This window comes from Streptomyces sp. NPDC004051, assembly GCF_053604275.1.
Genome location: NZ_JBSGHG010000006.1, coordinates 1 through 112410 on the forward strand (window position 1 = coordinate 1; position 112410 = coordinate 112410).

Below are 112410 nucleotides of genomic sequence, written 5' to 3' on the forward strand. Positions count from 1 at the left end.
GAACCGGCGAGGCCGGCGCCGATCGCCACGGCACGTTCGGCGGCGGCGGCCTCGGTGACCAGGACCGGGTTCAGCGAGCCCAGCTCGCCGCCCGGCGGGACGGCGGGCGGCGGGACGGCGGGCGGCGGGGGTGCTCCGCTCCGTCAGCCGAAGATGCCGTACTGCTGGAAACCGGTACCGACGGAGATCCTGGTGGCGAAGATCTCGCTCGTGGCCTTCCCGGTGCCCTTGTCCAGGTACAAGGACAGGGTGCCGCCGAGGGTGCGGGCCAGGAAGTCGGCCTTGCCGTCGCCGCTGACGTCGCCCACGGCCGCGAAGGGGTTGTAGGTCTCGTTGCTCCGGGTGCGCACCTTGACCCGGCCGGAGAAGGCGCCGGTGCCGGCCGCCTCCGGACATGCGTGCACTCGCGCAAGTCCCCCCTCGGGAACGGAAGTTCGGGTCGTGATGTGAAGATCGGCCCGAAACAGCGCGATCGCACACCTGCCCGAATACGGGCAAAGGGCCGCTCCCCTCGGAGGGGAGCGGCCCTTGTGCCGGACGGAGCCGGGGTGGGCGGGGGTGACGTCAGTCGCCGTTGCCCGGTGTCGGCGTCGTCTTCTGGATCTGCAGCAGGAACTCGGCGTTCGACTTCGTCTGCTTCATCTTGTCGAGGAGCAGTTCGATCGCCTGCTGCGAGTCGAGCGCGTGCAGCACCCGGCGCAGCTTCCAGACGATGGCCAGCTCGTCGCTGCCGAGCAGGATCTCCTCCTTGCGGGTGCCGGACGCGTCGACGTCCACCGCGGGGAAGATGCGCTTGTCGGCGAGCTTCCGGTCGAGCTTGAGCTCCATGTTGCCGGTGCCCTTGAACTCCTCGAAGATCACCTCGTCCATGCGGGACCCGGTGTCCACCAGGGCGGTGGCGAGGATGGTCAGCGAGCCGCCGTCCTCGATGTTGCGGGCCGCACCGAAGAAGCGCTTCGGCGGGTAGAGCGCCGTCGAGTCGACACCACCGGACAGGATGCGGCCGGAGGCCGGGGCGGCGAGGTTGTACGCACGGCCCAGACGGGTGATCGAGTCGAGCAGCACGACGACGTCGTGTCCCAGCTCCACCAGGCGCTTGGCGCGCTCGATGGCGAGTTCGGCGACCGTGGTGTGGTCCTCGGCCGGGCGGTCGAAGGTCGAGGAGATGACCTCGCCCTTCACCGACCGCTGCATGTCGGTGACCTCCTCCGGACGCTCGTCGACGAGGACGACCATCAGGTGGCACTCGGGGTTGTTGTGCGTGATCGCGTTGGCGACCGCCTGCATGATCATGGTCTTGCCGGTCTTCGGCGGGGCCACGATCAGACCGCGCTGGCCCTTGCCGATCGGCGACACGAGGTCGATGATCCGCGTGGTGAGGACACCGGGGTCGGTCTCCAGGCGGAGGCGGTCCTGCGGGTACAGCGGGGTGAGCTTGTTGAACTCCGGTCGGCCGCGGCCGTGTTCGGGCGCCATGCCGTTGACGGAGTCCAGGCGGACCAGCGCGTTGAACTTCTCGCGGCGCTCGCCCTCCTTGGGCTGGCGCACCGCGCCGGTGAGGTGGTCGCCCTTGCGCAGGCCGTTCTTGCGGACCTGGGCGAGGGAGACGTACACGTCGTTCGGACCGGGCAGGTAGCCGGAGGTCCGGATGAACGCGTAGTTGTCGAGGATGTCGAGGATGCCCGCGACCGGGATCAGGACGTCGTCCTCGGCGATCTGCGGCTCGGAGGCGATGTCGTCACGGCCACGGCGACCGCGCCGGTCGCGGTAGCGGCCGCGACGGCCGCGACGGCCTCCGCCGTCGTCGTCGTAACCGTCGTCCTGACGGCCGCCGCCCTGCTGCTGGCTCTGCTGACGACCCTGACCGCCCTGGCTGCCCTGACTGCTCTGGCCTCCCTGACCGCCCTGGGTCTGCTGCTGGTCGTCGCCCCTGTGGCGACGGTCGCCGCGGTCTGCCCGGTGGTCGCTCCGGTCGTTGCGGTCGCGACCGCGGTCACCGCGGTCACGGCGGTCGCGGCGGCGCCCGTCGTGGCCGTCGTGGTCGGACCTGGCGTCGCCCTGCGACTGCTGCGACGGGGCTTCGGTCCTGGCCTCGTCCTTGGGCTCGGTCTTCGCCTCGGCGGCGGTCTTCTCCGTCGCGGCGGCCGGAGCGCCCGCCTCGGCGGTGACGCGGCGGCGGCGCTCGGCGGGAGCGGCCTCGGCGGGGACGGCCTCGGCGGCGGGGGCCTGCTCGGCCGGGGCGGAGGCCTTCGGGGCCGTCTGGCCGGGAATGTCGATCTGCTGCTGGGCCGCGGCGTCCTCGGCGGCGGCCGGCTTCTTCTCGGCGGTCTCACCCGTACGGGTCCGGGAGGTGGCGCGGCGCTTGGGCTTGGCCTCCGCCGCCTCGGCCGGGGCCTCGGTCTTCGGCGCGGCGGCGCCTGCTCCCGCCTGCGCCTCCTTGATGACCTCGATCAGCTGGCTCTTGCGCATACGCGCGGTGCCCCTGATACCGAGGCCCGATGCGACCTGCTGAAGCTCGGCCAGCACCATGCCTTCGAGGCCGGTACCGCGGCGCCGCCGGGAGCCGGCACCGCTGGCAGGCGCGGAAGCGTCCGTGGCGGGCGCGGCAGCGGTCTCCTCGACACGTGCGCCCATCAGATCGGTGGTGTCGCTCACGAAGGGTCCTTCCCTGGAGCGGACGTCGGCCTGTCTGGCTCGGCGACCGGTTGTGCTGTCCGGCTTCGGTCCTTACTGGGCGAACCGTGCCGGGGCGGTTGTCCGCCGGAACGGCGGGAGAAATTTCTGGTGATGGCGCTTGCCGAGCCGTGACATCCAGTGTCACGTGGCGCGGTCGCACCGGTTCCGGAGCGTGCTCGGGGGGCCGTTCAGTGTCCGCGTGCGCCGTACTGTGCGCGTACGGCGCAGAGAACACGGTGTGGCTTGGGGAGCTCCCGGAAGAATGTCTGTCCCGAACGGGGACACGAGGCACCTCGCCGTGGTGGGGGCGGGTGCAGACTTGAGGTTAACACTACCGGATCCAACAAACATTCCCCCTCTCCTCATCCGGCAACCGTGTGTCAGGCGGCAAGCGGAAGCACGCTCGCTCCCTGCAGATCGAGACGGAGCCGGTTGGCGGCCCAGTCGGCACCGGCCAGGGCTTCGACCTTGTCGGCGGTGTCGGCGTCGGCCAGCGCCATGACGGTGGGCCCGGCGCCGGAGATCACCGCGGGGACGCCGTCCGCGCGCAGCCGCTCCACCAGCGCCGCGCTCTCGGGCATGGCCGGGGCCCGGTAGTCCTGGTGCAGACGGTCCTCGGTGGCGGGCAGCAGCAGTTCGGGACGCCTGGTCAGAGCCTCGACGAGCAGGGCGGCACGGCCCGCGTTGGCGGCGGCGTCGACGTGCGGCACGGTACGCGGCAGCAGGCCGCGGGCGGTCTCGGTGAGGACCGGTTTGCCCGGTACGAAGACCACCGGGACGATCGATTCGGCGGGTTCCAGCCTGATCGCGCGGGCCACGCCGCCCTCCATCCAGGAGAGGCTGAAGCCGCCCAGCAGGCAGGCCGCGACGTTGTCGGGGTGGCCCTCGATCTCGGTGGCGAGTTCGAGCAGCGCGGTGTCGTCGAGCCTGGCCTCGGCGCCTATGGTCACGGCGCGGGCGGCGACTATGCCGGCGCAGATGGCGGCCGAGGAGGACCCCAGGCCCCGGCCGTGCGGGATGCGGTTGGCGCAGACGATCTCCAGGCCGCGCGGCTGTCCGCCCAGCAGATCGAAGGCGGTGCGCAGGGAGCGTACGAGCAGGTGGCTCTCGTCGCGCGGGAGGGTCTCGCTGCCCTCACCGGCGATGTCGATGTGCAGCCCGGCGTCGGCCACCCGGACGACCACGTCGTCGTACAGGCCCAGCGCGAGGCCCAGGGCGTCGAAGCCCGGACCGAGGTTGGCGCTGGTGGCGGGGACGCGCACCCGGACGGCGGCGGCGCGGAAGGCGGGACCGGCCATCGCTCGTTGACTCTCCTTGAGCTGGTGACTGTCGTTGGATCTGGGCGACTGTCGATTGAGCTGGTGACTGTCGAATGACATTCGACGACGTACGAACCCCCGAGATCGCCGCCGGCCAGGGTGGCCGGCCGCTTTCCGCGCCTCTCGGGGTCGCTTCCGGACCACGGAGACGACGCGGTACCGCGGCATATGCGGCGGGTGGGTTGAGTACAGCCTATCGAAGGACGGTTCCGTGTCGACATAGGGCGCACGGGAGGCGCACGATGCGTGTCGTAAGCCCCCTGTGCACCCCCCGTGAGGGACTTCCCCGGGCAAGCGCCCTCTTACGCCCTTCCTGCCGTCCGATACGGCGGCCGTGGAGCGCGGAGGGCGCCGAAGGGGCGCGCGGGGCCCGCTGCCCCCGCCGCCCCCGCCCCCTCGGCCCGGTCAGACCAGCCCGAGCCGTTCGGCGGCCGCGGCGGCGTCCACCGGGACGGTGACCGGCTGCGGGGCGCCGGCCACGGCCCAGTCCGGGTCCTTCAGACCGTTGCCGGTGACGGTGCACACGATCTTCTGCCCCGGGTCGACCTTGCCCTGCTCGGCGGCCTTCAGCAGACCGGCGACCGACGCGGCGGACGCGGGCTCGACGAAGACGCCCTCCTGCGAGGCCAACAGTCGGTAGGCGCGCAGGATCTCACGGTCCGTCACCTCGTCGATGAGGCCGCCGGACTCGTCCCGCGCGGCGAGCGCGTACTGCCACGAGGCCGGGTTGCCGATCCGGATGGCGGTGGCGATGGTCGCCGGGTCCTTGACGACCTCGCCGCGCACGATCGGGGCACTGCCGGAGGCCTGGAAGCCCCACATGCGCGGAGTCCGGGTGGCCACCCCGTCGGCGGCGTACTCCCGGTAGCCCTTCCAATAGGCGGTGATGTTGCCCGCGTTGCCCACCGGGAGGACGTGGATGTCGGGGGCGTCGCCGAGCATGTCCACGATCTCGAAGGCGGCCGTCTTCTGCCCCTCTATGCGCACCGGGTTGACCGAATTGACCAGCGCCACGGGGTAGTTGTCGCTGAGCGCACGGGCGAGGGTGAGGCAGTCGTCGAAGTTGCCGTCGACCTGGAGGATCTTCGCCCCGTGCACCAGGGCCTGGCCCATCTTGCCGAGCGCGATCTTGCCCTGCGGCACGAGCACCGCGGAGACCATCCCGGCGCGCACCCCGTAGGCGGCGGCGGAGGCGGAGGTGTTGCCGGTGGAGGCGCAGATGACGGCCTGCGCGCCCTCCTCCTTGGCCTTGGAGATGGCCATGGTCATCCCCCGGTCCTTGAAGGACCCGGTCGGGTTGGCGCCCTCGACCTTGAGGTGGACCTCGCAGCCCGTGCGCTCGGAGAGCACCTGCGCGGGCACGAGCGGCGTACCGCCCTCACGGAGCGTCACGACCGGCGTGGTGTCGGCGACCGGCAGCCGGTCCCGGTACTCCTCGATGATTCCGCGCCACTGGTGGGTCATTGCTGCTTACTCTCCTTCAACCCGCATGATGCTGGCGACACCGCGCACGGTGTCGAGCTTGCGCAGCGCCTCGACGGTGCCGCCGAGGGCCGCGTCGGACGCACGGTGGGTGACGACGACGAGGGATGCCTCCCCGTCCTTGCCCTGCTGGCGGACCGTGTCGATCGAGACGCCGTGCTCCGCGAACACGGTCGCGACCTGAGCGAGGACGCCCGGCTTGTCGGCCACGTCGAGGCTGATGTGGTAGCGCGTGACGACCTCGCCCATCGGCGAGACGGGCAGCGCCGCGTAGGCGGACTCGCCCGGTCCGGTGGCCCCGCCCAGCCGGTTGCGGCAGACGGCGACGAGGTCGCCGAGCACCGCGGAGGCGGTGGGCGCCCCGCCGGCCCCGGGCCCGTAGAACATCAGCTGCCCGGCGGCCTCCGCCTCCACGAACACGGCGTTGTAGGCGCCGCGCACCGAGGCCAGCGGGTGGGTGAGCGGGATCATCGCCGGATGCACGCGCGCGGTGACGGAGGCGCCGTCCCCGGCCCGCTCGCAGATGGCGAGCAGCTTGATGGTGCAGCCCATCTCCTTCGCCGAGGCGATGTCGGCGGCGGTGACCTCGGTCATGCCCTCGCGGTGGACGTCGTCGAGCCGCACCCGCGTGTGGAAGGCGAGTCCGGCGAGGATGGCGGCCTTGGCGGCGGCGTCGAAGCCCTCGACGTCGGCGGTGGGGTCGGCTTCCGCGTACCCGAGGGCGGTGGCCTCGTCGAGCGCCTCCTGGTAGCCGGCGCCGGTGGTGTCCATGGCGTCGAGGATGAAGTTCGTCGTCCCGTTGACGATGCCGAGCACCCGGTTGACCTTGTCGCCCGCGAGCGACTCGCGCAGCGGCCGGATCAGCGGGATGGCGCCGGCGACGGCGGCCTCGTAGTAGAGGTCCTTGCCGTGCTCCTCGGCGACGGCGTGCATCGCGGTGCCGTCCTGGGCGAGCAGCGCCTTGTTCGCGGAGACCACGGACGCGCCGTGCGCGAAGGCGGTGGTGATCAGCGTCCGCGCGGGCTCGATCCCGCCGATGACCTCGACGACGACGTCGAGGTCGCCCCGTTTGACCAGGGCGGTGGCGTCGGTGGTGACCAGCTCGGCCGGGATGCCCTCCCGTACCCGGTCGGGGCGCCGCACGGCGACCCCGGCGAGTTCCACCGGGGCGCCGATGCGGGCGGCGAGGTCATCGGCCTGCGTCGTCATGATGCGCGCCACCTCTGAGCCGACCACTCCACAGCCCAGCAGCGCCACCTTCAGCGGACGCGTACGCATCATCCGACCTCGTTTCCCGATTACCGTCTCGATTGCACCAGTCTCACTCACCGGACGGAAGTTTCTGCCCTTTGTCCGGATCGTGAGACATCAATTTCATTGCGGAGCCTGCGAGGACCGAAGATCTTCCACCTCGCGTCTCCTCTCCTGCCCCTTGCCCCACTCGTACCTCACCCGACGTCGAGGCGGAGGAGGTCCTCCTCGGTCTCGCGCCGGACGATCACCCGCGCCTCGCCGTTCGCGACGGCGACGACGGGCGGGCGGAGAACGTGGTTGTAGTTGCTGGCCATCGACCGGCAGTACGCCCCGGTGGCCGGTACGGCGATCAGGTCGCCCGGCGCCAGGTCCGCCGGCAGGAAGGCGTCGCGCACCACGATGTCCCCGCTCTCGCAATGCTTGCCGACGACCCGGCTGAGCATCGGCTCGGCGTCGGAGCGGCGGGAGACGAGGGCGACGCTGTACTCGGCGTCGTACAGCGCGGTGCGGATGTTGTCCGACATCCCGCCGTCGACGGAGACGTAGGTGCGCAGGCCGTCCAGCGGCTTGACGGTGCCGACCTCGTACACCGTGAAGGCGGTCGGCCCGACGATGGCGCGTCCCGGCTCCACGGAGATGCGCGGGACGCCGAGGCGGGCGGCCTCGCACTCCCGGGTGACGATCTCGGTCAGCGCCTTGGCGATCTCGTGCGGCTCGCGGGGGTCGTCGTCGCTGGTGTAGGCGATGCCGAGGCCGCCCCCGAGGTCGATCTCGGGCAGCTCGACGCCGTGCTCGTCGCGGACCTCCTTGAGCAGCCCGACCACCCGGTGGGCGGCGACCTCGAACCCGGACATGTCGAAGATCTGCGACCCGATGTGGCTGTGGATGCCGATGAGCTCCAGCCCGTCCAGCCGGAGCGCCCGCCGCACGGCCTCGGCGGCCTGCCCGCCGGCGAGCGGGATCCCGAACTTCTGGTCCTCGTGGGCGGTGGCGATGAACTCGTGCGTGTGCGCCTCGACGCCGACGGTGATCCGGATCTGCACCCGCTGCCGGGTGCCGAGCGACTGCGCGATGTGCGCGACCCGGACGATCTCCTGGAAGGAGTCGAGCACGATCCGCCCGACACCGGCCTCGACGGCCCGGCGGATCTCCGCCACGGACTTGTTGTTGCCGTGGAAGGCGATCCGGTCGGCGGGCATACCGGCGGACAGGGCGGTGGCCAGTTCCCCGCCGGAGCAGACGTCGAGGTTCAGCCCCTCCTCGTCGAGCCACCGCACGACGGCCCGGGAGAGGAACGCCTTGCCGGCGTAGAACACGTCGGCGTCGTTCCCGAAGGCGGTGCGCCAGGCCCGCGCGCGGGCGCGGAAGTCGGTCTCGTCGAGGATGTAGGCGGGGGTGCCGTACTCCTCGGCGAGCCGCGTGACGGGGATCCCGCCGACGGTGACCACACCGTCCTCGTCACGGTCGACGGTCTGCGCCCACACCTTCGGGTCGAGGGCGTTGAGATCGGCGGGGGGCGCGGAGTAGTGCCCCTCGGGGAGGACGTCGGCGTAGCGGGGTCCGGCGGGGTGTGCGGAACGGCTCATTTCTTCGCGTGCTCTTTCACAGGTGGTCGGGTGCGTCGATGCCGAGCAGGGACAGGCCGCCAGCCAGCACCGTCCCGGCGGCTTCGGCGAGCGCGAGCCGGGCGCGGTGGGCGGCCGAGGGTTTCTCCTCACCGAGGGGCAGCACGGCGGGGAGCAGGGGCTGCGTGGCGTCGGCGACGGTGACGAGGTGCCGGGCGAGCCGGTCGGGGGCCCGGTGCCGGGCGGCGGCGGCCAGGACGCGGGGGTGGTCGGCGAGGGCGGCGAGCAGGGGCCGGGCTCCGCTCACGTCGGCGGGGCCGGGCTCGGGAGCGAACCCGAGGTCGGCGGCGTTGCGCAGGAGGGCACGGGTGCGGGCGTGGGCGTAGCGCACCCGGAAGAGGGGGTTGCCCTCCCGCTGGACCAGGTGCTCCCCGGTGATCCGGGGCCGGTCGTGCGAGGCGGGCCTGAGCAGCGCCCACCGCGCGGCGTCCCGGCCGAGGGGCAGGGGGTCGCCGGGAGCGGGCACGGGCCGGACGTCGACCCGGGGGGCGTCGTACGGGTCATCGTCGCCGACGCCGTCGACGACGACCCCCAGGTCGCCCAGAACGGCATCCCACTCGGACGCGGAGGGCGATGCGTCACACCTGGTCCGCACCGCCGCACCCTGGGACCGCAGGATGCGGGCGAGGGCGTCGACCTGCACCAGGGCACGCACCTCGGCGGCCCCGTGCAGCAGCACCCGCTCCCCACTCATGCCGTCCCGATGCCCGTAAGGAGTGGCACCGGCGCTCCTCGTCCGCAGGATCTCCTCCACGAGGGCGACGGGAGCGGCCCCCCGCAGACTGATGTTGATGAACCCGGGCCCGGTGACGACGACGTCGCTGATGCCGCCGTTCCGGCCGTCCGGGCCGTCCTGAAGGAGCCGGGCCCGCAGCACCTCGGCGACGTGCCGGGGCGTGTGCCCGGCCGGGCCCGCCAGCTGAAGCGCGATGTTGGTGGCGTACTCCCCGCATCCCCCGGGCCCCGGCGGCGCGACGGCGACCCGCTCGGGAACGGCCACCCGCAGTTCCCCTTCGTCGACAGCACGACGCACCGCGTGCAGCACGGTGCGGGAGAGCTCGACGGGGGTCACGGGACCAGCGTATGGGAGGAGGGGGGTGGGTGGGCGAGCCGTTTCCCCGGGAGTCCGCCATGTGGACGTCTTACCGGACAGGCCCTACCCCCCGGCGTGCCCGGCAGCCCGCTCGGCGCCCCCGACCCCACGGCCGCCGCCCCTGCCCCCGTCGGCCCCGTTCCCCCCGCATCGCCGCTGCTCGATCAACTGCCCGACGATCCGTACGAGTTCACTGGGCTCGAAGGGCTTGGCGAGGAAGGCGTCGACCCCGACCTGGAGCCCGTTCTCGACCTCGTACTGGCTGCAGGCGCTGACGATGGCGAGCGGAAGCTCACGGGTACGGGGATCGGAACGCAACCGGGCCGCCGTCCTGAGCCCGTCCAGCCGCGGCATGGCGACATCGAGGGTGACGAGGTCGGGCCGCACCTGATGGACGACTTCCAGACACTCGGCACCATCGGCCGCGGTCACGACCTCGATGCCCTCAAGCTCGAGATTGACCCTGATCAACTGCCGGATGACCTTGTTGTCGTCCACAACAAGAACCCGGCGCGACGCCCCTGGCACAACTCGAGAGTAGGTCGAGACCGGCCACCGCGTCCGCGTTTTCCGCACTTCCACCCCCAGGGGTGCCCCGCGGGCCCCCAGGGTGACGCCCTCCGGGAAACGGGTTCCTACCCACCCCTCCAGAACTGGTACTGTTCTACCCGTCGCCGCGATCACCGCAACCGACACGCCCCCGTAGCTCAGGGGATAGAGCAACGGCCTCCGGAGCCGTGTGCGCAGGTTCGAATCCTGCCGGGGGCACACTGTGCAAGTGTGCCCAAGACCCCGTCACCAGCGGAAACGCTGAGGCCGGGGTCTTCGCGTATGTGCAGGCGGGTGCGTCAGCCGGCGTTCGGCCACTCCTCAGGGGGCGGAGGCGGCGCCGGGGCGTTCCGCCGCTCCACTCGCCGTGCGTTCTCCCCTCGCAGGCTCGTCAGCCACGGCCACAGATCCGGCAGAGGCCGTGCCGGGCAGGCGAGACCGTGCGCGACGCGGCACCGCTGGAACTGATCCGGCGGACACACCCCGTAGACCGTCACCCGCCCGTCGAACAGCTCGATCCACCGATGCTCCGGCGGCACCGTATGGGCCGGCGGGCGCATGTCCGGCTCCAGCAGCACCCAGTCCTGCTCGAGTGTCGCCACACGGTCCTGCAGCAGCCCGCAGTACGGGCAGCGGGACTGCCCACTGCCCAGTCGCCGCGGCCTCTCTTCCGAATGCCCCATACCGTGAGGGTCGCCAGCCCGTCGGCCCGGGCGTAGAGCGCGAACCGGACGGAACCTCTGGGGCGGCCGTCCGGCGGTGGGACGAGAGGCGATGCGGCAGGCTCAGCGGGCAACCCTCGGCCGACGGCACACGGCCGAGACACGACGAAGCCCCCGAGCCACGCAGGCCGGAGAACTGCGGGCCCACGCGCGTGATCACTCGTGCTCGCGCGGGAATTCCCCGATCTCGCGGTTGACGATCCGACCGGGGACGAGCGCCGGTTCCCGAGCCTGCTTCTTCCCCGTGGTGGGCCGGGTCTCCGTCAGCTCGATACGGCCACGGCGCCCGCCGCAGCCCCGTCGCCCCTGTCGGGCGAGCCTTGCCGTTCGCATGGTGGATGTCATGGCCTCGTCCACCCCCACACAGGGTGACGGTAAGTCATATCACCCTTACGCCTCGTTACTTCACTGCACGTCAGGGGGAGACATACCTCACAGTGGCCCGACATGAAAGCCCACCGATCGCTGCGCGGGTTTCCCGGCGAGAGCAGTAACCGGTGGGCGGGCACCCAGGAGGTACTGCTATGAGTGTGACCTCGGCAAACTCGCTTTCGATCCCCCGACTGCGCGACCGGGCTGCCGTCCTCGTCGTCATCGTGGTCGTCTACGTCCCCGTCGCACAGATCCAAGATGTGCTGACCAGCCTGATCGCGCTGTCGGCGATCCTGGTCTGCGGCTCCGCGGTGAGCGCCGTGTCAGCCCGACGACCGCAGGCGACCGCAGACAGCCACGTGACCGTCGGCTAGCCCCGAAGAGACGTCTCCCCCCGGCCTCCCCTCCCCGGGAAGCCGGGAGAGCCGCCCGCGCCCGGGCGTGCCCGATCGAGCGGGGAACCACAGGGAATACCGGGCGGCCACAGTAGCCGGACACAGAACGGCTCCGATCGAGCACCCGTGCCAGAAGGTCTTGGACGAGGCCTCCTGGCGGACGACAGACCCTGCTCCGGCCTGTCGTCCGCGTCAGGTTCGTCGGCCTCACCCGTCATAACCGGTCCGGCATGTCGTTGCCGACGTACGCGTGCAGACCCGTTTTCACTCCCGAAGCCCCTGCCCGCATCCAGTACTTGATCGCGTCCGCGCCACACCCGCCGGCTCCGCCATGAGACGCACCGATGCCGCTTCTACGGACCGTTGATCCGGCCGACCGCGGTGAGGACGCCTGCCTCGGCGAAGGTCTGCACATCGCGGCTGACCTGCCGGGGAGTTCGGCCCTTCGCTCTTCTCGTAGCGAGAGCGGCACACGTACAGGGCCAGGACCACTTCGTGGAGGACGACGACCTGCCGTTCGCTGAAACCCCAGGGCGTCAGCATGCCGGTCGAGCAGACATGGAACAGGAAGAGTCCAAGAACTCGAGGAGGGAGCGCCTTCCTCCCCTGAACGTGTCCGGCGCCGTGAAGTCAGTACAAGGGCTCGGCGGCTTTGGTCAGTGGCCCACCCTCGTCACCTGTGTTGAGGACTCCTGCCGGTTCCAGCAGCAGGATGGCGGTCTCCTCGTCGGCCACGGGGCAGTGTTCGACGCCGCGGGGCACCACGAACAGCTCGCCCGGTTCGAGCGTGACGTCGCCGTCCCTGAGCTGGATGGTGAGCCGGCCGCTGATGACGAGGAACAGTTCGTCGGTGTCCTCGTGGGTGTGCCAGACGAACTCGCCCTTCAGCTTGGCCAGCTTGACCTCGTAGTCGTTGAGATCGGCTACTTTCTTCTGTGCCCAGAGCTCGTCGAACTGCGAGAGTTTGCGTGCCAGGTTCACGGGTGCATGGGATGTGGTCATGTGATGAGCGTGCCGCCACCGGTCGCCTCTGGTCTTGTACGTTCCTGGCATGACCGGCGACCGGCCCCGAACGCGGACCAGTGCCTGGCGGCCTTCGGTTGCGGGCATCACCGAGGTCTTCCACGCTCACTTCACCGATCACGCCTACCCGGTCCATACCCACGACACGTGGGCCCTGATGATCCTCGACGACGGATCGGTGGACTTCGCCGTCGATCGCCATCGGCATGGAGCCGCCGGCGGGGGCGCGGTCGTTCTGCTGCCGCCCGACGTCCCCCACGACGGGAAGACGGTCAACCCGTCGGGATTCCGCAAGCGCGTGCTCTACCTCGACACTCGTGTCCTTCCGGAACGATGGGCAGGGGCTGCGGTCGACGGCCCGGTTCACGGCGACGGACTGCTGCGCCGTCGCATCCACCAGTTGCACGGAGTCCTCGCCGCCCCGGGAGACGAGTTCGAGGCGGAGTCCCGGCTGGCCCTCGTCCGCGAACGGCTGCTCTTCCATCTCGGTGCCGCGCCCGTCAGGAATCCGGAGCGCGAGGCCGGGCGGCCGGCTGCCGCCCTGCGCGAGCTGCTGGATTCACGCATATCCAGCGGGGTGTCACTGAACGAGGCGGCCTCGATCCTGCACGCACACCCCACCCATCTGATCCGCTGTTTCAAGCAGACATACGGACTGCCTCCGCACACCTACCTCACCGGCAGACGCATCGACCGGGCACGCCGACTCCTGCTCGCCGGTCGGCGGCCGGCCGAGGTCGCCACGATGGTGGGCTTCTACGACCAGGCACACCTGAACCGGCACTTCACCCGCCACCTCAGCGTCACGCCCGCACGCTATGCCGCCTGGCACGGTCGCGGTGCATCAACATGACCGTTCCGCTCCACATGACGTTCCGCTCAGAGGTCGGCAACGATGACGTGCTCAAGCGGTCGGCGCTGCTTCACACGCTGCTGACACTCGGTGGGGCCCTGCGCTTCCGACCGGTTCTTCCGCATTCCCGGCATGCGGGAGGATCGAAGGTAAGATAGGTGGCATGAGTGAGCCTACCGGTAAGTACTCGATCACCATGCCGCGTGACATCGCCGAGGCCGCCAAGGCTCGCAGCGGCCCCTCCGGGCTGTCCGCCTACGTGGCCGCCGCGGTGGCCCGCCAGATCGAACGCGACAATCTCAACGAACTCGTCCAGGTCGCCGAGGCCGAGCACGGGCCCGTCACGGACGAGGAGATCCTGACTCTGCGCGACCAGCTCCACCAGGCCCGGCAGCAGCAGGCGCAGGGTGAGGCGAACGCCGCGTGACCCGCTCCTCAGCCGCCCCCGGCGGCACCCTTGTCCTCGACAGCGAAGGGCTGGCCAAGGCCGTCCTGCGCGACCGCACCGTCACCGGCTGGCTCGCCCTGGCCCGCGCCGACGACCTACGGGTGGTCACTTCCGTGGCCACCCTCGTGGAAGTGATGCACCCGCGGATCAATCGTCCGGCCCTGGAGTGGACCCTGTCCCGTCTCGTCGTCGAACCGGTCACCGATCCCCTTGCCCGGCATGCCGCTGCCCTCCTCGCCGACGCCGGCCTGCACGGTCACAAGTACGCCATCGACGCCATGCTCGGCGCCACCGCCCTCGCCGCCCCCGGCCCGACGACGGTCCTCACCTCGGACCCCGAGGACCTCACCGCCCTGTGCGGCTCCCGCATCACCGTCATCAAGGTCTGACGTCGGCGTCAGGTCGGGGTGCCCGGTCGGGGGTTCCCTCCGTGAGGGGCCTCAGCGGTGAGGGGGAGGGCCGGGTCGTCCGGCCCTCCCCCTGTGTGGGCCGGGAGTTACTCGGTGACCTCGTGGCCGTGGCCCTCGTGCAGGCCGCCGCCGCTGCCCGCCGAGCCCTCGGTGTTCCGCGGCGCCACCGGCTTGCTCAGCGGGCTGGTGTCCCAGGCGTACCGGCCCACCGCGTTGGCGATGACGTCGATGTTGACGTCGAACGCCTTCATGCTGATGTTCTTCAGGTTGTCGCAGGCGGCGTGGTAGCAGGCGTCGTAGGCGACACCGGCCTTGCCGCCGTACGCCTTCGCCTGCTCGGCCGTCTTGATGCCCTCGGCGCCGGTGAAGGTGCCGCCCGAGGGGATGCCCACCTCGATGAACGGCCCGTAGTCCGACCGGCCGGTGAAGTCGGTGCCCTCGTACGGGATGCGCCGGCTGTCCAGGTAGTCGGTGATCTGCCGCTCCAGCTGCGCCGAGCCCTCCGGGCCGGGGCCGGCGCCGACCTGGTCGGAGTCGTCGCCGTCGTAGACGAACTGGGCGTAGTTGGGCGAGGCGATCATGTCGAAGTTCAGGTACAGCTTGATCTTCGCGCGGTCCGCCGCCGAGAGGCTGTCGACGTACGCCTCCGAACCCAGCAGGCCGAACTCCTCGGCCGACCACCAGGCGAAGCGCACCTTGTTCCCGGTCTTCTCGTGGGCGAGGTTCAGGGCCACGTCGAGGATGCCGGCGGAGCCGGAGCCGTTGTCGTTGATGCCCGGGCCGTCCGCCACCGAGTCCAGGTGGGCGCCGAACATCACCACGTTGTCGGCCTTGCCGCCCTTGGTCTCGGCGATCACGTTGTAGGTGCGGCGGGTCTCCGAGAAGGTGCGGATCTCCAGGTTGACGGTCACCTCGCCGGCGGCGGCCTTGGCCGCGAGCGCCTCGCCGTCCGCCTGGGTGACGCCGCCTGCCGGGATCCTGGCGACGGACGGGTCTCCCAGGGTGCCGCTGAGCGCGCCCTCGGTGTTGTTGTAGATGATCGCGCCGACCGCGCCCGCGCCGGCGGCGGCCTCCTGCTTCTCCGCGAAGGTGCAGCCGCCGCGCTTGATCAGCGCGATCTTGCCGGTGAACGTTCCGGAGGCGTAGTCCCCCGGCTCGCAGCCGGTGGTGTCGTCGACCGGCACCGCCGCGACCGGGGCGGTGATGCCGCCGACCGGGCTGCTGGCGGAGTACGTCATGGCGGTCACCGGGACGTCCTGCTGCTGCGGCGACACCACCCGCAGGCTCTGCGCCAGCGTCTCGGTGAACGGGAAGTCGAACGCGTTCCGGGTCACCGAGTACCCGGCCTTCCGCAGCAGGCCTTCGACGTACTCGGCCGACTTCCGGTGTCCCTCCGACCCGGCCACCCGGTTGTTCCCGTTCTTGTCGGCGATCCGCTGGAACTGTCTCAGGTGCTCGTGGGCGTCCTTGGCGTCGCTCTTCTTGACGAGCTTCTTCGCGAGCTTGGCAGCCTCCTTGGCAGGGTCGCTGTGGGCGGAGGCGGTGCCCGAACCGATCAGCAGCAGCGGCGTGATGAGCCCTGCGACGGATACGGCGACTACCGTGGTGCGGCGGTTCCGAGCGTTCAAAGCGCTTCCTTCCGGCGGTCCATGAGGAACGGGCGTAGAACCGAAAACAGGCCGAACGACGTGCGGTGGTGCTCCGGGCAGGCGGGGATGGCTGGTTCGCTCCACCCCTGCCACCGGCAAGGAGAAAGGTATCTGCTCGATAAACGCTTGGTAATGGGTCGACAGGAATCTTCGGCGTCACTGCCACCCGTACGCACGATCGGCCGTCGCTCCGGTGGAGTTGACCGGAAGCCACCGGCGCCGCCCGGCGCCGCACCGGGCACGCGTGCGCCCGTGGCGATGCGTCACCCGGCTGCAGGGTCGGACGGACCGGGCGGGTCGGCGGGGTCGTGGGTCAGTGGCTGTCGGTGAGCTGTCCGGCCAGGCGTCGACGCATGTGGGCACTGGGCTCGTTGAGGCCCGTGGCGGTGACCTTCTTGCCCCGGCGGGCGTACTTGGTCTCGACGGCGTCCAGGGCGGCCACGGACGAGGCGTCCCAGATGTGGGCGCCGGAGAGGTCGATGACCACGTCGTCCGGGTCGCCCTGGTAGTCGAACTGATGGACCAGGTCGTTGGAGGAGGCGAAGAACAGTTCTCCGGTGACCGAGTAGACGACCTGTGTGCCGTCGGGGTCGACCACCCCGGAGACGTCGGCCAGATGGGCCACCCGCTTGGCGAAGACGACCATCGCGGTGACGGAGCCGACGACGACGCCGACGGCGAGGTTGTGGGTGGCGACCACGACGACCACGGTGGTCGCCATGACGACGGTCTCGCCCGGCGGCATGCGCTTGAGGGTCTTGGGCCGGACGGAGTGCCAGTCGAAGGTGGCCACCGACACCATGACCATGACGGCGACGAGGGCGGCCATGGGGATGTCGGAGACGACGGGCCCGAAGACGATGCACAGCACCATCAGGAAGGCGCCGGCCAGGAACGTGGACAGGCGGGTCCGGGAGCCGGAGACACGGACGTTGATCATCGTCTGGCCGATCATGGCGCAGCCGCCCATACCGCCGAAGAACCCGGTGACGATGTTGGCGATGCCCTGACCGACGGACTCGCGGGTCTTGTCGGAGTGGGTGTCGGTGATGTCGTCGACGAGCTTGGCCGTCATCAGCGACTCCATCAGCCCCACCAGCGCCATGGCGAGCGCGTACGGGGCGATGAGGGTCAGCGTGTCCGTGGTGAAGGGCACGTCCGGCAGGCCGGGGACGGGCAGGGAGGACGGCAGTTCGCCCCTGTCGCCGACGGTGGGGACCGCGATGCCGGCGGCGACGGTGATCACGGTCAGCACCACGATGGAGACCAGCGGCGCCGGAACCGTCCTGGTGACCCTCGGGAAGAGCACCATGAGGGCCAGACCGGCGACGATGAGCGGGTAGACCGCCCAGGGGACGTCGCGCACCTCCGGCACCTGGGTCATGAAGATCAGGACGGCGAGCGCGTTGACGAAGCCGACCATCACCGAGCGGGGCACGAACCGCATGAGCTTCGCCACGCCGAGGATCCCCAGGACCACCTGGAAGACACCGGCCAGGATGACGGCGGCGACCAGGTACCCCAGCCCGTGCTCACGGTTGAGGGGGGCGATGACGAGGGCGACCGCACCGGTGGCGGCGGAGATCATCGCCTTGCGGCCGCCCACGACGGATATGACGACCGCCATGGTGAACGAGGCGAACAGGCCGACGCCGGGGTCGACGCCGGCGATGATCGAGAAGGAGATGGCCTCCGGGATCAGGGCCAGGGCCACGACCAGCCCGGCCAGTACCTCGGTACGGAGGACCTTGGGGGAAGCGAGCCAGTCGGGCTTGGGCATGCGCGGTTCGAGGGCCGCGGACAGCGGTGAAGGCATACAACCGTTCCTGTTCGGGCGCACACGTCCATGCCGCTGGACGCACGTGCTCGTCGTACCGACTCCGCAAGGTGTGGAGTCCTCGGCGGTCCGGCCGCCTCGGCGGGACCCTGCCGGACGGGGCGGCGACCGTCCGGTGCCGGTCGGGCGTCATTGCCCGGAAGTCTTGGGGTGCCGTCCGGGTCCGGTCGGGACCCCGCCACGGCGGTCGCGCTCCGGGCCGCACGCCGGAACGGCGGGGACGAGCGCAACGGGAAACTCTACCCCGCGAGGGGCCGGGGCCCGCTGTGAGGCGTCGCGCCCGGTGCCCCCGCGGAGGACCTGTCAGGCCGCTCCGGCGGCGGTGAGCACCTCTCCGCCCGCGGGGTGCGTGTCCCGGCGTCCCACAACGCCCTGGCCGGCACCGGCGCGCTCGGTCGGTCGGTCGCTCGGTCGGTCGGTCGAGGGTTCGCGTGGCTCCTTCGGTGGCGTGTCACCTGTGGGGAGAGGACGCTGGAGACAGGGGCGACGTGACGGAGAGACCCATGACTCGGACCGGTACAGGCCACAAGGCGCACACGCCGTTCTTTTCCCGCCCCGGCGTCCGCCGCCTCATGCCGTTCGTCCTGATCACCGCGATCGCTCTGATCTTCATCTTCGAGAACCGCGCGAGTGTCGAGATCCGGCTCTTCGTTCCGATGGTGACCATGCCGCTGTGGGGGGCCCTCCTGATCGCCTGGGCCCTCGGCATGCTCGCCTGCCTCTTCACCCTGCGTCGGCGCTCGAACCGGCGTCCATGACGGACGGGGCGGGTTCCCGCGACGGCGCCGCGTCCCTCCCGCACGGTTTACCGCCGCCGGTGCGGGCTACGCGGTCGGTGCGACGCACCGCCGACGCAGGACCCGGAGGTTTTCATGACCACGCGGATACGTGACGTGATGTCGTCCGGCACCGCCGCCGTCGAGCCCATGACCACGGTGGCGCGGGCCGCCCGGCTGATGCGCGAGCAGGACATCGGCGACGTCCTGGTGACGTACGACTGTGATCTGTTCGGCGTGCTCACCGACCGGGACATCGTGGTCCGGGCCCTCGCCGAGGGCCTCGACCCCGCCGCCACGTCCGTCGGCTCGGTGTGCACCCGCCCGCCGGTGGTGACCCTGACGCCGGACGACAGCACCGAGCACGCGGTCGAACTGATGCGTCGGTACGCGGTGCGCCGCCTGCCGGTGGTGGAGCGCGGCGGCTGCCCGGTCGGCATCGTCAGTCTCGGCGACCTCGCCACCGCCGAGGACCCGCACTCGGCCCTGGCGGACGTCAGCAGGGCCGCCCCCAACCGTTGACGGAGGCACATCGTGCGCGACGAAGACCCCGACACGACCACTCGGGAGGCGCCGAGGGCGCGCTCCGGGGTGATCGGCCGGCGGTGGCCGCGGACGGGCACCGAACCGGTCACCGCCCGCAGTCCGCTGCGGCTGCGGCTGCTGCTGGCGGGGGCCTTCCTGCCGCTCTTCACCGCGGCGGCCGTGCTCTTCGGCCTCTGGGCGGCGGAATCCGGGCCCGGTGACAGCCCCGGCCGCGGCGCGCTGGTCGTGCTCACGGTCGTCTGCGGTGTGTTCGCCCTGTCGGCGGCGGTCGATCTGTGGGTCGTGATCCGTCGGCTGCGGCGCGAGCGGGGAGCCGGCGCCTCGAGGTAGCGAGGAGAAGGGTGAGGCCGATGATCTCCCGAGTGTGCACGGTGCCCGTCGACGACATCGAGCTGACGGGCGACCTCGACGTGCCGGAGCCCGCGCGGGCGGTCGTGCTGTTCGCGCACGGCAGCGGCAGTTCCCGGCACAGCCCGCGCAACCGCGCGGTCGCCGCCGAACTGCGTACCGCGGGGCTCGGCACCCTGCTGATCGACCTGCTCACCGAGAAGGAGGAGCGGCGCGACGCGGTGACCGGCGAGCATCGCTTCGACATCGCCCTGCTGGCCCGCCGTCTGGTGGCCGCGATCGACTGGCTCGAGGCCCGGTCCGAGACCCTGGACCTTCCCGTGGCCCTGTTCGGCGCCAGCACCGGTGCGGGCGCGGCCCTGGTCGCCGCCGCCGAGCGGCCCGCCCGGGTGCTGACCGTGGTGTCGCGCGGCGGACGGCCGGACCTGGCGGGCGACGCCCTGGAGGCCGTACGGATGCCGGTCCTGCTGATCGTCGGCGGACGGGACGACCAGGTGATACGGCTCAACCAGGAGGCGGCCCGCAGGCTGGGCGGTCCGCACACCCTGCGGGTCGTGCCGGGTGCCACCCACCTGTTCGAGGAGCCCGGCGCGCTGGAGCAGGTCGCCGAGGCCGCCCGCCGGTGGTGCGACGAACGGCTGAGCGCCGCGGCCGGCTGAGCGTGGCCCCGAACAACCGCTCACCCCGGGACCGGAACCGGAACCGGAGACGAAGGCGGAGCCGAGGCCGCGCAGGACGCATGGGGTGCGTGCGGCGCGTGTGACGCCGCCGTTCACGCCCCTGAAGTTCACGTATATAAATACAGTTCACTGTCTTGATGCACGGAGTCTCTGTGCGTAGAGTCCGGTCACCTCTCCCGTACGGACCGGACGGAGACACCCGTGTCGAAGCAACTCCGTAAGCCAAAAGGAGGGCGGCAGTTAGGCGCCATCGCCGCCGTTCTCGCCGTAGCCGCCGTCACCGCCACCGGGTGCTCCTCGGGCGGGTCAGGTCAACAGCAGGACGAGTCACAGCCGTTGGAGGTCTGGATCCGTCAGGACGCCGGCAGCCCCTCCGCGGAGTCGGCCGAGGCCCTCACCAAGGCGTTCACCCGGGAGACCGGTGTCGAGGCGAAACTGGTCGCCGTCGGTGTGACGGACTTCGAGACCAAGCTCCAGCAGCGCACCGCGCAGAAGGACCTGCCGGACATCGTCATCAACGACACCGGCCAGCTGGGGAACCTGGTGACCCAGGGTCTGGTCCGTGAGGTCGACCGCGAGGGTGTGGCCGGCGGCGCCGATCTCGCCGACCGGGCCTGGGAGGCGGCGCAGGGCCACGACGGCAAGTACTACGGCGTGCCCTTCAACTCGCAGGCCTTCGCCCTGCTGATACGCAAGGACTGGCGGGCGGAGGTGGGCGCCGGCATACCCGAGTCGTGGGACGAACTCACCGATCTGGCCGTGAAGTTCACCGAGGACGATCCGGACGGCAACGGCAGGGACGACACCGCCGGCATGGTGATACCGGGGACCACCACCCGCGGCTATCTGACCTGGTGGTTCTCCACCATGCTGTGGTCGGAGGGCGGCGACTTCGTCAAGAAGCAGGGTGACGGCTACGTGCCCGCGATCGACGAGCCCGCGTCGGTCGGGGCCGTCGAGAAGCTGCAGGCGATGTTCTGCGACTCCAAGGTCGTCCAGCCCGGCGCCAGTACCGCCGACTCCTCCACCACCCACACCGTCTTCGAGAGCGGCAAAGGCGGCATCTATCTGACCGGCCCCTACATGCTGCCGCGCTTCGACGGATCGCTCGGCAAGGACAAGTACGAGGTCGTCGCGCCCCCGCCGGGCGCCGCCGGCCGGACCGTCCTGGCGGAGGGCGAGAACGTCTACCTGATGGCCGGCTCGGCCAACGAGAAGGGCCAGCAGCGGTTCGCCGAGTTCGCCGCCTCCCCGGCGGGCCAGAAGATCGGCCTCGGGGTCGACAACGGCGGCGTCATCGTCCGGCTGCCCGTCAACACCGAGGTGGACGGAGCCGCCGAACGCGACGACCCGCGCTGGGAGACCTTCCAGCAGGTCTACAACGAATCCGGCCGCAACGCGCCGGCCCTGCCCAACTGGTCCACCCTCCGGCAGATCTCCGCCGAGGGCCTCAACGGCGTCTTCTCCGACTGCGCGCGCGACGTATCCGAGGCGATGGGCGCCCTGGCCGACGAGTTCGACGCGGAGCTCGAGAAGCAGGGGGCCAAGGGCCGATGACGGTGACCGAGGCACGGACGCCGCCGGGGCCCGGCACCCGGCCTCCGCTCCGTGCGGGGCCGCCGGTGCGGGCCCGGTTGCGCCGGACCGCGACACCCTGGCTCTTCCTGGCCCCGGCCCTGCTGCTCTTCCTGTACTTCAAGTTCATCCCCATGGCCCAGGCCGTGCGGATGAGCTTCGAGGAGGTCCGGCCGTTCCTCGGCAACACCTATGTCGGCGGCGCGAACTACTCCGAGATCGCGGGCAGCGCCGACTTCGGGGCGGCGGTGTGGCACACGGTGGTGCTGGCCGTGGCCACCACCGCCGGCTCGATCGTGCTCGGGCTGGCGCTGGCCCTGCTGCTGGAGGGCCAGAGCCGCACCCTGTGGTTCGTCCGGTCGGCGGTCTTCCTGCCGGTGGTCACGGCCATGGCGGTGGTGGCCGAGGTGTGGCGGGTCATGTACTACCCGGCCGAGGGCGGCGCGCTGAACTCGGTGCTCTCCGTCTTCGGTCTGGGGCCCGGCGAGTTCCTCAACTCGCCGGACAGCTCACTGGCGTCCATCGCCTTCGTGGGCATCTGGCGGGGCGCCCCGTACGACATGATGATCTTCCTGGCGGGGCTGGCGGGCGTGGACCGGATGCTGTACGAGGCGTCGGCGGTCGACGGCGCCTCGCGCTTCCGCCGGATCTGGCACGTCACGCTGCCCGGGCTGCGTCCGGTGTTCGCGATTCTGCTGACCCTGGCCGCGATCCGGGGACTGCGGATCTTCACCGAGGTGTTCCTGCTCACCAACGGCGGGCCCGACGGCTCGACGGAGGTACTGCTGACCCTCACGTACAAGCTCGGTCTGGAACGCAACGAGCTGGGGGTCGCGGCGGCCGGGACCGTCCTGCTGTTCCTGGCGCTGCTGGTGCTGACCGTCGCGTCGCGGCTGCGCAGGAGGGAGGCCCGATGAGGAACGACACCGCGCTCGGCCTGCGGGAGGCGCGCGGGCCGTGGGCGAAGGTGCTGCGGTCCGCCCTGTACACCGTCCTCGTAGGGATCTTCGCGGGACCGCTGCTGGCGCTGATGGTCGGCGCCTTCACCCCGACCGTGGACCCGACGCAGTTCACCCTCTTCCCCGACCGGCTGTCGCTGGACAACCTGGAACGGGCGATCGACCGGAACGTCCTGGACTACCTCCTCAACTCGTTCATCGTGGTCGGCGGCGGGCTGGCCCTCCAGGTCCTGGTCAGCGTCTTCGCCGGCTACGCCCTGGCCCGCAAGCGCTTCCGCGGTTCGGCGGCGGTGCTGGTGCTCGTCCTGGCGACGATGATGCTGCCGGAGGAGGTGCTGGCCGTACCGCTGTCGGTGCTGCTGGCGGACCTGCCGGTGCTGCACGTCAGTCTGGTCGGCTCACTGGCCGGCATGATCGTTCCGGTGGCGGCGTGGGGCTTCTCGATCCTGGTGATGACCGAGTTCATGAAGGAGATCCCCCAGGAACTGGAGGAGTCGGCGAAGCTGGACGGCGCGGGCGAGTTCCGTGTCTTCTGGCAGGTCGTGCTGCCGCTCTGCCGCCCCGCTCTGGGTGTGATCGGCATCTTCGGCTTCACCATGATCTGGGACCAGTACATGCTGCCGCTGCTGGTCGCCACCGACCCGGCCCAGTACACCCTGCCGCTGGCGCTGCGCTCCCTGCGCTCGGACGACCAGGTGGGTATCGGGGTGCTGCTGGTGGGCGCGTTCCTGGCGATGCTGCCCTCGGTGCTCGCCTTCCTGGCACTGCAGCGCTCGTTCATCCGGGGTCTGACGTCGGGGGCTGTCAAGGGATAGGGGCCCCCGGGAGCCGGCACATGGCGGACCGGCCGGGCGGACCGGCCGGGCGGCGGTCCGTTCAGCCGGCGTGGGCCGCCGACCGGGTCGGTGGCGCCGGTGCACCCGGTTCTGGGAGGGAGGTGGACGTGATCTCGATGAGTTCGCCCTGCCGGACGCGGGCGTAGAACCACCGCGCGTCCTTGACGCTCAGGCCCAGCCAGCCGGTCTTCGCGCCGAGGGTGCCCAGGGACTTGGTGCCGCCGGCCAGGGCGCCCGCGTAGACGGGCGGCCGGTTGTCGGTCCGCAGCTCCACCACGTACGGGACCTCGGTGCCACGGCGGTTCTCGGCACTCGGGTCGCCCGGCAGCGTCACGGCCTTGTGCTTGGCTCGCACGGTCAGTCGGTGGCCGGGAGGCAGCGTGGCGACGGCGTACGAGTCGACGTGCATGACGTGGCCGCCGATCGTGAGCGTGTGGCGGCCCAGGTCGAGGAAGCCGTCCGTGGCGGCGGCCGAGCGGATGGGCGCTCCGTCGGACGCCGACGTACCGGCGGTCGTCGGGACGCCGGAGGTGCGGGCGCCGGACGAGGCGGCCGGGAGGTGACGGTTCCGGACGGGCTCCTCGGCGTGCCCGGTGAGTCCGGTGAGTCCGGTGAGTCCGGTGAGTCCGGTGAGTCCGATCGTCGTCAGCACGCAGGCCGCCGTGGTCGCCGTGCCGAACGCGACCGTGGCCCGGCGACGGCGGGCGCGGCGCCGTGCCCGGGTGCGTACCTCGGCGGCCGGCACGGGCGGCGGCGCTTCATGGTCCGCCGCCAACTCGCGCAACACGGTCGCGAGTTCATCCGACACGGCCGTCCTCCCTCCAGGCCGGCTCCTCGGCCTCGTCCACCGCCAGCTCCTTGGCCAGTGCCGTCCGCCCCCGGAACAGCCGGGCCTTGACCGTCCCCACGGGCGCGCCGGTCTCGGAGGCTACCTGCTCGACCGTGAGGTCGCACAGATGGTGGAGGACGACGGCCATGCGCTGGGTTTCCGGCAGCCGGCGCAACGCGGCCACCAGCGCGGCGCGTTCGGGGCCGGGGCCGGGGGTCGACTCCGGCGGCGCGGAATGGCGCACCAGTTCCAGCCAGCGCTTCGCCCGTCTCCAGCGGCTGACCGCCAGCCGCATGGCGACGGTACGGGTCCACGCCTCGGGCGCCCCGTCGGCCCGGAGCTCGTGGCGCCGCCCCCAGGCCCGCACGAACGCCTCCTGGACCACGTCCTGGGCCTCGCCCAGATCCCCGGTGAAGGCGAAGAGCTGCCCGGTCAGACGGGGGAACGCGGCCGCGTAGAAAGCGTCGAACTCGTCCTCGGTCATGCTCTCCGCCGGTGTCCTTGGATGTCCCTTGCGACCCGGCCGTGCCTGTCATGTGCGCAGGTCTCGCAGATCACGCACAGGGAAGCACAGCCCTGGGAGAAGACGCCGAACACGGGTCCGAGGATCCATCGGCCGCCGTACGGGGGCGCCCGCGCCGCGACAGGCATGGCAGATGCACGGCAGGAGGCAAGGGGCCGGCGGAGGTCCGGCAGGTCAGTCCGCTCGGCCGGTTCCGTCCGTCCCGTTCACAGCCGGGCCCATGTGTTCCGGTCCCGTGCCACCGCGTACAGGACCTCCACGTCGGCCGGTTTCAGCACGCCCCCCAGCCGTCCCAGGCTCTCCACGTCGCCGTCCGTCAGGACGCGCACCTCGCGCGGCGGGGTCGCCACCGTCACCCGGGACGCGCCGACCAGGACCAGCGCCGGACGGACCTCCGCGGTCAGGGCGTACGAGACCCGGTCGGCGTCGGCGCGGAGGCGGCGCAGCAGAGGGTTCGGCTCGCGGCGGCCGAGGGCCACCTGGGGATCGGCGACCGTCACCCGCTGTCTGTGGGCGTACAGGGCGTGTACGGCGTACAGCCCGCCGGGGCCGATGAGCAGGTGGTGGACGCGGTCGCCGCCGGGGAGCGGCACCGAGTGCAGGGTGCGTACGCCCAGGCCGTCCATGCGGTCCAGGGCCTCCCCCACCGCCTGCTCCGCCGTGAGCGCCTGCCGCCGCGGGTCGGCGCGGAAGCGACGGGCCGGGCCGGGGTCGCGGTCGAGGGCGATCAGCAGGGCCTCGCCCGGGCGGTTCGGCGCGAGATCGTCGTCGGGGTGCAGGGAGAGTCGGGCCAGCTCGGCGGGGGTGGGGACGGGGGGCGGACCGACCGAGACCGGGCCGGTGAGGAAGGGGCCGAGCGCTTCGAGCACATCCGCCTCGTGCTCCTCGCCGAGCACGTTGACCCTGGCCGACTCACGGTCGTACCAGGCGAGGTTCCTGCCGTCCGGCAAGCAGACGTACAGCCGCTCCTGGCCGTGCCGCCAGGCCGGTACGACGCGCAGACCGTTCATGCACCATCACCCGTCTTCCATGGGAACAGGCGGGTGCTCCCGGGGCAAGAACACGGATACCTTTGAGAAGACCCGGGCGGTGATGTCGGTGATGTGGGGAGGCACCGTTGCATACCCGTAGGAACCAGCCCGATGTACCGGCGCCGGACAGTCCGTGGAACGAGATCGCTCCCGGCCTGTGGATGGGCGGGCACGAGTTCAGGAGCCGGTCCGGGCAGCTGGAGCTCGCGGTGGTCCGACAGGAGTTCGATCTTGTGCAGACACTGCTGCGGCTGCCGGGGTACGGGCCCGGTCCCGGGGTCGAGCACCACGTGTGGCCCATCCCGGACGGGCCGCTCGACGGAACGCAGCTCCTGGGAGTCATGCGGCTCGCCGAGGCGGTGTGCGAGGCGCTGGACGACGGCCGCAAGGTCCTCGTGCGCTGCTACCACGGGTACAACCGCTCCGGCCTGGTCGTCGCGCACGCGCTGATGCGCCGGGGCAGCTCCGCCGATGCGGCCATTCGGCTGATCCGGACCCGCCGTTCGGGCTGGGCCCTGCACAACGAGCTGTTCGCCGACTACCTGCGAGCGGGGTTGACGACAGCCCGGCTGCTGGAGGAACTCGCCGAGTGACAGCGTCCTCCCCGATGGCGCACCCAGGCAGGCAGGGGTGAAGGGCTGCTCCTAGTGTGGCGATTAGTCACCTTCGACTCTTTCACCCCCATATGGAGGTACTGCATGTCCTCGCACTCCCCGCGTTCGGCGCGCTCGTCCCACTCGTCGCGTTCTCCTCTCATCCGCCGGCTACCCATATCCCTGGCCGTCGGCGCCCTCGCCCTCGCGACCGCCGTCACCCCCGCTGTCGCGAGCGACGGCGGGGACGACGGCGGCCAAGCGAACTGGAGCCAGCAGGGCGGCAACGGCAACGGGAACGGGAACGGCAACGGAGGCAATCAGCAAGGCGGCGGTCACGGCAACGGAAACCAGCAGGGTGGCAACAACGGCAACGGCTACGGCAACAACCAGCAGGGTGGCAACAACGGCAATGGCAATGGCAATGGCCACCAACAAGGCGGCGGCAACGGCTACGGCAACCAGCAGGGCGGTGGCAACAACCAGCAGGGCCACGGAAACGGAAATCAGCAGGGCGGTGGCAACGGCAACCAGCAAGGCGGCGGCAACAACCACAACGGCGGCAACCAGGCCGGTGGCAACGGGAACGGCAACAGCTACGGCAACCAGCAGGGTGGCGGCAACAACCAGCAGGGCGGCAACAGCGGCAACGGCCACGGCAACAACCAGCAAGGCGGCGGCAACAACAACCACGACGGTGGCAACCAGGCAGGCGGCAACCACGGCGACCGGGGCGAGTTCAAGGGCGTCGTCACAGCGCCCTCGCTGCCCCTGCGCAGCTCGCCGGACCGCGGCTCACGCATCATCCGTTACGCCCACAAGGGCGAGACCGTCTCGATCTACTGCAAGGTCGGCGGGGACTCCGTGCAGGGCAATTCGCTCTGGTACCTCCTCACCGACGGCACCTGGGCCTGGGGGCCCGCCCGCCACATCGACAACATCGGACCCGCGCCACGCTGGTGCTGACGGGCAAACCGCCTGAGCCTTCTCATATGGGTAGGTTCCGCACATGAGCAAGGCCGGAATCTCCCTGGCGACGGCTGATCCGCCCGCGCCCGCCGCTCCCCTCCCCCGGCGCCGTGGCATCGAACTCGCCCTCATCGTCCTGGCCGTCCTGTTGTCGGTGTTCGGCTACTGCGCCGTCGGGATCGCCAGGAACGGCTCCGTCCCGCCCGGCGCCGCCGGTTACGGCGCCGGGCTCGGCGTGCTCGCCCTGCTCGCGCATCTCGCGGTGCGCTTCCGGGCCGCCTGGGCCGATCCGCTGCTGCTGCCCATCGCCGTCCTGCTCAACGGGCTCGGTCTGGTGCTGATCTACCGGCTCGACCTGGAGACACCCGGCGACCGGGCCGCCCCGACCCAACTGGTGTGGTCGACGCTGGGAGTGACGCTGTTCATCGCGGTCGTCCTGCTGCTGCGCGACCACCGGGCGCTCCAGCGCTTCACCCGCGCCTGTGCCGCCTCCGCGCTCGCCCTGCTCACGGTGCCGATCTTCTTCCCGGCGGTGAACGGGGCCCGTATCTGGATCCGGGTCGCCGGGTTCTCCATCCAGCCGGGCGAGTTCGCGAAGGTGCTGCTCGCGGTGTTCTTCGCCGCGTACCTCGCGCAGAACCGGGCCGCGCTCACCTACGCCGGCCGTAGGGTCTGGGGGCTCCAGCTGCCCACCGGCCGGGTGCTCGGACCGATCGTCGCGGTGTGGCTGGTGAGCGTGGGCGTGCTGGTACTGGAGCGGGATCTCGGCACGTCACTGCTGTTCTTCGGCCTGTTCGTCGTCCTGCTGTACGTCGCCACCGGCCGCACCGGCTGGCTCGCCGTCGGTCTGCTGCTGGCCTCGCTGGGCGCGGTGGCGGTGGGCCGGCTGGAGCCGCATGTGCACAGCAGGGTCGAGACCTGGCTGCATCCGTTCGCCTCGATCGAGGCGGGCCAGGGCCCGAACCAGCTCGCGCAGTCCTTGTTCGCCTTCGCGGAGGGCGGGCTGCTCGGCACCGGTCTGGGGCTCGGAAACTCCGTCCTCATCGGCTTCGCGGTCAAGTCCGACTTCATCCTGGCCACGGCGGGCGAGGAACTGGGACTGGCCGGACTCTGCGCGATCTTCCTGCTGTACGGGCTGCTGGTGGAGCGCGGCTACCGTACGGGGCTCGTGCTGCGTGACCCGTTCGGCCGGCTGCTCGCCGTGGGGCTCGCCGCGATCGTGGCGCTCCAGGTGTTCGTCATCGCGGGCGGGGTGACCGGGCTGATCCCGCTGACCGGGATGGCGATGCCGTTCCTGGCGCAGGGCGGTTCCTCGGTGGTCACCAACTGGGCGATCGTGGCGTTGCTGGCCCGGCTGAGCGATTCGGCGCGGCGCCAGGAGGACGGGTGCCGCCCGGGGGACGGAGGTGCCGGGTCGTGACGCGCTGCATCCGGCACGCCGCCGCCTTCTGCGCGCTGCTGCTGCTCGCCCTGTTGCTGAACGCCACGCGCGTGCAGGTGCTGCGGGCCGACGCCTACGACGACAACCCGGCCAACCGCCGTGACGCCATCGCCCGCTACGGCCAGCCGCGCGGCGACATCCTGGTCGACGGCCGCCCGGTCACCGGTTCGCGGGACACCGGGGAGCATCTGCGCTACGAGCGGACCTACGGCGCCGGTCCGTTGTACGCGCCGGTGACCGGGTACTCCTCGCAGGAGTACGGGACGACCCTGCTGGAGGACACGGAGGACGGACTGTTGTCCGGAACCGATCCGGCGCTCCAGCCGGTGCCGCTGTGGAACGACTTCACGCGCTCGCGCAACGCGGGCGGGAACGTGGTCACGACGATCGACCCGGCCGCGCAGCGGGCCGCGTACGAGGGGCTGCGCTCACGCAAGGGCGCGGTGGCGGCGGTGGAGCCGTCGACCGGGCGGATCCTGGCGCTGGTGTCCGTCCCGTCGTACGACCCGGGGCTGCTGTCCGGGAACAGCGCGGCGGCGCGCGGCGCCTGGGAGCGGCTGAACGCCGATCCGGACCGGCCGATGCTGAACCGGGCCGTGCGGCAGACGTATCCGCCGGGGTCGACGTTCAAGGTGGTCACCGCGGCGGCGGCGCTGGACGCGGGTGCGGTCACCGACCTCGACGCACCGACCGACTCCCCCGATCCGTACCTCCTGCCGGGGACGACGACACGGCTGACGAACGGGTCCCGGGGCTGTGCGGACGCCTCGGTGCGGGAGGCGTTCACCTGGTCCTGCAACACCGTGTTCGCCAAGCTGGGCGTGGCCACGGGGCTGGCGGACCTGAGGGCCACGGCCGAGGGCTTCGGCTTCAACGACGACGGGCTGCAGGTGCCGTTCCCGGTGGCGCGCAGCACCTTCGACACCACGATGGACCGGGCGCAGCTCGCGCTGTCGTCGATCGGGCAGTACAACACGCGGGCCACCCCGCTGCAGATGGCGATGGTCGCGGCGGCCGTCGTCAACAACGGGCAGGTGCGGGAGCCGTACCTGGTGGAGCGGACGACCCGGGCGGGCGGCGGCACGGTGTCGACGGCCGGCTCGCGTCCGACGCGGCGCGCCATGTTCCCGTCGACGGCGCTGCGGTTGCGGGAGCTGATGCGGGGGGTGGTGGAGGGGGGCACCGGCACCAACGCCGCCATCCGGGGCGCCGTGGTCGGCGGCAAGACCGGCACCGCCCAGCACGGCATCGGCAACTCCGGCACGCCGTACGCGTGGTTCGTGTCCTGGGCCCAGGACGAGGGGGACGCGGAGGCGAAGGTCGCGGTGGCGGTGGTGGTGGAGGACGCGGCGGCGAACCGCCGGGAGATCAGCGGTGGCGGGACGGCGGCGCCGATCGCCCGGGCGGTGATGGAGGCGGTGCTGAACTCCTAGGTCAGGAAGGCCACTTGGTGAGACAGGGCTACCGGAGCTTTCCGTTCCCGGTTTACCGTCCGGCCCATGACCGAAGCCGGCAGCACCCACGAACTCGCCCAGGTGAACATCTCCCGTCTCAAGGCTCCGCTGGACTCACCGCAGTTGAAGGACTTCGTCGACAGTCTCGACCCGGTGAACGCGGACGCCGAGGCCGCCAACGGCTTCGTCTGGCGCCTGAAGAGCGAGGAGGGGAACGCGACGGACATAGCGGTCTTCGGCGACGCGTGGCTGATCGTCAACATGTCGGTGTGGCGGAACACCGACGCCCTGACCGCTTTCATGTACCAGGGACGGCACCGGGAGATGCTGGGCCGGCGGCGGGAGTGGTTCGAGCAGGTGCGGGAGGCGATGACGGCCCTGTGGTGGGTCCCGAAGGGCCACCGCCCCACGGTCGCGGAGGCCGAGGCGCGCCTGCTGCACCTGCGCGCCCACGGCCCGACCCCCTCCGCGTTCACCCTCCGGACGTCGTTCCCGCCCGGTGCTTCGACGCCGGTGACCGGCGAGGTGCCGGACGGGCTGGGCTGCTCGGTCTAGCGGCGGCGGTCGACGGCGGTGAGGTCGATGTCGTTGGGGAAGGGGACGGTGAGCCTGAGGCGGTTGTGAAAGACACCCACGGGCACGTACGCCTTGGTCGCCGGGTCCAGCTCGTAGACGTAGACCACGGGAAGCCCGTCGTTCTCCTCGACGCGCCAGAAGTGCCTGATCCCCGCGGCGGCGTACTTGCGGGGCTTGGTCTCGCGATCACGGTCGACCGAGTCCTCGGACACGACCTCGGCGGCCAGGACGACGTCCCCCGGCAGGAGCCTGGTTAGTTTCGGCCCGGTGTCGGCACCGGCGCGCGCCACCACCACGTCGGGTTCCGGGCGGTTCCGCTCGTTGAGCGTCACCGTGAAATTGCGGTAGACCTCGCGTGTGTCCGGCGCCTGCTCGACGAGAGCACGCTCCAGCAGGCCGACCGTGCGCGCATGGAAACGTGTCTGCGGACTCGCGAAGACGAGACTCCCGTCGATCAGTTCCGTGCGCCGAGGCAGGTGGGGAAGTTCGTCGAGGTCGTCCGCAATCCAGCCGCCTTCCGGCGGGCGAGGCCACTCGTAGTCCTCGTCCAGCCCGTAGTCGCGTGCTGTGCTCCTGGTCGCTCCCGTGCACCGGTGATCCGCTCGGCCGTGTCAGCGTATCCGGGCACCGGGTGGACCGTCCGTCGACAAGTCGCGCACGGGGGATTGACGAGCTTGCTGACAAGCAGTCTCATAAGGGAGGTGAACCGCCGGTAACCCGATACGCCCGCGAGGTGGAGCCGCCATGACGCCCCAGAACCGGACCCTGACGGAAGCCGATGCGCTCGACGGGCTGCGCGACGCGCTCGGCCCGCTCAAGGACCGGGAACAGGTGGCCCAGCGGCTGCTCGACGCCTCCGCCAGGCACTCCTTCGACCCGGACGAGGAGCTGGACTGGGACGCCCCCTTCGAGGAGGGCAAGTGGTTCTGGCCGCCGGAGCTGGTGTCCCTGTACGGCACCCCGCTGTGGAAGCGGATGAGCGAGGAGCAGCGCATCGCGCTCTCCCGGCACGAGGCCGCGGCGCTCGCCTCGCTCGGCATCTGGTTCGAGCTGATCCTGATGCAGCTGCTGGTGCGGCACGTCTACGACAAGGCCGCCACGAGCGCGCACGTGCGGTACGCGCTCACCGAGATCGAGGACGAGTGCCGGCACTCCAGGATGTTCGCCCGGGTGATCACACGTGGCGGCACCCCGTGGTACCCGGTGAGCCGGGCCCACCAGCAGCTGGGACGGCTGTTCAAGACGGTCTCCACCACACCCGGCTCCTTCACGGCGACCCTGCTCGGCGAGGAGGTGCTGGACTGGATGCAGCGGCTGACCTTCCCGGACGAGCGCGTCCAGCCGCTGATCCGGGGCGTCACGCGCATCCACGTCGTCGAGGAGGCCCGGCACGTCCGCTACGCCCGTGAGGAGCTGCGGCGCCAGATGGTGACCGCGCCGAAGTGGTCGCGGGAGTTCACCCGGATCACCTCCGGCGAGTTCGCCCGCGTCTTCTCGGTGGCGTTCGTGAACCCCGAGGTGTACCCGAACGTCGGGCTGGACGAGCGCGAGGCCGTCGCCCAGGTCAGGGCGAGCGGGCACCGGCGGGACGTGATGCAGCAGGGGTCGAGGCGGCTGACGGAGTTCCTGGACGACATCGGCGTGCTGCGCGGGGTCGGACGGCGGCTGTGGAAGTCGTCCGGGCTGCTGGCCTAGGCGGCCGCCGGAAGCGGTTGGCTACGCTGCGGGGCATGACCCCGCAGGCTCCCACCCCCGCCTACCGGCGCCTCGGCGTCGAGGAGCGGCGCAGTCAGCTGATCGACGCCGCGCTGTCCCTCTTCGCCCACCGCGCGCCCGACGAGGTGTCGCCGGACGACGTCGCGGAGGCGGCCGGGGTGTCGCGGCCCCTGGTGTACCGGTACTTCCCGGGCGGCAAGCAGCAGTTGTACGAGGCGGCGCTCAGGTCCGCCGCCGACGAGCTGCGGCACTGCTTCGACGAGCCGCGCGAGGGCCCGCTGCTGCCCCGGCTGTCCAGGGCCCTCGACCGCTATCTCGCCTTCGTCGCGGGCCACGGCCCCGGGTTCAGCGCGCTGCTGCAGGGCGGGAGCGTGGTGGAGACCTCCCGTACGACCGCCGTCGTCGACGGGGTGCGCCGGGCCGCGGCCGAGCACATCCTCGACCACCTCGGGGTCACCGAGCCGGGGCCCCGGCTGCGGATGACCGTCCGGATGTGGATCACCGCCGTGGAGGCGGCCTCGCTGATCTGGCTCGACGAGGACAGGCTCCCGCCGGTCGACGAGCTGCGGGACTGGTTGGTGGAGCAGTTCCTGGCCGCCCTGGAGGTGACCGCGCGGCGGGACGCGCAGACCGAGGCACTCGTCCGGACCCTGCTGACGGACGGCTGACGGGCGGCGGGCGTACCGCCCCCGCCGGCGTACCGCCCCCGCCGGCGGACAGCTCCCCGGGGGACATGCCCGACACTGGAGGCGTGAAGAGTCAGGACACCCCCTTCGAGGGCGGGCCCATGGACGGGCGCGTCCTGCCCGTGCTGCTGGGCATCACCGGGCACCCGCCCAAGACGTACCGCATTCCCGTCCCGGCCCCGGACGGCGGCCCGGCCACCGTGCTGGTCTACCGGCGGGTGCCCCGGGAGCAGGGCGGACGGATCGGGCTGACGCGGGGGTGGAAGTACCTGTACGACCCGAGCGGGGCGACGAACGGCCGACCGAGGTGGCCCTGGCCGGGGACCGCCCGGAAGCCCGCCGCCGAGCCGGACGCCACGCCGGACGGCAAGCCTGACGACGCCGACGGGTGACGCCGTTGCGCCGAACCGCGCACACCCGGCGAGCGGACCCGGCCGGGCCGCCGGATGCTCGCGATGCGGAGCGGAGGAGCCGCCCGCGTCGGAGGTGTTGACGTGTCAGAAATGCTTCTGCGTCTGGTGTGCACGGCGGCGGTCGCGGCCGGGACCGTTCTCGCGCCGGTGCCCGCGACGGCCGTTCCGGAGCCGTCGGAGAGCACCGCGACCGAACCCCGCGAGCGGTCCGTCGCCGAGTTGCTGACGGACCTTCAGCAGCTGTACCGCGCGGTGGTGAAGGCCACCGAGGCCTACGAGGCCACCGAGGAACGGCTGGCGGAGCAGCGCGCCGAGACCCGGCGGCTGGAGGGCGCCCTCGCCCGCGCCCGGCTCTCCCTGCACGACAGCCGGGGCGCGGCCGGGCGGCTGGCCCGGCACCAGTACCAGAACAGCACCGGGATCTCCCCGTACGTACGGCTGCTGCTGGCGCGTGATCCGCAGCACGCGCTCGACCAGGGGCATGTGATCGGGCGGCTGGCGCGCAACCGGGCGGACGCGGTGGGCCGGCTGACCGGCAGCGAGAGGCGGGCCGACGAGCTCGCCCGGCGGGCCCGCGGGGCGCTCGCCGACCGGCTCGCCCTCACCGAACGACGCGGGAGGGAGCGGGACGCGGTGCGCGAGCGGCTCGGCGAGGTCGAGGCACTGCTCGCCTCGCTCAGCCCCGGGGAACTGGCCGCCCTCGCCGAACGGGAACGGGCCGAAGTGGCCCGGGACCAGGCGCAGTTCCTGGCCTCCGGCGCCCTGGGCGCGCCCGGTGCTCCCGGCGGCGGGCGCGCCCCCTCCGCGGCCGGCGAGCGGGCCGTGCGGTACGCGGTGGAGCAGATCGGGAAGCCGTACGAGTGGGGCGCGGAGGGCCCCGGGGCGTACGACGGCGCGGGACTGACCTCCGAGGCGTGGGGCGCCGCGGGAACCACCCTTCCCCGGACCAGCCGGGAGCAGTGGGCGCGGCTGGAGCGGGTCGCGCTGGACGAACTGCGGCCGGGAGACCTCGTCGTGTACTTCCCCGAGGCCACGCATGTCGCCCTCTACCTGGGTGACGGCATGGTGGTGCAGGCGCCCCGGCCCGGCGCGCGGGTCAAGGTCTCCCCGATCGCGGCCAACCCGGTCCTGGGCGCCGTGCGCCCCGACCCGGCCGGGGAGTCCCTGCGGCGCCATGTGCCGCCGGAACTTCCCGAGGGGGCGACGGAGGGACCCGACCAGGCCTACGCGCGCGCCTACGCGCCGCCCGCCGCTCCCGAGACCTCCGCCAGGTAGGCCCCGGCCTTCTCCGGGTCGTAGAAGAAGTTCTCGAGGTCGGCCGGGTCGTCGAAGCAGTTGACGAACCGGTCGGCGACGGGCTGGAGGCTGCCCGCGGCGCCGAGCACCTCGAGGACGTGCGCGGGCGGCGGGGCCAGCATGGCGTTGGTCCACTTGGTGACGTGCCGGGCCGTGGCCCAGTAGCGGTCGAAGGTCTGCCGCATCCACGCCTCGTCGAACGGCTGCTCACCGTGCTCGATGATCGAGGCGAGGTAGGAGGCGGCGCACTTGGAGGCCGAGTTGGAGCCCTGGCCGGTGATCGGGTCGTTGGCCACGACCACGTCGGCGACGCCGAGGACCACCCCGCCGCCGGGCAGCCGGCCGACCGGGTTGCGGACGGTCGGGGCGTAGCGGCCGGCGAGGGTGCCGCTGGCGTCGGTCAGTTCGACCTTGCCGGTCCGCGCGTGCTCCCAGGGGAGGAACTTCTCCATGAGGTCCAGGGTCAGGGAGAGGTGCTCCGCCGGGTCCTTGACGTCCTTGAAGGCGTCCAGCGGGCCGCCGGGTATGCCCTCCCAGAACAGGATGTCGGCACGGCCCGACGTGGTGAGCGTCGGCATGATGAACATCTCGCCGACGCCGGGGACGATGTTGCAGCGGACCGCCTCGGTGTCCGGGTGCTCCGGGCGCGGCTCCAGCCCGTGGACGTAGGCCACCGCGAGCGCCCGCTGCGGCTCGGCGTACGGGGAGCGCGAGGCGTCGCGGCCGAACATCCGCACGAGTTCGCCCTTGCCCGCGGCGACGAGCACCAGGTCGTACGTGCGGGAGAAGTAGTCCAGGTCGCCGACGGCCGCACCGTGGATGACCAGCTGGCCGCCGCGCTGCGCGAACGTCTCCATCCAGCCCGCCATCTTCACCCGCTGGTCGACCGACTGCGCGAACCCGTCGAGCAGGCCCAGCCAGTTGATCGCGCGCTGCGTCGGGCCCGGGTCGTGCGAGCCGGGGGCCGCGACCGAGACACCGAGCCCCTGGATCTTCGGGGCCTGGGACTCCCAGAAGTTCAGCTGGAGATCGCGCTCGTGCTGCAGGGCCGTGTGGAACATGCACTGCGTCGACATCACCCGTCCGGTGCGGATCTCGTCCGCGGTCCGGTTGGACATCAGGGTGACCTCGTACCCGTGCGACTGGAGGCCGAGGGCGAGCTGGAGACCGGACTGGCCGGCTCCGACGACGAGTATCTTCCGCATGCGGGGGTTCTCCTAGGGGACGAGGACTTCCGGCAACCGGGCGGGGGCCCCGGGGCTGCTCCGGGCCACTCCGGGCTACTCCGGGGTTTCCTCGAGCGCGTGACCCACCAGGGACAGAAGGGTCTCGATGACCGAGATCCGGCTCCGGGCATCCATGATCATGACAGGTATGCGGTCCGGGATGGTGAGCGCCTCCCGCACGTCGTCCGGCTCGAACAGCTCGGTCTCGTCGAAGTGGTTGACCGCGACGACGTACGGCAGTCCGCAGCTCTCGAAGTAGTCGAGCGCCGGGAAGCAGTCCTTGAGCCGGCGGGTGTCGGCCATGACGACCGCGCCGATCGCACCGCGCACCAGGTCGTCCCACATGAACCAGAACCGCTGCTGCCCCGGCGTGCCGAAGACGTAGAGCACCAGGTCGTCGTCGAGCGTGATGCGGCCGAAGTCCATGGCCACGGTGGTGGTCAGCTTGTCCGGCGTGGCGGTGAGGTCGTCGGTCCCGGCGCTCGCCTCGGTCATCAGCGCCTCGGTCTCCAGAGGCTTGATCTCCGAGACGGTGGAGACCAGTGTGGTCTTGCCGACCCCGAAGCCGCCGGCCACCACTATCTTCGTGGCGATCGGGGCGCGGGTGCGGTCCGTCTGCCAGGGCTGCAACTGCTCCTCGTCCTCGACGACGAGCGGGGAGACGCCTTGAACTGCGTCAGAGACGGCGGAGTCCACTCAGCACCCTTTCCAGCAGCACGCGGTCCGGGCGACCCGTGCCATGGCCGGTTCCCGTTCCGTAGACACGGATCTTTCCCTGGTCCGCGAGGTCGCTCAGGAGCACCCGGACCACGCCGAGCGGCATCCTCAGCAGCGCGGAGATCTCGGCCACCGTGCGCATCCGGCGGCACAGTTCGACGATGGCCCGCATCTCCGGCATGATCGTCGACTTCAGTGAGCCCTTCGTCAGCTCCCTGCGCTGCCCGGCGGCCTCCAGCTCGGCGGTGGCCGCCACGAACGTCTCGACGAGGAGCACGTGGCCGAAGCGGGTACGGCCGCCGGTGAGCGAGTAGGGGCGGACCCGGGCGGGTTTGCGGTCCCCGCCGCGGATCGGGAGGTTCTTCCTGGTTTTACCACTCAACGGGGGCTCCCGGTGGACTTGTTCTCCAGGGTCTTGTTCTCCATGGACTGGCGCAGTTCGCTGCGGAGCTCGGGCGTCAGGACATGTCCGGCCCGGCCCACGAACAGGGCCATGTGGTACGCCACCACGCTCATGTCGCACTCCGCGGAACCGTGCACACCGAGCAGCGAGCCGTCGCTGATCGACATCACGAACAGGCTGCCCTCGTCCATCGCCACCATGGTGTGCTTGACCTGGCCGTACTCCATCAGCTTGGCGGCACCGACGGTCAGGCTGCCGATGCCGGAGACGACGGTGGCCAGATCGGCGGCGGAGCCGCGCGGGCCGGCGCGTTTCCCGGTCCGCACCTCGGGCGCTCCGGCGGCGGCCCCGCCCCGCTCCGTCCGGGCCTGCACGAGGTCGGGGTCGGAGGAGAGCAGCAGCAGCCCGTCGGAGGAGACCACGGCGACCGAGAGGATGCCGGGCACCTCCTCGACGAGGTTGGTCAGCAGCCAGTGCAGGTTGCGGGCCTCACTGCTCAGTCCGAAGGTGCTGGGCGCGGTCAACTGCTTGCCTCCTCGACGGTGCCCCCCGTGACTTCTTCGGACGGTGCGGCCGCGGCGGACGGCGGTCGGTGCGGTCCCGTCTCCTCGGCGATCTCCACTTCGACGTCCCGGCGTCCGGCCTCCGCCCCCTGGCGGAAGCCGCCGAGGCGGCGCCGCAGGGCGTCGGCGTCCACCGAGCCGGTGCGCTGCCTGGGGGCCTCGGCGCGCGCGGCGATCTTCGGTGTGCGTTTGGGCAGTCCCTTGGCGGTGACCGGCTCCTCTTCCTCCTCGGCCTCCGGGCCGTCGGGCACGCGCGTGTGCTCGGTCTCGGGGGCGGGCGCGGGCACCGAGCGGGCCGGCGGTGTGGCCGAGGGCTCGGGGCCGGCGTCCGGCCGGGCACCCGGGGCCTTCGCGTCCGCCGCCGCGTCCGCCGCCGAGGTCGCGTCGGGCGCGGGCGCGGGCGACGGGATCAGCAGCTCCATGGTGGTCTCGGCGGGCCGCTGATGCGTGCCGTCCTCGGCCGCGGGGTCGCCGTCACCTTCGCCGGCGCCGTCACCTTCGCCGGCGCTGTCTCTGGCGCCGTCGCTGTCACCGGCTTCGTCTTCGGCTTCGGCTCCGTCTTCGGCGAGGGACTCGGCGGGGGCCTCCGGCTCGGCGGGGGCCTTCTCCGTGTGCTCCTTCGGCGCGTCGCCCGCGGGCTCCGTCCCGGCGGAAGCCTCCGGCTCGGCGGGGGTCTCCGCGGCCGGCGCCTCCGTGGCGGGCTGCTGCTGCTCCAGCGCCTGTTCCGCCAGGGCGACCAGCGGGTCGTCGCCCTCCGTGCCCTTTGCGTCCTCCGCGCCCTCCGCGCCGCCGTGCAGGACGTTGGCGTCGGCCTCGGCGTCCGCGCCCGGCAGGGAGACGCGCTGCGCGCCGTCGGTACCGGAGCCGGAGCCGGAGGCGGGAACGGCGGCGGGCTGGGCGGGCTTGGCGGTCAGCAGGGTCGTGGGAAGGACCACGACCGCGGCGACGCCGCCCTGCTTCTGCTCCCGCAGCTGCACCCGCACCCCGTGCCGCTGGGCGAGCCGGGCCACGACGTACAGGCCGAGTCCGAGGCCGTCCTCGCCCTCGTGCTCGTAGGGCGCCTCCGGGTCGAAGTCGGTCAGACGGGCGTTGAGCCGCTCCAGCCGCTCCTCGGTCATGCCGATGCCCTCGTCCTGCACGGAGAGCATGACCTCGCCGCTCTCCAGCAGCCAGCCGGAGACCTCGACGGGCAGGTCGGGCGGGCAGAACGAGGTGGCGTTCTCCAGGAGTTCGGCCAGCAGATGGCTGAGGTCGTCGGCGGCGAACCCGGCGATGTGCGCGTGCGGCGGCAGCGAGGCGATCCTGACCCTCTCGTACCGCTCGATCTCGCTGACCGCGGCCCGTACGACGTCCACGAGCGGCACCGGACCCGCCGCGTGCTGGACGTGTTCGGTGCCGGCGAGGACGAGGAGGTTCTCGCTGTGCCGCCGCATCACCGTGGCGAAGTGGTCGAGCTTGAACAGGGTGGCCAGGCGGTCCGGGTCGTCCTCGCGCTCCTCCAGGCCCTCGATGACGCCGAGTTGCCGTTCGACCAGGCCGAGAGTGCGCAGCGCCAGGCTGACGAAGGTGCCGCCGATGCTGGTGCGCAACTGCTCCAGACGGGCGGCGGACTCGGTGAGTTCGGTGCGCAGCTCCTCGCGGGCGTCGGCCATCAGCTGCCGCTGCGCGACGAGGTGCTTGCGGTCGGCCTCGAGGGTGGCGATCCGCGTGGTGAGCTGCGCGGCGTGCGCGTGCAGCGCGTTGACGGAGCGGACCACCTGGGCGAACTCGTCGTTGCGCCCGGTGAAGGTGATCGGCTCTTCGGCGCTCGGGTCCTCGGCCTCGGCGAGGCGGGCCGAGCCGCGGCGCAGCACGGACAGCGGGCGGGTGAGGGTGCGGGCCATGGCGGTGGCGACGCCGACCGCGAGCAGCATGAGAGCGCCGAGGACGGCGATGTGGATCTCCAGCGCGGTGACGTCGTCGTCGCGCAGCTGGGCGAGGTCCTTGGTGCGCTTCTCGAAGAGGGCGGACTCCACTCCCCGCATCGTCTCGACGCGGGCGGTGAGCGCGGCCTCCAGCTTCTTGACGTCGGTGGCCAGGTCCTCGTCGGAGAGGGTCGGCTGGTCGGTGAGGCTCGCGAGGTACTTCTCGGCGGCGTCGACCTCGGGGCCGGTCACCGTGGAGTCGTAGGAGGCGCGGGCCGCCTTGGGCGCCGTGTCGCGGAAGTCGGCGAGGGCGGCGTCGGAGCGCAGGCGGGCCTGGAGGGCCGCGGCGGTCAGCTCGTCGCGCCGCTCGGTGTCGGCGTCCGAGGAGGCGGCGGACGTGGTGGGCAGACCGGTGATCGGGTCGATGACGGTCTGGGTGGTGCTCGGCACGTTGAGCGCGGCGAGCAGCAGCCCGCGGGCGGCGGCCGCCTGCTGGACGGCGGAGTCCAGCTCGGCGAGCGCGTGGGCCCCGGAGCCCGCACGGGGCGGGGTCCGCTCCGCGAGCTGCTCGGCGAGCCGGTGCAGCTGGGTGATGGCGGTGGAGTACGCCTGGTGCGCCTCGAGCGCGCTGCTCTTGCCGGTGAGCGCCGCCCTGCGCACGGCCGCGATGGCGTCGAGGTCCTCGCGCACGGCCTTGGGGATGCCGGTGTCGGCGCGCAGTTCCTCGACCTGCCGGTCGACGCGGGCGCTGTCCTCCTCGGCGGGCGCCTTGGACTTGGGGCGGCCGGCCGCGATGTAGGACGTGACCTCGTCCCGCTCATCGGCGAGGGAGTGCGCGAGCGTCAGGGAGTCCCGGGTCAGCTCGGCGTGGGTCACCAGGTTCTGGGAGTCCTTCAGTTGCCCGGAGGCCGCCAGCACGGACGGTGTTCCGGCGCCCGCGATCGCGGCGGCCACCACCGCGACGGCCACGATGAGCCGGTTGCGCACATGGGTGGGGCGGCCCTTGCCGACGGTGGGCTTCTGGTCGGCGTCCCCCGTGGGGACCGTCTGCTTGCCTGTGCGACGAGGCCGCGTCTTCTGCACCGGTGCTCGCATTCCTGACTCGTGTACCCGTGGGTCCGGGTGACGCTCCGTCAACAGGCGTCCACGCCCTGCTCGTGACAGGCACCTGCGTCCTGCCCGGACTGTCGACCGTGCTGGGTCCGTGAGACGCCCCCATCGCCTCCCGACCCTCCCAGCGCCTCTGGGCGCTGGATACGCATCACCTGACCCGCCACTCGAAGGAGTGAACATCGGAGGCGAGTTGAGGGGCAAGTTCCGACACGCCCCGCAGCGGCCGTGCGGGGCGGGCCGGTTGGACGTCTGCGGCGGCCGATGGCAGGATTCGCCGCCACGCACGCCCGGAGCGCGGCATTCCCACCCAAACTCGGCTCCTGACCTGCACGGTCCCGGGAAAACAGCGACCGGGTCCGGTCTCCGGCGGTCCCCGTGGGGGCCTCGTGCAGACTGGAAGAATGCGTACTGAACTCGCCTCGGAGCCCGGCGACACGGACCGTCCCAACGAGGACTTCGCCAGTGTCGGGCTTCCGGCCTCCGGACAGGGCGGTTCACTGGTCGTGCTGGACGGCGTCACACCGCCGCCGGACGGGGCGGGCTGCCGGCACTCCGTCCCCTGGTTCACCGCGCGGCTGGGCGGGGCCCTCGCCGAACTGACCGTTTCACTCCCGGATGTCCCCCTGGCCGACCTGTTGTCCCGGGCCCTTGTGCGTACCGCTGCCGCGCACATCGAAACCTGTGACCTTTCTCACCCGCGCACTCCCCAGGCGACGGTGGTGCTGGCCCGCTGGTCACCGGAGTCCGTCGAGTACCTGGTGCTGTCCGACTCGGTCCTGCTCGTCGAGTCCCCCGACGGGGCGGTCACCCCGTTGCTGGACGACCGGCTGGCCCTGCTGCCCCGCTCGGCCCTGGCCACCGACGCGCTGGTGGACTCCACGGTGCGGAACAAGGAGGGCGGCTTCTTCACCGCGGCCGCCGATCCGTCGGTCGCGGCGCGCGCGGTCACCGGCACCCTTCCGCGCGCCGAGGTGCGCGCCCTGGCCGCGCTGACGGACGGGGCCGCGCGCTGGGTGGAGAGGTTCCGCGAGGGCGGCTGGACGGAGTGCCTCGCCCTCGTCCGCAAGGAGGGGCCGCAGGCGCTGGTGGATCGCGTACGGGCCCTGGAGCGCGCGGACACGGACCGGGTGCTGCTGGGCCGGAGCAAGACGCACGACGACGCGACGGTGGTGTACGTGGAGTTCTGACTCCCCGTACACCACCCCGCTCGCCCGGCGCCGTCACGCTCACCCGGCGCCGTCCCGTTCACCCGTGCGCGCCGGGCTCCCCGCACTCCGCCGGGCTCGATCGCTCCGGTACTCCGAACGGCGCCCCGCTTCCCCCGGACGGGGCTCCGTTCACCCCGAACGGCGCCCTGCGCCCCCCGAGCGGCGCCGAGTCACCCCGGACGGGGCTCCGTTCACCGGTCCGTCCCGCGGTTCAGCCGGTGCAGCAGCCGGGCGAGTTCCGCGACCTCGCCGGCGTCCCAGTCGGCGAGGCTGCGGGCGTAGCGCGCGCGGCGGGCCTCGCGGACCCTGCTCACCCGGTCCCGGCCCTCCGCGGTGAGGGCGACCAGCCAGGCGCGGCCGTCGGCGGGGTCCGGCTCGCGGGTGACGAGCCCGAGTTCCTCCAGGGCGTGCAGCTGACGCGACATCGTCGCCTTGCCGACGCCGATGTAGGCGGCGAGTTCGGTGGCCCGCTGCTCTCCGCACTCATCCAGACGGACGAGCAGACCGTACGCGGACGGTTCCAGGTCCGGATGGACCTCGCGGGACATCTCGCCCTGGCTGGCCCTGGCGCGGCGCAGCAGCACCGTCAACTCCCTTTCCAGAGCGAGGAATCCGGGCTGTTCCACATCGCTCGCCGGCGCCTCGGACGAGGTGTCCGCTGCGCCGCCGTTTCCGCCTTCGTGCACGTCAGTTCCTGCCTCGGTTTTCCCGGTCGTCCGTGTTCCCGCCGAGTGGCGACGCCGCTGCGGCTCCGCAAGTATTTCGCAGACGCGGCCCGGCGGCGGCTCTCCGAATCCCGTGGCCCCGGGGTTTCCCGGGGCCCGCGTCGCGGTCCGCGTGCGTCGCCTGCCTCGCTTCCTCTTCTCAAGGGTCCCGCACCACGTTCCTCGGAGACACGTCATGCCCGTGCACAGATCCGGCTTCACCCGTCTACGCGCGTTCACGACCGTCGCGGCGGTCCTGCTCGCGCTCCTCTCGCTCCCCCGTGCGACACCCTCGGCCACCGCGGCCACGGCGGCCGTCCCCGACGTTCCGCCGCGCGGCTCCGCCCACATGGGCATGGGCGTCCTCGCCCATGACGGCCGGGACGGCACGCCCACCGTCCGCAGCCTCTGGACGGAGGGCGTGGACGTCTCCAGCCACCAGGGCGACGTGCCCTGGTCGGCCCTCTGGGACAGCGGGGTCAGATGGGCCTACGCGAAGGCCACGGAGGGCACGTACTACCGGAACCCCTACCACCCGCAGCAGTACAACGGTTCGTACGACGTCGGCATGATCCGCGGCGCGTACCACTTCGCGACCCCCGACAGGACGAGCGGCGCCGCACAGGCCGACTACTTCGCCGACCACGGCGGCGCCTGGTCACGCGACGGCATGACGCTGCCGGGCGTGCTCGACATCGAGTGGAACCCCTACGGGGACGCCTGCTACGGCAAGTCGCAGAGCGCCATGGTGAGCTGGATCGGCGACTTCCTGGACCGGTACCGGGAGCGCACCGGCCGGTACGCCGTGATCTACACGGCGACCAGCTGGTGGAAGCAGTGCACCGGGAACCACACCGGGTTCGCCGCCGACCATCCCCTGTGGATCGCCCGGTACGCCTCCACCCCGGGCGAGCTGCCCGCGGGCTGGGACTTCTACACGATGTGGCAGTACACCTCGACCGGGCCGACGGTCGGGGACCACGACCTCTTCAACGGCACGATCGACCGGGTGCGGGCGCTGGCGCTCGGCTGACGCCGCCGCCCCGCGCTTGCCCCCGCCCCGCCCGGCGACGGACGGCCCGGGCCTCCCTCACGGGACCCGGGCCGTCGCCCTTCCGGTGGCGGGCGGCGAACGGCGGTCAAGCCGCCACCGGGACCTCCGGCGCCGCGCCGTTCGCCGCCGGCGCGAGCGCCAGCTCCAGGACCTGGCGGACGTCGGTGACGGCGTGGACGTCGAGCCCGTCCAGCACCTCGGCGGGGACGTCGTCCAGGTCGGGCTCGTTGCGCTTGGGGATGATCACGGTGGTGATCCCCGCCCGGTGCGCGGCGAGCAGCTTCTGCTTCACCCCGCCGATCGGCAGCACCCGCCCGGTCAGCGAGACCTCGCCGGTCATCGCCACATCCGTGCGGACCAGACGCCCGGAGAGCAGCGAGGCCAGTGCGGTGGTCATCGTGACACCGGCGCTGGGACCGTCCTTGGGCACCGCGCCCGCCGGGAAGTGGATGTGCGCGCCCCGTTCCTTCAGGTCGCCCACCGGGAGCTCCAGTTCGGCGCCGTGCGACCGCAGGAAGCTCAGCGCGATCTGCGCCGACTCCTTCATCACGTCGCCCAGCTGTCCGGTCAGGGTCAGTCCGGCGGCGCCCGTCTCCGGGTCGGCCAGGGACGCCTCCACGTAGAGGACGTCACCGCCGGCGCCGGTCACCGCCAGCCCGGTGGCGACCCCGGGGACGGCGGTACGGCGCTCGGCCGGGTCCTGGGCGGACTCGGGCACGTGGTGCGGCCGGCCGATCAGTCCTCGCAGGTCGTCTTCCGTGACGGTGAACGGCAGCTCCCGCTCGCCCAGTTCGTGCTGGGCCGCGATCTTGCGCAGCAGCCGCGCGACGGTCCGCTCCAGGGTGCGTACGCCCGCCTCGCGGGTGTACTCGCCGGCCAGCCTGCGCAGTGCGCCGTCGTCGAGGCCGACCTCGTCCGCGGCGAGCCCGGCCCGCTCCAGCTGACGCGGGAGCAGGTGGTCGCGGGCGATGACGACCTTCTCGTCCTCCGTGTAGCCGTCCAGGCGGACGATCTCCATCCGGTCCGCCAGCGCCTCCGGGATGGCCTCCAGGACGTTGGCGGTGGCAAGGAAGACGACGTCCGAGAGGTCCAGCTCGACCTCCAGGTAGTGGTCCCGGAAGGTGTGGTTCTGCGCCGGGTCCAGCACTTCGAGGAGGGCGGCGGACGGGTCGCCCCGGAAGTCCGAGCCCACCTTGTCGATCTCGTCGAGCAGCACCACCGGGTTCATCGACCCGGCCTCCTTGACGGCCCGTACGATCCGGCCGGGCAGCGCGCCGACGTACGTGCGCCGGTGGCCGCGGATCTCGGCCTCGTCGCGGACACCGCCGAGGGCGACCCGGACGAACTTCCGGCCCATCGCGTGGGCGACGGATTCGCCGAGGCTCGTCTTGCCGACGCCGGGCGGCCCCACCAGGGCGAGCACGGCGCCGCCGCGGCGGCCCCCGACCACGCCGAGTCCGCGCTCGGCGCGCCGCTTGCGCACCGCCAGGTACTCGGTGATGCGTTCCTTCACGTCCTCCAGGCCCGCGTGCTCGGCGTCGAGCACGGCCCGGGCTCCCTGGATGTCGTATTCGTCCTCGGTGCGTTCGTTCCACGGCATCTCAAGGACCGTGTCGAGCCAGGTGCGGATCCACGATCCCTCGGGCGACTGGTCGGAGGAGCGCTCCAGCTTGTCGACCTCCTTGAGGGCGGCCTCGCGCACCTTCTCCGGCAGGTCGGCGGCCTCGACGCGGGCCCGGTAGTCGTCGGACTCCTCGACGGAGTCCTTGCCGTCCTCCCCGTTCAGCTCGCGCAGTTCCTTGCGCACGGCCTCCAGCTGGCGCCGCAGCAGGAACTCGCGCTGCTGCTTGTCGACGCCGTCCTGGACGTCCTTGGCGATGGACTCGGCGACCTCCTGCTCGGCGAGGTGGTCGCGGAGCTGCCGGGTGGCGAGCTTCAGCCGGGCCACCGGGTCGGCGGTCTCCAGCAGCTCCACCTTCTGTTCGGTGGTCAGGAAGGGCGAGTAACCGGAGTTGTCGGCGAGGGCGGCGACGTCGTCGATGGCCTGGACCCGGTCGACGACCTGCCAGGCACCGCGCTTGCGCAGCCAGGCGGTGGCGAGCGCCTTGTACTCCGTGACCAGTTCGCCGACCTGTCCGGGCAGGGGCTCCGGCACGGTCTCCTCGATCCGGGTGCCCTCCACCCACAGCGCCGCGCCCGGCCCGGTGGTCCCGGCGCCGATCCGCACGCGGCCGCGGCCCCGGATCAGGGCGCCCGGGTCGCCGTCGGCCAGCCTGCCGACCTGCTCGACCGTGCCCAGGACGCCGGTACCGGCGTAGGTCCCGTCGATGCGCGGCACCAGCAGGACCCTGGGCTTGCCCGGTGCGGAGGCGGCGGCGGCCTGGGCGGCCTCCACCGCGGCGCGCACCTCGGAGTCGCTCAGGTCCAGCGGAACCACCATCCCGGGCAGCACGACCTCGTCGTCGAGCGGCAGCACGGGCAGGGCGAGCGGTGTGGACTCAGCAGCCATGATCTCCCCTTCGGCAGTCAAGTTGAGCTATGCCGACTCAATGCTGGTGAGTCACCGAATGTTCCCAAAGCTGCGTTCGCTCTCAGCGATCACCCGTGAGAACGAGGGAGGGAACCCCTGCACGACACGACCCGCACGGCCCGCCGAACGGGAAGTGCTGCCAGGATGAACGCATGACCACCCCGTACGACATTCCCGAAGTCCTGGACCGCCGCGAGGGCCCGTACGGGGAGGTGGCGCTCCGCCGGCACGGAAGCCTGCTGCAGATCATCGCGAACGGCTGCTTCCTGATGGACACCTCCGACGGCCGCTCGGAGCGGCTGCTGATCGACGCCGCCCTGGCCGCCCTCGACGCCGCCGACACCCGCGCGGGACACGGCCCGCGGCCGGGCCCGCACGCCCTCATCGGCGGGCTCGGCGTCGGCTTCTCGCTCGCCCACGCCGCCACCCAGCCCCGCTGGGGGCGCATCACCGTGGTGGAGCGCGAACCCGCCGTCGTCGACTGGCACCGCGGGGGCCCTTCGGCCCCGTTCGCCGCGATCTCCGCCACCGCCCTCGCCGACCCCCGCACGGCGATCGTCGAGACCGACCTGGTGGCATACGTCAATGAGACGTCCGCCACATTCGACGTGCTCTGCCTCGACATCGACAACGGGCCCGACTGGACCGTCACCGAGGGCAACGAGGGGCTCTACTCCCCCACCGGACTCCTGTCCTGTGCAAGGGTGTTGAACCCCGGCGGGGTGCTCGCGGTGTGGTCGGCCAAGCCCTCTCCGGTTTTCGAAGAAACCTTGCGCAATGCCGGGTTCCAGCAGGTGCGTACCGAAGAGGTCCCGGTTGCCCGAGGCGTTCCGGACGTCGTGCACCTCGGCGTCCGCCCTGGATAGCAAAGGCGCGGTGACTCCCCGTACGCTGCTGCCTTGGCGCTGATCATTCAAGCGTCAGTCGCAGTCATGCGCAGAGACGGATCACCCCACGGATTCCGGAAAGCACACTTCAGGGGCGGGCGATGGAGCAGACACACACCTCCCACAACGGCACGGCGGCGACCACCCCGGGCGCACAACGCCGGGTTCTGGTAGTGGAGGACGACGCGACGATCGTGGACGCCATCGCGACCCGCCTCCGCGCCGAGGGCTTCCTGGTGCAGACGGCGGGCGACGGTCCGTCCGCCGTCGACACCGCGGAGGCGTGGCAGCCCGACCTGCTGATCCTCGACGTCATGCTGCCGGGCTTCGACGGCCTGGAGGTCTGCCGGCGCGTACAGGCCCAGCGGCCGGTGCCGGTCATGATGCTGACCGCGCGCGACGACGAGACAGACATGCTGGTCGGGCTGGGCGTCGGCGCCGACGACTACATGACCAAGCCGTTCTCCATGCGGGAACTGGCGGCCCGGGTGCACGTACTGCTGCGCCGCATGGAGCGGGCGGCCCTGGCCGCCACCACTCCGCGCAGCGGCATCCTGCGCCTGGGCGAGCTGGAGATCGACCACGCGCAGCGCAGGGTGCGGGTGCGCAGTGAGGACGTCCACCTGACGCCCACCGAGTTCGACCTGCTGGTGTGCCTGGCGAACACGCCCCGCGCGGTGCTCTCCCGGGAGCAGCTGCTGGCCGAGGTCTGGGACTGGGCGGACGCCTCCGGCACCCGTACCGTCGACAGCCACATCAAGGCGCTGCGCCGGAAGATCGGCGCCGAGCGCATCCGTACCGTGCACGGTGTGGGCTACGCCCTGGAGACGCCGACGCCGTGAGCGACGGGCCGGCCGCACGGAGAGGCCCCGGGGACCGCGGTCCCCGGGGCGGTGTCCGCCCGTTCTCGATCAAGACCAAGCTGGGCGCGCTGGTCGTCATCTCGGTGCTGATCACCACCGGTCTCTCGGTGGTCGCGGTGCACACCAAGACCGAACTGCGCTTCATCACGGTCTTCTCGATGATCGCCACGCTGCTCATCACACAGTTCGTGGCGCACTCGCTCACCGCGCCGCTGGACGACATGAACGCCGTGGCCCGGTCCATCTCGCACGGCGACTACACCCGCCGGGTGCGGGAGAACCGCCGGGACGAGCTGGGCGACCTGGCCCAGACCATCAACGTCATGGCCGACGAGCTGGAGGCCCAGGACCATCAGCGCAAGGAGCTGGTGGCCAACGTCTCGCACGAGCTGCGCACCCCGATCGCGGGGCTGCGCGCGGTGCTGGAGAACATCGTCGACGGTGTCACCGAGGCCGACCCCGAGACGATGCGCACGGCGCTGAAGCAGACCGAACGGCTCGGCCGGCTGGTGGAGACGCTGCTCGACCTGTCCCGCCTGGACAACGGCGTCGTCCCGCTGAAGCGGCAGCGCTTCGAGGTGTGGCCGTACCTGTCCGGCGTGCTCAAGGAGGCCAACATGGTCGCCTCCGCACGCGCGGGCATGGCCACCGGCTCCGGCAGCCACACCCGTACGGACGTCTATCTGCGCCTCGACGTCTCGCCGCCGGAGCTCACCGCTCACGTCGACCCGGAGCGCATCCACCAGGTGGTCGCCAACCTCATCGACAACGCGGTCAAGCACAGCCCGCCGCACGGCCATGTGACGGTCAGGGCGCGGCCCGGAACGGAACCGGATTCACTGCGGCTGGAAATCCTGGACGAGGGGCCCGGTATTCCGCGGACCGAATGGCACCGCGTCTTCGAGCGCTTCAACCGCGGCGGCGTCAATCTGCCGCACGGCCCGGGCAGCGACGGCGGCACCGGTCTCGGTCTGGCGATCGCCCGCTGGGCCGTCGATCTCCACGGCGGACGGATCGGGGTGGCCGAATCCGAGCGTGGCTGCCGGATCCTTATCACTCTTCCGGGAACCTCCCCCGCGTCAGGTTGACGTAGGGTTCGAAGTCGAGCCGCACGATCCGTCCGCGTTCGCCCTGGCGGACACGTGTGATCAGGCAGGGACCCGGGTCGCGAGTGCGCCGGGCCGTGGCCGACCCGTGCCCGAGGCACGAACGAAGCGGCCCGGAGAAGCGGAACCAGGCTTGTTTCCCGCCATTTCCCCCGCCGAAACACCCTCCGAGATGTGACTTACACGACGTTGAACGGGCCCGACCTGACCTTCCCGCTCTTGGAGGCGTAGCCTTAATTTCCGCTGTCCATCATCTTGTGAAGCGGAAGAGGGCGGTTGACGCCGTGTCGCCACAGTCCCCCAGTAACTCGAGCATCTCGACCGACACCGACCAAGCGGGCAAGAACCCCGCTGCGGCCTTCGGTGCCAACGAATGGCTCGTCGACGAGATCTACCAGCAGTACCTCCAGGACCCGAACTCGGTCGACCGGGCCTGGTGGGACTTCTTCGCCGACTACAAGCCGGGGGCACCCCAAGCCTCCGCGCCGGTGAGCAACACGTCGACGGGGACCGCGGGCACGACGACGGCTCCGCCGGCCACCCCGGCCCAGCCCGCCGCCACGCCCGCGCAGCCCGCAGCCCCGCAGCCCGCCGCCGCGGCGCCGGCCGCCAAGGCCCCGGCGCAGGTGCCCGCTCCGGCGAAGGCCGCCCCGGCCCCCGCTCAGGCCGCCCCCGCCCAGCCCGCCGCCGCGAAGGCCCCGGCCGCCAAGGCGCAGCCCGCCGACGAGGCCAAGCAGGGCCCCGAGCGGGTGACGCTGCGCGGCCCGTCCGCGGCCGTCGCGAAGAACATGGACGCCTCGCTCGAGGTGCCCACGGCCACGTCCGTGCGCGCGCTCCCGGTGAAGCTCCTGTTCGACAACCGCATCGTCATCAACAACCACCTCAAGCGTGCCCGCGGCGGGAAGATCTCCTTCACCCACCTCATCGGCTACGCGATGGTCCAGGCCATCAAGGCGATGCCGTCGATGAACTGGCACTACGCGAAGGTGGACGGCAAGCCCACCCTGGTGAAGCCGGAGCACGTCAAGTTCGGCCTCGCCATCGACCTGGTCAAGCCGAACGGCGACCGCCAGCTGGTCGTCGCGGGCATCGAGAAGGCCGAGACGCTGAACTTCTTCGAGTTCTGGCAGGCCTACGAGGACATCGTCCGTCGCGCCCGCGACAACAAGCTGACGATGAACGACTTCACCGGCGTCACCGTCTCGCTGACCAACCCCGGCGGCCTGGGCACCGTCCACTCCGTGCCCCGCCTGATGCAGAACCAGTCGGTGATCCTGGGCGTCGGCTCCATGGACTACCCGGCGGAGTTCCAGGGCACCAGCCAGGACACCCTCAACAAGCTCGGCATCTCGAAGGTCATGACGCTCACGTCGACCTACGACCACCGGGTGATCCAGGGCGCCGCCTCCGGCGAGTTCCTGCGCGCGATCGCGAACCTCCTGCTCGGCGAGAAGAACTTCTACGACGAGATCTTCGAGGCGCTGCGCATCCCCTACGAGCCGGTCCGCTGGCTCAAGGACATCGACGCCTCCCACGACGACGACGTCACGAAGGCCGCCCGCGTCTTCGAGCTGATCCACTCCTACCGGGTCCGCGGCCACGTCATGGCCGACACCGACCCGCTGGAGTACCGCCAGCGCAAGCACCCCGACCTGGACATCACCGAGCACGGGCTCACCCTGTGGGACCTGGAGCGCGAGTTCGCGGTCGGCGGTTTCGCGGGCAAGACCCTGATGAAGCTGCGCGACATCCTGGGCGTGCTGCGCGACTCCTACTGCCGCACCACCGGCATCGAGTTCATGCACATCCAGGACCCGAAGCAGCGCAAGTGGATCCAGGACCGCGTGGAGCGCACGCACTCCAACCTGGAGCGCGAGGAGCAGCTGCGCATCCTGCGCCGGCTGAACGCCGCGGAGGCGTTCGAAACCTTCCTGCAGACCAAGTACGTCGGCCAGAAGCGCTTCTCCCTGGAGGGCGGCGAGTCCGTCATCCCGCTGCTGGACGCCGTGCTGGACTCGGCCGCCGAGTCCCGCCTCGACGAGGTCGTCATCGGCATGGCCCACCGCGGCCGGCTGAACGTGCTGGCCAACGTCGTGGGCAAGTCGTACGCGCAGATCTTCCGCGAGTTCGAGGGCAACCTCGACCCGAAGTCGATGCACGGCTCCGGCGACGTGAAGTACCACCTGGGCGCCGAGGGCACCTTCACCGGTCTCGACGGCGAGCAGATCAGGGTCTCCCTGGTCGCCAACCCGTCCCACCTGGAGGCGGTGGACCCGGTCCTGGAGGGCGTCGTGCGCGCCAAGCAGGACATCATCGGCAAGGGCGGCACGGACTTCACCGTCCTGCCGGTGGTGATCCACGGCGACGCGGCCTTCGCGGGCCAGGGCGTGGTGGCCGAGACCCTGAACATGTCGCAGCTGCGCGGCTACCGCACCGGCGGCACGGTCCACGTCGTCATCAACAACCAGGTCGGCTTCACCGCCGCCCCCGAGTCCTCGCGCTCCTCGATGTACGCGACGGACGTGGCCCGCATGATCGAGGCCCCGATCTTCCACGTGAACGGCGACGACCCGGAGGCCGTGGTCCGCGTCGCGCGGCTGGCCTTCGAGTTCCGCCAGGCGTTCAACAAGGACGTGGTGATCGACCTCATCTGCTACCGCCGCCGCGGTCACAACGAGTCGGACAACCCGGCCTTCACCCAGCCGCTGATGTACGACCTGATCGACAAGAAGCGCTCGGTGCGCAAGCTGTACACCGAGTCCCTCATCGGTCGCGGCGACATCACCCTGGAAGAGGCCGAGCAGGCGCTGCAGGACTACCAGGGCCAGCTGGAGAAGGTCTTCACCGAGGTCCGCGAGGCGGCGTCCCAGCCGTCGGCCGTCGAGCCCTCGGAGCCGCAGGCCCAGTTCCCGGTGGCGGTGAACACGGCGGTCAGCTCCGAGGTCGTCAAGCGGATCGCCGAGTCGCAGGTCAACATCCCCGACCACGTCACCATCCACCCGCGTCTGCTGCCGCAGCTGCAGCGCCGGGCGGCGATGGTCGAGGACGGCACGATCGACTGGGGCATGGGCGAGACCCTCGCGGTCGGCTCGCTGCTCCTGGAGGGCGTCCCGGTCCGGCTCTCCGGCCAGGACTCGCAGCGCGGCACCTTCGGCCAGCGCCACGCGGTCGTCATCGACCGCGAGACGGGTGCCGAGTTCACGCCGCTGCTGTACCTGTCCGAGGACCAGGCCCGGTACAACGTCTACAACTCCCTGCTCTCCGAGTACGCGGTGATGGGCTTCGAGTACGGCTACTCGCTGGCCCGCCCGGACGCACTCGTGATGTGGGAGGCGCAGTTCGGCGACTTCGCCAACGGCGCGCAGACGGTCGTGGACGAGTTCATCTCGTCGGCCGAGCAGAAGTGGAACCAGACCTCCGGTGTGACCCTCCTCCTGCCGCACGGCTACGAGGGCCAGGGCCCGGACCACTCCTCGGGCCGCCCGGAGCGGTTCCTGCAGCTCTGCGCGCAGAACAACATGACGGTCGCGATGCCGACCCTGCCGTCGAACTACTTCCACCTCCTGCGGTGGCAGGTGCACAACCCGCACCACAAGCCGCTGGTCGTCTTCACCCCGAAGTCGATGCTGCGCCTGAAGGCGGCGGCCTCGAAGGCGGAGGAGTTCACCACGGGCCAGTTCCGCCCGGTCATCGGCGACGAGTCGGTCGACCCGGCCGCGGTCCGGAAGGTCGTCTTCACCGCCGGCAAGGTCTACTACGACCTGGACGCCGAGCGGCAGAAGCGCGGCATCACGGACACCGCGATCATCCGCCTCGAGCGCCTGTACCCGCTGCCGGGCGCCGAGCTCCAGGCGGAGATCAAGAAGTACCCGAACGCCGAGAAGTACCTGTGGGCCCAGGAGGAGCCGGCGAACCAGGGTGCCTGGCCGTTCATCGCGCTCAACCTGATCGACCACCTCGACCTGGCCGTCGGCGCCGACGTCCCGCACGACGAGCGCCTGCGCCGCATCTCGCGTCCGCACGGCTCGTCCCCGGCCGTCGGTTCCGCGAAGCGGCACCAGGCCGAGCAGGAGCAGCTGGTGCGTGAGGTGTTCGACGCCTGACCGACGCCGTCACGGGTCGTTCCCGGCCGGGCCGCACCCCCTCCCAGGGGGTGCGGCCCGGCCCGTTTGCGCCCCATATCCTTGTCCTCATGTACTTCACGGACCGTGGCATCGAGGAACTGGAGAAGCGGCGCGGCGAGGAGGAGGTCACCTTCGAGTGGCTCGCCGAGCAGTTGCGGACGTTCGTCGACCTCAACCCCGACTTCGAGGTGCCGGTGGAGCGCCTTGCGACATGGCTGGCCCGGCTGGACGACGAGGACGACGAATAGGGCGAGCAGGACGAGCAGGACGAGCAGCGGGCGTTCCGGCCGCGCGGGCTCCTCGGACGTTTCACCCCTTCTGTATAAGGACTGATCACCAGAACGAGTGTCTTGACTTTCCCCGACCGCGATATATCGTGAATTACGTGAGACGCGATATGGCGCGTCGGGGTTCTTGCGTGCCGGATGCCCGCTACCGGTACTGCTCCCGGTGGGTCGTCCCGTCGCCTCGCCGTCCGGCAGTCAGGCAGTCCGGCCCAGGAGGTTCCACCATGCCCGCAAGGTCCGAAAGGTCCGTCTCGGAGCCCACGAAGCTCACGTTCGACGAACCGGTGAGCGAGCTCCGCATACGCATCGTCAACGGAACGGTGAACGTGGTGGGCACGGACGAAGGTTCCGCCCGCCTGGAGGTCTCCGAGATCGAGGGGCCGCCCCTGGTGGTCACCCGGCAGGGCGGCACCCTCACGGTGGCCTACGAGGACCTGCCCTGGAAGGACTTCCTCAAGTGGCTGGACCGCAGGGGCCGGCACCGCAGCGCGGTGGTCTCGCTAGCGGTTCCGGCGCAGGCGCGGGTCGAGGTGGGGGTGGTCGGCGCCGGGGCCGTGCTCTCCGGGGTCAAAGGGCCGGCGGTGGTGCGGGGGGTCACCGGTGACACGACGCTGGTCGCCCTCTCCGGCCCGGTCCGCGCGGACACGGTCTCCGGGAACGTCGAGGCCCAGTCCGTCACCGGTGACCTGCGGTTCAACTCGGTCTCCGGCGACCTCACCGTGGTCGACGGGTCCGGGTCCACGGTGCGGGCGGACTCGGTCAGCGGCTCCATGATCGTGGACCTCGCTCCCGACGGCCCCACCGACATCCGGCTGACCAGCGTCTCCGGCGAGATCGCGATCCGGCTGCCCGATCCGGCGGACGCGGAGGTCGAGGCCAACACGGCGAGCGGCTCCGTTTCCAACGCCTTCGACGGCCTGCGGGTGCACGGCCAGTGGGGCGCCCACAAGATCACCGGTCGGCTGGGCGAGGGCAACGGGAAGCTGCGGGCCACCACCGTCTCCGGTTCCATCGCCCTGCTGCGCCGCCCGCCCCAGGAGGAGAGCGAGCCGTGGGACGCGCCGGCCGACACCACGGCCGACGCGACGGCCGAGACCACGGCCGGCGGAACGACTGACGGCACGACCGACAAGAAGGTGCTCTGACATGGCTCCCGTCTTCGCTCACGGACGCCTCCGTCTCTACCTGCTGAAGCTGCTGGACGAGGCCCCGCGCCACGGCTACGAGGTGATCCGCCTTCTCGAGGAGCGCTTCCAGGGGCTGTACGCACCGTCGGCGGGCACGGTCTACCCGCGCCTGGCCAAGCTGGAGGCGGAGGGCCTGGTCACCCACGCCACCGAGGGCGGCCGCAAGGTGTACTCCATCACGGACGCCGGCCGCGCCGAACTGGCCGACCGCAGTGGTGAGCTGGCCGATCTGGAGCTGGAGATCCGGGAGTCGGTCGCCGAACTCGCCGCCGAGATCCAGGCCGACGTCCGCGGCGCGGCCGGCGATCTGCGCCGCGAGATGCGGGCCGCCGCCGGCCAGGCCCGCCAGGGGCGGGACACGGGGACGGAGGCCGGGCCCGACTCCGGCTCCGGCGACTTCACGGGCCCCGGCGAGAAGGACGCCTGGCAGGCCGCCAAGGAGGAGATGCGGCGCGCCAAGCAGGAGTGGAAGGAGCAGGCCCGGCGCGCCAAGGACGAGAGCCGCCGCGCCCGGGACGAGGCCCAGCGCGCCCGCCGTCAGGCCAAGGAGGCCCAGGACCGGGCCGCAGCCCAGGCCCAGGAGGAGGTGCAGCGCATCGCCCGGCGGGTGCAGGAGCAGATGCAGGACCACTTCTCACGCGGCGACTGGCCGACCGGTCTGCGCGAAGGGCTGGGTGAACTGGTCAAGGAGGTGGGCGAGTTCGGCAAGGACTTCGGCTTCGGCCGCACCGGTGCGGAGAGCGGTGCCCCGGCGTCCGGACCGTCGTACTCCCGGACCCCGGAGGACTTCCCGGCCGACTACATCCCGGCCTGGGCGCACGAGGACGCCACGGACTCCACCGGCGACCCCGCGCGGGACCTGGACCGTCTGCTGGACCGGTTCCGGGACGGCATCCGCGACGCGACCCGCGACCACGGCATCACCCCGGACCAGCTCCGCGACGCCCGTCGCCACCTGTCCACGGCGGCAGCCCAGATCGGAGCCCTCCTGCACGCCCCGAAGCCCTGAGCCCGACAGCGGACCGGGCCCCGGCTCCTGCGGCCGGGGCCCGGGGGGTACGGCCGAGGGGCCCCACCGTGCCGTCGGACGGACCACGCCCTCCTCAGGCACACGCCTCCCCCGGGCCGTCGAGCACTCCGGTCAGCGACTCGTGGGTCACCCCGTGGTCGGCGAGCACCTCGGCCGGGACGCCGGGGCGGATGGTCAGGGCGAGAAGGATGTGCTCGTCCCCGATGTGCCGCTCGCGCCGGGCGAGGGCGACGCGCAGGGCCTTCTCCAGCACCTCCTTGGCGCCCTTGCCGAAGCCGGGGCGCCCCGACCACCAGTCCCTGTCCTTCCGGTCACCGGACATCGCCCCGACCCCGTGGGTTTCCTCCACCCGGGCGACGATCTCTCGGACGTCGATCCCCAGCTCCGCGAGGGCGTCGGCCTCGGCCCGTGACAGACCGGCACGGCACCGCGCCTCCTCCAGGGCCCGCCGCACCGACTCCGTGCGCTCGTCGATCCCGAGCGCCGCCAGCGCGAAGGAGGCACGGCTGCCCTCGCGGTCCAGCAGGGCGAGCAACAGGTGCTCGGCGTCGACGGTCCGCGCCTGCGTCCCTTCGGCGCGCTCGACCGCCCCTTTCACCACCGCGCGGGCGTCCTTCGTGAACCGCTCGAACATCACTGCCTCCCGTACTTCTTGTGCACGGCCTGCCTGCTGACTCCGAGCTCGGCAGCGATCTCCTGCCACGACCAGCCCTGATGGCGCGCGCTGCGCACCTGTACGGCCTCCAACTGCTCCAGCAGCCTGCGCAGCGCGGCGACGGCCCGCAGGCCCACCCGCGGATCGCGGTCACCCGCCCGCTCGGCGAGGTCGGTTGCCTCAGTCATGACGTCAACTTACATTGACACCCGGGAATCCGTCAACCCCTGTTGACGCGCCGGCGGCCGGCCCGGAATCCGGACCGGCCGCGAAGACGAACCGCGCACCCTGAGAGCCGCACACCTACGGAGCCGTGAGCACGATCTTCCCGAACTGCCCGCCCGCCTCCATCCGCTCGAAGCCTTCCCGCGCCCGGTCCATGGGCAGCACCTCGTCGATGACGGGCCGCACCCCGGTGGCGGCGCAGAAGGAGAGCAGGTCCTCCAGTTCGTCCTTGGTGCCCATCGTCGACCCGACGATCCTGAGTTCCAGGAAGAAGACCCGGGTCAGCTCGGCGTGCGACGGCCGGTCCCCACTGGTGGCGCCGGAGATCACCAGCGTGCCGCCGGGCCGCAGCGACTTCACCGAGTGGGACCAGGTCGCGGCGCCCACCGTCTCGATGACCGCGTCGACCCGCTGCGGCAGCCGGGCGCCGGGCTCCAGCGCCTCCACCGCCCCCAGTTCCACGGCCCGCTTCCGCTTGGCCTCGTCCCGGCTGGTGGCGAAGACCCGCAGTCCCGCGGCCTTCCCCAGCACGATCGCGGCGGTGGCGACGCCCCCGCCGGCCCCCTGCACCAGGACGGAGTCACCGGGTCGCACCCCGGCGTTGGTGAACAGCATCCGGTAGGCGGTCAGCCAGGCCGTGGGCAGGCAGGCCGCCTCCTCGAAGGACAGTTCCCTCGGCTTGGGCAGGATGTTCCAGGTGGGCACGGCGACCTGCTCGGCGAACGTGCCGGGGTGGCGCTCCGTCAGGATCGACCGGGGCTCGTCCGGTCCCACCCCGTGGCCGGTCTGTCCGATCACGGAGTGCAGGACGACCTCGTTGCCGTCCTCGTCGATCCCGGCGGCGTCGCAGCCGAGGATCATGGGCAGCTTGTCCTCCCCGAGGCCCACGCCCCGCAGGGACCACAGGTCATGATGGTTGAGGGAGGCGGCCTTCACGGTCACGGTGCTCCAGCCGGGCCGGGCCTCGGGAGCAGGACGCTCTCCCAGCTCCAGACCGGAAAGCGGCTGGTCACGGTCGATTCGGGCGGCGTAGACAGCGAACATGGCCCTGACGATAGGCCGCCCGTCCCTCCGACGGAACAACGCGGCGCTGTGAGACACGCCTTCTTGCCCTCACGCCGCACCGCACCCCGGATCCCGGCCCGCATCCCGGTGCACGGCCCGCGCCGTGCGTCCGGCCACCGTGGAAAAGCAGTCGGCCCCGCCCACCCGGGGACGGGGCCGACCCTGCTCCGCACGTCTCAGCGGCGGGCGACGCCCTCCGCACGGGCGGCCGCGGCCACCGCCGCGGTCACCGCCGGAGCGACCCGCTCGTCGAACGGGGACGGAATGACGTAGTCGGCGGAGAGGTCGTCCCCCACCACCGACGCCAGCGCCTCGGCCGCCGCCAGCTTCATCCCCTCGGTGATCCGCGAGGCACGCACCTGCAGCGCGCCCGCGAAGATCCCCGGGAACGCCAGCACGTTGTTGATCTGGTTCGGGAAGTCCGACCGCCCGGTGGCCACCACCGCCGCGTACTTGTGCGCGATCTCCGGGCGCACCTCGGGCTCGGGGTTGGCCATGGCGAAGACGAAGGCGCCCTTCGCCATCGACGCCACCGCCGACTCCGGCACCGTGCCGCCGGAGACGCCGATGAAGACGTCGGCCCCGTCCAGCGCGGTCTCCAGCGAACCGGAGATGCCGGTCTTGTTGGTGAACGCCGCCACTTCCTGCTTGATCGGCGTGAGGTCGTCGCGCTCGCGCGAGAGGACGCCCTTGCGGTCGGCCACCGCGACGTCGCCGATCCCGGCCTCGACCAGCATCTTGGCGATCGCGACACCGGCCGCACCGGCGCCCGAGATCACGGCCCGCAGATCGCCCAGCGCCCGCCCGCTCAGCCGCGCCGCGTTGCGCAGCGCCGCCAGCGACACCACCGCCGTGCCGTGCTGGTCGTCGTGGAAGACCGGGATGTCCAGCTGCTCCTGCAGCCGCCGCTCGATCTCGAAGCACCGGGGCGCCGAGATGTCCTCCAGGTTCACCCCGCCGAAGGACGGAGCGAGCCGGACCACGGTCTCGACGATCTCGTCCACGTCGGTGGTGTTCAGCGCGAGCGGAACCGCGTCCACGCCGCCGAACTGCTTGAAGAGGATCGCCTTGCCCTCCATCACGGGGAGGGAGGCCTCGGGGCCGATGTCACCGAGTCCCAGCACGGCCGTACCGTCGGTGACGACGGCGACGACCGAGGACTTCCAGGTGTAGTCGTGGACGAGTTCCGGCTGCTCGGCGATCGCGCTGCACACCTTCGCGACGCCGGGCGTGTACGCCAGGGACAGATCGTCCCTGTCACGGAGCGGCACGGTGGCCTGCACAGCCATCTTGCCGCCGCGGTGCAGCGCGAATGCCGGGTCGAAGGACTCCAGGGGCTCGGCCCCGCCGTCCTGTTCCGTATGACCCTTCTGGCTTTCGCTGTCGCTGCGAGGATTGACAATCTCCGCTGCCACTTGGTTGACCCCTTAATTGTTCTTGGTCTGAGGGTTGCCGCTCCGGGTGAGGAGCGGGCGGGACCGCGCAGGGCCCGGTGGGTTGATGCGTCGGGCACAGACGCGACGGGCGCGCCGCACACGCGCCCTGGATCCCCGGATGAGGGGTGTAAAGCACCTTCTTACCGGACGGACGCCTTCGGCGACGAGTCCATAACGCAAAGGTCACATGCGGGCGCCGGGGCCCATCGTCCGATTTCAGGACAATCCTCCGGCAGATGGTTGACAAGCGCTCGAGACATGGCAAACACCATGCCCGGGCAACCAATACCACGCCATGATCCGAAGATCTTCCGGTCAGAACGGAGCATTCCCGCAGACCGTCCGGCCATGATGGAACGAATCAGTGCGGTTCGAGCGCCACCCGTTATCCGATTTTGACATGGCAAGCCCACTGGATAGCGCAGTCCGAATGGCAAGATGCGGTAATCACACGAGGTCGCGACACTCGAGGACGTGTGCTCGCGTCGACCCGCGGCACTGCCGGCCCCATCGGCAGTGGCCGAACCCATCGGCATTCCACTCATCCGCCGGAGGAACCACCATGGCCGCACGCACCACCCGTCGTACCCCCGCCGCCAAGTCCCGACTGGCAGCGGTCGGCGCGATCGCGGTCGCAGGCACCCTGCTCATCACCGGCTGCGGTGACCAGACCCAGGACAACGGCGCGAAAAGCAGCGACACAGCGGCCGGCAGCACCGCCCCGCTGGCCGACAAGCTGCCCCAGTCGATCCGCGACAAGGGCGTCATCAAGGTCGGTTCGGACATCGCGTACGCCCCGGTCGAGTTCAAGGACGACTCCGGCAAGGTGGTCGGCATCGACCCCGACCTCGCGGCCGCCATGGGCAAGCAGCTCGGCGTGACGTTCGAGTTCGACAACGGCACCTTCGACACCCTGATCACGGGTCTGCGCTCCAAGCGGTACGACATCGCCATGTCCGCGATGACCGACACCAAGGACCGCCAGGAGGGCATCGACGCCGAGACCGGCAAGAAGGTCGGTGAGGGCGTCGACTTCGTGGACTACTTCACGGCCGGCGTGTCGATCTACACCAAGAAGGGTGACGACCAGGGCATCAAGACCTGGTCCGACCTGTGCGGCAAGAAGGTCGTGCTGCAGCGCGGCACGGTCTCCGAGGACCTCGCCAAGGCCGAGAACGAGAAGTGCCCGGCCGGCAAGAAGATCGCCATCGAGGCCTTCGACAACGACCAGCAGGCCCAGACCCGGCTGCGCTCGGGCGGCGCCAACGCCGGTTCCTCCGACTTCCCGGTCGCCGCGTACGCCGTGAAGACCTCCGGCGGCGGCAAGGACTTCGAGCTGGTCGGCGAGCAGGTCGAGGCCGCCCCGTACGGCATCGCGGTCGCCAAGAGCAACACCGAGCTGCGGGACGCGCTCAAGGCCGCCCTGGATGCGCTGATCGAGAACGGCGAGTACAAGAAGATCATGGACAAGTGGGGCGTCGCGGAGGGCTCCGTCGACGAGGCCACCATCAACGGCGGCAAGTGACCGCGGGCTCGCGGCGCTGAAAGGCAACATCCGTGACTGTTGACATCGACAAGACGACGGGGCCGGGCGGCACACCACCGGCCGGCCCGGAGGCCATCAAGGCCATCCCCGTCAGGCACTACGGACGGTACGTCTCCGCCGTCGTCGCGCTCGCCCTGCTGGGCGGGATCGTGTACGCGTTCTCCCAGGGTAAGATCGACTGGGCCACGATCCCGGACTACTTCTTCGACGACCGCATCCTCAGCGGTGTCGGCAAGACCCTGCTGCTCACCGTGCTGGCCATGACGATCGGCGTCGTCGGCGGCATCCTGCTGGCCGTGATGCGCCTGTCGAAGAACCCGGTGACCTCGTCGATCGCGTGGTTCTACATCTGGTTCTTCCGCGGCACCCCGGTCCTGGTACAGCTGATCGTCTGGTTCAACCTGGGCCTGGTCTTCGAATACATCAACCTCGGGCCGTTCTACAAGGACGAGTGGTCGGACTTCATGACCCCGTTCCTGACGGCGCTGCTCGGTCTCGGCCTCAACGAGGCCGCGTACATGGCGGAGATCTGCCGGGCCGGTCTGCTCTCGGTCGACGAGGGTCAGACGGAGGCCTCGCACGCGCTGGGCATGAGCCACACGAAGACGCTGCGCCGGATCGTCGTCCCGCAGGCGATGCGCGTGATCGTGCCGCCGACGGGCAACGAGGTCATCAACATGCTGAAGACGACCTCGCTGGTGTCGGTCGTCCAGTACCCCGAGCTGCTCCGCGCCGCCCAGGACATCGGCCAGACCTCCGGCGCCCCGGCCGAGATGCTGTTCCTGGCCGCGGCCTGGTACCTGCTGCTGACCTCGGTCTTCAGCGTCGGCCAGTACTACCTGGAGCGTCACTACGCCCGCGGCTCCACCCGTACGCTGCCCGCGACGCCGTGGCAGAAGGTGAAGGCCAACATGCTGGCCCTCGGCCGCCCGAAGGGAGGCGCGGCATGACCGACAAGCCGAGCAAGGCCGGCAGGCCGAGCGGGACGGACGCATCGGTGAGGGATTCCTCCGTTCCCATGGTCAAGGCCGAGGGGGTCCACAAGTCCTTCGGCCCCGTGGAGGTCCTCAAGGGCATCGACCTGGAGGTGAGGTCCGGCGAGGTGTTCTGCCTCATCGGCCCCTCCGGCTCCGGCAAGTCCACCTTCCTGAGGTGTATCAACCACCTCGAGAAGATCAACGCCGGGCGTCTGTACGTCGACGGGCAGCTGGTCGGCTACCGCCAGAAGGGCGACAAGCTGTACGAGCTCAAGGACAGCGAGGTCGCGCTGAAGCGCCGGGACATCGGCATGGTCTTCCAGCGCTTCAACCTGTTCCCGCACATGACGGCGCTGGAGAACGTCATCGAGGCGCCGGTGCAGGTGAGGGGCGTGAGCAAGAAGCAGGCCCGGGAGCGCGCGGGGCAGCTGCTGGAGCGCGTGGGCCTGGCCGACAAGGCCGGGAACTACCCCTCCCAGCTCTCCGGCGGCCAGCAGCAGCGGGTGGCGATCGCGCGGGCGCTCGCCATGGACCCCAAGCTGATGCTGTTCGACGAGCCGACCTCGGCGCTCGACCCGGAGCTGGTCGGTGACGTCCTCGACGTCATGCGCGACCTGGCCGAGTCGGGCATGACCATGATCGTCGTCACCCACGAGATGGGCTTCGCCCGGGAGGTGGGCGACAGCCTGGTCTTCATGGACGGCGGCGTGGTGGTCGAGTCCGGCCACCCGCGCGACGTCCTGACCGACCCGCAGCACGAGCGCACGAAGTCGTTCCTGTCCAAGGTGCTCTGACACCGCACACGGGTGCGCACGGGGCGACGGCCCGTGGCGAAGGGGCGGCACGGATCTCCGTACCGCCCCTTCGCCACGGATCCGCGTGGCTCACTTGAGCGCCAGCAGCAGGGTGTCCGAGGGGGAACACCACACCGGGCGGGCCTCGGCGAAGCCCTTCTCGCGCAGCACGCGCGCGTGCCACGCCGCGGACGGCATGTCGCCGTCGGCGTGTTCGCCGTAGATCTCGAAGCGGCGGGCGGTGGGCTCGGCGAGGACCGGGTCCTCGGCGGCGAGCTGCCACCATTCGGCCCAGTCGAGGACGCCGTCCCGTTTGGCCCGGTCCATGCGCGCGTGGCGCAGGGCACGCTCGGCCGCGTTGATCCCGGGGGTCGTCTCGTCGATCATGCGGTCCGCGTTCATGAAGACACCGCCGTCACGGACTAGGCCGGCGACCTGTCCGTAGAGATCCGCGAGGGGTTCGTCGTGCAGCCAGTGGAGGGCGGTCGCGGTCAGCACGGCGTCGTAGGAGTCGTGGGGAAGCCCCGCCGGCCAGTCGGGATCCTTCAGGTCGGCCGTCACGAAGGTGACCCGCGCATCGCCCGCGAAGGTGCCCTCGGCGATGGTGAGCAGCGCCGGGTCCAGGTCGACGCCGGTGCTGGTGGCGTCCGGGAACCTGGCGAGCAGGCGGGCCGTGATGGTTCCCGTGCCGCACGCGAGGTCCAGCACGCGCGGGGAGGCGCCGACGACGGCCTCCACCATGTCGAGCATGACCCTCAGCCGCTCCTCGCGGTCGGGCATGTACCACTCCTGCTGCCGGTCCCAGCTCTCCTGCCAGGCAGCCCAGTCGGTGGTGGTGGTCCCGGTGCCCGCGTCCGTCATGAATCCGCTCCTTCACCCACGTCACGTAATACCCTGTAAGCGCGATCACCTGTTACCCGACCGCCGACACGACCATAAAGCCACCACGTAAGGACTACAAGTGGAACTGGCCTATTACTCGGATTACGCCGTACGCCTCGTCAACACCGAGGAACCGGCCCGGGGCAAGGACACCCTGACCTCGGTGGAGGCCGTGCGCGCCCTGTTCGGGGCCAACCAGTCCGCGGCGCGGCGCGCGACCGACGCGGACGTGACCCGGTTCCGCTCGGTCCGGGCCCGGCTGCGCGCGGTCTTCGAGGCGGCGGACGGCGGCGACGAGACCCTCTCCGTCGACCTGCTGAACTCACTGCTGCTGGAGTTCCCGGTGAGCCCGCAGATCTCCGGGCACGACTTCCGGGACGACGACGGCCGTCCGCTGTGGCACATGCACCTGGCCGACCATCCGTCCAACGCGACCGCCGGCTACGCCGCCATCGCCGCGATGGGCCTCGCCTTCCACCTCACCGAGTACGGCGTGGAACGCCTCGGCCTGTGCGAGGCCGCCCCCTGCCGCAACGCCTACCTCGACACCTCGACCAACCGCTCCCGGCGCTACTGCTCCGACCGCTGCGCCACCCGGGCCAACGTGGCCGCCTACCGCGCCCGCAAACGCCTGGAGGCCGAGCGGGCGGAGAACACCGGCCGCACCGCCGACAGCACCCAGCCCGCCAGCGCCGACGGCGACCGCCGACCCGGCCTGCGCGGCCGGTAGCGCAGCCGGACCCGGCCGAGCACCAGCTCGTCGGGCACCACCCCGTAGTCGGTGCTGTCACCGCCCGCGTACGTGTTGTCCCCCAGCACCCACCAGCCGCCCTCGCGCCGTTCGGCGGCACGCTTCACCACGAGCAGATCCTGCTGGAACGGATGGCGCAGCACCACCACGTGGCCCGGCTTGATCCGGGCCCCGTAATGCACCAGGAGCCGGTCCCCGTGGTGCAGCGTGGGCACCATGGACGGCCCCGTCACCTCGGCCACCCCGAAGGGCAGCGCCGCCCCCGCCCGTTCGGCATCCTGCGACAGCTCCGGCATCACCCGGCACCTCCCCGGTTCTTCTCCACCAGTCTCAGTCTGTCCCCCGACTTTTGTCCTAGGCCCCCGGGGGCACTCGCCAAATCATCTCCTCCACGGAGTAATGTCCCCTGTGAGAAGACGATCACGAGGAAGGATTGCTCCATGCTTTCCCGCCTGTTTGCCCCCAAGGTCAAGGTCAGCGCCCACTGCGACCTGCCCTGCGGCGTCTACGACCCCGCCCAGGCCCGCATCGAGGCCGAGTCGGTGAAGGCCGTCCAGGAGAAGATGGCCGGCAACGACGACCCGCATTTCCAGGCCCGCGCCACCGTCATCAAGGAGCAGCGCGCCGAGCTGGCCAAGCACCACGTCTCCGTGCTGTGGAGCGACTACTTCAAGCCCCCGCACTTCGAGAAGTACCCGGAGCTGCACCAGCTGGTCAACGACACCCTGAAGGCCCTGTCGGCCGCCAAGGCCTCGACCGACCCGGCCACCGGCCAGAAGGCGCTGGACTACATCGCCCAGATCGACAAGATCTTCTGGGAGACGAAGAAGGCCTGATCTTCGATCATGCCTGTTGACCTGCGATTACTTCGGTTGCAGTGTCTTCCTGTCCGCACCCGGTCCGCAAGCCGCCGAGCACGGCGTCCATGACGGTCCGGGTGCGGTCTTCTTCGCCCGGCCACAGATGGGCGTAGATCCGCAGCGTGATGACGGCGGACGCGTGGCCGAGGATCAGCTGCACCTGCTTGACGCTCGCTCCACCGGCGATGAGGGCGGAGGCGTAGAAGTGCCGCAGGTCGTGGGTCACCATGTGCGGCAGCTCGGCGGGCTTGCGGCCCTCACGCTCGGCGGCTTCGTTCTCGGTCGTCTGGAGCGCGCGACGGGCGCAGTTCCACTCGGTCTTCCAACGCCGGCAGTTCAGCGGCTCCCCCCCTCCTCCATCGTGAACAGCCACTCCTGGGAGGGGCGTGCGGCGAGGCGCGCGAGGAGCGCGTCGGTCACGACCTCACCGACCGGGACCGTACGCCGGGACTCGGCGGTCTTCGGCGGGCCGATCTTCCCGGACTGGAGCCGCTGTCGCTCGACGCTGAGGGTGTCGGCCTTGAAGCCGACGTCCGACGCCTCGAGACCGATCAGCTCACCCATGCGCAAGCCCGAGCCGGCGAGTGTGACGACGGCCGCGCGGGTGTAAGGCGGCATCACACGAGCCATGGCCTCGGGCCTGCGCGACCGTGGGCGGGGTGACCTCCTCGTCCGGCATGAGCGGGAGGGTGGTCCGGCGGCACGGGCCGGCTGGAATGACCTTGTCCTCGACGGCCGCAGTCATGACGCGCACGAGGACGTCGTAGACGTTGCACCCACTGCCGCGGCCGAACTGTTCGGACAGGTTCTTGAACAGCACCTGGATGTCGTTGCGGCGTATCGCCGCCATGGTGCGGGAGCCGAGCGCCGGGACGAGGTGCAACCGCAGCGCGTTCTCCGTGATGCGCTCGGCCGCCTCGCCCGCGATGAGGGACTTCTCCCACTACAACGCCCGCATCACCTTCTGGGCGATGACGTGCAGCCAGCCGGGCGAGCCGATGATCGGCGGCTTCGCCACCTGGCGCAACGTGCCCATCACATTCGATCAGACCGACACGGGGTCGGCGACCGTGCAAGTAGCCAACTACCTGCGCGTCAGCCCGAACACGTCGAGCAGTCCGTTGGCCCCCAACATCGAGATCGGCCTGTACACGGAGAAGACGGGGAAGACCACCCATACCTACGGGCCGCGCTGGTCGGAGCTCACCACAAGCGGCGGTCGCACGCAGGCCATCAAGGTCGGGATCAATCCAACCAAGCCGAACAAACGCAACCACACCTACATGACTGCCCGTCAGGACAACGGCAACCAGTGAGACGTGCTCTACGACTTCAACAAGGTCGGCTCCACCACCAAACAGCTCAAGGTGATCGGTGGCAGCACCAACCGCATCGACGTCGGCCTTGAGGTGACCGGACCGAAGTACGTGAACGTTCCCTCGATCGCGAACCGCATGCAGTTCATGACCGGGAACAAGGTGTGGCAGCAGGTGGCGACGGGCAACGTGGCCAAGTCCGTCACGCTGCCCGCGTGCAACACGAGTCACAAGCCGCCGAACTGCTTCACCGTCAAGCTGACCGACAACAGCAAGTTCGTCCAGTGGACCGTGAGCAAGCCGCGTCGGCAGGCCACCGCCGTGGCCTCCCCGGCTGCCATGCCCGTTACTCCGACACACAGCCCGGACACTGCCGCAGTCAGCCTGCCCGCTACGTTCAACGGCGTGGACCAGCAGGCTCTGCAATCCTGCCTGGAGAACGACCCCGACAGCTGTCTGGCCACTGTGCCCGGCCTGTCGGAGTGCGTGGTCACCACACGGGTCTGCAACGCCGCCGCTCTACCGTCCGGTGAGCCACCGGAAGACGCCGCAGCCGATGCGGGGGTATCGGCCGCCGACATCCGGGCCCGTGCCGCAGCCGCCTTCGACGTCCCCAGCGACGCCCTTGCCATCGAGCCGCCCGCTTCACCCGCTGCGCTGAAGGCTCACCCGCACGCGGCCGACGGCAGCGGCCACGCCGCATGGACAGTGACCTCCACCAACTCCACCCCCGGCCTGCAGCGCACCGACCGCCGCTTCGACGGGTTCACCGCCCGCTACTCCGCACGCACCGGCGCGCTGCTGGAAGCGTGCTGGGGCGACCTGTGCGACGCCTCGTGATCACCACATGTCGCAGCTGCTCCGCCGCTTCCTCACGCTTGCAAGGAGTCCACTGGTGAACATACGCACCGCACTGATACGTCTCGCCCGCGGCGCCGCCACCGCGGCGGCCCTGACACTGCTGACCGCAGCCACCACCACCGCCACCCACGCCGCTCCGACCACGAACGACCCGGGTCCCGACGGCACGGTGTTCATCGACGCCGCATCCCTCCCCGCCGACGAACTGCGCGGCCTCGACCAGCCCGTCCCGTACGCCGAATACGCCCGGTCCCATGAATCGAAGTCCGTGGCGCGGCAAGCGGCGGCCGATCCGGCTCCCGGCGACCAACAGGATCTGCGACAGCAGTGCGCCGACCGCGCGGCGCAGGCCAAAACCGCCACCGGCTGGATCAAGTCCCGCTTAGAAAGCTGCCAGAAGCGCCCCTTCGACCTGGTTCTGCGTGACCTCAAGGGCACCACCACGCTCGGCCGCCTCTGGTTCGACCAATGGATCCTCGGCTTCGCCTACGACGGCAGCCGACGCGTCGACTACGTCGCCGGCATCGAGAACATACGCGTCCAGCCGATACCCACCGAAGATGCCACGAAGTGGCGGCTCGGCCAGCACTTCCGCCACCACATCAACGCGTCCAAAAGCGACCCGGACCCCAAGGTGACCGCGCCGCAGACCGAGGAGCGTGACGAACTGATCGGAGGGTGGGACAGCAAGCCCCACTGGACCCTCACCTACATCTCTCCGGACAAGGGCGCCCTGTTCGACCAGGGCAACCAGCAGCGCGTCTTCTCGACTGTCTCCATGGACCTGAGCGTCAGCTCCCCCAATGCCGCTCCCTTCACCGAAGGCGGAGGCGTCTACAGCTCCAGCATCCGCTACGACTACGCCGGAAAGATCGCGGGCAAGCACAAGGGCACCGTCTTCACCAAGGCCCGCGTGGAACTCGTGATGAGCCAGAAAGACCCGGCAGTCAACGAAAGCGCCCTTCACATCTACGACGCCCTGAACCGCCCTGAGCGGACCTTCCCCTCCTGGCCCGGCAAAACCGTCCCGGGGGCGAAGGAACCACTGCACCGACTCGTCAACCAGACCAAGATCGACGAAAATCGCGAGAAGTCCATTCGGGAATGCAAGAAAGTCTGGGGCGACTACGCAGGAAGCGGCCTGCAATGTGACGAGTACCCCTTCGCCTCCACCAAGGAAGGCTCCACCAAGGGCGACAACCGCTTCTCCGTCCGGCTCATCGACGGTCCGGACAACCGCAAGGGTGGAGAGCGCCTGGCCGCGATGTACACGATCAACCGCATCCTGGACGGCGACCCCTTCCATGTGAAGATCACCAACTAGCAGGAAGGCCCCACTGACCATGGTGCTTCTCGCCGAACACAACGCCACCGCTACTCCGGGCCGCTGCGTTGTGGAGGTGTACGACGCCGATGCCTACATCGGCGACGAAGCAGCCCTGGACGCTGCAGAGGTACAGGTGGTCGCCGGCAACGGCTACCACCTGTACCTCCTCAGCCTGCAACCTGACATCGACGTCCAGGTGACCATCCGTATCTGGGACACACCCCCTGCACCGCCCGCCGACGCCGAAGGTCATGTCGACATCAGCATCGAATCCGAAACGGGCATTCTCGTGATCAGCCAACTCGACCGCGGGCCCGCCGACGAGATGTTCCTCCCCCGCCCCGGAGTCTATGAAGGCCACGCCTGGTGGGAGAACCGGCAAGCGACAGCCGACTACTACGCAAGGACGCTCAACCACCCCACCGACGACACCTTCGAAGACCACCTCACCCAGGCGTGGAACAACCCCCCGGTCACCGAACGCTACGTCCTGGACCTCGCCTACATCCGCGAACCCGAACCGGTCGACGAGGAAGACCTGTAAGGCCGGGGAAGACCTGTAAGGCCGGGCCAGTCCGCAGCACACCCGGACGGGACCGTCGTAAGCCATCACCAGCAATCGGGGAAAGGCCAGGTCAGTGACCTGCAGCGAACATTGCCGCAGGTCACCGCCCCCCATTACCAGGAGACGAAGAAGACCTGATCCCTCGATCATGCCTGTCGACCAGCGCTGTCTTCTTCAGCCGCCCGGTCCTCCACCCGCACCCGGCCCGCAGACCGCCACCCCGGCGCCCTGGCGGCCGGATGCGGTCGTCTTCGCGGTCACCGGGCGGTCGCGGGTACGCGTCAGGGCGCGGAACGCGGGCCTGCTTCCTTCGTGGGGTCCGTGTTCTCGGCGAGCTCGGTCCGGAGGGTCCCGGTGGGAGGTCCGGCGACGGCGTCGTGGTCCGGGCACCGCTCGCACTTCGGGTTGCCGCACGGTCCGTGGACCCAGGTCGGGACCCATGCGCCCAGCGTCTTGTGGCGCCGGACGACCATCTCCACTGGCTGTCCGCAGGCGGGACAGACCGGCTCATCGCTGCCCATGTCCCCAGGGTAGGTCCGGCGGCGGTTCAGTGCCTCCTGCTGTACGTCCGCACCGGTACGCCGTCCCGGAACGTGCGCACCGGCTCGAGCGCGCACTCCGTCACCGCGAGGTCCGTGCCGCCCCGGCGGCCGGTACGGCTGGTACGGCCTCGCGTTCGGCGCCCGCGGGCCAGACGATCTCGACGGGGATGCCCCGGGCGCGGGCGTACGTCACCAGATGGGCGGTGGCGTCGCGGCCGTTGGACGGCGACCCGTCCCAGACCGCCAGGAGAAGGCCGCCGGAAGCGACCACCCGCTCGTCCGCACCGACGCAGGAATCACGGTGGTACGGGTCGTACTCCAGCAGCCGCGCCTGGTCGGCGAGGTTCAGCAGCTCACCGGCGGCCATCCGGTCGCGCCGGGGCGGCATGGCGGGAATTCCGTCGTCCGTGGGGATGACGACGATCAGACGGCGGCCCGACGCACGCGCCGCGCGGCCGAACGCCAGCGGCGCTCCCGCCCCGCACCGCACCATGGCCGATCCCCGCACGCGGCGTTCCTCCAGACGCCGCCGTAGCTCGCACTCCACCAGCTCGAGCGTGCGCGGGGTGAGATCGGCGTGCCCGACCAGCACGATCTCCCCGACCGCCCCTCCGTCGTGTCCCGCCCCGCCGTCACGCGCCGTCGTACTCATCTCGCCCCTGACAGTCCTCGGCCTCCGGTCCCGGCCAGTGAAGCCGGGGCACGGACCGGTGGCCAGGGCCGAACGTCCCTGACTTGGGAGGTGAAACCGAGAAGAGGGAAGCGGGGCGGTCAGGCGTGGTCGAAGAGCCGACCGGCCGCACGAGTGCGGGGTTCGCGCCACATCGGCCACATGCGGGGGCCGTCCGGGAGGAGCAGGGGCTCGCCGGCCGGGGCGAAGCCGAGGCGTTCGTACAGCACGCGGCTGCGGACGCTGCTCGCCTCCAGATAGGCCGGCAGCCCCTCCCGGTCGCAGCGGTCGAGGACCGAGCCGATGAGCGCGGTGCCGAGTCCCTCGCCCTGCCGGGCAGGCGTCACGCCGATCATCCACAGGTACTCGTGGGCCCGCCCGGAGGGGTGGATGCCCGCCGTCAGCCGGCCGATCGTCTCCACCCGTTCGTTCTCCGGGTCGACGGCACGGCGCACCCGGGCCGGCCCCTCGTCGTCCTCGGGCGTCCCGTCACCGTGCTCGTCCGCCGGCACCGACAGCCACAGCGCGCACGCCGAGCCGTCCTCCGTGACGTCGACGCGTCCCTCGGCGAGCACGATGTCGGTGAAGGCGGCCATCAGCCTGTGGTGCGTCGTACGGCGGTACTCCTCACCGGGGAAGACCCAGCTGCTCACCGGGTCGTCCTGGAACGCCTCGTCCAGAAGCCGGACCAGTAACTCCCGGTCTCCGTCCCCCGCCGTCCGGATCGCCACGCCCATGCCTGCCCCTTCACCTCAACTCTCGCCTACCGTACGCCAGTTGAGCCTAACGTGAGGACAGCGGCCGATGCTTGTCGAGACCCCCTCCGGGTCTCCTCCGGCTCCGCCGCATGCGCGGTGGGCCCCGCACACCGTGGGGAAGTGCGGGACCCACCGGGCGGTCTACGCGGTGCGCCGGGTCACGAACTCGGCGAGGGCCAGCAGACCGCCCGCCGCCTCCGGATCGGGCACCGCGCGAGCGAGTTCCTGCATCACCCGGGCCATGCGGTCGGCCGCCTGGGCCTGCGCCCAGTCGCGGCCGCCCGCCCGTTCCACGGTCAGGGCGATGTACTCCAGGTCCTCCTCCTCCGCGTGCGGAGCCCCGTAGAGGCCGGCGAGTTCGGACGCCGCCGGGGTGCCGGAGGTGAGCGCGGCGACCACCGGCAGGGACTTCTTGCGGGCTGCCAGATCCGCACCGACGGGCTTGCCGGTGCGCCTGGGGTCGCCCCATATGCCGATCACGTCGTCGATGAGCTGGAAGGCCAGCCCCGACTCACGGCCGAACGCGTCCAGCGCCGCCACCTCCGCCGCCCCGGCACCCGCGTACAGCGCGCCGAGCGCGCAGGCGCAGCCGAGCAGCGCACCCGTCTTGGCCTCGGCCATGGCGAGGGTCTCCTCGAGGGTGACCTCACCGGGGGCGCGCCCCTCCATGGCCGTGTCCGCCTGTTGTCCGGCGCACAGTTCGACGACGCAGTCCGCCAGCCGGGCCACCGCGGCCCGGGACGCGGGGTGCGGGTCCTCGGCGAGCAGCCGCAGGGCGAGTGCCTGGAGGGCGTCTCCGGCGAGGATCGCGTCGTCGTCGCCGAACACGGTCCATGCGGTGGGCCGGTGGCGCCGGGTGGTGTCCCGGTCCATCACGTCGTCGTGCAGCAACGTGAAGTTGTGGACCAGTTCCACCGCGGCGGCCGCCCGTAACGCCGCCGCCCTGGCCGCGGATCCGCCGAGGGCGGCGGCCGCGGCGAGGACCAGTGCGGGGCGGATGGCCTTGCCGGACCCACCCGCGGCCGGGGTGCCGTCCGCGTTCTCCCAGCCGAAGTGGTAGAGACCGACCCGGCGCAGCGGGCCGGGCATCGAGCCGATGGCGGCCCGCAGCACGGGGACGACCTCGGCCCGTGCCCGCTCCAGCAGGATCGTCGCCTCGTGACACTCGACGGGTCGGTACTCGCTCTCCGTCTTCGGCTCGGTCATCGATTCCGTCATGGACTCACCTCTGGACCCGTCTCGGAGAAGGAGCGGAGGTGGTACTTCCGCCTGCGCCACGCGCGTACCCCCCAGGGTGTACCCGCCCGGACGGGCAGGGACACGGCGTACGCGCCGAAAGATCGCGGAAGGTCACCGCCAGCGACCGATCTCGACGTTCTCCAGGACACCGAGCGCGTCCGGCACCAGGACGGCAGCCGAGTAGTAGGCCGTGACCAGGTACTTGATGATGGCCTGTTCGTTGACGCCCATGAAACGCACGGACAGACTCGGCTCGATCTCGTCGGGGAGGCCCGACGCCCGCAGGCCGATGACGCCCTGCTCCTCCTCGCCCGTACGCAGCGCGATGATGGAGGTCGTACGCTCCTCCGTCACCGGGATCTTGTTGCACGGGAAGATGGGCACACCCCGCCAGGTGGGGATGCGGTTGCCGGACATGTCGATGGTCTCGGGGACGAGTCCGCGCTTGTTGAGCTCGCGGCCGAACGCGGAGATCGCGCGCGGGTGGGCGAGGAGCAGCTTGGTCCCGCGTCGCCTGCTGAGCAGTTCGTCCAGGTCGTCGGGGGCGGGTACGCCGTCGTGCGGCTGGATCCGCTGGTCGTACTCGCAGTTGTGCAGCAGGCCGAAGCTCCGGTTGTTGATGAGTTCGTGCTCCTGGCGCTCCTTCAACGCCTCGACGGTCAGCCTGATCTGCTGCTCCGTCTGGTTCATGGGCTGGTTGTAGAGGTCGGCCACGCGCGTGTGGATGCGCAGCACGGTCTGGGCGACACTCAGTTCGTACTCGCGGGGCTTGGCCTCGTAGTCGACGAAGGTGTGCGGGATGTCCGGTTCCCCGCTGTGGCCGGCCGCGAGATCGATCTCCCGCTCGCCGTACTTGTTGGTGCGCCGGCTCGGAACGGAGCGCTGCTCCCGGAGGTGCTCGCGCAGCGTCTCGGACCGCTCGGCGACCTGCTCGACGGCGTCACGCGGCAGGACAAGCACGGTGCAGGCGGTCAGGGTGCGGGTGGTGTACTCCCAGATGGCGCCCTCGTCCAGGAGCGCCTGGTCGCCGAAGTAGGCGCCGTCGGCGAGGATTCCGAGGGACTCGTCGCCCCCGTAGGGGCCGGTGCCGACCTTCTCGACCCTGCCGTGGGCCAGCAGGAACACCTCGTCGGCCGGACTGCCGAACGAAGTGATCACCTGGCCGGCCCCGATCTCCCGCTGCCGGCAGCGGGTGGCCAGCTCCGCGAGCACTTCCTCGTCCTCGTACGACCGCAGGGCCGGCAGCTCGCCCAGCTCCGCCGGGATCACCTCGACGCGGTCACCGGTCTTCACGAAGGTCACCCGGCCGTCCCCGACGGCGTACGTCAACCGCCGGTTCACCCGGTACGTACCACCCTGCACGTCCGTCCAGGGCAGCATGCGCAGCAGCCAGCGCGAGCTGATCTCCTGCATCTGCGGTACGGACTTGGTGGTGGTGGCCAGGTTCCGCGCTGCCGCCGTACCGAGGCTCTGCTGCTGCCGGGTCTGCTCCGTGCGGACCTCTTCGCCTACCGACATAAGGAATTGCCCTCCCAGTTGTGACCGGCGCCCATCCGTGCCGGGCGTCGGTCTCCGCGACAGAGCCTTCCGCACGGAACGTGGCTGCGGTATTACCCGAATGAGCGAGAATGGATCTTCGGTTCCATGGGCATTCATGGGGGTTCCGTTCGGCGGCGGCCCGGCGACCGGACATTGTCCGGATCGGCTCGTACGGGGCCGGGGCGATTGGTTGCGCCCGCTCCGTTTAGGTATAGGCACCGGTACGAGGCGGCCGCGCCCGGCGGTCGTCACGGTGCGAGAAGGAGGGCGGTCATGGCCCCACCCATGTCCGCGAGCGCGTTCCTGAGCGCTCTGAAAGCAGAGGGTCTCAAGGTCGTCGAGGTCGGCGACTGGCGCGATCACAACCGCAACCACAAGGGCCCCTGGGGCCCGGTCCACGGTGTGATGATCCATCACACCGTCACCCGGGGCAGCGCCCGAACCGTCGAGCTGTGCCGCGATGGCTACGCGGACCTGCCCGGACCGCTGTGCCACGGCGTCATCACCAAGGACGGCCGGGTCCACCTCGTCGGCTACGGCAGGGCCAACCACGCGGGCCTGGGCGACGACGACGTGCTGCGCGCCGTGATCGCGGAGAGGACGCTCCCCGCGGACAACGAGCAGAACACCGACGGCAACCGGTACTTCTACGGCTTCGAGTGCGAGAACCTGGGCGACGGGGAGGACCCCTGGCCCGCGGCGCAGCTGGAAGCCATCGAGCGGGCCGCCGCAGCGGTCTGCCGCCACCACGGCTGGAACGAGCGATCGGTGATCGGGCACCTGGAGTGGCAGCCCGGGAAGGTGGATCCGCGCGGGTTCACGATGGCGTCGATGCGGGCGCGCATCCGTGACCGGCTGAAGTGACACGGCGGAGGGGACGTACCCGGGTGTGCGGGGTGCCGAGCCGGGCCTGGCGACAATCCGTCGGAAGCTGTCGCCCGGCCCTCTGGGCGTGCGGGAAACCCGCTTCTAGCGTGGTGAGCGACCCCAGGCCCGTCCAGGAAAAGGCTCCGTCATGCAGTACGTCGTCCCCGTCGGCATCGGTGTTCTCTACGCCCTGCTGATGTCCCTCGTCCGCGAGCCGCACCGGCGGCGGCTGAACGCCGTCATGGTGGCCGGCGCGGGCGCCGCCTACCTCAGCGGGGGCGGCCTGGGCGGCTGGGAGTTCGCCTTCACGGCGCTGATCACCTATGTCGCGTTCCGCGGCCTGGACTCGTGGACGTTCATCGGCGTCGGCTGGCTGCTGCACACCGCGTGGGACGTCGTCCACCACCTCGAGGGCAACCCCATCATCCCGTTCGCCCCCACCTCGTCGCTGGGCTGCGCGATCTGCGATCCGGTGATCGCCCTGTGGTGCCTGTGGGGAGGCCCGTCCCTGATCGACCTCGTCCGCCGCCGGGGCCGCGGCCACCGCCACGGCGGCACGGAACCTGCCACCACGGAGGCTGCCGGGCTCCCCGGCACCGGGGAGCCGACCCTGAGCGGTAGTTCGAACTGACGAAGAAAGTCGGCCACGCGTTCGCCCGCGAGGCGACCGACGGCGGCGAAATTCAGCCATGCTCGCGCCGGGCGGCCGATGCCCGCCCCGCCCGGCGCCCGGCTCGCCCCGCCGGGTGACAATGGCCCGGTGACCAGCCTGGACACTCCCGACCCCGCATCCGCGGTCTCCACCACCGACCGCGCCGCCCTCGCGAACCTCGCGGGCCTGCACCCCCGTCTGCCCTCACCGGTCCAGGACGTCGTGGACGAGCGGTTCGAGCGGCGCGGGGTCCGGCTGCTGCTGAAACGGGACGACCTGATCCACCCGGAACTGATCGGGAACAAGTGGCGCAAACTCGCGCCGAATCTCGCGGCGGCGGCCGGCCGGACCGTGCTCACCTTCGGCGGCGCGTACTCCAACCACCTGCGGGCCACCGCCGCCGCCGGCCGGCTGCTCGGCCTGCCCACGGTCGGCGTGGTGCGCGGCCAGGAGCTCGGCGACCGCCCCCTCAACCCCTCGCTGGCCCGGTGCGCGGCCGACGGCATGCGGCTGCACTTCGTCGACCGGGCGACCTACCGCCGCAAGACCGCGCCCGGCACCTTGGCGGCCGTGCTGCGCGCGGCGGGCGCCGAGGGCGCGTACGTCGTCCCCGAGGGCGGCAGCAACCCCCCGGCCGTGCGCGGTTGCCGGGTGCTCGGCGAGGAACTGGCCGGCCGGGCGGACGTCGTCGCGGTGGCCTGCGGCACCGGCGGGACGCTCGCCGGGCTGGCAGCCGGACTCGGCCCCGGTGCTCGCGCGCTGGGTGTTCCGGTCCTGAGGGGCGGCTTCCTTGCCGCGGACGTACGCGCCCTTCAGACCGAGGCGTTCGGCGGTCCGCGCGGCGACTGGAGCCTGGACGACCGCTTCCACTTCGGCGGTTACGCCCGGACCGCCCCGGAGCTCGAGGAGTTCGCCGCGGACTTCGAGCGACGTCACGACGTGCCCGTCGAACATGTCTATGTCGCCAAGTTGCTTTACGCCCTTGTCTCCCTCGCCGAGGAGAACGCGTTCCCGCGCGGGAGCACGGTCGCGGCGGTCGTCACCGGCCGCCCCTTCCCGTGAGCGCCTGACTACAGGGGCACGGTGGCAGACTGGTTGCAGCAACTCGTCGAGCACGTCCCGGTGTGACACGAGAGGACTCCGGCGACGGACGGTTCGATCGCGTGACGTCTGGGTACGTCAATCCGGCGCGCGCTCTTCCCTTTCGGGCCCGCAGACCCCTAGCCACGGAGCGTATCCGTGGTTTTACTATGAGTGACAGCATGGGTCGGGGTCCCGGGGACAGGACCGTCGGGAGCGCGGTAGCGTCACCGCTGAACCACGTATCGCGTTGCCCGGGGCGACCCCGGTCCTGTAACGCTTGTACCACCTTGGAGGTGAGGGTGTCCCAGATCGCAGGCGAGCCCGCGACCCAGGACTTCGTGGAAGTCCGGCTGCCGGCCGCAGGTGCCTATCTGTCGGTGCTGCGTACGGCCACGGCCGGTCTCGCGGCCCGGTTGGACTTCACCCTCGACGAGATCGAGGACCTGCGCATCGCGGTCGACGAGGCCTGCGCGATCCTGCTTCAGCAGGCCGTGCCGGGTTCGGTGCTCAGTTGTGTCTTCCGCCTCGTCGACGACTCGCTCGAGGTCACGGTCTCGGCGCCGACCACGGACGGTCACGCTCCCTCGCGTGACACCTTCGCGTGGACCGTCCTGTCCGCTCTCGCGGGCAAGGTCTCCTCCGCCGTGGACGACGACAAAACCGTTTCGATCAGCCTCTACAAACAGCGCGGCGCGGGACCCGGGCCGGCGTGAGGAACGAGGACGGGCCGGTGCGGGACGAAGAACGCGGCACACGGGGGCTGCCCGCCGAGCGGATGCCGGGCGGCATCGACGGCATCGACGCCATTCCGGAACAGGCCCGGCCCCACCCGGAGGACGACTCCGCTCAGGCCGGCCCGCCGGGCGGCGGGCCGGCCGGCGGCGCCGCACGGAGCACGCCCGAGGCCGGGCGGCGGCCCGGGGTCTCCCCCGGACACCAGGAAGCCCCGGCGCGGGCGAGGCCGACGGCGGGGGACGAGGCGAGCGCTCGGGGAAGGGCGACGGGCGGGACGATGAACGAGCACGAGCGACACGCCGAGAGCGAGGTGCCGCGGACGCCGAGCGCACAGGGCGTCCGGCACACCCCGGTGGCGCACGGCGCGCAGCGCGACCCGCAGGACCGCAGCGGGGCACGCGCCTTGTTCCTCGAGCTGCGCACCCTGCAGGACGGCACCCCCGAGTACGCGGAACTGCGCAACCGGCTGGTCCGCATGCATCTGCCGCTCGTCGAACACCTCGCGCGCCGTTTCCGCAACCGCGGGGAACCGCTGGACGACCTGACCCAGGTCGCCACCATCGGGTTGATCAAGTCGGTCGACCGCTTCGACCCGGACCGCGGCGTGGAGTTCTCGACGTACGCGACCCCGACGGTCGTCGGCGAGATCAAGCGGCACTTCCGCGACAAGGGCTGGGCGGTGCGCGTGCCGCGCCGGCTGCAGGAGCTGCGCCTGTCGCTGACGACGGCCACCGCCGAGCTCTCCCAGTTGCACGGCCGGTCCCCCACGGTGCACGAGCTCGCCGAGAAGCTGGCGATCTCCGAGGAGGAGGTCCTGGAGGGGCTGGAGTCCGCCAACGCGTACTCCACGCTGTCCCTGGACGTCCCCGACACCGACGACGAGTCCCCGGCGGTCGCCGACACCCTGGGCGCCGAGGACGAGGCGCTGGAGGGTGTGGAGTACCGGGAGTCGCTCAAGCCGCTGCTGGAGGACCTGCCGCCGCGCGAGAAGCGGATCCTGCTGCTGCGCTTCTTCGGCAACATGACCCAGTCGCAGATCGCACAGGAGGTCGGCATCTCGCAGATGCACGTCTCCCGGCTGCTGGCCCGCACGCTGGCGCAGCTGCGCGAGAAGCTCCTCGTGGAGGAGTGAGCGAGGAGTGAGCGGGGAGTGGCCGACGAGTGAGCAAGGAGTGAGCCGCCGCACCGCGGGGCGCACGGCAGCGGCCCGGGAGGCGGGCTACTTCTCGGCGTTCCCGGGCCCCCTGATGCCGAGGGACCGGGTCGTCTCGGGGTTGAGCAGCAGCACCAGGGCCGTCACGGCCACCACCGCGAGCACGATTCCCGCCGGGATGGCCACACTGTCGGACTGCAGCAGGTTGTAGGCCACCGGCAGCGCCAGGAGCTGGGTGATGACGGCCGGGCCGCGGCTCCAGCTCCTACGGCCGAGCAGTCCGCGCGCGGCGAGCAGCGGCAGCAGGGCGAGCACCATCAGCGTGAGTCCGCCGGTGACGGCCTGCTGCCGGTCGTCCGGCTGGCCGGTGAGCCCGCGGACCAGCATCCAGATCCCGCCGGCCAGCAGGCCCAGCCCCTCCAGAGCGGTGAGCCCCGCGGCGTACGTCAGACGGCGCGGGCGGGGGCCGGCGGCGTCCGGAGTGGTGGTGGGGGTCTGCTCGCTGCTCACCCCTGAAGGGTAAGCCCTCGCCCGTACGCGCCCCCGTGCCGAGGCTCGCGTCCCCCGGTCCCGCCCCACGTCCGTTTCCGATCACCCCTCGGCCTGGGCTCCGGTACCGCACAGTAGGTACCCTGCAACGCATGCGTGCACTTCTCGTGGTCAATCCGGCGGCAACCACCACGAGTGCGCGTACGCGTGACGTACTGATCCACGCGCTCGCCAGTGAGATGAAACTGGAAGCGGTGAGCACGGAGTACCGGGGTCACGCACGGGACCTGGGCCGGCAGGCGGCGGAGAGCGACGACATCGATCTGGTGGTGGCCCTCGGCGGCGACGGCACGGTCAACGAGGTCGTCAACGGCCTGCTGCACGCCGGCCCCGACCCGGAGCACCTGCCCGGCCTCGCCGTGGTCCCCGGCGGCTCCACCAACGTCTTCGCCCGCGCCCTGGGCCTGCCCAACCAGCCCGTGGAGGCCACCGGCGTCCTGCTGGACGCGCTGCGCGAGAGCCGCGAGCGCACCGTCGGTCTGGGCCTGACGTCGGGCACGCCGGGGACGGACGACGAGGGCGTGCCGCCCCGCTGGTTCACGTTCAACGCGGGGCTGGGCTTCGACGCCGGGGTGGTCGGCCGGGTGGAACAGCACCGCGAGCGGGGCAAGAAGTCCACTCACGCTCTGTACATGCGTCAGGTGGTGCGCCAGCTCCTCGGGGAGCCGCGCCGCCGGCACGGGGTGATAACGCTGGAGCAGCCGGGCGAGGACCCGGTCACCGATCTGCTGCTCTCCATTGTGTCGAACGCCTCCCCGTGGACGTTTCTCGGCAATCGTCCGATCTACGCGTCACCTAAGGCCTCGTTCGATACCGGCCTCGACATCTTCGGTCTGAAGCGGCTGTCCACCGCCGCCGTTGCCCGGTATGGCACCCAGTTGCTCACTTCGTCCCCCGAGCGCGGACCCCGGGGCAGGCATGTGGTCGCCGGACACGATCTGACCCAGTTCACCTTGCATTCGAAGGTGCCACTACCCCTCCAGATGGACGGTGACCACCTCGGACTGCGTACCAGCGTGACGTTCACAGGCGTTCGCCGTGCACTGCGTGTGATTGTGTGAGCGGAAAAGGCTAAAGTCCTTTCACTCGAACGTTTAGACCAGGATCCACCCCCTGGAAGTACGGCTGTGACCTAGTCGACACCGATGAATCAAAAAAAACTTTCCGGAAGGGGTTGTATCCGCCGCCGAGGTTTGCGAGTCTCTACATGGCGATCGGGACGGCCCGCAGCATCGGCGTCCGCGAACCGCCGGAACCCCCCTTCACTCCAAGGACCACGCCAGCGAACCTGGCGTTCGGCCCTTCACTTGTTGGGGGATTCGTGAAAGCGTTCACATTCACAAGCCATCGTGTAGTTCACACCAAGGAGAGGTAGCAGCCATGGACTGGCGTCACAACGCCGTTTGTCGCGAGGAAGACCCCGAGCTGTTCTTCCCCATCGGCAACACCGGTCCTGCGCTGCTGCAGATCGAGGAAGCCAAGGCCGTCTGCCGTCGCTGCCCGGTCATCGAGAGCTGCCTGCAGTGGGCACTCGAGTCCGGTCAGGACAGCGGCGTCTGGGGTGGTCTCAGCGAGGACGAGCGCCGCGCAATGAAGCGCCGCGCCGCCCGCAACCGGGCCCGTCAGGCATCCGCCTGACAACCCACCCCTGCTGACAGCCTGAGCTTGGCGGCGCGTACAGCGCGTACGCATCTCCCGCCCCCCGAGCCGCAGCACGCAGTTCCCCTGATGCTCCCCCGAGTTCTCGGCTCACCTCGAGCCGGAGGGGAACGCCATCAAACAGGCGAAGAGCCCCGGACCGTTTCCCGGTCCGGGGCTCTTCGCCTGTCGCGCCGCGTCGCTGTCACTTGTTCATGTCCACCGGGATGTCCAGGATCACCCGGGTGCCCCCTTCCGGGACCGGGACCATGTCGAAGGCGCCGCTCAACTCACCCTCGACCAGGGTCCGCACGATGTGCAGGCCCAGATTGCCCGCGGTGTGCGGATCGAAGTCCTCGGGCAGACCGACGCCGTCGTCCTGCACGGTGACCAGCAGACGGGTCTCCTTCGTGGTGCCGCCGCGGACCGCGGTCACCTCGACCGTGCCGGTCTCCCCCTCGCCGAAGCCGTGCTCCAGGGCGTTCTGCAGGACCTCCGTCAGCACCATCGACAGCGGGGTGGCGACCTCGGCGTCGAGTATGCCGAAGCGGCCGGTGCGCCGGCCGGTGACCTTGCCCGGGGAGATCTCGGCGACCATCGCCAGGACCCGGTCGGCGATCTCGTCGAACTCCACGCGCTCGTCCAGGTTCTGAGAAAGCGTCTCGTGCACGATGGCGATGGACCCGACCCTGCGCACCGCCTCCTCCAGCGCGGCGCGGCCGCGCTCGGAACCGATCCGCCGGGCCTGGAGGCGCAGCAGCGCCGCCACCGTCTGGAGGTTGTTCTTCACCCGGTGGTGGATCTCCCGGATGGTCGCGTCCTTGGTGATCAGCTCGCGTTCGCGGCGGCGAAGTTCGGTGACGTCCCGGAGCAGGACCAGTGAACCGATGCGGGTCCCCTTCGGTTTGAGCGGGATCGCCCGGAACTGGATGACCACGTTGGTCGCCTCGATCTCGAACTCGCGCGGCGCCCAGCCACTGGCGACCTTGGCGAGCGCTTCGTCCACCGGCCCGCGGGAAGGGGCCAGTTCGGCGGTGGTCCGGCCGAGATGGTGGCCGACGAGGTCGGCCGCGAGGCCCAAGCGGTGGTAGGCGGACAGGGCGTTCGGGGAGGCGTACTGGACGATGCCCTCGGCGTCGAGCCGGATCAGCCCGTCGCCCACCCGGGGCAGGGCGCCCATGTCGAGTTGCCGGTCCGCGAACGGGAAGGCTCCGGTGGCGATCATCTGCGCGAGGTCGGAGGCGCTCTGCAGGTAGGTGAGCTCCAGTCGGCTGGGGGTGCGCACCGTGAGGAGGTTGGTGTTGCGGGCGATGACGCCGAGAACGCGGTCTTCACGCCGTACGGGGATGGACTCGACGCGGACCGGAACCTCCTCGCGCCATTCCGGGTCGCCCTCCCGTACGATCCGTCCCTCGTCCAGGGCCGCGTCCAGCATGGGTCGGCGGCCGCGCGGGACGAGATGGCCGATCATGTCGTCCTGGTGCGAGGTCGGGCCGGTGTTGGGCCGCATCTGGGCGACGGAGACATAACGGGTGCCGTCCCGGGTGGGGATCCACAGGACCAGGTCGGCGAAGGACAGGTCGGAGAGCAGTTGCCACTCCGAGACCAGCAGGTGCAGCCACTCGAGGTCGGTGTCGTCGAGCGCCGTGTGCTGGAGTACGAGTTCGTTCATGGAGGGCACGTCAGCGAGCGTACCGGGGCGCCGCGCCCTCCCCCGGAGGCACCCGCGGGCCGCGGCGCCTGAGAGGGACCCTCAGCCCTCCCGGCACCGCAGCCCGGAGCGACATCGGCCGTGGGGTGTGCGGTCCCGGTCGGCCGAGGGGTGAGGAACCGGGGCAGTCAGGGCAGAGAGCTCCGGATCCTCGATCCGCCTTCCTGTGCGGGGAAGGCAGGCTGGTGTGCGCTGGTACGCATTGTGGACTAGACCACTGCCCGTGTCCATGTCTCGGGGAGTGTTCGCTGTTGTCTTTTTCCGTGCCGGTTTCTCGCGCCGACTCCTCGAGCCGACTTCCCGCGTCGACTTCCGGAGCCGATCTCCGGCGTTGACTTCCGCATTGACTTTCGGCGTCACGTTTTCCATGATCACGCGGAGACGGATCCACGGCCGTCCACCGTGCAGCCTATCCCGCGGGAGCGCGGCGCGGGACCGGAAGGGCACGACGATTTCGGCGGGGCGGGCCGCGACCGCCCCGCCCGGCCCTGAGATGCTGAGACGGTCCGGGAACCCGGTACCCGCGGCCTCGGCCCGGGCGGAGCCCTGGTTCTGTTAAATTCATATTGGTCTAAACCACGCGACTCGCCCGCCCCGACCGGGGCCGGTCCCCAGTCGAGTCCCCTCTCAGATCGGCAGGCCCACCGTGGAAGTTGTCATCGTTCCGGACGCCAAGGCCGGCGGCGAACTCATCGCCGGGGCCATGGCGCAACTCCTGCGGCGCAAACCCGACGCCCTGCTCGGCGTGGCCACCGGCTCCACCCCGCTGCCCGTCTACCAGGCACTGGCCGACCGGGTGCGCTCCGGTGCCGTGGACGCCTCCCGGGCGAGGATCGCCCAGCTCGACGAGTACGTGGGGCTGCCCGCCGATCACCCCGAGTCCTACCGCTCGGTGGTCCGGCGCGAGGTGCTGGAGCCGCTCGGGATCGGGGCGGACGCATTCATGGGTCCCGACGGCTCGGCCGAGGACGTGCAGGCCGCGTGCGAGGCGTACGACAAGGCGCTGGGCGAGGCCGGCGGCATCGACCTGCAGCTGCTCGGCATCGGGACGGACGGGCACATCGGGTTCAACGAGCCGTGCTCCTCGCTCGTCTCGCGCACCCGGATCAAGACGCTGACCGAGCAGACCCGGGCGGACAACGCGCGCTTCTTCGGGGGCGACGTCGACCAGGTCCCGCACCACGTCATCACCCAGGGCATCGGCACCATCCTGGAGGCCCGCCACCTGGTGCTGCTCGCCACCGGCGAGGGCAAGGCGGACGCGATCGCCGCGACCGTCGAGGGTCCGCTGGCCGCGGTGTGCCCGGCGTCCGCGCTGCAGCTGCACCCGCGCGCCACGGTCGTCGTCGACGAGGCCGCCGCCGGCAAGCTCAAGTTCGCCGACTACTTCCGGTACGCCTATGCGAACAAGCCGGACTGGCAGGGGCTCTGACCGCAGGCCCCGAAGGCCCCGAAGTCTCCGTGGGCGTCGCGGGTCCCGGGCGTCCACAGACCGCCCCTGTGGACTAGACCAGCCCCTGCCCCAGGGGTATACAGAGGGGGTCACGGAGCGTGCGGGGAACCTTCCCGCACGCAGCCGTGCCACGATGTGAGCCGGGGCCGATGGGGTGTCGGTCGTTCGGCACTCGAAGCCGGGAAGGCAGAGCATGAGCACCGACGTCAACAGCACGGAGAGCGAGGCCGGAACCACGGTCCGTACGGCCCGCGTGCCCAAGTACTACCGGCTGAAGAAGCACCTGCTGGACATGACCGAGACGGCTCCGCCCGGCACACCGGTCCCGCCCGAGCGCACCCTGGCGGCGGAGTTCGACACCTCGCGCACCACCGTGCGCCAGGCGCTCCAGGAGCTCGTGGTCGAGGGCCGCCTGGAGCGCATCCAGGGCAAGGGCACCTTCGTCGCCAAGCCCAAGGTCTCGCAGGCGCTGCAGCTCACCTCGTACACCGAGGACATGCGCGCCCAGGGCCTGGAGCCCACCTCCCAACTGCTGGACGTCGGCTACATCACCGCCGACGACGGGCTCGCCGAACTGCTCGACATCGCCCCCGGCGGACGGGTGCTGCGCATCGAGCGGCTGCGCATGGCCAACGGCGAGCCGATGGCCATCGAGACCACCCACCTGAGCGCGAAGCGCTTCCCGGCGCTGCGCCGCAGCCTCGTCAAGTACACCTCCCTCTACACCGCCCTCGCCGAGGTGTACGACGTCCACCTGGCGGAGGCCGAGGAGACCATCGAGACCTCGCTGGCCACCCCGCGCGAGGCCGGTCTGCTCGGCACCGACGTGGGACTGCCGATGCTGATGCTCTCCCGGCACTCCCGGGACCGGGACGGGCAGCCGGTGGAGTGGGTGCGGTCGGTGTACCGGGGCGACCGGTACAAGTTCGTCGCCCGACTGAAGCGCCCGCAGGACTGAACCCGGAGGCATTGGCGGGGGTTTCGCCGGAGATTCCGCCGCTGTCCGGTCGGGGTTCCGTGGACTTTGAGTACACAACCCCCGCGGGGGGTTCCGCCCCGGTCCACCGCGATCTAGATTTCCTGCGCGTCAGACAGGCGATCAGCGAGGGGACGGAACCGTTTCTATGTCGCAAGCCCCGGAAACCGGCAGACAGTCGGTGGTGACGCCGATGCGCGTCGTCATCGCCGTCTGCCTCCTGGCACCGTTAGTGGCCCTGATGTGGGTCGGCTCGTACGCGAAGACCGACCCCGTCCTCATCGGCATCCCGTTCTTCTACTGGTACCAGATGCTGTGGGTGCCGGTCTCCGCCTCACTGACGATGATCGCGTACAAGCTGTGGCAGCGTGATCAGCGTGCTCGCGCGGCCGCGAAGGGCGGTGCGCGGCGGTGAACGACGGCGTGAACGGCGTGGCACTCGCCGTCTTCATCTTCTTCTTCGTCCTCGTCACGGTGATGGGCTTTCTGGCCGCCCGCTGGCGCAGGGCCGCGAACGAGCACAGCCTCGACGAATGGGGCCTGGGAGGGCGGTCGTTCGGTACCTGGGTCACCTGGTTCCTGCTCGGCGGCGACCTGTACACGGCGTACACCTTCGTGGCCGTGCCGGCGGCGATCTACGCGGCCGGCGCGGCGGGCTTCTTCGCGGTGCCGTACACGATCCTGGTGTACCCGCTGATCTTCACCTTCCTGCCCCGGCTGTGGTCGGTCTCGCACAAGCACGGCTATGTGACGACGTCCGACTTCGTGCGCGGCCGGTTCGACTCGAAGGGGCTGTCGCTGGCGGTGGCGCTCACCGGCATCCTGGCGACGATGCCGTACATCGCGCTCCAACTGGTCGGTATCCAGGCGGTGCTGGACGTGATGGGGGTCGGCGGCGGGGAGAGCACCCACTGGTTCGTCAAGGACCTGCCGCTACTGATCGCCTTCGGCGTGCTGGCCGCGTACACGTACTCGTCGGGGCTGCGGGCCCCCGCGCTGATCGCGTTCGTGAAGGACACGCTGATCTACCTCGTGATCGCGGTGGCGATCATCTACATCCCGATCAAGCTGGGCGGCTTCGACGCCGTCTTCGCCAAGGCGAGCGAGGCGTACGGCGAGACCAACCCGGCCACGGGCGCACCGCGCGGTTCGCTGGTGCCGGGCGAGGCGGGGCAGTGGACTTACGCCACGCTGGCGCTGGGCTCGGCGCTCGCGCTGTTCATGTACCCGCACTCGATCACCGCGACGCTGTCCTCGCGCAGCCGTGAGGTGATCCGCCGCAACACCACGATCCTGCCGCTGTACTCGCTGATGCTGGGCCTGCTGGCACTGCTCGGTTTCATGGCGATCGCGGCCGGGGTCGACGTCGACAACGGGCAGCTGGCGATCCCCCAGTTGTTCGAGAGCATGTTCCCGGACTGGTTCGCCGGTGTGGCCTTCGCGGCGATCGGCATCGGCGCGCTGGTGCCGGCGGCGATCATGTCGATCGCGGCCGCGAACCTGTTCACCCGCAACATCTACAAGGACTTCCTCAAGCCCGACGCGACACCGGCGCAGGAGACCCAGGTCTCCAAGGTGGTCTCGCTGCTGGTGAAGGTGGGTGCGCTGGCCTTCGTCCTCACCATGGACAAGACGGTCGCCATCAACTTCCAGCTGCTCGGCGGCATCTGGATCCTGCAGACCTTCCCGGCGCTGGTGGGCGGCCTGTTCACCCGCTGGTTCCATCGCTGGGCACTGCTCGGCGGCTGGGCGGTCGGCATGGTCTACGGCACGGTCGCGGCGTACGGGGTGGCCTCGCCGACGCAGAAGCACTTCGGCGGGTCCGCGAAGGAGATCCCGGGGATCGGCGAGATCGGCTACATCGGGCTCACCGCCTTCGTGCTCAATGTCCTGGTCACGGTCGTGCTGACCTTCGTCATGAGGGCGTTCAAGGCGCCCGAGGGCATCGACCGGACCAGGCCGGAGGACTACACGGCGGACGCGGGCGACCCGGGCGTCGAGGTGGAGCTCCCGCCGGCCACGGCGGGCAGCGCCCACTGACGCCCCGGGCACACCGGGTGACGGGCCGCCGGAGGAATCCGGCGGCCCGTCGTCGTACCCGTCCGGCACACTCGCACCATGGACATCGTCATCCGGCCGGTGGAACCCGGCGAGTACGCGGAACTGGGTGAGATCACCGCGCAGGCCTACCTGCTGGACGGTCTGCTGGACTTCGGGGAGAGCGACGCGTACCTCGGCAGGCTCCGGGACGTGGCGGGGCGGGCGGCGGCCGCCGAAGTGCTGGTCGCCGTGGAGCGGGGGACGGTGCTGGGCGGGGTGGCCTTCGTGCCGGGCCCCGGCCCGATGGCCGACCTGGCGGAGCCGGGCGAGGCGGAGATCCGGATGCTGGCGGGTCGCCCGCGCGGGCCGGGGACGGGGTGCCGGGGAGGCCCTGGTGCGCGCCTGCCTCGACCGGGCCCGGGGGATCGAGGGGTGCCGGCGAATCGTGCTGTCGACCCAGCGGTCGATGCGCTCGGCGCACCGCCTCTATGAGCGGCTCGGCTTCGTCCGCTGCCCGGAGCGGGACTGGAACCCGGTACCGGACCTGAGCGACGTCATGCTCCTCACCTACGAACTGACGCTCTGACATCACCGCACATCACCGCGCCCCAGGACCCCTGCGCCACAACATATGGGCACGCTCGCGCCGTCCGGCACAAGATGTATGCTCATGCTTGCTGTCGCCGCAGGGGAATCCGGTGTGAATCCGGAACTGTCCCGCAACGGTGTACTTGTGCGTGTCCGCGTTTTCTGCGTTTGCAGCGTTTTCCGCGTTTTCTGCGTTGCTGCGTTTGCTGCGTTTTTCGCGTTCCCGCACGGGCTTCAGTCCGAGGACCTGCCGACAGCGCGCCCGGCCGTCCGGTCCGGGTGCCTGACGTCCGGGCCTCGTGGAATGGGCCGGTGGACGCGTGGCGCGTGCGCGCGCCCGTGTGCTGCCCCCTGCCCTCGCCGAGGCCCCGTGCCGAGCGAGGGAGAGCCCCACGTGACCATCGCGCCAGCCGATCCTGCTTCAGCGGTCGACCCGACCGACGTGAGCGACGGCCCCGGTGCCGCGCTGCTGCGGACCCTGACCGGGCTGACCGCCGACCTCCCCGACGCCGACCCCGGCCGGGTCGCCGCCGCCGCGCTGCGCGGCCGGTCCGCCCATGCGGACGGGACCGAGCTGCGGGAGCTGGCCACCGAGGCGGCGGCCGGGCTCATCTCCGAGGACCCCGCCTACTCCCGGCTCGCCGCACGGCTGCTGACACTCGGCATCCGTGCCGAGGCCGCCTCGCAGGGTGTCACGTCGTTCACCTCCTCGATCGCGACGGGACACCGCGAGGGCCTCGTAGCGGACCGGACCGCCGAGTTCGTCCTGCTGCACGCGCCCCGTCTCGACGCGCTGATCGACCCCGGCGCGGACGACCGTTTCGGCTACTTCGGCCTGCGCACCCTGCACAGCCGCTATCTGCTGCGGCACCCGGTCACCCGCAAGGTCGTCGAGACACCGCAGCACTTCCTGCTGCGGGTCGCCGCCGGCCTCGCCGAGGGCGACGACGACCGCTCGGTGGACGAGGTCGCCGCGCTGTACGGCCTGATGAGCCGCCTGGAGTACCTTCCCTCCTCCCCCACCCTGTTCAACTCCGGTACCCGGCACCCCCAGATGTCGTCCTGCTACCTCCTCGACTCCCCCAAGGACGAGCTGGACTCCCTCTACGACCGCTACCACCAGGTGGCCCGCCTCTCCAAGCACGCCGGCGGCATCGGCCTGTCCTACTCCCGCGTCCGCTCCCGCGGTTCGCTGATCCGCGGCACCAACGGGCACTCCAACGGCATCGTCCCCTTCCTGAAGACCCTGGACGCCTCGGTCGCCGCCGTGAACCAGGGCGGCCGGCGCAAGGGCGCGGCGGCGGTCTACCTGGAGACCTGGCACTCGGACATCGAGGAGTTCCTGGAGCTGCGCGACAACACCGGTGAGGACGCCCGCCGTACGCACAACCTGAACCTCGCGCACTGGGTGCCGGACGAGTTCATGCGCCGGGTCAGCGCCGACGCGCCGTGGTCGCTGTTCTCCCCGTCCGACGTCCCGGACCTGGTCGACCTGTGGGGCGAGGAGTTCGACACGGCCTACCGGGCCGCCGAGGCGGCGGGTCTGGCGACGAGGACACTCCCCGCGCGGGAGCTGTACGGGCGCATGATGCGCACCCTCGCCCAGACCGGAAACGGCTGGATGACCTTCAAGGACGCCGCCAACCGCACCGCCAACCAGACCGCCGAGCCGGGCCACGTCGTCCACTCGTCCAATCTGTGCACGGAGATCCTCGAGGTCACCAGTGACGGGGAGACGGCGGTCTGCAACCTGGGGTCGGTCAACCTCGGCGCGCTCGTCGACCGGGAGAGCGGCGGCCTCGACTGGGAGCGGCTGGACGCCACCGTCCGCACCGCCGTCACCTTCCTGGACCGGGTCGTCGACATCAACTTCTACCCGACCGAGCAGGCGCGCCGTTCCAACGCCCGCTGGCGCCCGGTGGGGCTGGGCGTGATGGGCCTCCAGGACGTCTTCTTCCAGCTCCGGCTGCCCTTCGACTCCCCCGGGGCGAAGGCCCTTTCGACCCGCATCGCCGAGCGGATCATGCTCGCCGCGTACGAGACGTCCGCCGACCTCGCCGAGGCCCACGGCCCCCTGCCGGCCTGGGAGAGGACGCGTACGGCCCGGGGCGTCCTGCACCCCGACCACTACGGCGTGGAGACGGCCTGGCCCGAGCGGTGGGCCGCGCTGCGCGAGCGCATGGGCCGGGTGGGCCTGCGCAACTCGCTGCTCCTGGCGATCGCGCCGACCGCCACCATTGCGTCGATCGCGGGCGTGTACGAGTGCATCGAGCCACAGGTGTCCAACCTGTTCAAGCGCGAGACGCTCTCCGGCGAGTTCCTCCAGGTCAACTCGTACCTGGTGGACGACCTGAAGCGGCTGGGCGTCTGGGACGCGCGGACCCGTGAGGCGCTGCGCGAGGCAAGCGGCTCGGTGCAGGACCTCACCTGGATCCCCGAGGAGGTGCGCGGGCTGTACCGCACCGCCTGGGAGATCCCGCAGCGCTCACTGATCGACATGGCCGCCGACCGCACCCCGTTCCTGGACCAGTCGCAGTCGCTGAACCTGTTCATGGAGAAGCCGACCATCGGCAAGCTCTCCTCGATGTACGCCTACGCCTGGAAGCGGGGCCTGAAGACCACGTACTACCTGCGCTCACGCCCCGCGACCCGCATCGCCCGTGCGGCCCAGGGCCAGGCTCACACACCAGCACACACCCCCGTCCAGCAGTCGGCGCCCGACCCCGAAGCGGTCGCCTGCTCCCTTGAGAACCCCGAGTCCTGCGAGGCCTGCCAATGATGTCCACCGCCCCCACCCCCACCCCCACCACCGCCCGAGCCCAGAACCTCCTCGACCCGGGCTTCGAACTCACCCTGCGCCCCATGCGCTACCCCGACTTCTACGAGCGCTACCGGGACGCCATCAAGAACACCTGGCACGTGGAGGAGGTCGACCTCCACTCGGACGTCGCCGACCTGGCGAAGCTCAGTCCCGAGGAGCAGCACCTGATCGGGCGGCTGGTGGCCTTCTTCGCCACCGGCGACTCGATCGTGGCCAACAACCTGGTGCTCACCCTCTACAAGCACATCAACTCCCCGGAAGCGCGGCTGTATCTCTCCCGGCAGCTGTTCGAGGAGGCGGTGCACGTCCAGTTCTACCTGACCCTGCTGGACACCTATCTGCCCGCTCCGGAGGACCGCGCCGCCGCCTTCGCCGCGGTGGAGAACATCCCCTCCATCCGTGAGAAGGCCGAGTTCTGCTTCACGTGGATGGACTCGGTGGAGAAGCTCGACCGGCTGGAGACGCGGGCCGACCGCCGGCGTTTCCTGCTCAACCTGATCTGCTTCGCCGCCTGCATCGAGGGCCTATTCTTCTACGGGGCCTTCGCCTACGTCTACTGGTTCCGCAGCCGGGGCCTGCTGCACGGTCTCGCGACCGGCACCAACTGGGTGTTCCGGGACGAGACGATGCACATGTCCTTCGCCTTCGACGTGGTCGACACCGTGCGCAAGGAGGAGCCGGACCTGTTCGACGACGAGCTCCAGCAGCAGGTGACGGACATGCTCCGCGAAGCGGTCGAGGCGGAGCTGCAGTTCGGGCGCGACCTGTGCGGTGACGGGCTGCCGGGCATGAACACCGAGTCGATGCGGCAGTACCTGGAGTGCGTCGCCGACCAGCGTCTCGTCCGTCTGGGCTTCCCGCCGGTCTACGGCTCGGACAACCCGTTCTCCTTCATGGAGCTGCAGGGCGTCCAGGAGCTGACGAACTTCTTCGAGCGGCGCCCGTCCGCGTACCAGGTCGCCGTGGAGGGCACGGTCGACCTGGACGAGGACTTCTGACAGGACGAGGTCGCCCGAGACGCGCCCGTCCGGGTACCACCTCGCTTCACGCCGCGCGTGCGGTGCGGTGCGAGGTGGTACCCCGCGCGTGACTCCGCTGCGGGGCGGTGTGCCCGGCGGTGGTCTGCCCGGCGGGGGCGGGGCGCCGCTCGGCGGCGGCGCTGTCGGTCTCGGCCTGCTTCAGCTGCCGGTCGATCCGCCGGTCGCGCGCGATGCCGATGACGGCCGGGAGGACCATCAGGACGAACAGTCCGAGAACGGCGAACATTCCGATCAGTGCTTGTATCTGTGTCGTCTCCATGGACATCACTGTCGTCCCGAACACTCCTTACCAACAGTGGCAGGACTGCCGCACACCCTCGATTTACTGCCAAGGGCGAGGCAGACTGGAGCCATGCTCCGCAACGTGGCCGCCGTCCTGCTCGACGGCGTGAACCCCTTCGAACTCGGCGTCGTCTGCGAGGTCTTCGGCATCGACCGCAGCGACGAAGGCCTGCCCGCCTACGACTTCGCGGTCGTCTCGGCCGAAGGCCCCGTCCTGCGCAGCAACACGGGTTTCTCGCTCCAGGTCGAGCACGGGCCGGAGCGCCTGGAGACGGCGGACCTCATCGCCGTGCCCGCCGGGTCGTGCTACGAGACCCGGGACTTCCCGCCCGAGCTGCTGGACGCGCTGCGCCGGGGTGTGGACCGGGGCGCCCGGGTGCTCAGCGTCTGCTCCGGTGTGTTCGCGCTCGCCGCCGCCGGCCTCCTCGACGGCCGGCGCGCCGCCGCCCACTGGCGCCATGCGGATGCGCTGACCAGGCGGTATCCCCACCTGACCGTCGAGCCGGATGTGCTCTACGTCGACGAGGACCCGGTGATCACCTCTGCGGGCACCGCCGCCGGTATCGACGCCTGTCTGCATCTCGTGCGCAAGGAACAGGGCTCCGCCGTCGCCAACCGGATCGCGCGGCGCATGGTGGTGCCCCCGCACCGCGACGGGGGCCAGGCCCAGTACATCGAGCGGCCGCTGCCGCGGTCCGGGAGCGACACCGTCTCCGAGACGCTGGTGTGGATGGAGCGTCATCTGGACGAGGAGGTCACGGTCGAGCAGCTCGCGGCCCGCGCCCACATGTCGCCGCGCACCTTCGCCCGCCGCTTCCAGCAGGAGACCGGCACCACGCCGTACCGCTGGATCCTGCGCCAGCGGGTCCTGCTCGCCCAGCATCTGCTGGAGGGGACGGACGAGACGGTGGACGTGATCGCGGACCGTACGGGCTTCGGCAACGCGGCCACACTGCGCCATCACTTCGTGCGCACCGTGGGCACGACCCCGCACACCTACCGGCGGACGTTCCGCGGCCCCGAGGCCGCCTGAACGCCCGCCGGACGGGCCGGTTCAGCGCGCGACCGGCCTCAGCAGCAGCCGGTGCGGCCGCAGGGTGATGCCGACGTGGGTGGCGTCGTCGGAGCCGGCCACGTGCTCGAAGCGGTACCTCGTCGCCAGCGCCGCGGTGATCAGCGTCAGCATGGCCATGGAGAAGTGGTCGCTCGGGCACTTGCGGTTGCCCAGGCTGAAGGGACGCATGGCGTACTTCGGAATGTCCTTCGAGCGTTCCGGGAGCCACCGGTCCGGGTCGAACTCCAGGTGGCGCTCGTACGACTTCGGATCGCGCTGGATCGCGTACGGACTGTAGATGATGTCCGCCCCGGCCGGAATGCGATAGCCACCGAGTTCCTTGTCGGCGACCGCTCGGCGCGTCAATATCCAGACGGCGGGCCGCAAACGCATGGCCTCGACGACGACATTGTTGGTGTGGGTGAGCTTGCGGACGTCCTCGAATGCCACCGGACGCCCACCGGTGACGCCGAGAACCTCGTTTCGCACCCTGTCCCCGTGTTCCGGATGCGCGGCAAGCTCCTGAAGCAGCCACATGATCGTGGAGGCGATCGTCTCACTGCCGGGGGTGAGTATCGCGACCACCTGGTCGTGGATCTCCTGCTCCCCGATCGGGTCGCCATTGTCGTCCTTCGCCGTCAGCAATGCCGTCAGCAAATCGTCCGGCTTTTGACCGGACGCACGGCGCTCGGCGACGATCTCGTCGACCACGCGGTGCAAATCGGCCAGGGCCCGGTTGAATTCTTGATTGGCCGGAAGTGGCAGCTTGTACAGCGGGCCGAGCGGCACCACCATCCGCCGGTACATGCCGCGGAAGACGGTGGCGAGCGCGGTGCACAGCCGCTCCGCCCGCTCGTCCATGTACACCCCGCGCAGCAGACAGCGCGCCGCGACGCGCACGGCGATCCGGAACGACTCAAAGGTGCAGTCGATCGTCTCCCCCGACGCCCAGCGTTCGGTCAGCGCGTGTGCCTCCTCCTCCATGATCGGGCCGTAGGCCGGGATGGCGTCGAGTTTGAAGGCGGGTTGGATGGTGCGTCGCTGACGCCGGTGCAGCGGGCCGTTGGCTGTGGCCACGCCCTCCTTGCCGAGCAGGCCCTCCAGGGATTCCCACAGGGGGCCGGAGATGATGTAGTCGGGATCGAGCGCCAGCGCCCCGGTGAGGGCGGGCGTGGTGACGGCGTACACCGTCTTGGGGCCGAGCTTCAGGCGCACGATGTCGCCGTGGTCGCGCAGCTGGGCCATGAAGGCCAGTGGATCGCGGACCAGTTTGAGGCCGTGGCCCAGACCGGGGAGCCCGCCACCGGCCACCGGAGGCTCGCGCAGTTCGGTCACCCCCGACGCGTCGGGCTTCACCGAATCGACGGTCATTTCTCACTCACCTGCCGCTTCGTTGTTGACGTACGGGGGCGTGGAGCGGTCGTCCCAGCTGTCGACCATGTACCGGCCGGACTCGTGGTGGAACCAGTAGACGGAACTGAACCAGTTCCGCATGTTTCCGAGGCAGGCCCGCACGGCGGCCCCCAGTTCCTTTCCTCCCACCGTGCCGTCGTCGAGGCTGTCGGCGAACTTCAGGGCGCCCCTCTCGGCATCCAGGAATTCCGTGATGCATTCCTCGACGCGGTACCGCACATCGGCGGCCGCCTCTTCGAGAGTCAGCCCTTCATGGGTGATGAGACTGATTCCGAGATTGTGCACCTCGTTGCCCGCTATTTCCTTCGGGAGCGAGCAGAGGTCGTTGTACCAGGCGGCGAATTCCTGACTGAGCAGGGCCGCTTTCCGATAGGACGGGTTCTTCCGTACGGCATCCGGGAGTTCACAGCCCGCACTCGGCTCCAGGAGGTCGGTCCAGATCCAGTGCGCGAAGGTGAGCCGACGCAGTTCGAGGTACTCCTCGACGGTGGGGACGATCCCCTCCGTCCGGTTGTGGAACTCCCGGTCGTACGCCTCGATCACCGTGTGGAAGTGCCGGGCGAACCGGGCGTTCCAGGTGTCCGGAAGGAACGAGTACAGCCGCCGCACACTGTCCGCGAGCCCGGCCACCAGTGGATCTTCGTGGCACAGGTGGCCCGCGGGGCTGTCGAGCGCCGTGTGCAGCAGGTCCTTCAGCCGCCGCCAGGCGGCGGGCCGGCCGTGCACGATGTCGCGGTCGTGACGGTCGTCCCAGACGAAGAACCACGCGCTGTAGTCCGCTATCGCCTGCAGGACCTCGTCGGCGGCGTCCGTGTAGTACCCCGCCATGAGGTCCGTGTAGCACAGGCCATCGGCATATTCCACCACCTTGTCGGGTGGCATCAGCCGTTTTTCGAGCAGCCACGCTCGGGTTTCCTGCTGGAGCTTCGGCCAATACGGATGGATCTGCCGGGGAAACGCCGCCTCGATCACCGGGAGAGACAGCGCCCGTGGTACCGCGACGGTGGTCGGTTTCGATGTGGTGCCGTGTGACAAAGCATGCACGAACAATCCCCTCTCGGCCGCCAGTTGACATGTGCCCGGCCCTCTCCGCCGGGCGTGCGCCGGTGCGTATCCACACCCCCATTCAGCACCACAACTGACCGCCCTGGGAACGCGTTTGCTTCATTCACTACCCCACGGTGCCGAGATTCTCCCCTTGTGCGGCTGTTTTCAGGGTTGATGACCCGTCGAGGGATCGAACACACAACGGAAAGGCGAACGGCGTCCGGGCCGGAGGGGAATCCGGACCGGACGCCGTGCGCGGAGAAGTTCTGTGCCCCGGGGAGCCCGAGCGGCGACAGGGGCCGACGGGCTCCGGAAGGGGGCGGGGCCCGGCGGTCAGTCGTTGGCGACCACGGGGTAACGCGGCTCGTTCTCGGCCATCTGCCGCAGCGCGTCCTTGCGTTCCCGCTTGGACAGCCGGTCGATGTAGAGGTAGCCGTAGAGGTGGTCGGTCTCGTGCTGCAAACACCGTGCGAAGTAGCCGGTGCCGCGCACCTTGACCGGGTTGCCCCGCTCGTCCTGACCGGTCACCTCGGCGTAGTCGGGCCGGGCCAGCGGCGCGTACGCGGTGGGCACCGACAGGCAGCCCTCGTTGGTGTCGTCCAGCCGGCGCTTCTCGGCGGGCAGTTCGACCAGCTTGGGGTTGCAGACCACCCCGGCGTGCCGCACGCCGTCGTCGTCCGGGCAGTCGTAGACGAAGACCTTCAGGTCGACGCCGATCTGGTTGGCGGCCAGTCCCACGCCCTCCGCGGTGCGCTGGCTGGCGAACATGTCCGCGACCAGCTGCTGGAGCTCGGGGCCGAAGTCGGTGACGTCCCTGCACTCCTTGTGCAGCACCGGGTTGCCGACCACGGTGATCGGTCGCGAGGTGCCTCGCTCGACCCAGGCGGCCTCGCGCTCGGCGCAGTCCTCCGTGTCGATGACGTACCCCTCGTCGTCGACGGGGAGCACGCCCGCGTGCTGCTGATCGGTGTCCTGCTGAGCCATGACCGACGTACGCCTTCCTGGAAAACATGGGGGGTGATGCTGATACAGGGTACGGCGACCGGCCGTCCCGCCGGGTCCGGTCCCCGACCTGGTCTGTGCCCGGCACACGGCCCCGGCGGTCGGCCTAGCAAACCTCTTCCAGGTCCCGCCAGTCGCGTGAGTCCGGGCTGTCCGCGACCCAGCCGTCCAGCAGGCCGCGGACCAGCGAGGCGGGCGCGGCGAGCCCGCACTCCCGCTCCGGCACCCACAGCTGCCCGTCGGTGCGGTGCCCGAGCGGTCCGGGGTGCCCGGGCTCGCTGTGGTCGTGCGGGTCGAGGTGCTCGCCCTCGCCCTCGTCGGAGGGCATCCGGGACTCCGAGCACATCCGGCACAGCAGCCGCACCGAGGACGACCAGTCCTCGGCGGCGAACCCCGCGTCCGCGGCCAGCTGCTCCAGGGCGTCCCGGTCGGCCTCGCCCGCTGCCTCCAGCAGGACCACCCAGGTCGGCACGGGTGAGGGCGCCCACAGCTCGATCTCGTCGAACACCGGGTAGGTGTGTCCGGCGGCCGTGCTCCGCTCGCCGTGCGGCACCCCGTCGTGCAGGACGACCTCGCCCCAGCGGCGGCCGGAGGACGGCAGCGGAATGGACAGCACCTCGATCCGCGCGGGGTCCAGCCGCCGCCCCCAGACGACCTCGGCCTCCCCCTCCGGGGACAGCCGTACGGCCGCGCTGCCCAGGTCCATGCCGAGCGGCTCACCCGAGCCGGTGGGGCTCCCGGGCACCCGGAGCCCGTAGGCCTGCCAGGCGCGGCGGGCCAGCGGCCAGTCCTGCAGGGCGGTGGCGGCGATGCCGACGTTCCACCAGTCGGGTGCCCCGGTGTCCCGGTCGAGCAGCGCGACGGCCCTGAGGCCCGCCGCCCGTGCCTGCTCCCAGTCGTGCCGGAACTTGTGCAGCAGCGCGAGGTTGAACCAGGACTCCGAGAGCCAGGGTTCCAGATCGGCGGCCCGGGTCAGCAGCGCGCCCGCGTCCTCGTACCGGCCGTCGCCGATGAGTGTGAACGCGCGGTCCGTGGCCTGCCGCCAGGAGGCGGAGGGCCGGTTCCGTCCCTTGCCGAAGATCCTCACGATTCCCGCCTGCCAGTTCCGTTCGGTGGGCGGTCCAGCCCCCCGGACACCGTCTCCTTCGCATCCAACCACGTACGGCCGGAACGGCGCTCATTACCCATGGGTTACCCAGCCCCGGGCCGGGTAAGACCGTCCCGTTCCCGGGTCTCCCGGGACAGCACCCGGGCCAGCGACTCGACGACCTGGGGCGCGTACTCCCCGGCGCTCAGCCGCAGTTCCTCCAGTGCCGTGAGCGGTCCGCCGGGCCCTCCTGCCCGGGACTTCTCGTCGTACGCGTTCACCACCCGGACGATCCGCGCGGCCAGCGGCTGCTCCCGGTGGGGATCGGCCTGCCGCTCCACGATCCCCGCCACCCGCGGGTCCACCCCGGTCTGGCGGACCACCGCGCCGCCGAGGAGGGCGATCCGCCGCTGTTCCGGAACGGGCAGGGCGGCGGTGGCGCCCACGGGCACCGGGTCGACGAGGCTGAGCTGGCCGATGTCGTGCATCAGGGCGGCGTACTCCAGGACCGTCAGGTCGGGTTCGGTCAGCCCCAGGTCCCGCCCGACCGACTGGCTGAGTTCGGCGACCCTGCGGGCGTGCCCGGCCGGGGTGCAGCCGGCGATCTCGGTGGCCCGCGCGAGGGAGGTGATGGTCTGCCGGTAGGTCGCCCGGACGGCGGCGTACCGCCGGTAGGACAACTGTGCGAGCAGCAGCGGCACGGACAGCAGGGGCAGCGCCCACAGTCCCACGACCGCGACGCCGAGTGCCATCACCGCGCCCGTCGCGACGACGGCGGCCCCGATGCCGGGCAGAGCCCGCAGTTCGTCGCGGAGCACCGGCGGGAAGGGCCAGCCGGTGCGGGAGTGGGCCAGCGCGGCGGCGAGCACCGCGTCGCAGAGCGTGGACAGGGACAGCAGGGCGAGCAGCAGCAGCGCGTGGGCGGGGCCGCCCCAGTCGTCGAACGTCCCGCGGCCGTAGAGGGGCTGGAAGCACACGGCGACGAATCCGACGGTGAGCGTCCGGCGGGCCAGGTGGTCGCGGGCGGGCCCGGGGCCGCGCCCGACGTGCGGCACGCTGCCGAGCAGGGAGCCGGCGAGGACCACGGTGACGATCTGGGCCGCGTCGTGGCCGGTGGGTCTCCCGTCGGCCTCGCCGAGCAGCGCGTACGCCAGTGCCCCGGCGGCGGCGAGCGGTGCGGTCTGACGGACTCGCGGCCCGGTGTGCCGGGTGAGTTCGCCGACGGCGACGAGCACCCCGAAGGCGAGGGCGATGCCGCGTTCCGCGATTCCGTTCCACAGGGTGGCGCCGAGACAGCCGGTGGCGAGCGCGACGGCGCACGCGTGCACGAGGGTGTGCAGCCGGAGACTCATCGGCGGACCCGGGGCTGGTCGGCGACGGGTCCGGCGGGCTCGGGGGCGACGGGGGCGGGGGTGGTTCCGGTGCCGGGGGCCGGCGCGGGAGCGGACGGATCGGGGGGCCGGACGTCCTCGGCCGTCACCGCGGGATGCCAGCCGGCCCGGCCGATCGCCCGTACCAGCGCTTCCACCATGCGCGGGTCGAAGTGGGTGCCCGCACACCGCTGGAGCTCCTCCAGCGCCACGGGCACCGGTCGGGCCCTGCTGTAGGAGCGGGTGGAGGTCATCGCGTCGAAGGCGTCGGCGACGGCCACCACCCGCGCGGACTCCGGGATCTGACCACCCGCCAGCCCGTAGGGGTAGCCGCTGCCGTCCAGCCGCTCGTGATGGTGCAGCACCGCCGCGCGGGCCTCGCCCAGGAAGGAGATCCCCCGCACCATCTCGTGCCCGTACTCGGGGTGCAGTTCGATCACCCGCCGCTCTTCGGGGGTCAGCGGTCCGTTCTTGGTGAGCAGCCGGGTGGGCACACCGAGCTTGCCGACGTCGTGCAGGATGCCCGCGAAGCGCAGCACCTCGGTCCGTTCGTCGTCCATGCCGAGCTCACGCGCGATCATCGTGGAGGCCTGCCCGACCCGCTCGCTGTGTCCGCGCGTGTACCCGTCCTTGATGTCGACGGCCTGCACGAGCGCGCGGATCGTCGCCTGGTGGGCGGCCCGCTCCCGGTGGTACTGGGCGAACGCCCACCACGAGACGCACATCGGCAGCAGTACGAGCAGCGCGGCCACCGGCCCGTAGGGGCTGCGCCACAGCAGGGCCATCATCAGTCCGGCGAGCCCGTGCACGGTGATCGGCGCGAGCGACCGCAGGAACAGCCGCCGCCAGGTGGCCGGCCGGGAGGCCGGGCTCCCGCGCCACAGCGGCACGCCGGCCGTGAGCGTCACGATGCCGTGGTCCAGCAGGGTGAGGAGCAGGCAGAACACCAGCACCGACGTGCCGACCGCGCCCAGCGCCGTCGGCACGTCACCGGCCGCGACCGCGTCCCGGCCGCCGGTTGCCTGGTACGCCCGGCTCGCGGCCCACACGGCGAGTGTCAGTTGAGCGGTCCGCCAGATCCGCCGCGCGAGGGGCGGCCGTTGCTCCACCGGAGTGAGCAGCGCGCCGGGCAGCACGACCAGCGCGGCGGCGGACGGCGGCAGCAGGAAGGCCGCGGCCAGCAGTACGGGGTGGAAGGTGCCGCCCGGATTCGGGGCACCGAGGTACCGGGACCGGACGAGGTACTCGCAGCACGCGTACAGCACGGCGAGCGAGGCGAACTCACGCCAGGGGACGTGCGGCGCCTGCGGGCCGTACACGATCTGCGCGACGTACGGCGGGGGCAGCAGACAGACCAGGCCCGCCACGGCGACACCGGCCACGTACACGCGGGCCCGCGCCGGTAACGCCTCCATGAGCCCCTCCCCCGGCCGTGCCTGCCGCGCTGGACGGCCTGCCGTCTGTCAGGTTCTGGAGCCTAAGGGGACGAACGACGCCTCCGCGGGCCCGGGGCCCGCGGATTAGCACGTACGGGTGACGTCGCTCCCCTTTCGGGGAATGTTTCCGGGGAACGGTTTCCAGATAGGCCGGAACCGGGCGGCCGCCGGACGGCCGTACGACCGGCCGGTCTCAGGACTCCTGCGGCGTGGCCTGCGGGGCCTGGGACTGCTCGGAGACCCGGGGGGCCTGGGTCTGAGAAGCCGGAGAAGCCGTGACCTCCTGATCGGGAACGGCCTGACCGGAGCGGATCAGGTCGAGCCGGCCCATGACCTTGGACCGCAGGTCGCCCGGTACGTCGTCCTGCCCGCAGCACCGCTTGACCAGCTTCTTCACCGCTTGCTCGAGTCCGTACTTCTCGAGGCACGGCGAGCATTCCTCGAAGTGGTGCTCGAACTTCACGCAGTCGGCGTCCGGCATCTCACGGTCGAGGAACTCGTAAAGATGGTCGAGGATCTCGCTGCAATCCGTCTCGTGCGGCTCTCCGCAGCTCATGACCCCGAGCCTTTCGCTTCGTTCGACTGTCCGGCGCCCGCCGGGACCAGTCCGCGCTCGCGCGCGTAGTCCTCGAGCATGCCGCGCAGCTGGCGGCGGCCACGGTGCAGCCGGGACATCACGGTACCGATGGGTGTGCCCATGATGTCGGCGATCTCCTTGTAGGCAAAGCCCTCGACGTCCGCGAGATACACGGCGATGCGGAACTCCTCGGGAATCGCCTGGAGCGCTTCCTTGACGTCCGAGTCGGGCAGGTGGTCGAGCGCCTGCGACTCCGCCGAGCGCAGACCGGTCGACATGTGCGACGCGGCACGCGCGATCTGCCAGTCCTCGATCTCCTCGGCGCCGCTGCGCTGCGGTTCACGCTGCTTCTTGCGGTACGAGTTGATGAAGGTGTTGGTGAGGATCCGGTACAGCCACGCCTTGAGGTTCGTGCCTTCGCGGAACTGGTGGAAGGACGCGTACGCCTTGGCGTACGTCTCCTGGACCAGGTCCTCGGCGTCCGCCGGGTTGCGCGTCATGCGCAGGGCGGCCGAGTACATCTGGTCGAGGAACTCGAGGGCGTCCCGCTCGAAGCGCGCGTTGCGCTCCGCGGGTGTTTCGGCGCCCTTGTCGCCCCTGCCGCCCTGGCCCTCGGGCTGCTCCGCCTGGCCGTGTTCGGTCCCTGCGCCGGTACCGGGAACCGGACCCACCTCCTCCAGAGTCGTCGTGCGACCCGAAGCGGCCCCACTCGAATCGGAGGATAGACGACGATCCGGCCCGCCCGCCGCCCGAACAGGGGCGGTCCTGGCCGCGTGCAGCACCGTCCAGTCCAGGTCGGCACGGCTGCTGCGCCTCGGGCAATACGTCGACCCCATGCGGCGGACTCCCTCTCCTACGACGTCGGTGCCGGTGACCGGCGGATATGTCGGAGTCAACAGCGTGAGGGGCCGGAACATTCCCGAAGCTTTACCCGAGGGGGCCGGGCCGCCGTCCGAGCTCGTCGACCCACCGCACGACGGCGTCGGTGACGACCGCCAGGGCCTCGTCCTGGGTGGTGCCCGCCCGCTTGGGCACGGCGAAGCCGTGGTCGCCGTGGGCCACCTCGACCAGTTCGTACGCCCTCCCGCGCTCGGAGAACTCCCCGGGCTTGCCGAACGGATCGTTGCCGCCCTGGACGACGAGGGTGGGGACCGCGGCGCCGAGCAGCTCCCCGGCGCGGGACTTCTCGGGCCTGCCCGGCGGGTGCAGGGGGAAGCTGAGGGCGAGGACGGCACGGGCGCCCAGTTCGCCGGCGGTGCGGCACGCGACGCGGGCCCCGGCGCTGCGCCCGCCCGAGATCACCGGCAGGCCCGGCTCCGTCAGCGCGGGCCAGAGGTCCCGCCAGGCGCGGTCCAGGGTCTTCGGCGCGGGCGCCACCTTCTTCCCGGCCACCCGCCAGGGCTGCTCCACCAGGGCCACGGTCACGTCGTGCGCGGGGAGCACGGTGGCCAGCGCCTTCAGGTCGCGCGCCTCGATGCCGCCGCCGGCACCGTGGCCCAGTGCGAGGACGAGGCGCGGGGTGCCCCGGGCAGGGTGCCAGGTGATGCGGGCGGGGCCGGCTTCCGTCTCGACCGTCTCGACGGCCCCGGCGGCCTCGGTGGCCTCGGTGGCCTCGGTCGGAGGCTCCTCGTTCACGTTCGTCACATCAGAAGAGTGTGCCCTCTTCCGGTGCGGCCAGTTCGTTCAGCAGCTCCGGGCCGTTGTTGCGGACGTTGCTGACCGCCGTGGAGACCGGGAAGGCGCGCATCAGGCCGGGGGCCGGCGGGGCGAGCAGCCCGCGCAGTTCCTCGGTTTCGGTCCGGGAGGGGTCCAGCCAGGCGTCCCACCGGTCCGGCGTGAGCATCAGCGGCATCCGCGGGTGGATCTCGGCCAGGGTCCGCGGGCCTTCCTCCGGGGGCACCGCGAGCGGCGTGGTCTCCGCCTCGGTGGTGATGACGGAGCACGTCACCCACCAGGCCCGTGGGTGGTCGTCCGGCAGGGTCCGGTCCCGCCAGAACTCGTACAGTCCGGCCATCGCGAACACCGAGCCGTCGGCCGGCGTCACGAAGTACGGCTGCTTGCGGGGGCGTTTCCTCTTGCCCTCGACCTCCAGTTCCCGCTCCTGCGTGCCGGTGACCCACTCGTAGTAACCGTCGGCGGGCAGGATGCAGCGGCGGGTGGCGAAGGCGCGTCGGTAGGAGGGCTTCTCGTGCACGGTCTCCGCGCGTGCGTTGATCATCCGGGCCCCGCCCTCGGGCGTCTTGGCCCAGGAGGGCACGAGGCCCCATTTCAGCTTCCGCAGCTGCCGAACCGGCCGCGGGTCGTCCGCGTCCTTCACCACGCGGTCCAGGACGGCGAGGACCTCTTTGGTGGGGGCCACGTTGTAGTCGGGCTCCAGGGTCTCCTCCGGCTCCCACTTCTGGATCCCGAAGATCTCCACGAGCTCCTCGGGCCTGCGACTCGCTGCATACCGTCCGCACATACGTGCAACACTGCCAGGCCCGCCCGTCTCCCGGCCACCACCCCTCGACGAGGCGCTCCGCGCCGCCCCCTCCGGTCCGCGATCCCGAGGAGCCCCCACCGCCCATGGACAGCACCGCACCCGCCTCGCTCGCCTCGCTCTGGGACGAGGTGTCCGGTACCCAGCCCGACCCGGATCTGTGGGTGGTGATCGCCACTCTGGCCGCCGCGCTCGTCGTCGTCACACCGCACGGGCTGTGGCGGCTCTCCCGCAACGCCATCACCATCGCCCACGAGGGCGGTCACGGCCTCGTGGCCCTGCTCACCGGCCGCACGCTCACCGGGATACGCCTCCACTCGGACACCAGCGGCCTGACCGTCAGCCGCGGCAAGCCCACCGGCATCGGCATGATCCTCACCGCCGCGGCCGGCTACACCGCTCCCCCGCTGCTGGGGCTCGGCGGCGCGGCGCTGCTGGGCACCGGGCGCATCACCCTGCTGCTGTGGCTGGCCGCGCTGCTGCTGCTGGCGATGCTGGTGATGATCCGCAATGCGTACGGGGCGTTGACGGTGCTGGTGACCGGCGCCACCTTCGTCCTGGTGTCCTGGCTGGCGGGCCCCCAGGTGCAGGCGGCGTTCGCGTACGCCGTGGTGTGGTTCCTGCTGCTCGGCGGGGTGCGTCCGGCCTTCGAGCTCCAGGCGAAGCGGGCACGCGGGGGTGCGGGGGACTCGGATGCGGACCAGTTGTCCCGGCTGACGCACGTGCCGGCGGGGCTGTGGCTGTTCCTGTTCCACGCCGTGTCACTGTGCTCGCTGCTCGGCGGGGGACGGTGGCTGCTGGGGCTGTGACGCCGGCGGCGCCGGGAATCCGACCCGCAGGTACCGGGCACGCCCGGCGGACGGGGCCCCCACTAAAGTGGGGCGCATGACCGCTAATCCTGTGCACACCGCCCTCTGGCCCGCCCCGCACGCGAGCGGAGCCGTCGACGCGACGGTCCACGTGCCCGGGTCGAAGTCGGTCACCAACCGTGCCCTCGTGCTCGCCGCCCTCGCCTCCGAGCCCGGCTGGCTGCGCCGTCCGCTCCGCTCCCGCGACACGCTGCTGATGGCGGACGGGCTGCGGGCCCTGGGCATCGAGATCGAGGAGGGGATGGGCCCCGACGGCACCGGTGAGGCCTGGCGGGTGCTGCCCGCGGGCCTGCGCGGCCCGGCCACCGTCGATGTCGGCAACGCCGGCACGGTCATGCGGTTCCTCCCCCCGGTCGCCACCCTCGCCGACGGTCCCGTCCGCTTCGACGGCGACCCCCGTTCCTACGAGCGCCCGCTGAACGGCGTCATCGACGCGCTGCGTCACCTCGGGGCCCGGATCGACGACGACGGCCGCGGCGCGCTGCCGCTGACCGTGCACGGCGGCGGTGCCCTGGACGGCGGCACCGTGTCGGTGGACGCGTCCTCGTCGTCGCAGTTCGTCAGTGCCCTGCTGCTGTCCGCGCCGCGCTTCAACCAGGGCGTCGAGGTCCGGCACACCGGTTCGACGCTCCCCTCCGTGCCGCACATCCGGATGACCGTCGACATGCTCCGCGCGGTCGGCGCCCAGGTGGACAGTCCGGAGTCGGGCGGTGAGCCCAACGTCTGGCGGGTCACCCCGGGGGCCCTGCTCGGCCGGGACCTGACGATCGAGCCGGACCTGTCCAACGCGCAGCCGTTCCTCGCGGCCGCCCTGGTGACCGGCGGCCGGGTCGTCGTCCCGGACTGGCCCGCCCGTACCACCCAGGGCGGTGACAGGCTGCGGGAGATCTTCACCGAGATGGGCGGTTCCTGCGAGCTGACCGATTACGGGCTCGTGTTCACCGGTTCCGGGTCGATCCACGGCATCGACGTGGACCTCGGCGACGTCGGCGAGCTGGCGCCGGGGGTCGCCGCCGTCGCGGCCCTCGCGGACTCGCCGTCCACCCTGCGCGGTGTGGCTCACCTGCGGCTGCACGAGACGGACCGCCTGGCCGCGCTCACCAAGGAGATCAACGAGCTCGGCGGCGACGTCACCGAGACCGCCGACGGTCTGCACATCCGCCCCCGCCCGCTGCACGGCGGCGTCTTCCACACCTACGAGGACCACCGCATGGCGACCGCCGGCGCGGTCATCGGCCTCGCGGTGGAGGGCGTGCGGATCGAGAACGTGGCGACGACGGCGAAGACCCTGCCGGACTTCCCCGAGCTGTGGACCGGGATGCTCGGGGCATAGGAACGCAGACGATGCGCCGCTACGGCAAGCACACCGACGAGGACGACATCCGCTCCCGCCCGAACCGCAAGGGCAACCGGCCGCGCACCCACATCCGGCCCAAGCACGAGGACGCCGCGGAGGGCCTGGTCCTCACCGTCGACCGGGGGCGGCTGACCTGTCTCGTCGAGGACCGGGTCGTGCTCGCCATGAAGGCCCGGGAACTGGGCCGCAAGGCGGCGGTGGTCGGTGACCGGGTGGCGATCGTCGGTGACCTCTCGGGCCGGAAGGACACCCTCGCGCGGATCGTCCGCATCACCGAGCGGACCTCGGTACTGCGCCGTACCGCGGACGACGACGACCCCTACGAGCGGGTCGTCGTCGCCAACGCCGACCAGCTGGCCGTCGTCACCGCCCTCGCCGACCCCGAGCCCCGTCCCCGCCTGATCGACCGCTGCCTGGTCGCGGCGTACGACGGCGGGCTGACCCCGCTGCTGGTACTGACCAAGTCGGACCTCGCACCGCCCGACAAGCTGCTGGAGCTGTACGGCGACCTCGACATCCCGTACGTCGTCACCAACCGGGCGGAACTGGAGAGCGGTGCGGCGGCCGACCGGGTGCGGGAGCAGTTGGAAGGCCGGATCACGGCGTTCGTGGGGCACTCCGGGGTCGGCAAGACGACGCTGGTGAACGCGCTGGTGCCGGAGGAGCGGCGGCGTTCGACCGGGCTTGTCAACGCGGTGACGGGACGCGGGCGCCATACGACGACGTCCGCACTGGCACTGCCCCTGTCGGGTGCGGAGGGATGGGTGGTCGACACCCCCGGGGTGCGGTCGTTCGGCCTCGCCCACGTCGATCCGTCCCGGGTCATCCACGCCTTCCCCGATCTGGATCCGGGCACGGAGGGCTGTCCCCGCGCGTGCAGTCACGACGAACCGGACTGCGCGCTGGACGCCTGGGTCGCCGAGGGACACGCGGACCCGGCGCGTCTGTACTCGCTGCGGAGGCTGCTGGCGACCCGGGAGCGCACGGAAGGCGACTGACCCTCGCGTGTTTGTCATCGCCTGCGGACGGTAAGTGCATAATCGCACCGAGTCGGATCCGAAGCCGTCGAATCCGGCGAAGCGGCCACTGGCGGGGACAACGGGAGGACGGCACATGGCGTGGCTCATGGTCGTGGTGGCCGGGCTGCTGGAGACCGGGTTCGCCGTGTGTCTGAAGCTGTCCCACGGTTTCACGAGGCTGTGGCCGACCGTCGCCTTCTGCGCGTTCGCGCTGGGCAGCTTCGGCCTGCTGACCCTGTCCCTGAAGAAGCTCGACGTCGGGCCGGCGTACGCCGTGTGGACGGGGATCGGGGCGGCGGGGACGGCGATCTACGGGATGGTGTTCCTGGGTGACCTGGTGTCGACGCTGAAGATCGTGTCGATCTCCCTGGTGATCATCGGAGTGATCGGGCTTCAGCTGTCGGGCTCGGGGCAGTGAGCGCGCGGCGCCGGCCCTCGTGAGCGCCCGCCGTGTGCGCCGCGTGCTCCGCTACGGCACCGGCTGGCGGTTCAGGGCGCTGCGGACCAGGTCGGCGATGCCGCCCCGGGTCGGCGGCGGTGCGGCGACGCAGGACAGGGCGAGGCGTACCACCAGTTCGCAGGAGCGGGCCAGCTCGGCGGTGTCGGTCCTGGGCGCCCCGGGGCCGGCCAGGACGGCCACGGCACGGTCGCGGACGAGGGCCACGAGGTCGACGGGCGAGGGCAGTGGGCCGTCGGCGCGGCGCTGGGCGGGCACCGCGGAGCCGGACCGGATCGGCACCGGGGCCGGGGAGGGCAGGTGTTCGCTCCAGCAGCCGGTGAGCAGGGCGCGGACCAGCACGTTCCCGGCGGCCGCGGCGGCGGTCCACTCGGCGGCCGCGGTGAGCCGGTCGCGGGGGTCGTGGTGGACGGCGAGGGCGCGGTCGACGCCGGCCAGGTAGCCGTCAACCTCCCGGCGGACCAGGGCCCTGGCCAGTCCGTCCTTGCTGCCGAACTCGTTGTAGAGGGTCTGCCGGGACACCCCGGCGGCCGCGGCCACGTCCACCATCCGCACCGCGGACCACGGACCACGCTCGAGTGCCGCGTACGCGGCGTCCAGTAGAGATTCCCTCGCTGCGGGCATCATCGCCTCCCTCGGGGCGGGCGAGCGGCTCTGCGCCTCAGATTTGACGCGCCGCCGGGCACTGTCAAGGGTTCGCGTGGGGTGCGGAGCAGCGGTGCCGCGGGAGGTCTCCCGGTCGCCCGGCGCGCGCCTGGCTCGTGCGCGGGGCGCACGCGACCCGCGCACTCCCCGCACGCGACCCGCGCACTCCCCGCGCACGATCCGTACGCCGTGGCGCACAGCGGGCGCACAGCCCTCGAACCCGAGGTGGCCCCGGCCCCACCTCGGCAGATACGGTTCGTTGCATGCCCGACTACCTTGACGACCTGCGTCTCGCCCACGTCCTCGCGGACGCCGCCGACGCCGCGACGATGGACCGGTTCAAGGCCCTCGACCTCAAGGTGGAGACCAAACCGGACATGACGCCGGTGACCGAGGCGGACAAGGGCGCGGAGGACGTCATCCGCGGCCACCTGAAGCGTGCCCGTCCGAGGGACGCGATCCTCGGCGAGGAGTACGGCGTGGAGGGCACGGGCCCGCGGCGCTGGGTGATCGATCCGATCGACGGCACCAAGAACTACGTACGCGGCGTCCCGGTCTGGGCCACGCTGATCGCCCTGATGGAGGCCGGGGAGGGGGGCTTCCAGCCCGTCGTCGGACTGGTCTCGGCCCCCGCCCTGGGCCGCCGCTGGTGGGCCGCGCGGGGCCACGGCGCCTTCACCGGCCGCAGCCTGTCCCAGGCCTCCCGGCTCCAGGTGTCCGGGGTCTCCAGGCTCTCCGACGCCTCCTTCGCGTACTCCTCGCTCAGCGGCTGGGAGGAGCAGGGGCGCCTGGACGGCTTCCTCGACCTCACCCGCGAGGTGTGGCGCACGCGCGCGTACGGCGACTTCTGGCCGTACATGATGGTCGCCGAGGGGTCGGTGGACATGTGCGCGGAACCGGAGCTGTCCCTCTGGGACATGGCGGCCACCGCGATCGTGGTCACCGAGGCCGGCGGCAGCTTCACCGGACTCGACGGCCGCCCCGGACCGCACAGTGGCAACGCCGCCGCCTCGAACGGACTGCTCCACGACGAACTGCTGGGCTATCTCAACCAGCGCTACTGACGTCCGGGCCGAGGCCGCGCCCCCCACTGCGCCGTACGCGCCCTCTTGCTGGCGCCCGTTTCGCCTGCGACCGTGGGAGTCCCCCCGCTTGTGAACTTGTGAAGCCTTGAACCAGCGGACCGGCCCGAGGTCCGCCGGCACGGTTTCCGGTAGGAGGTGGCTCCATCCCATGCTCGTCCGCGACGCCATGAGCACGGTGGTCCTCACCATCGGCCCCGCCCACACACTCCGCCAGGCCGCCGCCCTGATGTCCGCCCGCCGTGTCGGCGCGGCCGTGGTCCTCGACCCCGACGGCACCGGCATCGGCATCCTCACCGAACGCGACGTCCTCGTCTCCCTGGGGCTGGGGCAGGACCCGGACTCCGAACACGCCCACTCCCACACCACGACCGACGTCGTCTTCGCCACCCCGTCCTGGACGCTCGAGGACGCCGCTCACGCCATGACGCGCGGCGGCTTCCGTCATCTGATCGTCCTGGAGCGGGGCGAGCCCGTCGGCATCGTCTCGGTGCGCGACATCATCCGCTGCTGGGCCCCCGTCCGAGGGCAGTCAGCCCAGCACACACCGGCATGACCGGCGGGCCGGGCCCCTCGAAGGGGCCCGGCCCGCCGCAACGGCAAGCGGTCCAGCGCTGGAATCAGCCGCACAGGGCCTGGACCGCGGCCTCCAGCCGCTTGCCGAAGCATTCACCCTTGGCTGAAGCCAGCACTGATCCTAGAATGGATGATGTCTAAGTCAAGCAATGCTCCAAAGTCACACCTGTTCGGGACCTGGTCCCCCCGGCTGTTAGGCTGGTGTCCATGAGCGACCTTCTGGAACGACTGCGCGGACGTGGCTGGCGGATGACCGCACAGCGTCGTGTGGTGGCCGAGGTCCTCGACGGCGATCACGTCCATCTGACAGCCGACGAGGTGCACGCCAGAGCCGTCACCAGGCTGCCGGAGATCTCCCGGGCGACCGTCTACAACACCTTGGGCGAACTGGTCACCCTCGGCGAGGTGGTGGAAGTCGCCACGGACAAACGGGCCAAGCGTTATGACCCGAACGCCCACCGGCCGCACCACCACCTGGTGTGCGCGCAGTGCGGAGCGATCCGGGACGTGCACCCGACGGGCAACCCGCTGGCCGACCTCCCCGACACCGAGCGCTTCGGCTTCACGATCTCGAGCGTCGAGATGACGTACCGGGGCGTCTGCCCGAACTGCGCCGCGACGTAGGCCGCCCGGCCCGCACCGCCCCCTCCCTGACGTAGACGAAAGCCCCCGGCAGTGTGCCGGGGGCTTTCACGTGCACTCAGGAGTCCGATCGGGGACATACACCGAGGGCCGGAACCCTTTCGGATTCCGGCCCTCGGCCTTCAGTAGCGGGGACAGGATTTGAACCTGCGACCTCTGGGTTATGAGCCCAGCGAGCTACCGAGCTGCTCCACCCCGCGTCGATGAACGCAACATTACGTCAAGGGGGTGGACGGAAGCAAATCCCTTTCGGTGGAGGCCGTGATTCCTGAGGGCCGTGCTCCCTGAGGGCCGTGCTCCCTCAAGGTGCGTGCGCCGTCACGCGGACAGTTCCTCGCGGAGCGCGTCGCGCAGACGGATCGCCCGTTCCGTGACCGCCGCCGGGCCCAGCGCCGCCGCACGGTCGGCCCAGTACTGGCCCTCGGCGAGCTCACCCCGGCGCGCGTAGACCAGGGCGAGCCGCAGAGCCGCGCGGCCGTGTCCGGCGTCGGCCGCGCGGGTCCACCACACGGCCGCCTCGGGCTCGCTGCCCTCCCGCGCCAGCAGCAGGCCCAGGTTGAAGGCGCCGTTGCGGGAACCGGCCTCGGCCGCCTCCCGGTACCAGCGGGCCGCCTCGACCACGTCGCCGCGGGCCGCTGCGAGCATGCCGACGCGCACCTGCGCGCGCCGGTGGCCCTGGGAGGCGGCACGCTCGTACCACTCCTCGCACTCGCTGCGCCGGTTCACCGGTTCGCCCAGTTCGTGCGCGGGCTCCGGCGGGCGACGGGCGTCCAGGACGGTGGCCAGGCGGTAGGCGGCCTCGGCGCTGCCGCCGCCCGCCGCGCACCGCAGGAACCGCTCCGCCTCACCCTCGTCGCCGGCACGCAACCGGGCCATGCCGACCTGGAGGGCGGCTTCCGTGTGCCCGGCCGCCGCCGCCCGCTCGTACCAGCGCAGCGCGGCCGCGTTCTCCTCCCGGCCCGCGTGCAGGATGCCGAGGTTGAAGGCGGCGTCCACGCTCCCCGCCTCCGCGGCCTTGGAGAACCAGGGCTCCGCGCCCGTCTCGTCCCCGGCCGTCAGCAGCAGGATCGCCAGTGCGTTGGCCGCCTCGCGGTGGCCTGCGTAGGCGGCCCGGCGGTACCACTGCTCGGCCGGTCCGGTCCGGCCCTGCTCGGCGCAGAGCAGGGCGAGGTTGTACGCGCCGTTGACGTCGCCCGCGTCCATCGCGGCCCGGTACCAGCGCTCGGCGGTCTGGGTCTCGCCGCGCTCGGCGTGCAGGGCGCCCAGCGCGTTGGCTGCGTTGCCGTCGCCGTCCTGGGCCGCGCGCAGCCACCAGACGGCGGCGTTGTCGGTGTCCCCGGCGTCGCGCAGCAGGAAGCCGAGCGCGCAGGCGGCCCGGGCCTCCCCGTCCTTGGCGGACGTCAGGTACCAACGGCCGGCTTCCTTGAGCTCGCCGCGCTTCTCCAGGATCACGCCGAGGTGCAGTGCGGCCCGGCGGTGCCCCCGCGCGGCGGCCTGCCGGTACCACTGTTCGGCCTCCTCCACTAACGGACGACCCCTGTCCTCGGTCTCCTCCGCGGCCTTCCGGTCCAGCGCCCTGGCCAGCCGGTAGGCGGCCTCCCGGTGCCCCCGCTCGGCGGCGGCCCGCATCCAGCGCTCGGTCCCGGCCGTGTCCCCCCGGTGTTCCAGCAGGTCGGCGAGTGCGTAGGCGCCCAGCACATGGTCCTGCTCGGCGGCCTGGCGCAGCCAGTACTCGGCGGCGGGCTCGTCACCGCGCTCGCGGTGGTGCCGGCCGAGTGCGTGGGCCGCCGGGGCGGAACCGGCGACGGCGGCGATCCGCCACCATCCGGCGGCCTCCTCCGCGTAACCCCGCTGGAACAGGAGGACGCCCAGGTTGTTGGCGGCGGCGCGGTCGCCCGCAGCGGTGGCGGCACGCAGCTGGGGCTCGGCTCCGGCGAGATCGCCGCGACGCAGCAGCATGGCGCCGAGGACGCTCATCGCCTCCACGTCACCGGCTTCGGCAGCGAGCCGGCGGCGCAGCTCCTCGGCTGCCTCGTCGGCGGCTTCCGCCGTCTCGTCGCGAGGTTCCTCCCGCGGAGCGGACTGCTCAAAACGCCCTGTCTCGTACAGAGTTGCCCTATCCCCCATAACGTCCATCGTCGCACCACCCGCAACCTGGGTACACCTGACATGCCGCAGTCAGTGAGGTCACTTCAGCGTTTTGTCGACATGCCCACAGAGAGACAAGTCAAACACAGATCGGCCAACTCCCGCCGTCGACACGGCCGTCGCCGGGCTCGGCACATGCGTTCGCACAGCGCAAAGGCCCGGATTCCTCAAGGAATCCGGGCCTTTGCCGTCGCCGACATCGCGACTTCAGTAGCGGGGACAGGATTTGAACCTGCGACCTCTGGGTTATGAGCCCAGCGAGCTACCGAGCTGCTCCACCCCGCGCCGTTGTGTTGCAACCGTACCACGGCGCGGGGTGGGCCTTTGACCAGGCCGCTTGCTAACTGCTCGGGCTCGGGTCGGGGCTGGGACTGCTCTTCGAGGCGTCCGATCCACCTCCGCCGGAGCCACCGCCCCCGCCCTGCGCGGACTGGGCCTTCTCAGCCCGGCGCAGGGCCTCCTCGAGATCCTTCTGCGCCTTGCCGTAGGCCTCCCAGTCGTTCTTCTTCAGGGCTTCCTGACCGGCCTCGAAGGCATCCTGGGCGTCGTTCAGGGCCGCCTGGACCGACGGGTTCTCGGACGTGGGCGGCTTCTGCTTGCCTTCGTCCCGACCGGAGCCCTCGTCCTCGGCCGGCGGCTGCTCGGTGGCTGAACCCTCGGCCCCGAAGACCTTGTCGAGAGCCTGCTCCAGCGT

The 112410-nt window shown here is 71.1% G+C and carries 109 protein-coding genes, 3 tRNA genes and 3 pseudogenes (1 of these 115 only partly in view); 61 read left to right on the forward strand and 54 right to left on the reverse strand.

Annotated features, from left to right (window positions below; all coding sequences use genetic code 11):
* Positions 1-143 precede the first annotated feature (143 nt).
* The 8 genes and pseudogenes from ACWEQO_RS09375 to ACWEQO_RS09410 all read right to left on the reverse strand — a co-directional run.
* Positions 144-383 (reverse strand): annotated as a pseudogene (locus tag ACWEQO_RS09375) (trypsin-like serine protease); the annotation flags it as partial.
* A gap of 181 nt (positions 384-564) precedes the next feature.
* Positions 565-2655 (reverse strand): transcription termination factor Rho, encoded by a 2091-nt coding sequence (gene rho / locus ACWEQO_RS09380; protein WP_452980771.1) that lies wholly within the window; start codon positions 2653-2655, stop codon positions 565-567.
* Between the two features lie 401 nt (positions 2656-3056).
* On the reverse strand, positions 3057-3974 hold the full coding sequence (thrB, locus tag ACWEQO_RS09385) for a homoserine kinase (RefSeq protein ID WP_361461088.1): 918 nt from the start codon (positions 3972-3974) through the stop codon (positions 3057-3059).
* Positions 3975-4400: 426 nt separating this feature from the next.
* Positions 4401-5459 carry a threonine synthase gene (gene thrC, locus ACWEQO_RS09390; RefSeq protein WP_109378034.1) on the reverse strand — a complete coding sequence of 353 codons (1059 nt, stop codon included), beginning with the start codon at positions 5457-5459 and terminating at the stop codon, positions 4401-4403.
* A gap of 6 nt (positions 5460-5465) precedes the next feature.
* Positions 5466-6758 (reverse strand): homoserine dehydrogenase, encoded by a 1293-nt coding sequence (locus tag ACWEQO_RS09395; RefSeq protein ID WP_452980775.1) that lies wholly within the window; start codon positions 6756-6758, stop codon positions 5466-5468.
* Between the two features lie 167 nt (positions 6759-6925).
* The gene (gene lysA, locus ACWEQO_RS09400; protein ID WP_361461093.1) at positions 6926-8317 is read right to left on the reverse strand and encodes a diaminopimelate decarboxylase; all 1392 of its coding nucleotides are present in this window, start codon (positions 8315-8317) and stop codon (positions 6926-6928) included.
* Positions 8318-8333: 16 nt separating this feature from the next.
* Complete coding sequence (nrtL, locus tag ACWEQO_RS09405) at positions 8334-9428, reverse strand: ArgS-related anticodon-binding protein NrtL (protein WP_452980778.1); 1095 nt, start codon at positions 9426-9428, stop codon at positions 8334-8336.
* An 84-nt stretch (positions 9429-9512) separates the two neighbouring features.
* On the reverse strand, positions 9513-10025 hold the full coding sequence (locus ACWEQO_RS09410; protein ID WP_452980781.1) for a response regulator: 513 nt from the start codon (positions 10023-10025) through the stop codon (positions 9513-9515).
* A gap of 120 nt (positions 10026-10145) precedes the next feature.
* Between ACWEQO_RS09410 and ACWEQO_RS09415 the strand changes: the two genes are divergently transcribed.
* Positions 10146-10217: transfer RNA gene (locus ACWEQO_RS09415), tRNA-Arg, on the forward strand.
* A gap of 80 nt (positions 10218-10297) precedes the next feature.
* Here the strand turns inward: ACWEQO_RS09415 and ACWEQO_RS09420 are convergent.
* Together ACWEQO_RS09420 and ACWEQO_RS09425 are read right to left on the reverse strand one after the other, a co-directional pair.
* A complete protein-coding gene (locus ACWEQO_RS09420) occupies positions 10298-10681 on the reverse strand; it encodes a DUF6083 domain-containing protein (RefSeq protein ID WP_452980784.1) in 384 nt (127 codons plus the stop codon).
* Positions 10682-10876: 195 nt separating this feature from the next.
* Positions 10877-11065, reverse strand: coding sequence for a hypothetical protein (locus tag ACWEQO_RS09425; protein ID WP_452980786.1), 189 nt, complete (start codon positions 11063-11065; stop codon positions 10877-10879).
* A 179-nt stretch (positions 11066-11244) separates the two neighbouring features.
* On the opposite strand from ACWEQO_RS09425, the gene ACWEQO_RS09430 reads away from it, so the two are divergent.
* Positions 11245-11466, forward strand: a complete 222-nt coding sequence (locus tag ACWEQO_RS09430) for a hypothetical protein (protein WP_361456780.1) — start codon at positions 11245-11247, stop codon at positions 11464-11466.
* Between the two features lie 651 nt (positions 11467-12117).
* Here the strand turns inward: ACWEQO_RS09430 and ACWEQO_RS09435 are convergent.
* On the reverse strand, positions 12118-12489 hold the full coding sequence (locus ACWEQO_RS09435) for a cupin domain-containing protein (RefSeq protein WP_361456777.1): 372 nt from the start codon (positions 12487-12489) through the stop codon (positions 12118-12120).
* A 49-nt stretch (positions 12490-12538) separates the two neighbouring features.
* Between ACWEQO_RS09435 and ACWEQO_RS09440 the strand changes: the two genes are divergently transcribed.
* The 3 genes from ACWEQO_RS09440 to ACWEQO_RS09450 all read left to right on the forward strand — a co-directional run bounded on the left by ACWEQO_RS09440 (position 12539) and on the right by ACWEQO_RS09450 (position 14200).
* Complete coding sequence (locus ACWEQO_RS09440) at positions 12539-13363, forward strand: helix-turn-helix domain-containing protein (RefSeq protein ID WP_452980789.1); 825 nt, start codon at positions 12539-12541, stop codon at positions 13361-13363.
* Positions 13364-13526: 163 nt separating this feature from the next.
* Complete coding sequence (locus ACWEQO_RS09445; RefSeq protein WP_361456765.1) at positions 13527-13790, forward strand: CopG family transcriptional regulator; 264 nt, start codon at positions 13527-13529, stop codon at positions 13788-13790.
* Positions 13787-14200 carry a PIN domain-containing protein gene (locus ACWEQO_RS09450; protein WP_361456762.1) on the forward strand — a complete coding sequence of 138 codons (414 nt, stop codon included), beginning with the start codon at positions 13787-13789 and terminating at the stop codon, positions 14198-14200. Before ACWEQO_RS09445 ends, ACWEQO_RS09450 begins: the two co-directional genes overlap by 4 nt.
* 107 nt (positions 14201-14307) lie before the next feature.
* Here the strand turns inward: ACWEQO_RS09450 and ACWEQO_RS09455 are convergent, their stop codons facing one another.
* Together ACWEQO_RS09455 and ACWEQO_RS09460 are read right to left on the reverse strand one after the other, a co-directional pair.
* Positions 14308-15849 carry a M28 family metallopeptidase gene (locus ACWEQO_RS09455; protein WP_361456759.1) on the reverse strand — a complete coding sequence of 514 codons (1542 nt, stop codon included), beginning with the start codon at positions 15847-15849 and terminating at the stop codon, positions 14308-14310.
* A gap of 334 nt (positions 15850-16183) precedes the next feature.
* Complete coding sequence (locus ACWEQO_RS09460; RefSeq protein WP_452980794.1) at positions 16184-17686, reverse strand: SulP family inorganic anion transporter; 1503 nt, start codon at positions 17684-17686, stop codon at positions 16184-16186.
* A 524-nt stretch (positions 17687-18210) separates the two neighbouring features.
* Between ACWEQO_RS09460 and ACWEQO_RS09465 the strand changes: the two genes are divergently transcribed.
* The 7 genes from ACWEQO_RS09465 to ACWEQO_RS09495 all read left to right on the forward strand — a co-directional run bounded on the left by ACWEQO_RS09465 (position 18211) and on the right by ACWEQO_RS09495 (position 23406).
* Positions 18211-18465 (forward strand): hypothetical protein, encoded by a 255-nt coding sequence (locus tag ACWEQO_RS09465; protein WP_452980797.1) that lies wholly within the window; start codon positions 18211-18213, stop codon positions 18463-18465.
* Positions 18466-18579: 114 nt separating this feature from the next.
* Positions 18580-19005, forward strand: coding sequence for a CBS domain-containing protein (locus ACWEQO_RS09470; protein ID WP_361456750.1), 426 nt, complete (start codon positions 18580-18582; stop codon positions 19003-19005).
* A 12-nt stretch (positions 19006-19017) separates the two neighbouring features.
* On the forward strand, positions 19018-19359 hold the full coding sequence (locus ACWEQO_RS09475) for a DUF6343 family protein (RefSeq protein ID WP_361456747.1): 342 nt from the start codon (positions 19018-19020) through the stop codon (positions 19357-19359).
* Positions 19360-19379: 20 nt separating this feature from the next.
* The gene (locus ACWEQO_RS09480; protein WP_361456744.1) at positions 19380-20036 is read left to right on the forward strand and encodes a dienelactone hydrolase family protein; all 657 of its coding nucleotides are present in this window, start codon (positions 19380-19382) and stop codon (positions 20034-20036) included.
* Positions 20037-20258: 222 nt separating this feature from the next.
* Complete coding sequence (locus tag ACWEQO_RS09485) at positions 20259-21614, forward strand: sugar ABC transporter substrate-binding protein (protein ID WP_452980802.1); 1356 nt, start codon at positions 20259-20261, stop codon at positions 21612-21614.
* Entirely contained in the window at positions 21611-22549 is a 939-nt protein-coding gene (locus tag ACWEQO_RS09490; protein ID WP_361456738.1) for a carbohydrate ABC transporter permease, read from the forward strand. The genes ACWEQO_RS09485 and ACWEQO_RS09490 overlap by 4 nt, the downstream gene beginning before the upstream one ends.
* Positions 22546-23406: a carbohydrate ABC transporter permease gene (locus ACWEQO_RS09495; protein WP_361456735.1), complete on the forward strand. Its 861-nt coding sequence runs from the start codon at positions 22546-22548 to the stop codon at positions 23404-23406. The genes ACWEQO_RS09490 and ACWEQO_RS09495 overlap by 4 nt, the downstream gene beginning before the upstream one ends.
* A 61-nt stretch (positions 23407-23467) precedes the next feature.
* Here ACWEQO_RS09495 and ACWEQO_RS09500 read toward each other — a convergent pair whose 3' ends face one another.
* The 3 genes from ACWEQO_RS09500 to ACWEQO_RS09510 all read right to left on the reverse strand — a co-directional run bounded on the left by ACWEQO_RS09500 (position 23468) and on the right by ACWEQO_RS09510 (position 25789).
* Positions 23468-24235: a hypothetical protein gene (locus ACWEQO_RS09500; protein ID WP_452980806.1), complete on the reverse strand. Its 768-nt coding sequence runs from the start codon at positions 24233-24235 to the stop codon at positions 23468-23470.
* Complete coding sequence (locus tag ACWEQO_RS09505; RefSeq protein WP_361456729.1) at positions 24225-24740, reverse strand: SigE family RNA polymerase sigma factor; 516 nt, start codon at positions 24738-24740, stop codon at positions 24225-24227. Before ACWEQO_RS09505 ends, ACWEQO_RS09500 begins: the two co-directional genes overlap by 11 nt.
* Before the next feature lie 245 nt (positions 24741-24985).
* Complete coding sequence (locus tag ACWEQO_RS09510; protein WP_452980809.1) at positions 24986-25789, reverse strand: NERD domain-containing protein; 804 nt, start codon at positions 25787-25789, stop codon at positions 24986-24988.
* 107 nt (positions 25790-25896) lie between these two features.
* Between ACWEQO_RS09510 and ACWEQO_RS09515 the strand changes: the two genes are divergently transcribed.
* The 5 genes from ACWEQO_RS09515 to ACWEQO_RS09535 all read left to right on the forward strand — a co-directional run bounded on the left by ACWEQO_RS09515 (position 25897) and on the right by ACWEQO_RS09535 (position 30822).
* Complete coding sequence (locus ACWEQO_RS09515) at positions 25897-26403, forward strand: protein-tyrosine phosphatase family protein (RefSeq protein ID WP_361456723.1); 507 nt, start codon at positions 25897-25899, stop codon at positions 26401-26403.
* Between the two features lie 105 nt (positions 26404-26508).
* Entirely contained in the window at positions 26509-27369 is an 861-nt protein-coding gene (locus ACWEQO_RS09520; protein WP_452980812.1) for an SH3 domain-containing protein, read from the forward strand.
* Between the two features lie 43 nt (positions 27370-27412).
* Positions 27413-28792, forward strand: a complete 1380-nt coding sequence (locus tag ACWEQO_RS09525; RefSeq protein WP_452980815.1) for an FtsW/RodA/SpoVE family cell cycle protein — start codon at positions 27413-27415, stop codon at positions 28790-28792.
* Complete coding sequence (locus tag ACWEQO_RS09530) at positions 28789-30246, forward strand: penicillin-binding transpeptidase domain-containing protein (RefSeq protein ID WP_452980818.1); 1458 nt, start codon at positions 28789-28791, stop codon at positions 30244-30246. The genes ACWEQO_RS09525 and ACWEQO_RS09530 overlap by 4 nt, the downstream gene beginning before the upstream one ends.
* A 66-nt stretch (positions 30247-30312) precedes the next feature.
* Positions 30313-30822, forward strand: coding sequence for a DUF3291 domain-containing protein (locus ACWEQO_RS09535; RefSeq protein ID WP_452980821.1), 510 nt, complete (start codon positions 30313-30315; stop codon positions 30820-30822).
* Here the strand turns inward: ACWEQO_RS09535 and ACWEQO_RS09540 are convergent.
* Complete coding sequence (locus ACWEQO_RS09540) at positions 30819-31394, reverse strand: Uma2 family endonuclease (protein WP_452981143.1); 576 nt, start codon at positions 31392-31394, stop codon at positions 30819-30821. The two genes, ACWEQO_RS09535 and ACWEQO_RS09540, sit on opposite strands and share 4 nt — an antisense overlap.
* Before the next feature lie 193 nt (positions 31395-31587).
* Between ACWEQO_RS09540 and ACWEQO_RS09545 the strand changes: the two genes are divergently transcribed.
* The 4 genes from ACWEQO_RS09545 to ACWEQO_RS09560 all read left to right on the forward strand — a co-directional run bounded on the left by ACWEQO_RS09545 (position 31588) and on the right by ACWEQO_RS09560 (position 34933).
* On the forward strand, positions 31588-32538 hold the full coding sequence (locus ACWEQO_RS09545) for an AurF N-oxygenase family protein (RefSeq protein ID WP_452980824.1): 951 nt from the start codon (positions 31588-31590) through the stop codon (positions 32536-32538).
* 35 nt (positions 32539-32573) lie between these two features.
* Positions 32574-33227 carry a TetR/AcrR family transcriptional regulator gene (locus tag ACWEQO_RS09550; RefSeq protein WP_452980827.1) on the forward strand — a complete coding sequence of 218 codons (654 nt, stop codon included), beginning with the start codon at positions 32574-32576 and terminating at the stop codon, positions 33225-33227.
* 83 nt (positions 33228-33310) lie between these two features.
* Positions 33311-33637, forward strand: coding sequence for a hypothetical protein (locus ACWEQO_RS09555; protein ID WP_452980830.1), 327 nt, complete (start codon positions 33311-33313; stop codon positions 33635-33637).
* A gap of 102 nt (positions 33638-33739) precedes the next feature.
* Positions 33740-34933: an NlpC/P60 family protein gene (locus tag ACWEQO_RS09560; RefSeq protein WP_452980833.1), complete on the forward strand. Its 1194-nt coding sequence runs from the start codon at positions 33740-33742 to the stop codon at positions 34931-34933.
* Here ACWEQO_RS09560 and ACWEQO_RS09565 read toward each other — a convergent pair.
* The 5 genes from ACWEQO_RS09565 to ACWEQO_RS09585 all read right to left on the reverse strand — a co-directional run bounded on the left by ACWEQO_RS09565 (position 34894) and on the right by ACWEQO_RS09585 (position 40862).
* Positions 34894-36159: a styrene monooxygenase/indole monooxygenase family protein gene (locus ACWEQO_RS09565; protein WP_452980836.1), complete on the reverse strand. Its 1266-nt coding sequence runs from the start codon at positions 36157-36159 to the stop codon at positions 34894-34896. The two genes, ACWEQO_RS09560 and ACWEQO_RS09565, sit on opposite strands and share 40 nt — an antisense overlap.
* Before the next feature lie 75 nt (positions 36160-36234).
* Positions 36235-36876, reverse strand: a complete 642-nt coding sequence (locus tag ACWEQO_RS09570; protein WP_361456690.1) for a GTP-binding protein — start codon at positions 36874-36876, stop codon at positions 36235-36237.
* A complete protein-coding gene (locus ACWEQO_RS09575) occupies positions 36857-37279 on the reverse strand; it encodes a DUF742 domain-containing protein (RefSeq protein ID WP_361456687.1) in 423 nt (140 codons plus the stop codon). The genes ACWEQO_RS09570 and ACWEQO_RS09575 overlap by 20 nt, the downstream gene beginning before the upstream one ends.
* The gene (locus ACWEQO_RS09580) at positions 37276-37824 is read right to left on the reverse strand and encodes a roadblock/LC7 domain-containing protein (protein ID WP_361456684.1); all 549 of its coding nucleotides are present in this window, start codon (positions 37822-37824) and stop codon (positions 37276-37278) included. The genes ACWEQO_RS09575 and ACWEQO_RS09580 overlap by 4 nt, the downstream gene beginning before the upstream one ends.
* Positions 37821-40862: a nitrate- and nitrite sensing domain-containing protein gene (locus tag ACWEQO_RS09585; protein WP_452980841.1), complete on the reverse strand. Its 3042-nt coding sequence runs from the start codon at positions 40860-40862 to the stop codon at positions 37821-37823. Before ACWEQO_RS09585 ends, ACWEQO_RS09580 begins: the two co-directional genes overlap by 4 nt.
* A gap of 419 nt (positions 40863-41281) precedes the next feature.
* Between ACWEQO_RS09585 and ACWEQO_RS09590 the strand changes: the two genes are divergently transcribed.
* Positions 41282-42067 (forward strand): protein phosphatase 2C domain-containing protein, encoded by a 786-nt coding sequence (locus ACWEQO_RS09590; protein ID WP_452980844.1) that lies wholly within the window; start codon positions 41282-41284, stop codon positions 42065-42067.
* A gap of 212 nt (positions 42068-42279) precedes the next feature.
* On the opposite strand, the gene ACWEQO_RS09595 is transcribed toward ACWEQO_RS09590, so the two are convergent.
* A complete protein-coding gene (locus ACWEQO_RS09595; protein ID WP_361456675.1) occupies positions 42280-42774 on the reverse strand; it encodes a MarR family winged helix-turn-helix transcriptional regulator in 495 nt (164 codons plus the stop codon).
* A 214-nt stretch (positions 42775-42988) separates the two neighbouring features.
* Between ACWEQO_RS09595 and ACWEQO_RS09600 the strand changes: the two genes are divergently transcribed.
* On the forward strand, positions 42989-43825 hold the full coding sequence (locus ACWEQO_RS09600; RefSeq protein WP_452980847.1) for a lysozyme: 837 nt from the start codon (positions 42989-42991) through the stop codon (positions 43823-43825).
* A gap of 106 nt (positions 43826-43931) precedes the next feature.
* On the opposite strand, the gene lon is transcribed toward ACWEQO_RS09600, so the two are convergent.
* Positions 43932-46355: an endopeptidase La gene (gene lon / locus ACWEQO_RS09605; RefSeq protein WP_452980850.1), complete on the reverse strand. Its 2424-nt coding sequence runs from the start codon at positions 46353-46355 to the stop codon at positions 43932-43934.
* Between the two features lie 173 nt (positions 46356-46528).
* Here lon and ACWEQO_RS09610 point away from each other — a divergent pair, with 173 nt between their 5' ends.
* The 7 genes from ACWEQO_RS09610 (at position 46529) to ACWEQO_RS09640 (ending at position 55839) form a co-directional block, all read left to right on the forward strand.
* A complete protein-coding gene (locus ACWEQO_RS09610; protein WP_452980853.1) occupies positions 46529-47242 on the forward strand; it encodes a spermidine synthase in 714 nt (237 codons plus the stop codon).
* Positions 47243-47364: 122 nt separating this feature from the next.
* A complete protein-coding gene (locus ACWEQO_RS09615; RefSeq protein ID WP_361456663.1) occupies positions 47365-48105 on the forward strand; it encodes a response regulator transcription factor in 741 nt (246 codons plus the stop codon).
* A complete protein-coding gene (locus ACWEQO_RS09620; protein WP_361456660.1) occupies positions 48102-49214 on the forward strand; it encodes a HAMP domain-containing sensor histidine kinase in 1113 nt (370 codons plus the stop codon). The genes ACWEQO_RS09615 and ACWEQO_RS09620 overlap by 4 nt, the downstream gene beginning before the upstream one ends.
* Positions 49215-49516: 302 nt before the next feature.
* Positions 49517-53335 (forward strand): multifunctional oxoglutarate decarboxylase/oxoglutarate dehydrogenase thiamine pyrophosphate-binding subunit/dihydrolipoyllysine-residue succinyltransferase subunit, encoded by a 3819-nt coding sequence (locus tag ACWEQO_RS09625; protein ID WP_452980857.1) that lies wholly within the window; start codon positions 49517-49519, stop codon positions 53333-53335.
* Positions 53336-53424: 89 nt separating this feature from the next.
* The gene (locus ACWEQO_RS09630) at positions 53425-53604 is read left to right on the forward strand and encodes a DUF6104 family protein (protein ID WP_003992906.1); all 180 of its coding nucleotides are present in this window, start codon (positions 53425-53427) and stop codon (positions 53602-53604) included.
* A gap of 263 nt (positions 53605-53867) precedes the next feature.
* Complete coding sequence (locus ACWEQO_RS09635) at positions 53868-54788, forward strand: DUF4097 family beta strand repeat-containing protein (protein ID WP_452980861.1); 921 nt, start codon at positions 53868-53870, stop codon at positions 54786-54788.
* A 1-nt stretch (position 54789) separates the two neighbouring features.
* On the forward strand, positions 54790-55839 hold the full coding sequence (locus ACWEQO_RS09640; protein WP_361456651.1) for a PadR family transcriptional regulator: 1050 nt from the start codon (positions 54790-54792) through the stop codon (positions 55837-55839).
* 94 nt (positions 55840-55933) lie between these two features.
* On the opposite strand, the gene ACWEQO_RS09645 is transcribed toward ACWEQO_RS09640, so the two are convergent.
* The 4 genes from ACWEQO_RS09645 to ACWEQO_RS09660 form a co-directional block, all read right to left on the reverse strand.
* On the reverse strand, positions 55934-56494 hold the full coding sequence (locus tag ACWEQO_RS09645; protein WP_452980864.1) for a Clp protease N-terminal domain-containing protein: 561 nt from the start codon (positions 56492-56494) through the stop codon (positions 55934-55936).
* Positions 56494-56703 (reverse strand): helix-turn-helix domain-containing protein, encoded by a 210-nt coding sequence (locus ACWEQO_RS09650; protein ID WP_037674056.1) that lies wholly within the window; start codon positions 56701-56703, stop codon positions 56494-56496. The genes ACWEQO_RS09645 and ACWEQO_RS09650 overlap by 1 nt, the downstream gene beginning before the upstream one ends.
* Positions 56704-56818: 115 nt before the next feature.
* On the reverse strand, positions 56819-57784 hold the full coding sequence (locus ACWEQO_RS09655) for a zinc-binding dehydrogenase (RefSeq protein ID WP_452980867.1): 966 nt from the start codon (positions 57782-57784) through the stop codon (positions 56819-56821).
* 197 nt (positions 57785-57981) lie between these two features.
* Positions 57982-59220, reverse strand: coding sequence for an NAD(P)-dependent malic enzyme (locus ACWEQO_RS09660; RefSeq protein ID WP_361456642.1), 1239 nt, complete (start codon positions 59218-59220; stop codon positions 57982-57984).
* Positions 59221-59803: 583 nt separating this feature from the next.
* Here ACWEQO_RS09660 and ACWEQO_RS09665 point away from each other — a divergent pair.
* The 3 genes from ACWEQO_RS09665 (at position 59804) to ACWEQO_RS09675 (ending at position 62558) form a co-directional block, all read left to right on the forward strand.
* Positions 59804-60766: an ABC transporter substrate-binding protein gene (locus ACWEQO_RS09665; protein ID WP_452980870.1), complete on the forward strand. Its 963-nt coding sequence runs from the start codon at positions 59804-59806 to the stop codon at positions 60764-60766.
* 32 nt (positions 60767-60798) lie between these two features.
* A complete protein-coding gene (locus ACWEQO_RS09670; RefSeq protein WP_361456636.1) occupies positions 60799-61737 on the forward strand; it encodes an amino acid ABC transporter permease in 939 nt (312 codons plus the stop codon).
* Positions 61738-61805: 68 nt separating this feature from the next.
* Positions 61806-62558, forward strand: a complete 753-nt coding sequence (locus ACWEQO_RS09675; RefSeq protein ID WP_361456804.1) for an amino acid ABC transporter ATP-binding protein — start codon at positions 61806-61808, stop codon at positions 62556-62558.
* A gap of 90 nt (positions 62559-62648) precedes the next feature.
* Here ACWEQO_RS09675 and ACWEQO_RS09680 read toward each other — a convergent pair whose 3' ends face one another.
* The gene (locus tag ACWEQO_RS09680) at positions 62649-63419 is read right to left on the reverse strand and encodes a class I SAM-dependent methyltransferase (RefSeq protein WP_452980873.1); all 771 of its coding nucleotides are present in this window, start codon (positions 63417-63419) and stop codon (positions 62649-62651) included.
* Between the two features lie 100 nt (positions 63420-63519).
* Here ACWEQO_RS09680 and ACWEQO_RS09685 point away from each other — a divergent pair, with 100 nt between their 5' ends.
* Positions 63520-64170, forward strand: coding sequence for a CGNR zinc finger domain-containing protein (locus ACWEQO_RS09685; protein ID WP_452980876.1), 651 nt, complete (start codon positions 63520-63522; stop codon positions 64168-64170).
* On the opposite strand, the gene sodX is transcribed toward ACWEQO_RS09685, so the two are convergent.
* Positions 64053-64487: a nickel-type superoxide dismutase maturation protease gene (gene sodX, locus ACWEQO_RS09690; RefSeq protein WP_361456627.1), complete on the reverse strand. Its 435-nt coding sequence runs from the start codon at positions 64485-64487 to the stop codon at positions 64053-64055. The genes ACWEQO_RS09685 and sodX overlap by 118 nt on opposite strands.
* Positions 64488-64631: 144 nt before the next feature.
* On the opposite strand from sodX, the gene sodN reads away from it, so the two are divergent.
* A complete protein-coding gene (sodN, locus tag ACWEQO_RS09695; protein ID WP_004983535.1) occupies positions 64632-65027 on the forward strand; it encodes a superoxide dismutase, Ni in 396 nt (131 codons plus the stop codon).
* Between the two features lie 7 nt (positions 65028-65034).
* Here sodN and ACWEQO_RS09700 read toward each other — a convergent pair.
* Positions 65035-65994: pseudogene (locus ACWEQO_RS09700) on the reverse strand (tyrosine-type recombinase/integrase); the annotation flags it as partial.
* Here ACWEQO_RS09700 and ACWEQO_RS09705 point away from each other — a divergent pair.
* Genes ACWEQO_RS09705 through ACWEQO_RS09720 form a run of 4 tightly spaced genes read left to right on the forward strand, consistent with a single transcriptional unit; the run spans position 65951 to position 69099 of the window.
* The gene (locus ACWEQO_RS09705) at positions 65951-66367 is read left to right on the forward strand and encodes a hypothetical protein (RefSeq protein WP_452980881.1); all 417 of its coding nucleotides are present in this window, start codon (positions 65951-65953) and stop codon (positions 66365-66367) included. The pseudogene ACWEQO_RS09700 and the gene ACWEQO_RS09705 sit on opposite strands and share 44 nt — an antisense overlap.
* A 3-nt stretch (positions 66368-66370) precedes the next feature.
* Positions 66371-67207 (forward strand): hypothetical protein, encoded by an 837-nt coding sequence (locus tag ACWEQO_RS09710; protein ID WP_452980882.1) that lies wholly within the window; start codon positions 66371-66373, stop codon positions 67205-67207.
* A 55-nt stretch (positions 67208-67262) separates the two neighbouring features.
* On the forward strand, positions 67263-68552 hold the full coding sequence (locus ACWEQO_RS09715; protein WP_452980885.1) for a NucA/NucB deoxyribonuclease domain-containing protein: 1290 nt from the start codon (positions 67263-67265) through the stop codon (positions 68550-68552).
* A gap of 19 nt (positions 68553-68571) precedes the next feature.
* The gene (locus ACWEQO_RS09720; RefSeq protein ID WP_452980888.1) at positions 68572-69099 is read left to right on the forward strand and encodes a hypothetical protein; all 528 of its coding nucleotides are present in this window, start codon (positions 68572-68574) and stop codon (positions 69097-69099) included.
* A 302-nt stretch (positions 69100-69401) separates the two neighbouring features.
* Here ACWEQO_RS09720 and ACWEQO_RS09725 read toward each other — a convergent pair whose 3' ends face one another.
* The 5 genes from ACWEQO_RS09725 to ACWEQO_RS09745 form a co-directional block, all read right to left on the reverse strand.
* Positions 69402-69641 carry a hypothetical protein gene (locus ACWEQO_RS09725; RefSeq protein ID WP_452980891.1) on the reverse strand — a complete coding sequence of 80 codons (240 nt, stop codon included), beginning with the start codon at positions 69639-69641 and terminating at the stop codon, positions 69402-69404.
* A gap of 100 nt (positions 69642-69741) precedes the next feature.
* Positions 69742-70314: a hypothetical protein gene (locus ACWEQO_RS09730; RefSeq protein ID WP_452980894.1), complete on the reverse strand. Its 573-nt coding sequence runs from the start codon at positions 70312-70314 to the stop codon at positions 69742-69744.
* A 119-nt stretch (positions 70315-70433) separates the two neighbouring features.
* Entirely contained in the window at positions 70434-71069 is a 636-nt protein-coding gene (locus ACWEQO_RS09735; protein WP_452980897.1) for a GNAT family N-acetyltransferase, read from the reverse strand.
* 162 nt (positions 71070-71231) lie between these two features.
* On the reverse strand, positions 71232-72308 hold the full coding sequence (locus ACWEQO_RS09740) for a family 2 encapsulin nanocompartment cargo protein polyprenyl transferase (RefSeq protein ID WP_452980900.1): 1077 nt from the start codon (positions 72306-72308) through the stop codon (positions 71232-71234).
* Between the two features lie 132 nt (positions 72309-72440).
* On the reverse strand, positions 72441-73847 hold the full coding sequence (locus ACWEQO_RS09745; protein ID WP_452980903.1) for a family 2B encapsulin nanocompartment shell protein: 1407 nt from the start codon (positions 73845-73847) through the stop codon (positions 72441-72443).
* Between the two features lie 294 nt (positions 73848-74141).
* On the opposite strand from ACWEQO_RS09745, the gene ACWEQO_RS09750 reads away from it, so the two are divergent.
* The 5 genes from ACWEQO_RS09750 to ACWEQO_RS09770 all read left to right on the forward strand — a co-directional run bounded on the left by ACWEQO_RS09750 (position 74142) and on the right by ACWEQO_RS09770 (position 78337).
* Positions 74142-74732: an N-acetylmuramoyl-L-alanine amidase gene (locus tag ACWEQO_RS09750; protein ID WP_452980906.1), complete on the forward strand. Its 591-nt coding sequence runs from the start codon at positions 74142-74144 to the stop codon at positions 74730-74732.
* A 151-nt stretch (positions 74733-74883) separates the two neighbouring features.
* On the forward strand, positions 74884-75366 hold the full coding sequence (locus ACWEQO_RS09755; protein WP_361456557.1) for a DUF6010 family protein: 483 nt from the start codon (positions 74884-74886) through the stop codon (positions 75364-75366).
* Positions 75367-75495: 129 nt separating this feature from the next.
* Complete coding sequence (locus tag ACWEQO_RS09760) at positions 75496-76449, forward strand: 1-aminocyclopropane-1-carboxylate deaminase/D-cysteine desulfhydrase (protein ID WP_452980910.1); 954 nt, start codon at positions 75496-75498, stop codon at positions 76447-76449.
* Between the two features lie 320 nt (positions 76450-76769).
* The gene (locus ACWEQO_RS09765) at positions 76770-77183 is read left to right on the forward strand and encodes an ATP-binding protein (protein WP_015657891.1); all 414 of its coding nucleotides are present in this window, start codon (positions 76770-76772) and stop codon (positions 77181-77183) included.
* A gap of 17 nt (positions 77184-77200) precedes the next feature.
* Positions 77201-78337, forward strand: a complete 1137-nt coding sequence (locus ACWEQO_RS09770; protein WP_361456551.1) for an RNA polymerase sigma factor SigF — start codon at positions 77201-77203, stop codon at positions 78335-78337.
* 87 nt (positions 78338-78424) lie between these two features.
* Here ACWEQO_RS09770 and ACWEQO_RS09775 read toward each other — a convergent pair whose 3' ends face one another.
* Positions 78425-78868: a hypothetical protein gene (locus tag ACWEQO_RS09775; protein WP_361456548.1), complete on the reverse strand. Its 444-nt coding sequence runs from the start codon at positions 78866-78868 to the stop codon at positions 78425-78427.
* 131 nt (positions 78869-78999) lie between these two features.
* Between ACWEQO_RS09775 and ACWEQO_RS09780 the strand changes: the two genes are divergently transcribed.
* Positions 79000-79968, forward strand: a complete 969-nt coding sequence (locus ACWEQO_RS09780) for a diacylglycerol/lipid kinase family protein (protein ID WP_361456545.1) — start codon at positions 79000-79002, stop codon at positions 79966-79968.
* 319 nt (positions 79969-80287) lie between these two features.
* A complete protein-coding gene (locus ACWEQO_RS09785) occupies positions 80288-80545 on the forward strand; it encodes a WhiB family transcriptional regulator (protein ID WP_030219886.1) in 258 nt (85 codons plus the stop codon).
* A gap of 205 nt (positions 80546-80750) precedes the next feature.
* Here the strand turns inward: ACWEQO_RS09785 and ACWEQO_RS09790 are convergent, their stop codons facing one another.
* Complete coding sequence (locus tag ACWEQO_RS09790) at positions 80751-82226, reverse strand: sensor histidine kinase (protein ID WP_452980916.1); 1476 nt, start codon at positions 82224-82226, stop codon at positions 80751-80753.
* A 676-nt stretch (positions 82227-82902) separates the two neighbouring features.
* On the opposite strand from ACWEQO_RS09790, the gene nagB reads away from it, so the two are divergent.
* The 7 genes and pseudogenes from nagB (at position 82903) to ACWEQO_RS09825 (ending at position 91132) form a co-directional block, all read left to right on the forward strand.
* The gene (gene nagB / locus ACWEQO_RS09795; RefSeq protein WP_452980919.1) at positions 82903-83688 is read left to right on the forward strand and encodes a glucosamine-6-phosphate deaminase; all 786 of its coding nucleotides are present in this window, start codon (positions 82903-82905) and stop codon (positions 83686-83688) included.
* A 214-nt stretch (positions 83689-83902) separates the two neighbouring features.
* Positions 83903-84667 (forward strand): GntR family transcriptional regulator, encoded by a 765-nt coding sequence (locus ACWEQO_RS09800; protein WP_361456536.1) that lies wholly within the window; start codon positions 83903-83905, stop codon positions 84665-84667.
* A 166-nt stretch (positions 84668-84833) separates the two neighbouring features.
* Positions 84834-85100, forward strand: coding sequence for a DUF3311 domain-containing protein (locus tag ACWEQO_RS09805; RefSeq protein WP_361456533.1), 267 nt, complete (start codon positions 84834-84836; stop codon positions 85098-85100).
* Positions 85097-86725 (forward strand): monocarboxylate uptake permease MctP, encoded by a 1629-nt coding sequence (gene mctP, locus ACWEQO_RS09810; RefSeq protein WP_452980924.1) that lies wholly within the window; start codon positions 85097-85099, stop codon positions 86723-86725. Before ACWEQO_RS09805 ends, mctP begins: the two co-directional genes overlap by 4 nt.
* Positions 86726-86803: 78 nt before the next feature.
* Positions 86804-87311 (forward strand): annotated as a pseudogene (locus tag ACWEQO_RS09815) (GNAT family N-acetyltransferase).
* Positions 87312-87707: 396 nt separating this feature from the next.
* Positions 87708-90092: a ribonucleoside-diphosphate reductase subunit alpha gene (locus ACWEQO_RS09820; RefSeq protein WP_361456524.1), complete on the forward strand. Its 2385-nt coding sequence runs from the start codon at positions 87708-87710 to the stop codon at positions 90090-90092.
* Positions 90092-91132, forward strand: a complete 1041-nt coding sequence (locus ACWEQO_RS09825) for a ribonucleotide-diphosphate reductase subunit beta (RefSeq protein ID WP_361456521.1) — start codon at positions 90092-90094, stop codon at positions 91130-91132. The genes ACWEQO_RS09820 and ACWEQO_RS09825 overlap by 1 nt, the downstream gene beginning before the upstream one ends.
* 46 nt (positions 91133-91178) lie before the next feature.
* On the opposite strand, the gene ACWEQO_RS09830 is transcribed toward ACWEQO_RS09825, so the two are convergent.
* Positions 91179-91400: a hypothetical protein gene (locus ACWEQO_RS09830; RefSeq protein ID WP_452980927.1), complete on the reverse strand. Its 222-nt coding sequence runs from the start codon at positions 91398-91400 to the stop codon at positions 91179-91181.
* Between the two features lie 126 nt (positions 91401-91526).
* Between ACWEQO_RS09830 and ACWEQO_RS09835 the strand changes: the two genes are divergently transcribed.
* Positions 91527-92489 (forward strand): helix-turn-helix domain-containing protein, encoded by a 963-nt coding sequence (locus ACWEQO_RS09835; RefSeq protein ID WP_361456515.1) that lies wholly within the window; start codon positions 91527-91529, stop codon positions 92487-92489.
* Positions 92490-92510: 21 nt separating this feature from the next.
* On the opposite strand, the gene ACWEQO_RS09840 is transcribed toward ACWEQO_RS09835, so the two are convergent.
* The 10 genes from ACWEQO_RS09840 to ACWEQO_RS09885 form a co-directional block, all read right to left on the reverse strand.
* On the reverse strand, positions 92511-93881 hold the full coding sequence (locus tag ACWEQO_RS09840) for a bifunctional albaflavenone monooxygenase/terpene synthase (protein WP_361456512.1): 1371 nt from the start codon (positions 93879-93881) through the stop codon (positions 92511-92513).
* 3 nt (positions 93882-93884) lie between these two features.
* On the reverse strand, positions 93885-94967 hold the full coding sequence (cyc1, locus tag ACWEQO_RS09845) for an epi-isozizaene synthase (protein ID WP_452980931.1): 1083 nt from the start codon (positions 94965-94967) through the stop codon (positions 93885-93887).
* A gap of 336 nt (positions 94968-95303) precedes the next feature.
* Positions 95304-95954 carry a peptide deformylase gene (def, locus tag ACWEQO_RS09850; protein ID WP_361456506.1) on the reverse strand — a complete coding sequence of 217 codons (651 nt, stop codon included), beginning with the start codon at positions 95952-95954 and terminating at the stop codon, positions 95304-95306.
* Between the two features lie 124 nt (positions 95955-96078).
* On the reverse strand, positions 96079-97059 hold the full coding sequence (locus ACWEQO_RS09855) for a tetratricopeptide repeat protein (protein ID WP_202277908.1): 981 nt from the start codon (positions 97057-97059) through the stop codon (positions 96079-96081).
* Between the two features lie 104 nt (positions 97060-97163).
* On the reverse strand, positions 97164-98411 hold the full coding sequence (locus tag ACWEQO_RS09860; protein ID WP_361456503.1) for an HD-GYP domain-containing protein: 1248 nt from the start codon (positions 98409-98411) through the stop codon (positions 97164-97166).
* Positions 98408-99844 (reverse strand): HD-GYP domain-containing protein, encoded by a 1437-nt coding sequence (locus ACWEQO_RS09865; protein ID WP_452980936.1) that lies wholly within the window; start codon positions 99842-99844, stop codon positions 98408-98410. The genes ACWEQO_RS09860 and ACWEQO_RS09865 overlap by 4 nt, the downstream gene beginning before the upstream one ends.
* 214 nt (positions 99845-100058) lie before the next feature.
* Positions 100059-100421, reverse strand: a complete 363-nt coding sequence (gene rsrA, locus ACWEQO_RS09870; RefSeq protein ID WP_361456497.1) for a mycothiol system anti-sigma-R factor — start codon at positions 100419-100421, stop codon at positions 100059-100061.
* Positions 100418-101113, reverse strand: a complete 696-nt coding sequence (locus tag ACWEQO_RS09875) for a sigma-70 family RNA polymerase sigma factor (protein WP_361456494.1) — start codon at positions 101111-101113, stop codon at positions 100418-100420. Before ACWEQO_RS09875 ends, rsrA begins: the two co-directional genes overlap by 4 nt.
* 256 nt (positions 101114-101369) lie before the next feature.
* A complete protein-coding gene (locus tag ACWEQO_RS09880) occupies positions 101370-102077 on the reverse strand; it encodes an alpha/beta hydrolase family protein (protein WP_452981148.1) in 708 nt (235 codons plus the stop codon).
* Between the two features lie 10 nt (positions 102078-102087).
* On the reverse strand, positions 102088-102903 hold the full coding sequence (locus ACWEQO_RS09885; RefSeq protein WP_361456488.1) for an SOS response-associated peptidase: 816 nt from the start codon (positions 102901-102903) through the stop codon (positions 102088-102090).
* A gap of 104 nt (positions 102904-103007) precedes the next feature.
* On the opposite strand from ACWEQO_RS09885, the gene ACWEQO_RS09890 reads away from it, so the two are divergent.
* From ACWEQO_RS09890 to ACWEQO_RS09905, 4 genes are all read left to right on the forward strand, one after another.
* Complete coding sequence (locus ACWEQO_RS09890; RefSeq protein WP_361456485.1) at positions 103008-103730, forward strand: M50 family metallopeptidase; 723 nt, start codon at positions 103008-103010, stop codon at positions 103728-103730.
* Between the two features lie 76 nt (positions 103731-103806).
* Positions 103807-105123, forward strand: coding sequence for a 3-phosphoshikimate 1-carboxyvinyltransferase (gene aroA / locus ACWEQO_RS09895; RefSeq protein WP_452980941.1), 1317 nt, complete (start codon positions 103807-103809; stop codon positions 105121-105123).
* Between the two features lie 11 nt (positions 105124-105134).
* Positions 105135-106145 carry a ribosome small subunit-dependent GTPase A gene (gene rsgA, locus ACWEQO_RS09900; RefSeq protein WP_361456479.1) on the forward strand — a complete coding sequence of 337 codons (1011 nt, stop codon included), beginning with the start codon at positions 105135-105137 and terminating at the stop codon, positions 106143-106145.
* A 115-nt stretch (positions 106146-106260) separates the two neighbouring features.
* The gene (locus ACWEQO_RS09905) at positions 106261-106584 is read left to right on the forward strand and encodes a DMT family transporter (protein WP_361456476.1); all 324 of its coding nucleotides are present in this window, start codon (positions 106261-106263) and stop codon (positions 106582-106584) included.
* Positions 106585-106635: 51 nt separating this feature from the next.
* Here the strand turns inward: ACWEQO_RS09905 and ACWEQO_RS09910 are convergent, their stop codons facing one another.
* A complete protein-coding gene (locus tag ACWEQO_RS09910; protein ID WP_452980945.1) occupies positions 106636-107250 on the reverse strand; it encodes a TetR/AcrR family transcriptional regulator in 615 nt (204 codons plus the stop codon).
* A gap of 281 nt (positions 107251-107531) precedes the next feature.
* On the opposite strand from ACWEQO_RS09910, the gene hisN reads away from it, so the two are divergent.
* From hisN to ACWEQO_RS09925, 3 genes are all read left to right on the forward strand, one after another.
* A complete protein-coding gene (gene hisN / locus ACWEQO_RS09915) occupies positions 107532-108332 on the forward strand; it encodes a histidinol-phosphatase (protein ID WP_361456470.1) in 801 nt (266 codons plus the stop codon).
* A 169-nt stretch (positions 108333-108501) separates the two neighbouring features.
* A complete protein-coding gene (locus ACWEQO_RS09920; RefSeq protein WP_361456467.1) occupies positions 108502-108906 on the forward strand; it encodes a CBS domain-containing protein in 405 nt (134 codons plus the stop codon).
* A gap of 227 nt (positions 108907-109133) precedes the next feature.
* Entirely contained in the window at positions 109134-109550 is a 417-nt protein-coding gene (locus tag ACWEQO_RS09925; RefSeq protein ID WP_452980949.1) for a Fur family transcriptional regulator, read from the forward strand.
* 144 nt (positions 109551-109694) lie between these two features.
* On the opposite strand, the gene ACWEQO_RS09930 is transcribed toward ACWEQO_RS09925, so the two are convergent.
* The 4 genes from ACWEQO_RS09930 to ACWEQO_RS09945 all read right to left on the reverse strand — a co-directional run.
* A tRNA-Met gene (locus ACWEQO_RS09930) sits at positions 109695-109768 on the reverse strand.
* A gap of 118 nt (positions 109769-109886) precedes the next feature.
* The gene (locus ACWEQO_RS09935) at positions 109887-111704 is read right to left on the reverse strand and encodes a tetratricopeptide repeat protein (protein WP_361459152.1); all 1818 of its coding nucleotides are present in this window, start codon (positions 111702-111704) and stop codon (positions 109887-109889) included.
* 223 nt (positions 111705-111927) lie between these two features.
* Positions 111928-112001, reverse strand: a tRNA-Met gene (locus ACWEQO_RS09940).
* A gap of 55 nt (positions 112002-112056) precedes the next feature.
* On the reverse strand, positions 112057-112410 hold the end of the coding sequence (locus ACWEQO_RS09945) for a UPF0182 family membrane protein (RefSeq protein WP_361459158.1). The gene runs 2607 nt beyond the window's last position; only the last 354 of its 2961 coding nucleotides appear in the window; its start codon lies off the right edge, out of view — the gene reads right to left on this strand; its stop codon occupies positions 112057-112059.

Coding starts and splice junctions, on each gene's coding strand:
- thrB (WP_361461088.1), bottom strand. CDS start 3,974: ATGGCCGGTCCCGCCTTCCGCGCCGCCGCCGTCCGGGTGCGCGTCCCC.
- thrC (WP_109378034.1), bottom strand. CDS start 5,459: ATGACCCACCAGTGGCGCGGAATCATCGAGGAGTACCGGGACCGGCTG.
- ACWEQO_RS09395 (WP_452980775.1), bottom strand. CDS start 6,758: ATGATGCGTACGCGTCCGCTGAAGGTGGCGCTGCTGGGCTGTGGAGTG.
- lysA (WP_361461093.1), bottom strand. CDS start 8,317: ATGAGCCGTTCCGCACACCCCGCCGGACCCCGCTACGCCGACGTCCTC.
- ACWEQO_RS09420 (WP_452980784.1), bottom strand. CDS start 10,681: ATGGGGCATTCGGAAGAGAGGCCGCGGCGACTGGGCAGTGGGCAGTCC.
- ACWEQO_RS09425 (WP_452980786.1), bottom strand. CDS start 11,065: ATGACATCCACCATGCGAACGGCAAGGCTCGCCCGACAGGGGCGACGG.
- ACWEQO_RS09430 (WP_361456780.1), top strand. CDS start 11,245: ATGAGTGTGACCTCGGCAAACTCGCTTTCGATCCCCCGACTGCGCGAC.
- ACWEQO_RS09435 (WP_361456777.1), bottom strand. CDS start 12,489: ATGACCACATCCCATGCACCCGTGAACCTGGCACGCAAACTCTCGCAG.
- ACWEQO_RS09440 (WP_452980789.1), top strand. CDS start 12,539: ATGACCGGCGACCGGCCCCGAACGCGGACCAGTGCCTGGCGGCCTTCG.
- ACWEQO_RS09445 (WP_361456765.1), top strand. CDS start 13,527: ATGAGTGAGCCTACCGGTAAGTACTCGATCACCATGCCGCGTGACATC.
- ACWEQO_RS09460 (WP_452980794.1), bottom strand. CDS start 17,686: ATGCCTTCACCGCTGTCCGCGGCCCTCGAACCGCGCATGCCCAAGCCC.
- ACWEQO_RS09465 (WP_452980797.1), top strand. CDS start 18,211: ATGACTCGGACCGGTACAGGCCACAAGGCGCACACGCCGTTCTTTTCC.
- ACWEQO_RS09470 (WP_361456750.1), top strand. CDS start 18,580: ATGACCACGCGGATACGTGACGTGATGTCGTCCGGCACCGCCGCCGTC.
- ACWEQO_RS09480 (WP_361456744.1), top strand. CDS start 19,380: ATGATCTCCCGAGTGTGCACGGTGCCCGTCGACGACATCGAGCTGACG.
- ACWEQO_RS09490 (WP_361456738.1), top strand. CDS start 21,611: ATGACGGTGACCGAGGCACGGACGCCGCCGGGGCCCGGCACCCGGCCT.
- ACWEQO_RS09495 (WP_361456735.1), top strand. CDS start 22,546: ATGAGGAACGACACCGCGCTCGGCCTGCGGGAGGCGCGCGGGCCGTGG.
- ACWEQO_RS09505 (WP_361456729.1), bottom strand. CDS start 24,740: ATGACCGAGGACGAGTTCGACGCTTTCTACGCGGCCGCGTTCCCCCGT.
- ACWEQO_RS09510 (WP_452980809.1), bottom strand. CDS start 25,789: ATGAACGGTCTGCGCGTCGTACCGGCCTGGCGGCACGGCCAGGAGCGG.
- ACWEQO_RS09520 (WP_452980812.1), top strand. CDS start 26,509: ATGTCCTCGCACTCCCCGCGTTCGGCGCGCTCGTCCCACTCGTCGCGT.
- ACWEQO_RS09525 (WP_452980815.1), top strand. CDS start 27,413: ATGAGCAAGGCCGGAATCTCCCTGGCGACGGCTGATCCGCCCGCGCCC.
- ACWEQO_RS09535 (WP_452980821.1), top strand. CDS start 30,313: ATGACCGAAGCCGGCAGCACCCACGAACTCGCCCAGGTGAACATCTCC.
- ACWEQO_RS09545 (WP_452980824.1), top strand. CDS start 31,588: ATGACGCCCCAGAACCGGACCCTGACGGAAGCCGATGCGCTCGACGGG.
- ACWEQO_RS09550 (WP_452980827.1), top strand. CDS start 32,574: ATGACCCCGCAGGCTCCCACCCCCGCCTACCGGCGCCTCGGCGTCGAG.
- ACWEQO_RS09565 (WP_452980836.1), bottom strand. CDS start 36,159: ATGCGGAAGATACTCGTCGTCGGAGCCGGCCAGTCCGGTCTCCAGCTC.
- ACWEQO_RS09585 (WP_452980841.1), bottom strand. CDS start 40,862: ATGCGAGCACCGGTGCAGAAGACGCGGCCTCGTCGCACAGGCAAGCAG.
- ACWEQO_RS09590 (WP_452980844.1), top strand. CDS start 41,282: ATGCGTACTGAACTCGCCTCGGAGCCCGGCGACACGGACCGTCCCAAC.
- ACWEQO_RS09600 (WP_452980847.1), top strand. CDS start 42,989: ATGCCCGTGCACAGATCCGGCTTCACCCGTCTACGCGCGTTCACGACC.
- lon (WP_452980850.1), bottom strand. CDS start 46,355: ATGGCTGCTGAGTCCACACCGCTCGCCCTGCCCGTGCTGCCGCTCGAC.
- ACWEQO_RS09610 (WP_452980853.1), top strand. CDS start 46,529: ATGACCACCCCGTACGACATTCCCGAAGTCCTGGACCGCCGCGAGGGC.
- ACWEQO_RS09615 (WP_361456663.1), top strand. CDS start 47,365: ATGGAGCAGACACACACCTCCCACAACGGCACGGCGGCGACCACCCCG.
- ACWEQO_RS09630 (WP_003992906.1), top strand. CDS start 53,425: ATGTACTTCACGGACCGTGGCATCGAGGAACTGGAGAAGCGGCGCGGC.
- ACWEQO_RS09635 (WP_452980861.1), top strand. CDS start 53,868: ATGCCCGCAAGGTCCGAAAGGTCCGTCTCGGAGCCCACGAAGCTCACG.
- ACWEQO_RS09640 (WP_361456651.1), top strand. CDS start 54,790: ATGGCTCCCGTCTTCGCTCACGGACGCCTCCGTCTCTACCTGCTGAAG.
- ACWEQO_RS09645 (WP_452980864.1), bottom strand. CDS start 56,494: ATGTTCGAGCGGTTCACGAAGGACGCCCGCGCGGTGGTGAAAGGGGCG.
- ACWEQO_RS09650 (WP_037674056.1), bottom strand. CDS start 56,703: ATGACTGAGGCAACCGACCTCGCCGAGCGGGCGGGTGACCGCGATCCG.
- ACWEQO_RS09655 (WP_452980867.1), bottom strand. CDS start 57,784: ATGTTCGCTGTCTACGCCGCCCGAATCGACCGTGACCAGCCGCTTTCC.
- ACWEQO_RS09665 (WP_452980870.1), top strand. CDS start 59,804: ATGGCCGCACGCACCACCCGTCGTACCCCCGCCGCCAAGTCCCGACTG.
- ACWEQO_RS09675 (WP_361456804.1), top strand. CDS start 61,806: ATGGTCAAGGCCGAGGGGGTCCACAAGTCCTTCGGCCCCGTGGAGGTC.
- ACWEQO_RS09680 (WP_452980873.1), bottom strand. CDS start 63,419: ATGACGGACGCGGGCACCGGGACCACCACCACCGACTGGGCTGCCTGG.
- sodX (WP_361456627.1), bottom strand. CDS start 64,487: ATGCCGGAGCTGTCGCAGGATGCCGAACGGGCGGGGGCGGCGCTGCCC.
- sodN (WP_004983535.1), top strand. CDS start 64,632: ATGCTTTCCCGCCTGTTTGCCCCCAAGGTCAAGGTCAGCGCCCACTGC.
- ACWEQO_RS09720 (WP_452980888.1), top strand. CDS start 68,572: ATGGTGCTTCTCGCCGAACACAACGCCACCGCTACTCCGGGCCGCTGC.
- ACWEQO_RS09725 (WP_452980891.1), bottom strand. CDS start 69,641: ATGGGCAGCGATGAGCCGGTCTGTCCCGCCTGCGGACAGCCAGTGGAG.
- ACWEQO_RS09730 (WP_452980894.1), bottom strand. CDS start 70,314: ATGAGTACGACGGCGCGTGACGGCGGGGCGGGACACGACGGAGGGGCG.
- ACWEQO_RS09735 (WP_452980897.1), bottom strand. CDS start 71,069: ATGGGCGTGGCGATCCGGACGGCGGGGGACGGAGACCGGGAGTTACTG.
- ACWEQO_RS09740 (WP_452980900.1), bottom strand. CDS start 72,308: ATGACGGAATCGATGACCGAGCCGAAGACGGAGAGCGAGTACCGACCC.
- ACWEQO_RS09745 (WP_452980903.1), bottom strand. CDS start 73,847: ATGTCGGTAGGCGAAGAGGTCCGCACGGAGCAGACCCGGCAGCAGCAG.
- ACWEQO_RS09750 (WP_452980906.1), top strand. CDS start 74,142: ATGGCCCCACCCATGTCCGCGAGCGCGTTCCTGAGCGCTCTGAAAGCA.
- ACWEQO_RS09755 (WP_361456557.1), top strand. CDS start 74,884: ATGCAGTACGTCGTCCCCGTCGGCATCGGTGTTCTCTACGCCCTGCTG.
- ACWEQO_RS09780 (WP_361456545.1), top strand. CDS start 79,000: ATGCGTGCACTTCTCGTGGTCAATCCGGCGGCAACCACCACGAGTGCG.
- ACWEQO_RS09785 (WP_030219886.1), top strand. CDS start 80,288: ATGGACTGGCGTCACAACGCCGTTTGTCGCGAGGAAGACCCCGAGCTG.
- ACWEQO_RS09800 (WP_361456536.1), top strand. CDS start 83,903: ATGAGCACCGACGTCAACAGCACGGAGAGCGAGGCCGGAACCACGGTC.
- ACWEQO_RS09805 (WP_361456533.1), top strand. CDS start 84,834: ATGTCGCAAGCCCCGGAAACCGGCAGACAGTCGGTGGTGACGCCGATG.
- ACWEQO_RS09825 (WP_361456521.1), top strand. CDS start 90,092: ATGTCCACCGCCCCCACCCCCACCCCCACCACCGCCCGAGCCCAGAAC.
- ACWEQO_RS09830 (WP_452980927.1), bottom strand. CDS start 91,400: ATGTTCGCCGTTCTCGGACTGTTCGTCCTGATGGTCCTCCCGGCCGTC.
- ACWEQO_RS09835 (WP_361456515.1), top strand. CDS start 91,527: ATGCTCCGCAACGTGGCCGCCGTCCTGCTCGACGGCGTGAACCCCTTC.
- ACWEQO_RS09840 (WP_361456512.1), bottom strand. CDS start 93,881: ATGACCGTCGATTCGGTGAAGCCCGACGCGTCGGGGGTGACCGAACTG.
- def (WP_361456506.1), bottom strand. CDS start 95,954: ATGGCTCAGCAGGACACCGATCAGCAGCACGCGGGCGTGCTCCCCGTC.
- ACWEQO_RS09860 (WP_361456503.1), bottom strand. CDS start 98,411: ATGAGTCTCCGGCTGCACACCCTCGTGCACGCGTGCGCCGTCGCGCTC.
- ACWEQO_RS09865 (WP_452980936.1), bottom strand. CDS start 99,844: ATGGAGGCGTTACCGGCGCGGGCCCGCGTGTACGTGGCCGGTGTCGCC.
- rsrA (WP_361456497.1), bottom strand. CDS start 100,421: ATGAGCTGCGGAGAGCCGCACGAGACGGATTGCAGCGAGATCCTCGAC.
- ACWEQO_RS09885 (WP_361456488.1), bottom strand. CDS start 102,903: ATGTGCGGACGGTATGCAGCGAGTCGCAGGCCCGAGGAGCTCGTGGAG.
- ACWEQO_RS09890 (WP_361456485.1), top strand. CDS start 103,008: ATGGACAGCACCGCACCCGCCTCGCTCGCCTCGCTCTGGGACGAGGTG.
- aroA (WP_452980941.1), top strand. CDS start 103,807: ATGACCGCTAATCCTGTGCACACCGCCCTCTGGCCCGCCCCGCACGCG.
- rsgA (WP_361456479.1), top strand. CDS start 105,135: ATGCGCCGCTACGGCAAGCACACCGACGAGGACGACATCCGCTCCCGC.
- ACWEQO_RS09905 (WP_361456476.1), top strand. CDS start 106,261: ATGGCGTGGCTCATGGTCGTGGTGGCCGGGCTGCTGGAGACCGGGTTC.
- ACWEQO_RS09910 (WP_452980945.1), bottom strand. CDS start 107,250: ATGATGCCCGCAGCGAGGGAATCTCTACTGGACGCCGCGTACGCGGCA.
- hisN (WP_361456470.1), top strand. CDS start 107,532: ATGCCCGACTACCTTGACGACCTGCGTCTCGCCCACGTCCTCGCGGAC.
- ACWEQO_RS09920 (WP_361456467.1), top strand. CDS start 108,502: ATGCTCGTCCGCGACGCCATGAGCACGGTGGTCCTCACCATCGGCCCC.
- ACWEQO_RS09925 (WP_452980949.1), top strand. CDS start 109,134: ATGAGCGACCTTCTGGAACGACTGCGCGGACGTGGCTGGCGGATGACC.
- ACWEQO_RS09935 (WP_361459152.1), bottom strand. CDS start 111,704: ATGGACGTTATGGGGGATAGGGCAACTCTGTACGAGACAGGGCGTTTT.